The organism is Butyrivibrio proteoclasticus (assembly GCF_900115735.1).
Classification (GTDB): domain Bacteria; phylum Bacillota; class Clostridia; order Lachnospirales; family Lachnospiraceae; genus Butyrivibrio; species Butyrivibrio proteoclasticus_B.
Genome location: NZ_FOXO01000013.1, coordinates 1 through 110262 on the forward strand (window position 1 = coordinate 1; position 110262 = coordinate 110262).

Here is a 110262-nt window from a genome sequence, read left to right on the forward strand (position 1 = left end):
TATCCTACGAAACTTGATACACTCATGCTCGGTGGTATCCTTACCAGCATATGGATGTGATCTGGGCACACCTCTGCTTCTATGATTTCCACTCCTTTTCTCTTGCATAGTGTACTGAGAATATTTGCTATGTCCTGCTTTATCTGGCCATATGCGACCTTTCTTCTGAACTTTGGTGCAAATACAATGTGATACTTACACTCCCATTTAGTGTGTGATAAACTATTCATGTCCATTTTGGACTACCTCCTGTGATTTTACTTTGGTTGGCGAACCGTAAGTAATTCTATCACGGGAGGTTTTCTACTGTAAGCTAAAGCAGCTGTTGTCCCCCTGCATAGCAGGGGGTTTTATTAAAGATGCTACACAATAATAGCAGGCATCATGGATAATGCCTGCTATCACAAATACAATATGGAAAATATAATATCACTCCAGCTCTACCGTTCCTGGTGGCTTACTTGTGAGATCGTACATTACGCGGTTAACACCTTTAACCTCGTTTATGATACGGCTCATGACTTTCTGAAGTACTGCAAATGGAATTTCTGAAGCTTCAGCTGTCATGAAGTCGACTGTCTCAACTGCACGAAGAACTACTGCATAATCGTATGTACGCTCATCTCCCATTACGCCTACTGAACGCATATTGGAAAGAGCTGCAAAATACTGATCAGGAAGTTTCTCGAGACCTGCGTTTGCAAGTTCTTCTCTGTAAATGAAGTCAGCGTCCTGAACAATTCTTACTTTCTCAGCTGTTACTTCACCGATAATTCTAATTCCAAGGCCGGGGCCTGGGAATGGCTGACGGAATACAAGGTATTCAGGAAGGCCAAGTTCAAGCCCAGCCTTACGAACTTCATCCTTAAACAAAGAACGAAGTGGTTCGATTATCTCTTTAAAATCAACATAGTCAGGAAGTCCTCCAACATTGTGGTGAGACTTAATAACTACTGACTCTCCGCCAAGTCCTGATTCAACGACGTCAGGATAGATAGTTCCCTGTGCAAGGAAGTCTACAGTTCCAATCTTCTTGGCTTCCTCTTCAAAGACTCGGATGAACTCTTCACCGATAATCTTACGCTTGCGTTCAGGCTCTTCTACGCCCTTTAATTTATCATAATAGCGCTGAGCAGCGTTTACTCTGATAAAGTTAATATCAAAGTTACCGTTTGGTCCAAACACGCTCTCAACCTCGTCACCTTCATTTTTACGAAGAAGACCATGGTCTACAAATACACATGTGAGTTGTTTTCCGATTGCTCTTGCAAGAAGTGCTGCAAGGACAGATGAATCAACACCACCGGAAAGTGCAAGTAATACCTTGCCATCACCAACCTTCTCACGGATTTCCTTAATTGTATTCTCTACGAAAGAATCCATTCTCCATGATCCGGCTGTTTCGCAAATATTTCGTACGAAGTTATGAAGGATCTCTTTACCCTTTACAGTATGGAGAACTTCAGGATGGAACTGGATCGCATAAAGCTTTTTATCCTCGCATGCAGCTGCAGCAACAGGGCAGTCAGCTGTATGAGCGATAATGTCAAATCCGGGAGCAACCTTGCTGATATAATCAAAGTGGCTCATCCATACTATAGTCTTCTCTTCAATACCGGCAAAAAGAGTATCCTTAGAGCCGTCTATAAAGGTTTCAGTCTTACCATACTCACGAACAGGTGCTTTCTCAACCTTTCCGCCAAGTACATGCATCATTAGCTGAGCTCCATAGCATAAGCCAAGTACCGGAATTCCAAGTTCAAAGAGCTCTTTAGTATAAGTTGGAGCTCCATCTTCATAACAGGAATTTGGTCCACCTGTTAAAATAATTCCCTTAGGATTCATCGCCTTGATCTGGTCGATAGGTGTGCGATAAGAATAGATTTCGCAGTAAACGTTGCATTCTCTGACTCTTCTGGCAACAAGCTGATTGTATTGCCCGCCAAAGTCAATTACTATAACTTTTTCTTCTGTAGCCATGCTTCCTCCATATAACAGAGTTAATAGTTACCATGTATTATCAAATATATCTTCTTACAGATATCATGGATCTGTAATTGGCATTTGTAATCTTGATACCGGTTTTCTGAGTACTTGCATGAACAATCTGCCCACCACCGATATATATTCCAACATGTCCACCGTAATAAATTACATCTCCAGGTTGCGCATTTGCATATGAAACCTCTGTTCCATAAGATCCTTGAGCCCATGATGTCCTTGGAACCGATATTCCAAAAGCCTGATATACAGACATTACAAAACCTGAACAATCCGCACCATCTGTAAGGCTTGTTCCTCCTGCAACATAGGGATTACCTACAAACTGACATGCAAACTTTGCAATGTTAGAACCTGTCGCACTTCCTGCTGGAGCATAGCTCTTGGATGTGCCTGACGAATTATCTGAATCATCATTATCATCTGCATCTGATGATGTAGTATCTGTGTATGTTGTTTCGGCCGAAACTGTTCCGGAAGAAGTTGTCCCAGATGAAGTTGTTCCGGTACCGGTCGAATAACCGGATTTTTCATTTTCCTCATTTTCAGCTTTGGCTGCTTCCTCTGCTGCTTTTCTAGCTTCCTCTTCTGCCTTTAGTGCTTCTTCTTTTGCTTTTTTTGTCTCTTCAACCTGTTTTTCTTTTGCTTCTATCTGCTTCTGAAGCGATGCTATACTTGATTGCTGGCTTTTTACCTGAGCTGTATATACAGCAGCTTCCTGCTTTGCCTTGGCAAGCTTGACCTCATAATCAGCGTAAGTTGCCTTGTACTCAGCAAGAACTTCCTCCATATAAGCTTCTTCCTCTTCCAACTCATACTTTGAAGTCTCAAGTTCTGCCTTTTCTTCTTCTAACTGTTTGCCATATGCTTCAGCCTTTTCCTTTGCTGCCACATACTCTGCAAGTTTTATTCTATCATATTCATAAAGCTGTTCAACGTATTGGGCCTTATTAAGCGCATCAGCATAGCTGGTTGCAGTCAAAAGAATCTGCACATACGATAGGTTTCCCTTTTCATACATAAACTTAACTCGCTGAACCATTGCTTCATACAGGGTTTCTTCCTGCTTTTTTGCCTCGTCATACTCTTGCTGGGTTATCTCTATCTGCTCTTGTGTCCTGTCAATGTCTTCCTTGATAAGCTCTATATCTGTCATAAGGCCAACAATAACTGCATTGGTCTCATCAATTGCCTCTTTTGTTTCCCCTTTGGCTTCTGAAATACTGCCTATCTGACTATTGGCATTGTTTAACTTATTCTGGCTGTCTTTCTGTTGTGACTGGAGCGATTTCTGCTGGGACTCCAGTGCCTTCTGTTCCTGTTCAAGCTTATTCTGTTTTTGCTGTAAATCAGTACTGGTGGTAGCCCATACAGGGTCTGCCACCAGTAAACTCATAACAAGAGACATAGCTACTACTACAAAAAAGCCACTTTTTTTCATACCTATCCCCCTTGCTCCTAATTAAGATTTTACTTCAATATCATTATATAACAATATCGACTAATATTTGTGTTCAACTCTTGAATGATCATCAGAGTTCGCAGTTACCAACTGTTCTTGGGAATGACTCAACGTCACGAATGTTGCCCATTCCTGTAAGATACATTACGCAACGCTCAAATCCAAGACCAAATCCTGCGTGTCGAACACTACCGTACTTACGAAGATCAAGATAGAACTGATACTCATCTTTCTTCATTCCCAGTTCATCCATACGGCTCTCAAGAAGCTGAAGGTCATCCTCTCTCTGGCTTCCTCCAATTATCTCTCCAATTCCGGGAACAAGACAGTCAGCTGCTGCTACAGTCTTTCCATCCGGATTAAGTTTCATATAGAATGCCTTGATTTCCTTTGGATAATCAGTTACGAATACAGGCTTTTTAAATATCTCTTCTGTAAGATATCTCTCATGTTCAGTCTGAAGGTCACATCCCCATGAAACCTTGTAATCAAACTTATCATTGTGCTTCTCCAAAAGCTCAATAGCTTCTGTATATGTAATACGACCAAACTCGTTGTTAACTACATTGTTAAGTCTATCAATAAGACCCTTATCAATAAACTCGTTAAAGAATGCCATTTCTTCAGGGCAGTGCTCAAGAACATAGCTGATAACATACTTAAGCATTGCTTCTGCTGTATCACAGTCATCCTTAAGATCTGCAAAACACATTTCAGGCTCGATCATCCAGAACTCTGCAGCATGTCTTGTTGTGTTAGAATTCTCTGCACGGAATGTTGGTCCAAATGTGTAAACATTCTTAAATGCGAATGCATATGTCTCAACGTTAAGCTGTCCACTAACTGTAAGGTTTACAGGCTTTCCGAAGAAGTCTTTTGAGTAATCAACTGTTCCCTCTTCAGTCTTTGGAACGTTGTTAAGATCCATTGTTGTAACCTGGAACATTTCTCCTGCGCCTTCGCAATCACTTCCTGTGATAAGTGGAGTGTGTACATATACGAAATTTCTCTCCTGGAAGAAAGAATGAATAGCATATGCAGCAACTGAACGTACTCTGAATACAGCTTCAAAAGTATTTGTCCTTGCTCTCAAATGAGGAATTGTTCTGAGGTACTCAAGTGTATGTCTCTTCGGCTGAAGTGGATAATCAGGAGTTGAAGGTCCCTCTATCTCAACTGAATCAGCCTGCATCTCAAATGGCTGCTTCGCGTTAGGAGTTGCAATAATACTACCTGTTACAATAACCGCTGCTCCTACATTGAGCTTGCTGATGTCTGCAAAGTTTGCAAGTCCGTCAGTATAAACAACCTGCAATGGTTTAAAATATGTACCATCATTAAGCATGATGAAACCGATAGTCTTTGAATCACGAATATTTCTGATCCATCCACCTACAGTAACTTTCTGTCCTGAGTATTTGTCCTGCTGTTCAAACAGTGCTCTGATATCAACTAATTCCATGATGTCCTCCAATCTATGAAAAAGATTAATTACTCTCCTGCAGGCTCAACGACATTAGCATTTGCTACAAGGAAGTCTAATACCTTCTCTGCCATCAAGCCTTCTCTGTAAACTTCAGGATCAACTGTTGCTCTGAAGTCTTCATATGAGCTGTAAGCTGTTGTTGATGCTGTATCGTAAGCATTCTTAAGATATGCATCTATATCATCATCTGTAACTTCAATTCCCTCAGCTTTTGCAACTGCTGCAAACATAACGAACTGCTGTGTAGAATTTGTTACCATTTCTTTTAAATAATCATCTCCTGAAAGAGCTGAGCCTTCATTCTGGATCATCATATTGACTATATCACTTGATGTAAGCTGCTTTCCAGCGTACATAGAATACATGCTTGCATAGTACTCAAGCTGTTCGTTCTGCTGCTTAAGATATCTGTTGTAGAGCTTCTCAGGAACTTCCTTAAACTCGCAATTTGATATAACTGCTGAAAGAACTTCATTATCTACATTATTATTGTAAGTATCCTTAGCATCCTGTTCAAGTCCGCTTCTGATGTATTCTCTTAAATCTGCAAGGTTTGTAACTGCTCTGTCTTCGTAGCCTTCTCCGATGTTGCTGAAATTAGCACCAAGACCTGCTGCCCACTCATCTGTCATCTCATCTGACTTTACAGAGATGCTGTTGATTGTAACTGTAAAAATAACATCCTTGCCGGCAAGATCTGCAGCGCCGTAATCTTCAGGGAATGTAAGGTTAAGATCTACTGTATCACCAATATTTGCTCCAACAAGTCCGCTCTCAAAACCATCAATGTATGAATTGGATCCGATAACGAGATCTGCTCCCTGGGCTGTACCGCCATCAAAAGCTTCACCGCTGTCAGCATATTTACCCACATAATCGATATTTACTGTATCTCCATCCTGAACTGCTCTGTCTGTAACCTCAGTCATAGGTGGGTTGCTTGAAAAGATGCTACTGAGCTGGCTCTCAACATCTTCATCAGTAACATTTGGTGTTGCAACTTCTACTGTAACACCCTTGTACTCGCCAAGAGTAACAAACTCTTCTGGGTTGATCTCTGCAAGTGTCATTGTCTCAAGGTTCTCAAGATTCTCTAAAGCTGAAATTGTAGGTGTTGTCTCTGCTGAGCTATCTGAAGCAGCACCTGCAGCCTCATCTGAACTAACTGAGCTGGTCTCTGATGCTGCATTTGTAGCTGTTTCTGTATTATTTTTTCCGGTGCAGGCTGTAAGTGATGCAACGACTAAAACTCCAGTCATTAATAACGCAATTTTGTTCTTCATTTCTAATTCTCCTCCAGTGAAATCCGTATAATTCCACCTTTCATAACATTTGTAAAAACAATATTTTTTATACTACCACACCTTACAAACAGATTAAAGTATTTTATTTGCTTATCTTCCTAAATAATGCTAAAATACATTTTGCTATATTTTTATTATTCGGAGGATTATATTTTGAGTACAGGAGCTATCGTTGCTATTGTTATTTCAGTGATTCTTATTGCTGCCATCGTTGCTTTAATCATAGTTGGTAAAAGAGCTCAAAAGAAGCAGGCTGAACAGCAGGTGCAGCTTGATGCGATGAAGCAGACGATCACTATGCTTATAATTGATAAAAAGAGAATGAAATTAAACGAGTCAGGTCTTCCTCAGTCAGTTATTGAGCAGACTCCTAAGCTTCTCAGAAGGTCAAAACTTCCAATTCTTAAAGTAAGAGTTGGAAACAGAGTAATGAGTCTTATCTGTGACGAGAAAATTTTTGATCAGGTTCCGGTTAAAAAAGAAGTTAAAGCTTCCGTGAGCGGAATCTATGTTACAGAAGTTAAAGGACTTCGCGGTAAGACTAAGGCTCCTGAACAGAAGAAAGGATTCTTTAAGAATCTTGTTGCTAAGGCTCAGGAAAAAGCCGGAGCTAAAATGGTTAAATAACAATAAAAAAGAAAAAGCTGGGACAGTTCAAACTGTCTCAGCATTTTTTATTTCTATGATTATCATGGAATCTGACAGGACTTCTCCGCCAATCTCTAGTTCATATTCAGCCATAAGTTTCATTTCCTCCTCATGTCTGATATTTATAAAATCAAAGCTTGTGGTAACTACTTTCATCTGCATTGTGCCATAAGGAGTTTCATAAGCAGTGTCATACTCAAGCTCTTTTCCAAAAGCAAGCTTTGAGTTCATGTCTCCCCCCCTCGTAATCTCCATGCTATTACCGTCGGATGAAATACACACCTTATTATGGACACAGAGTTCTCCGCTTCCAGTATCCTGTTTTTCATCATATTCTATTATCTTACTTCCATCATCCAATACTTCATACTTTCCCATGGAAGTTGTAACAATCTTTTCAGTTGGTTCACCTGGTCTTGAATGAATACCGGTAACATTTACATCTACATTCTTTTTCATGTAAAACACCTCAATTACTCCTCAGGATTTATGGGCCCTGATAAAAAGAGTTCCGGTGCAAGCCCGCTTTTTTCCACTTCTTTTCGTGCTGCCTCAGCTTTATCTCTGTCATCAAAAATAGCAAAAACAGTTGGGCCACTACCTGTCATAAAAGCTCTTATTGCGCCGTTATCCTCAAGAAGCTTCTCTATTTCTCGGATTTCTTCATATTTACCGGCAGTCACAGGTTCAAGGACATTGCCGATAAGATCACACATCTCATAGATATCGCCTATTTCTATCGCTCTTTTTATACTGTCAATATCAGGATGATCTACGATTTCTTTACTATCCAGTTCTTTATATACCCAGCCTGTTGAAACATCAATTGCAGGCTTTGCTATTACTATGTAGCATTGTGGCAAGTCGGAAACCTTAGTAAGCTTTTCTCCTATTCCTTCTGCCAGCATAGTTCCACCCATAATGCAATATGGTATATCTGCTCCAAGATTTACTGCAAGTTTACATAAATCTTCTTTACTTAAGCCCAGGTTCCAAAGTTCATTGAGAGCAATATATGCAGCTGCACCATCTGTACTTCCCCCAGCCATTCCGGCGGCAACGGGAATTCTTTTAACAAGATTAATATTTGCACCCTTCTTTACATTAAATTTATCCTGAAGCTGTTTTGCAACTTTGCAGATAAGATTGCTGTCATCTGTAGGTATCTTAGGTGAAGAAGCTTTCAAAACAATTTCACCAGTTTCATTGTCTTCAAAATCCAATGTATCGAACAAATCAACGTTCTGCATTATCATGCGAACAATGTGATAACCATCAGCTCTTTTGCCTGTGACATCAAGCCCAAGGTTGATTTTTGCGTATGCTTTGCGAGTTATTATCATTCAAATCCGCTCCAATTCTACTTTTCTAAAATCTTCTCACTCATTATACATAAACTCAAGAAAAAAAATTAAAAAAAACACTAAAGTTTTTGAAAAATCAGCCGATAAGAGGAATAGGTAAACTATCGTTTCGTTTCAGCGCGGTTTTTTAGGGACCTACGCGGAAAAGGAGTTCTATATGGGTGTAAACGGAATTACCGAGGTTACTAACAACATCGCAACCACCTATGCTTCTTCTGTCAATCCTTCTTCTGTTGAAGAAAAGAAAAAAGATGATGAAGTTAAGGTGAAAGCTGAAGCCGCTGCCGTATATGAGAAGTCAGATGAGGAAAGCGATAAGGCCTCACAAGTGTCTTCCAAAAATACGGACAGAACCCAAATCATTAGGCAGATGCAGGCTGACGTAGAACTACGTAAGCAGCAGCTTTTGGACATTGTCCAGAAGATGATGGGTAAGCAGGCCAAGACCTATGGCATAGCTAACTCTGAAAATGACGAGGATTCTATGTGGAAATTCCTTGCAAAAGGAGATTTCACTGTAGACGCAGCGACAAAGGCACAGGCGCAGGCAGATATCGCCGAGGATGGCTACTGGGGTGTAAATAAGACCTCCGAAAGAATCCTTGATTTTGCCAAGACGCTGGCTGGCGACGACCCTGATAAGCTCGAAAAGATGAGAGATGCTTTCGAGAAGGGCTATGCACAGGCTGAAAAGACCTGGGGCGGGGAGCTTCCGGAGATTTCCAAGCAGACCTATGCAGCTGTAATGAAAGGGTTCGATGAGCTCACCGGAAAAACAGACAGTGAGTAAGGACTAAGAGTTGCTAGTAATCGAAAAGGAAGAGCTACAACGGCTCTTCCTTTTCTTATTCTCGATTATTCAACAATTCCTCTAATACTGTTTATATCATCCACATTGTAGTTTCTCATATACTCTTCAATTCCGTCTACAACTTTTCCTGTAAGATATGGATCATGGAAGTTCATGGCTCCGACAGCTACAGCAGTTGCACCGGCCATGATAAACTCTATGGCATCCTCTGCACTTGCTATTCCCCCCATTCCTATAATAGGGATATTTACGGCTTTTGAAGCCTCGTAAACCATTCTCACAGCGACAGGTTTAATTGCAGGGCCTGAAAGGCCACCTGTCTTATTGGCAAGAGCAAATTTCCTCTTGTAAATATCAATCTTCATACCTGTGATCGTATTTATCAGAGAAATTGCATCAGCTCCTGCTGCCTCTGCAGCTTTTGCCATCTCTGCAATGCTTGTAACATTTGGGCTGAGCTTCATTATAATAGGCTTTTTAGATACTTTTTTTATTCTGCTTGTTATATCGAAAAGAGCCTCTTTCTTCTGACCAAAGGCAATCGCACCCTCTTTTACGTTTGGGCATGAGACATTGATCTCAAGCATATCAACTCTTTCTTCATCAGAGAGTCGCTCAACTACTTCAAGGTAATCTTCTACAGACTTTCCACAGACATTTACGATTACTTTCGTGTCGTATTTTTTCAAAAACTCCAGATCTCTGTTTATAAATACGTCTACTCCGGGATTCTGAAGGCCTATGGCATTTAGCATACCGCCATATACTTCTGCCACCCTGGGAGTTGGATTTCCTTCCCACGGAACGTTCGCAACGCCCTTAGTAACTACAGCTCCGAGCTTATTCAAATCCACAAACTCAGCATATTCCATTCCGGATCCGAAAGTTCCTGATGCTGTCATTACCGGGTTATTAAATTCTACTCCTGCTATCTTAACTTTTGTATTCATATCTACTCTCACAATCCTCAAATAGTTTCTTACATATCAAGATCATCTGCATCGAACACAGGTCCATCTGTGCAGATTCTGGCATTTTTTACGTGTGAATGATCATCTACCTTTTTGGTCTTGCAGATGCAGCCAAGGCAGGCACCTACGCCGCAAGCCATTCTCTCCTCAAGGGAAAGATATGCCTTAATTCCATTTTCCTGCGCATAAGCCTTGATTCCCTTAAGCATTGGCATTGGTCCGCAGGCAAAAATAACATCGCAGTCTATCTTTTTTTCTTTTAACGCATCAATTACATTGCCCTTGGTTCCAACGCTTCCGTCATCAGAAGCAATGTAAAGTCTGCTGTATTTCTCAAATTCTTCTGAAAGAAATGTTTCGGAATTTCTATATCCCATTACTGTAATTACATCCAAGGCCTTTTTATCTGTGCCTTCACTGAGCCTTTTAGCTGTTTCAAGAAGTGGTGGAACTCCAATTCCGCCTCCCATCAAAACAACCTTTTTTCCCTCTGCCTTTTCAAGAGGAAAGCCGCTACCAAGAGGGCCAAGGATCATCATGTAGTCCCCGGGCTGATACAATGCAAATTCAGCTGTTCCGGTTCCAACCACTCTGTAAACCAGTCTGATAGCAGTTTTTTCCTTGTTTACCTCACATACGCTGATAGGCCTTGGTAAAAGAGCTGCCTTATTTACTGTATACACACCAACAAACTGTCCTGGGCAAGTATCCCTAGCTATTTCTGTCTCAAGCCACAGATCAAAAATGCCATCTGCAAGTAGCTTTTGGCTTAGTACTTTTGCTTCTTTTTTCATTTTCTTTGTCATGCTTTGTACACAACCTTTCCTCTGCATATTGTATAAATAATCTTTCCCGGTAATCTCTCACCAAGGAATGGAGTATTTGACGATTTTGAAGCGCTCTGAACAAAGCTCCACTCTTCACCCGGGGCAAAAATGACCATGTCTGCCCATCCGCCTTCTCTTATAGCCCCCGCATCAATCCCATATATCCTGGAAGGATTGATGGTCATCGCTTGCAAAAGATCCATAAGGCTAAGGTATCCTTTGTCAACCAGCTCTCTTATACCAAGTGCAAGTGATGTTTCAAGTCCTGTTATTCCGCTTGGAGCTGCCTTTAAGTCTTTTGCTTTTTCCTCCCTGGCATGAGGTGCATGATCGGTTGCAATCATTTCTATAGTCCCATCTTTTATTCCCTCTATGATTGCCAGTCTGTCACTTTCAAGTCGAAGCGGAGGATTCATTTTGGCAAGCGCTCCGTATTTTAGAACTGCACCTTCTGTCAATGTAAAATGATGGGGCGTTGCTTCTGCATGAATACTGATTCCTTCCCTTTTGGCATCTCTAATAAGATCAACCGATTCCGCAGCGCTTATATGCTGAACAGTGATGCTTGCGCCTGTTCTTCTTGCTATGTCGATATCTCTTTTCACCATGGAAATCTCTGCTTCTCTTGGGGATCCAACTAAACCGAGCTTCCCAGCCACCTCTCCTGCATTTATGCCGTTGTCTGTTATAAATGAAGGATCCTCCTCATGAAGGCTTATTACTTTTCCGACTCTCGCAGCCTCTTTGCAGGCTCTTTCCATAAGTTCTTCATCAACTATCGGCTTTCCATCATCAGTAAAAAGAACTGCTCCTGCGTCTATAAGCTCATCCATATTCACAAGTTCTTTTCCCGCCATGTTCTTAGTCACATTACCGCAGGTGTAAACATTAATCCCTGTTTTGGCGCCTCTTTCAAGCACATCTTTGATAGTGTCTGTATTGTCCATATGTGGATCTGTGTTTCCCATCATGACAACGCTTGTAAATCCGCCTCTAGCAGCAGCTTTTGCCCCACTTTCGATGTCCTCTTTATAGGTAAAACCAGGATCTCTGAAATGAACATGACCGTCCACAAGTCCAGGTGCAACTATGCATCCTGCAGCATCAATTGATACCAGAGTATCTTCTGACTGCGCATCTGTCAGTCCAGTGTTTGCCTCATTTTCTCTTAACAGCATGCTCTCAGTAGCCATGTCATCCAGGCTTCCGCACATTCCAATCTTAGCGATCCTGTCTCCATCAACAAGCACGCCGCAAAGCCCGCACAATCCTGAAGCCGGATCTATCAGTTGTCCATTTTTAATCAGTAACATTTGCATCCCCTTAATTTTGAATTTGTCCTTATGCTATATAATGCACTACCGGACATATGGTTTTCAAGTTAAAAATCCTCTTTCTATTTTTTATGAGCCGTGAGAAAATAGATGATGGATTTATTAAGTACAAAAGAAAGGTAAATAATTATATAATGATACGTTTAGTTCTCGCAGTTTTATTTGTAGCGGTATTTTTAATAGTCAGTCTCCCGATTCAGGGAATCCTTTGGATTGTCGGAAAGTTCAATCCATGGTTCAAGAAGACTGCTTCACTTGCTATTGTCAGCTGGGCTTTCAATGTGGTTATTTTTATCTCCGGCGTGAAAAGAACTGTCATAGGTGAAGAGAATGTTCCAAAGGACAAGGCTGTTCTTTATGTTGGAAATCACAGAAGTATTTTTGATATAGTCCTGTGTTATCCAAGAGTTCCTAACCCAACAGGATTCATCGCCAAAAAAGAAATCCTTAAAGTTCCGCTCCTTAACATCTGGATGATCTATATGGACTGTCTCTTCCTTGACAGGAAGGACCTTAAAAAAGGCCTTGAGATGATCATTTCCGCCATCGATAAAGTTAAGAACGGCATCTCAATCTTTATCTATCCTGAAGGCACCAGAAACAAGACAGACCAGCCACTTGGTGAGTTCCACAAAGGAAGCTTTAAGATAGCTCAAAGAACTGATTGCCCTATCGTTCCTGTAGTAGTTACCCACACAGAAGACATTTTGGAGAAACATTTTCCACTGATAAAGAGCACTCATGTGACTATCGAATATTGCAAACCTGTTGTTATGAGTGAGCTTTCCAAGGAAGATCAGAAAAATATCGATCAGTACGTTAAAAAGATCGTTGAAGAAACCTATCTCAAGAACGTAAATTCTTGAAAAAATGGCGAGTGCTAAAGCACTCGCCATTTAATTAATTATATCTTACTTCCTTTTGTTCCACCACCAAGATGAACGCCTTCAAGGACGTTAGTTTCAAATGAATATACTACCTTATGATTTTCTCTGTCTGCTTTAAGAGCCAGCTGTATCATGCTGTCTAAAAGCTGTTCATATTTAACTCCAAGAGGCTCCCAAAGATAGAATGAAAGTGATCCCGGAATTGTATTGATCTCATTTAAATATACTTTATTTGTTGCCATGTCGATCATAAAGTCAATTCTTGAAACTCCTGAGCATCCAAGGCAAATAAATGCATCAACAGCCATCTTTCTGATCTGATCTCTCATCTCAGATGTGATGTCAGCAGGGATCTTTCTCTTAAGAGATGCCATTCCCTTTGAACCGCCGGTCTTTGCGCCGCCCTTAGCTGAGCCCTTTGCTCCTCCGATGTACTTATCTTCAAAGCTAAGGATATCATCAGAGTTGATAGGCTCCTCACACTCTGAAGCCTGCGCTGATTCATAATCACCAAGAACTGAGCAGTTGATCTCTTTAAGCTCAGTAATAGCCGGCTCAACAAGGATCTTTTTAGAGAACTCAAATCCAAGATCAAGAGCTTCTAATAAGTCCTCTCTGTTAGATGCCTTCTTTATACCGATACTTGAACCAAGGTTCAAAGGCTTGATAATTACAGGATATTCAAACTGCTTTTCGATTTTTTCAACAAGTCCATTAACGTCCTCATAGTCCTTCCATGTATAGCACTTGCAGTCAAGAACAGGAATTCCGTTGTCCTTTAAAACTGTCTTCATAACATACTTGTTCATACCAACTGCTGATGAAAGAACATCACATCCAACAACGGGAAGACCAAGAGTAGCAAGATAGCCCTGTAAAGTGCCATCTTCAACGTTTGTTCCATGAACAATAGGGAATGCAACATCAACCTGAGAAATAACGTTATTTCCAAATTTCTTCATTGGATATCTCATGAGAGATACCTTGTCGCCTTCTTTAACCCAGATAACCTGAGTGCTCTTTTTCAAAAGTTCAGGAATATGTGTATATTCCTCGATCTTATCCACATATTCGCCAACATAAAAGTCATTATTCTTTGTCATATAAACAGGGATAATGTCATATTTTTCCTTGTTGATACTGCCTATAGCCTGAATTGCTGAAATTATTGAAATCTCATGCTCAGTACTTTTTCCACCAAATAAAACTGCTACTTTAAGCTTCATAAACTGCCTTCTTTCCTAAAACTGTTATCATTTATTTATAATTATCCGGAAGATCATTTTCAAGCAAAATAACTTTTTCTCTTCCTGCATCTATCTCATACATAAGTGCTGTAGCTTCGCTGAGAGTATTCTTTATAAATAGTCTCTCAGGATCAAAGCCCTTTTCCAGAGCTCCTGCCTTTATTGAAGCACTGTTCTTTTCTCCAACAAGAATAATATAATCGCAAGCCTCAGCAGCCTGCCTTCCAAATTCTTTGTTGTACTCATCCTCTTTTTCACCAAGCTCAACCATTCCCGGAGTGACAAGGATCTTAACGTGCTCCTTAAAAAGAGATAATGTCTCAAGAGCAACCTTTGCTCCATTTGGATTGGAGTTGTAAGCATCATCTAGTATGGATACATTACCATGTTTGTTGAGCTCAAGTCTGTGAGGAACACTCTGAAGACGCCTTACAGCAATCTTAAGCTTGGACATTGAGATTCCAAGACTGTTGGCTGCAGCAATTGCACCAACTATATTCTCAACATTATGCCTTCCAACGAGCTTTGTTGTATATTCTGCTGTCTCTCCACTTGGAGAAGTAACAGTAAACGTTGTTCCCTGGCTGTTAACCCTGATATCTTTTGCCTGGTAATCGTTGCCATCGTTAAGTCCATAAGTGATGGCATCCTTGTATTTCATATTGGCACGGATTATCTCATTGTCACCGTTTACAAACTTAAGGTGTTTACCTTCTTTTTTGCCTTCGGCTTTTTCTTTTTCATCCACTGCATCAAGCAGCTCATATTTTGTGCTTATGATGTTCTCAAGGCTGTGGAAGGTCTCAAGATGCTGATATCCAATAGATGTAACTATTCCGTCATCAGGATGAACGATATCAGTTATCTCTTTTATATCATGAAGGTGACGAGCACCCATTTCACACACAAAAATCTCGTGAGTTGGTTTCAAATGCTCTCTTATTGTCCTTACTATTCCCATTGGAGTATTGTAGCTTTCTGGTGTCATAAGAACGCTAAAGCCTTCTGACAGCAGTGTCGTAAGATAATACTTAACACTTGTCTTGCCAAAACTTCCTGTAATACCTATGATGCGAAGATTCTCATGCTCTTTAAGCATCCTCTTGGCATCGTCGATAAAATACTGATTTATTCTGTTTTCTATTGGCTTGTTTATAAGATTGGCCAGTGCAGGAACAAGCGGCAAAAGAGCCATAAAGATCACAGATGGAACTGCGATCAAATTAAAAGCAATGGTGCCAGCCACAAGGATGATCGCTGCAATAACCACATAAGTTATGAAAAGTCTCTTTACTCTGTCAGTGACCACAAATTTCTTTTTAGCAGGCTTTGGAAGATATGCAAAAATGAGAAATGCATATAAAGCAACGAATATGATCAGCGCAACAAGTGCTATTCTCACTCCGGTCTTATCTGCAATAAGTGCTGCTACAGTTGCCAAAAGAACTGCTCCGTGCGCCACAAGATTTCGCGGGATGGACCTTAAGAATCTGAAATATCCCTGAAACTGATAGCTTGATAGCTGGAGCATATGGGTGTAATACCTAAGTCCCAGTACCGCCATCACAAGAACAAGTAATAGAATTATTATATTTCCTATCATTAAAAACATGCTTTACCTCTTAATCAATGCCTAAAAAGCTTCCCAAAATCCTGTTGTAAAGATACGGATTATCAAGGAATGCGTAGTGTCCTGCGCCATTTATCACAGCAAGTCCGGCCTCAGGCATGAGTTTTTCCATGCGCTGTCCGTCAGAAAGCGGTGTCGCTGTGTCTTTATCGCCCCAGATCAAAAGAGCCGGCTGAGTTACTGATGGCATGTAAGGAACCAGGTCCTCATTAACTGCCATAACAAGACTCTTTCTCATAACAGGAGAAGCCGCAGCATAATCGGCACTTCCAAATTTCTTTTGAAGTTTATTAAGAGCATCTGGATCAATTTTTAGAATTCCGCTTTTTTCTATGAGGTTCTTATAGAAGTGATATCTCTTTGTACGTTTCTTTTGCGCCTCAGTTTTTTCAGGAATGATGCCGGCCGAATCAGTAAGGATTACCTTTGGAATTGAAAAATCAGCCTTTATCCTTCCATCATGGATTCCGGATGCAAGCTTTATTATGATTCTGCCGCCCATTGAATGTCCGAGGAAAATTACCTCTTTTTCTTCCGGATAGAGTTTTTTAATAAAAGCCAGAACGAAGTCCACAAATGCATCAACGTTCATGGGCTCTTCCGGTTCGTCGCTCTTTCCAAATCCGGGCATATCCATTGCCACCACATGATATTTGCTCTTTGCAAAAGCTATAACTCCGGAAAAAAGATCTATATTGGACCCCCAGCCATGGAGCATCACAAGCAACGGTCCCTGCCCTTCATCTATGTAATTTATGTTTAATCCATTAATATTTGTATTCATGACTCATCCATATTAACACCTAAGAAAGTGCCATGCAAATTAAAAGGTTGTCTTTTAGATAGTAAAATGTGATTATATCAAAACGCTTAGCATAAATATCAGCAGGGCATCATTTCTTGGATCATTTAAGATTCCTGATTTATCATTCTCATCCTGATAGGTTCTCTCAGTTGAATCAGTCACATAATTCATAGCATTCGGATTCATTCCCATGAGATAGTGAAGATGATTTTCTATAATTGTCGTGTATTCATGATTGTATATGATGTGATCCGTAATAGAAAGACATCTCATGTCATACAGGAGCTTCAAAAATCCCTCCTCCGACTCAAGGTCAGATATCAGATATATGCTCTTTGCTGACTCGTCAGCAATTCTGCCGGATCTTTTCATGAGGCACTTCATTAGTTTACCGCACTGATCAACATCAACCGCCTGACTTGTGGAAAGATATGTCACTGATCCAATAAAAACGTCCTCATCGCTATTGAACAACTCATCAAAATCTGACTTTGAAAAAAATAAGTTGATCACATTCTCATAGGCTTCACTACCAGTCGCTCTATAGAGCTGAGTCGCAGCCTTAAAAGCCAGCGGATCATCTGTTATGTCCTGATTTACCATATAGCAGTTCCAGGCTTTGTCTGCTGCCCTCAGACACGTTGTTGCAAACTCTGCATCGTATTGCTGATAAAAATAACTGAATCTTGCCAAAGTTGCTGCAAAATTGATAGTTGCCTCCATTGAAACCGGAGTTACAACAACAGGGTAATTAATGACCTCACCGCCTTTACTGCTGTCTGTCAGTGCAGCTCCATATTCTCCACCTGTTTTATCATCCTGCATTTTAATAAGCCATTCCACTTCATATCTGACTTCATCCAAAATATCAGGAATGCCATTGCCGCTCTCCGGAATTCCTGTTTCATCCGTAAAAGCTGTCTCATTCATCTCATATGCCAAAAGAAAATTCTCAGCTATTTTACTTCCTACATTTGTGTCCCTGTCCGCCTGCTCATCCATGTGCCATCCACCCGTGACATCAATCTGAACGCTCGCATCATCCTGGAGCCTTGCTGCATTTGTATGACATGCGCTATGGCCACTCTCTCCGGCATTGTTCTCTGAAAGGGCTATTCCGCACCTGTTATAGTAGAATTTTTTACAGGCTTCGTCGAATATATCCGAGACTGTGGTCTCAGCAATTGAAAAAGAATAGGATTCTCCGAGATAATCTGCGCAAATGTAGTAACTACCTTCTTCCACAAGATCCGTAAAATATCCAAGAGCGTATGATTCTCCATTTTTTTCATCAAATGTTTCTTTCAAAATAACGCCCTCGTAAGCAGGTGTGTCATCATCAATCCTGTTCACAGTAAATGTTGTCGGTATCTCTTTTCCCCTAAATACTGCAACTTTATCAGAATCAGGTAAAAAACCTTTCTGATCTACAAGGATATTGGGTGTCTGAACAGGCGCCTCATAGTCAAAACTGGCTGCCTTATTTTCACTTTCTACTATTGTATTATCACTAGAAGAAGCGCCGCAGCCTGCGGCGCTTCCTATAAGAGCAGTAGCTAAAGCTGCTGCAAGTATATTCTTTTTCCCTCTCATAATAAGAAACATTATTTTACCCTGTTATAATTTATCAAGCATCCATCGAGAATAATCTGTCTCTCATCATCAGTCAGATTCCCCAGTCTCAATGAAAACTCTTTAAGTCCGCTTTCAGAAACGGCATATGCTTTTATTTCTTCACTCTTATTATATACGGCATCTCTGATTCCAGGAATAAAAATATAGTCTTTATTTTTAAACGGAAGCTCTCCCTCATCAATTATGAATGGCAACATACCCCAGTTGATAAGGTTTGAGCGATAACGCTTTGTAGCGTATTCATTGGCAATATTTGCCCATCCTCCAAGTACCTTCTGACAAGAAGCAGCCTGCTCTCTTGCTGATCCGTCACCAGGCTTTACCGCAAATATTGTTGATCCGATTCCGGTGTTGGAACTATTTACATCAGAGAACTTAGTCTTGATTGTCTTTACTGCCTTGACAAGCTCATTATCCAGCTCTTCCATAGGAACATCTTCACGTCTCTTAATCTCCTGCGCGTATACTTCCTTGGCAAGGCCCACATAAGCAGGATCTTTTCTTGAAAGTGTAAACTCCGCAAGTCCAAGAGGGTTTGAACGATAAGATGATGTCTCACCTGATGGAATAAGTTCATCCGTTGTTGTAACAGGATCATGGATCTCAGATACAACCTTTAAAAGAAGGTTATCTGTGAGGGCTACCATACTTGGCCAATCCTTGATATTAGGTCCAAGCTGAAGTTCAACACTGTCATCTGCAACGCCATGAGAATCAAATACCCTGTTCTTGTAGATTGCACTGTCAAAATGATATTTGTATTTATTAAATTCGCCCACAAATTCAGTAGCAGGTGTAAGAACCCCCTTGTTTGCTGCTGTTGCTGCAATGGATCTTGCATCCATAAGAGCAACAGACGCAATCTGTCCACTCTGAACCTTAGAACCTTCTCTGTTAGGGAAGTTTCTTGTTGAATGTCTGATACTAAATGCATTATTGGCAGGAGTATCGCCTGCACCAAAGCATGGTCCACAGAATGCAGTCTTTAATATAGCACCTGACTCCATGATAGTTGCTGCAGCACCGTTTTTTACTATTTCCATATATATAGGTGTTGAAGCAGGATAAACACTAAGTGTAAATCTGTCGTTTCCTATAAATTTGCCCTTGAGGATATCTGCTGCCGCACAGATGTTTTCAAATCCGCCACCTGCACAACCCGCAATTATTCCCTGATCAACCATGAACTTGCCATCTTTAAGCTTATTCATGAGAGAGAACTCAACCTTATCACCAAAGCTTACCTTTGCTTTTTTCTCAACATCAGCAAGGATATCAGCTGCATTTCTGTTCACTTCATCGATTTCATAAACGTTACTTGGGTGGAATGGCATTGCGATCATAGGATTTATAGAACCGAGATCAACCTTTACCAAGCCATCATAGTACGCAACTTTTCCTGGTTTTAATTCTTTATAATCAGCTGCTCTTCCATGAATATCATAGAAGTCCTTTATCTCATCATCGGTCTGCCATATGGATGAAAGACATGTTGTTTCTGTTGTCATTACATCTACGCCAATTCTGAAGTCAGCGCTGAGGTTCTTAACACCGGGGCCAACAAACTCCATTACTTTATTCTTTACATATCCATCGCCGAATACTTTTCCGATAATAGCCAATGCTACGTCCTGAGGTCCAACCCCCTTCTTAGGCTTGCCTTCAAGATAAATAGCTACAACTCCCGGCATATCCACATCATATGTCTGTCCGAGAAGCTGTTTTACAAGTTCAGGGCCGCCCTCACCGATAGCCATTGTTCCAAGAGCTCCATATCTGGTGTGGGAGTCTGAGCCAAGGATCATGCTTCCGCCCGATGCCAGCATCTCTCTTGCAAACTGATGAATTACTGCCTGATGAGGTGGTACATATATTCCGCCATACTTCTGTGCTGCTGTAAGTCCAAACATGTGGTCATCTTCGTTTATAGTTCCGCCTACAGCGCAAAGAGAATTGTGGCAATTTGTAAGAACATAAGGAATAGGAAATCTGGTGAGTCCTGAAGCTCTTGCAGTCTGAATGATTCCAACATAAGTGATATCATGCGAAGTAAGTTTGTCGAATTTAACACAAAGCTTATCCATGCTATCGGATGTATTATGCGCTTTCAGAATACCGTAACATATTGTATTTTCTTTTGCCTGCTCTTTAGTCACACCGTCAAAGCCTTCTGCAGAAAGCTTTGCAGATGCATCGTTGTCATCTAAAACAAGTGTGGTTCCATTTAGTAAAAAACATCCATTTTCGTATGTTGTTACCATTGTTTTCCTCCTACCCTTTCTAACCGCTATACATGTATACAATTTTATAAGCGCTATTCTACCATAGATAAACACTACTTGGTAGGATATTTTTTAATATGAATCCAAAACTCGCTGAAGCTTTGCAGTAACTTTCTCGATCCCAGCCTGTTTTAGTTCTTTTCTGAAAATTCCCACCTCTTCTTCAGGTGTAACATCATACTGACCATAAGTTATCTCCGGAAGATATTTGTCGAACACTTCTACTATGGATTTTATCTCTTTATTGATATCCTCTGTTGAAAAAGGAACGCTATCCCAGGGGTATGAATAGGCATTTCTATCATATAAATCAATCAGGTCATAATATTCATTCCAATTATACGAGGAATCCTGGATTTCAAGAGCATCCCTTCTTCCCCACCAGAAATTCATGACTATTCCATCTCTATCAGAATTATATCCGCTAGGCTTTTCCAATAATCCATCTTTGTTGATCTCGTATTGGACACCCTCTATTCCATAATTGATCAGTCTGTAACATCTTGGATCATTTCTTAAGAAATCATATACCATAAGCGCTTTTTCAGGATTTTTAGATCCTCTGTAAACGGCCATTGCTCCGTGTAGAATACTGTTTTTCATCAAATTGCCGTTTTCTTCACCAAACCAGAAAAAATCAGTTTCTCCCTCAGGGATCATTACATCCATCGTAGGCTTTATTTCTGTGTAATACTTCTGTGTATGGTGCTGAACAACGCTGGTATAGCCAGTATAGAACTCCTCTGTATTATCCCCTGCAAATCTAAAGTCGTCTCTCCATATACCACTTTCATCCCAATCTTTCATGAGTTTTGCATATTCCAGGAACTCATCACCTGTATAATAAGGAGAAACTATGGTTTTCAGATCATCGGTATATGCTCCCCAGATTCCGTATGTGCTCAGTTCATAAATAGGCGCATACTTACTGGCAGACATAAGATATCCTAAAGTTTGTATTACAGTCTTCCCATCCGCATCCCAAGGCAACATATCAGGATGGGCTTTTTTCACATATTTAAGATACTTATCCAGATCTGACCATGACTTAACCTTGTCTAGCCCCGCCTCTCTGGCAAGATCTTTCCTGTATATAAATCCGTGATTTATCCACTGGGTATACTCATTCTCCGGAATCATATAGATATTTCCGTTATATGAGCATTTCTCCCACTCTTCCCTTTTTATATTGGAATATGTTTGGGGGCAGTATTCTTGCAACATCTCTTTTGACAGTGGTAAAAAATTGCCTTTTATGGCATTGGGCCAGGCATCCAGCCAATCACTTCCGGTACCGATCAGATCCAGATCAACATTGCCTGCATCCAAAACTGCATCATAATTCTCTAGATAGTCTTTCCAAGAAACGTAGTAAACATCAAGCTTTGCATTTACCTCTTTTTCAAGAATAGAATTCAGCTCTTTGATTACTTCCTCCGTCATGCCATTAGATGGCTTTTCACCAATTGTCAGATACGTAATAATAACCGGTTCCTGGGTGTAGTCAATTTCTTTTGCTCCACAGGCTGCACATACTATCAGCATCCCTAGAACAAGTAAGCTAGCAAAAAAATTTATTCTCACTAGAGATTTCCTTTCTGCTCCTTCAATGCCTTATTTCTCGCACGAAGTTCAACAAAAAAATCTTTTAATAGTTTACTACACTCCTCCTTCAAAATCCCCTTTTTCACTGTGACTTGATGATTAAAATCCGGATTGTTAAGAATATCCATTACTGAACCGGCGCATCCGGCCTTGGGATTCTCTGCTGCCATAATCACCTCAGGTATCCTGGCCTGCACAATAGCTCCCGCACACATCTGGCAAGGCTCCAAAGTAACATAGAGTTTACACTCCTCAAGTCTCCAATCTTTCATAACCTTAACTGCCTTTTTGATTGCTGTTATCTCTGCATGAGCAAGTGGAGTCTTATCTGTGTTGCGCCTGTTATAGCCTCTTCCTATAATCCTTCCTTCATAAACAATAACGCATCCTATTGGCACCTCCCCTAATTTATATGCCTTTTTTGCCTGCGCTATTGCAGCCTTCATATACTTATTATCTTCTTGTTCTTCATCTATAACTCTTGATTTTGCTTGTAATTTCATAGTAGTAATTGATTTCTATTTTTGTTATTATATGATATACACGTCATATTTTCACATGTTTATTATATATTGTTTTAGAGGTCATATAAATGAAAATTTCCACCAAAGGACGGTATGCCCTCAAAGTCATGATGGATATTGCTCTTCACGACAATGGGGAATTCATTTCACTTAAGGATATAGCAAATCGCCAGAATATCGCAGTTAAATATCTTGAACAAATTGTCTCTGGTCTTAACAAATCAGGTTTTTTACTTAGCATGCGTGGAAACAATGGTGGGTATCGCCTGGCAAGAGAACCCAAAGATTGTAATATTGGCGATATCCTTCGAACTGTCGAGGGAAGTCTTACTCCTATCGAATGTGTTGCCGGTGATGAAGGAAATCCATGTCCATTATCGGATTCCTGTTCAACCCTTCCATTCTGGGCGGGGCTTGATAAAGTAGTAAATGACTACATCAACAGCTATAGTCTTCAAGATTTAATAGATCAAAATTGACAATATTCAAAAAACAAAGTATATTAATGTAGCGGTTTTGTGAAGGGTGCATGTAGCAGTCCTTTTGTGCAGAATCGGGTCTTATGCAATGGAAATCTACGAACCGTGTCAGGTCGGGAACGAAGCAGCACTAAGTAGAACCTTTCATGTGTTGTAAGGTTGCCTTATTCTGCCTGAAGTCAACGTGCATGCGTCCTTCACAGAACCGGCTGAATTTACTTAGCGAGGTCTTTCCGAGTTTAGTAAATACGTCTTCCGTGCACTTGATGAGGTTCTTTCGAATCTAGTGCAGCGGAAGATTTTTTATCTGTTTTCTAAATATTTCATGTATCCTATTACCATAAGTGCAATCTTAAATGTAAGTGCATCATCAAATTTTCTGACATCCAGTCCTGAACTCTTTTCAAGTTTTTCTATTCTATAGACAAGTGTATTTCTATGTACAAAAAGCTGCCTTGAAGTTTCAGAGACATTTAGATTATTCTCAAAGAATTTATTGATTGTGTTTAAAGTCTCCTCGTCAAGGTCATCCGGAACTTCTTTTCCACCAAAAATCTCATCAATAAAAATTCTACAAAGGCTCTCAGGAAGCTGATAAATCAACCTTCCAATACCCAGAGTATTGTAGGCGTTTACTTTCTTTTCAGCATAGAATATCCTTCCAACCTCAAGCGCCATCTTTGCCTCTTTGTACGACTTACTTAAATCCTTAAGCTCATCCACTATAGTTCCATAGGATACCCTTACGTCAAGCATAGCCTCAGTGTTCATCATATCCACAATTGTTGTGGCAATCTTTTGAACCTCTTCATATGTCTGCGACTTAGCAAGAGACTTTATCAAAATAACGCTGTTCTCATCAACAGCAGTTACATAATCCCCTGTATGAGGTGCATACATACTGCCAAGAAGTTCCTGAGCAGTATTATCATTGGAATGCTTCACCTCAACCAAAATGATAACTCTTGGTACATTAACTTCTACTTTTAGCTTACGTGCTCTGTTATATACATCAATGAGTAGCATATTATCAAGAAGCAGATTCTGAAAGAAATTGTTTCTATCGAATCTCTCCTTATATGCTACGATAAGATTCTGAAGTTGGCTAACCCCAATCTTACCAACCATATATGCATGCTCGCTATCACCCTTTGCTAAAAGAACATAAGCCGGCTCACCTTCATCAAGTATCTTAAACAGATGAACATCTCCAATAACCTGTGAATCAACCGGAGATTGTGCAAAACTTGTAATTATAGAAATATCAAGCATTTCACGTTCAGTTGTAGAAGCTACAATATCACCATTTAAGTCCATAACACAAAGCTCAACTTTTGTAATTGCTCCTAACTCATCTATACTTCCCTTGATAGTCTGCGCAGAAATCATCTGTCTACCTCCTTGCAATATAACATAAGTATAACATAATGCATGAAAAAAAGGCTATCGCTCGCGCGATAGCCTTCCTATTTTTAATATTAGTTTGTGATTGTCTTCTCTGTCTCTTTGTCGAAGATGTGGATCTTCTCAACATCGAATGCAAACTTAACCTTATCGCCAGGTCTAGCTGTTGTACGAGAATCAACTCTAGCTGTGATAGGGAACTTATCAAGATCAAAGTACAGATAAACTTCTGCACCAAGAAGCTCGTATACGTTGATTGTTGACTCAAATACAGCCTTTGATGTGTTAACAACCATTTCTGAATCGTCAACGTCTTCTGGACGGATACCGAATGTAACAGTCTTTCCAGCGTAGCCACCCTCGATAACCTTCTTAGCCTTTGCAGGTGGAAGTTCGATTGACTGGCCAGCAATCTTGAGGCTAGCCTTATCGCCCTGTACTTCAACTTCTGCATCAAGGAAGTTCATCTGAGGTGATCCCATGAATCCAGCAACGAAGAGGTTGCCTGGCTTATCATAAAGGTTCTGAGGTGTATCAACCTGCTGAACAACACCATCCTTCATAACTACGATTCTTGTACCAAGAGTCATAGCCTCTGTCTGGTCGTGTGTAACGTAGATGATTGTTGTGCCAAGTCTCTGGTGAAGCTTAGCAATCTCTGTTCTCATCTGTACACGGAGCTTAGCATCAAGGTTTGAAAGAGGTTCGTCCATAAGGAATACCTTAGGATTACGAACGATAGCACGTCCCATAGCCACACGCTGTCTCTGTCCACCTGAAAGAGCCTTTGGCTTACGATCAAGGAGTTTCTCAAGGTCAAGAATCTTAGCAGCTTCTCTAACCATTTTATCTATTTCAGCCTTTGGAACTTTTCTAAGCTTAAGTCCAAATGCCATATTATCATATACTGTCATGTGAGGATACAGAGCGTAGTTCTGGAATACCATCGCAATATCTCTGTCCTTAGGCTCAACATCGTTAACAACTCTGTCACCGATCTTAAGTGTTCCTGAAGAGATATCTTCAAGTCCAGCGATCATACGAAGTGTTGTTGACTTTCCGCATCCTGAAGGTCCTACGAAAATAATAAATTCTTTATCCTGAATCTCAAGGTTGAAGTCTTTAACAGCCTCAAAACCATTTGGATATACTTTAGTTACATGCTCAAGTGATAAACTTGCCATACCTTATATTCCTCCTAATTCATCAATAGCTTCATGCTATAAACAAGTATAGCGGCGGAGGTGTTTATTTACTATTCACTTATTTCACAAATATTTTACAATTCATTAGCTAAACTGACTAGCAATTAGGTCACTTTTCCACAATTCTGAAATATTGACGAAGAATCTAAAAATTCTATATGCAATTTGACCATTGCCTATTCGTGATAAAAGACTACCTGACCAGCACCACGAGCTTTCGACTCTGTCAAAGCTGCCTTCGAAGCTGCAAGCAGATTTGAGTATTTTCTTCCATCTTTAGGTGCTACAGCACCGCCAACACTCAATGAAACTATACCCTCTTCATTTGCTTTCATAGTCTTGAAGTCGTGCATGAGCATCACCATCGCATCAACTTGCTTTCTTATATCCTTTCCGGCACTGATATCTTTCATAAAAACAACAAACTCACCATTGTCAAATCCACCAATAATATCTGAAGCCCTGTACTTTTCAGACAACTTCCTTGCAAATTCAACAATTAATACATCAACACCATCTTCGCCTTTTGCAATTCGCAAGTCTTTTAATCCATTAATAGCGATAAGGAACATAAGTCCAAATTTACTCTCTGATTCATCCAGATAAGAATTGATCTGCCTTTCAGTAGACTCTTCAGTCAAAAGACCTGTTTTGATATTTCTATCCTTCTTATTTCTGTTTCTTTTATTTAAAAGAGTAGCTATAAAGTGCCCCAAAAACAGGCTTATACATAGAAGTACCAGCAGCACCATAACCCAAATATACATAGCATAGTAATCATGAAGTGGCTCATCTAAAGCATTATTCATGTTCTTATAACTGATAAGGGCTACAAGGGCGCCTCCGGAAAGTGGTGCCGGTACAGTGATAATATACCCGTACTTAGGTATTTCTTCAAAAAAAGCATTCCGCTGGGCTATAGCATGCTGGAATTTACTCTGATCAGAACCCTCCGGCAATGCTTCCCATATAAAATCAATGTCCGCATCTTTATTACGCAGTCTTTCTCCATACTCTATAAGGATGTGACCTCTTACAGCAACCCACGCGCCATAGTCGATAAGTTCCTGCTTTTCAAATATTCCTTCGGATAAACTCTCGATGTTGAGAATAGAAATAAGATACCCTTTGGTTTCTTCTGATAATTTCAAACCATTTATAAAGGCAACACTTCTGCCACCAAAAGTATCTTCATTGATAATGATCACTCCGGAGCTTCCTTCGTCAAAGCCCCCGATAACCTGTTCAAAGAAACTGTAATCAGATATATTTACTGTCTTCCCACGTTCATTATATCCTGCGCCTTCCAAATCACAGATAAAAGAAGTGTTGCTGTCTGTGCTATTTACAATAAGCTCCAACCAGCTTGTAATCTCATTTTTGTCTGAAACAATATCATAACCGGTAAGAGCTTTTGCGCAAGCATTTTGATAATCACGAATCCTGACGTAATTTATATCCTTATCATACATTACTGAAGAAAGCTCCGAAGAGACTGTCTCATTAACATACTCGGAAATGCCTTCTCTTAGCACTTCCCTGTAAGATTTAAAAACAATCCCCATAAAAACCGCAAACATAAGCACTATTGAAGCACACGTTATAAGAGCTTTCTTCATTTATCACCTCTAATTAAACATGACAATCAGCTCTGTTCTTCCTCATCAAGCTTCTTTATAGCCGCGTCGAGTTCTTCCTCTTCAGAAAGATTTTCCTCTTCTGGTTCAAATCGCTTGAATGTTCCATTGTAGAGCATAGCATTTAAATAACTTGGTCAGGCAAAGCCTAAAAGTATCAATACCGGAACAGCCTTTAAGTCAAAGAAATAAAATACGACCAGCGGAATCCCAGAAATAATAGTCATAAGAATTGTCTTTGGGAAAGCAAGTATTGCCATAAGCAAAGAATTCTTTAAGGTTGCTGCATTTGTATTTACAAACTTTGAAAGGATTGGAAATACATACAGTGAAACCATATAAAGAAATGCACTCAGAGCAATGATCGCATATCTGTAAATTCCACTTAAGTTATTCAATATAAAGAAATCCAAAACAAGGATTCCGGCTATCGCAAACTTAATGATCTGAAGGATCATTCCCTGCTTAAAGTTCTCCTTGAACGATCTGAAGTATGTCTTTGTGATATAACTGTCTTCATCTCTTACGATCTTAAGAAGAACAAAATGCATTGCAGTACATGCAGGTCCTAAAATACTTGAACAAATAATACCAAATATCCATGCCCACAATACTGCACTCAGGAAGTAGTTATAATCAAGTTCAGCTCCATCAAAAAGAACCGGTCCAAGTGCCGGTCCAAGGAAAAGAACCTGCTCAAAAATAAGTGGTATGGCAAATATCAATGTAAGAATATTTACCCACATAACATCTGCGAGTCTTGTAAGAGCTCGCATCAAAGGACTCTCTAAATCAAAAATTTTTCCCATAAGTTAACTCCTCAAACAAAGCTTCATTGGTGTGAATCTGATGCCATCGGCCGCCGTTTCTTCCGCGACATCCTTAAATCCCCTTTTGTGGTAAAAACCAACAGCAACCGGTGCAGCATTGACTGTCAGCTCATCCACCCCCTCTTCTTCAAGAGCATACTTCGACACATACCTGATTAGCGCAGTCCCAATGCCATAATCATGGTAATCCCCGTCTACAAAAAGAAGTGATATGTGTTTCCGTTCTCTTAGAGAAATCATTCCAAGATATTTATCTTTATAAACCGCAACAAAAAGCTGATATTGCCCGGCAATAAACATCTTTCTGAGCATATCATCATTTACAAAATTTCTAAAATTGGCTATTCCTTCTTCAGAATAATCAGGGGCGTCAAACTTCGCAAAAGTATCCCATGCAAGTTTCATCGCCCCATCCCAGTCAGAATGGTAAGCACATCTTACCATTATTTTTGATCTGTCAATTTGCAGTGCCACTCTTTAACACTCTCATTATCCAAGCATACTGATCTTCGTATACTTTCTCTCTTCCAATCTCCTGCTGAAGTTCATGACGCATTCCGTCATAAATTTTAAGCTCCACATCTTTTATCTCAAGTTTATTCTTGTATATATCGTAAAGTTTGCTAAGCGCCTCTCCATAGTTTCCAACAGGATCTTCAGCACCACCTGTCACTAAAATAGGAAGGTTCTTTGGAATGTCTTCCATTCTGTCAACATCCTGAATCCTTGTCAGAAGTTCTGCCATTGTCTTGAATCCGTTAAGAGTGAAAACGAAGTTACATCTTGGATCAGCTACATATTTATTAACGCTTTCCTCATTATGTGAAAGCCAGTCAAACTTTGTCTTGTGATCAGGGATCTTCTTTAAATATCCCTTAAACGCCATGTTATTGATCATCTCAGAACGATACTTTGTTCCAAAAATGACCTGTAAAACACTTACCAAAGTGCTCAAAGACTTAACTGTTCCGCTTGGCATAGCAGCAGTTCCCTGGATTATAGCACCATTTATACCTGTGCCATAACGTGTGATGTACTCTCTTGCTACAAAAGATCCAAAGCTGTGACCAAGGATAAATACCGGAACTCCGGGATACTCTTCCTGAGTCATCTTTTTCAATCTGTGAGCGTCACGTACAAGCACCGTTGCAGGGTCGTCTTTGCAAAAGAAACCATAGGTACCCTTTCCGGCTGTAACAGAACCGCCGTGTCCCAGATGATCGTTTCCCATTACAAGTATGCCTTTTTCTGCTAAAAAGTTCGCAAACTCTTCATAACGATCAATGAATTCCTGCATTCCATGAATGATCTGTAAGATAGCTACCGGCTTATCTTCAGGTATCCATCTGACTGCATGGAGCATGGTCTGTCTGTCTCTTGATTTGTAAGTCAATTCTTCTTTGCGTACCATTGGAAAAACCTCCCCATAATTGTTTGTATACTTATATGATACCATTTATTCCAAAGCTTCGCTAAAAAATCATATTATCAGCAGATTTCTGCTCCTGATGGCATATCTTTTTCAGGTGTCATAAGGGCAAGATTTCCTTCTGCATCCTCTGCGCAAAGGAGCATTCCCTCTGACATTACACCTGCAAGCTTAGCAGGCTTAAGGTTTACGAGAACCATTACCTTCTTGCCAACCATCTCTTCAGGAGAATAGTATTTTCTGATTCCTGATACAATCTGTTTAACCTGACTACCGATCTTAACCTGTGAACAAAGAAGCTTCTTGGACTTCTCAACTGCTTCACATTTGATGATCTCACCAACCTGGAACTGCATTGCTCCAAACTGGTCAAAAGTTATCTCTTCTTTTGCAGGAATATCAATAGCCTCAGCCTTTTCATCACTCTCCTGTGCCTTTACAGGAGTAGCTGGAGCAAGTCCTGCTTTAGCCAGATTCTTTGCGGCTTCAGCCTGTGTTCTCTCAAACTCTTCCTTCTGCTTTTTGGTTATCTCTGCAGCCTTCTCAAGAACATCTTTTAAGTCTTTACGGGCAAAAAGCATCTCTGGATTCTCAGTAACTTTTGTATCATTCTTGCAAACGCCAAATGTACCAAGAGTATCAAAATCTCTATCAGGAGTATTAAGCTGCTCTTTTATCTTCTGTGCTGTCTCAGGCATAAATGGATCAAGAAGAGCTGCGCCAATTGAAATAGCTTCTACAAGGTTATAAAGAACTGTTGATAATCTGTCCTTTTTGCTCTCGTCTTTTCCAAGTACCCAAGGTTCTGTCTCATCGATATATTTATTACATCTCTTGAACAGTGCAAATATCTCTGTAAGTGCATCTGCAACTCGAAGCTCATCCATCTTTGCTTCTACTTTTGCATAGCATCCTGTTACAACAGCCTTAAGATCAGCATCTACTGCCTCTGTAACGTTCTTGTCAGCCACAACGCCGCCAAGATACTTATTGCTCATAGCAATAGTACGGTTTACAAGGTTTCCAAGTGTATTTGCAAGGTCTGAGTTGAATCTTTCTACCAAAAGCTCCCATGTGATAACACCATCATTATCGAATGGCATCTCATGAAGAACAAAGTATCTTACAGGGTCTACGCCAAAGAGACTAACAAGGTCATCTGCATAGATAACGTTGCCCTTTGACTTACTCATCTTTTCACCGCCCTGAAGAAGCCATGGATGACCAAATACCTGCTTAGGAAGTGGCTCACCAAGTGCCATAAGGAAAATAGGCCAGTAAATTGTATGGAATCTTATAATGTCTTTTCCAATAAGATGAAGGTCTGCAGGCCACCACTTTTTGTACTCTTCTGAGCTGTTACCGTCAGCATCATAACCAATTCCTGTGATATAGTTTGTGAGTGCATCAAGCCATACATATACTACATGCTTTTTATCGAAATCAACCGGGATTCCCCATTTGAAAGATGTTCTTGAAACGCACAGATCCTGTAAGCCCGGAAGAAGGAAGTTGTTCATCATCTCATTCTTTCTTGATGCAGGCTGAATAAACTCAGGATGTGTGTTGATATACTCAATAAGTCTGTCAGCATATTTGCTCATTTTAAAGAAATATGCCTCTTCCTCTGCAGGGTGAACAGGACCGCCGCACTCCGGGCACTTTCCATCCTTAAGCTGAGACTCTGTATAGAAAGCCTCACACTCAGTACAGTACATTCCCTTGTATGATCCCTTATAAATATCGCCCTGGTCATAGAACTTTTTGAATATCTTCTGAACCTGTTTAACATGATCATCATCTGTTGTTCTGATGAATCTGTCATATGATGTATCCATGAGGTTCCAAAGACCCTTTATTGTGTCTGAAACCTGATCTACAAATTCCTTAGGTGAGCTGCATCCTGCCTCGATTGCTCTTGTCTCGATCTTCTGGCCGTGCTCATCTGATCCTGTCTGGAAATGAACATCAAATCCATCTCTTCTCTTATATCTTGCAATAGCATCAGCAAGCACTATCTCATAGCTATTTCCGATGTGTGGCTTACCCGATGTATAAGCTATCGCAGTTGTAATATAGTATTTACCCTTATTCTGCATTAAATAAACCTCGCCTTTCTATATCAATTACCAGCACAAAAGCTCATAACCTGTCTCAGTTACCAGAAGCTCTACTTCCCACTGTGCTGATGGCTTAAGATCTGCTGTATAAACAGTCCAGTCGTTATCCTCATCAATGAATATCTCGTTAGTTCCCATGTTTACCATAGGTTCAATTGTAAATACCATACCCGGAACCATTAGCATTCCTGTTCCCGGCTTACTTACAAAGCTTACAAAAGGTTCTTCATGGAAAGCGTTTCCACATCCATGTCCGCCAATCTCTCTAACTACAGTATATCCATTCTTTAAGGCATGCTGATGAACTGCATTGCCCATATCTCCGATAGGTGTCCATGGCTTAACTGCCTTAAGTCCCTCTTCAAGGCACTCTTTGGTAACATCTACAAGTCTCTTTTTCTCAGGAGAAACATCACCTATGCAAAACATTCGTGATGAATCAGAGAAATAGCCATCCAGTATAGTAGAACAGTCAACATTAATAATGTCGCCATCCTTAAGGATAATATCTTTAGATGGAATTCCGTGGCACACTTCTTCATTAATAGATGTGCACACACTCTTAGGAAATCCTTCATAGTTAAGATCTGCGGGGATTCCGCCCATCTTGGTAGTTGTGTTATACACAATATCATCAATTTCCTGAGTGCTCATTCCGGCATGGATCTTTTCACCGATTTCGTCCAAAACAGCCATATTTATGACTGCACTCTTTTTGATACCTTCAATATCCTTTTCAGTTTTGAAAAGGTTCCTGTCAGGGATTATCATACCCTGATGCTCGAACTGTATCAGTTTATCGTCAAAAGCAGCATGGCAACTCTTATATTTTTTGCCGCTGCCGCACCAACATGCATCGTTTCTTTCTAATCTTTTATACATATCATTCCTTCTTCATAAAAACGATAATTTCACAAGTATAGTATGCCTTTTCAGGCTTTAACTGTCAACTTGCTGTTAACTATCTCCTTAACAGGACTGTTCCTTCTAAGATAATCGATCAAAAGATCCGGCATCTCATCAGGAAAGCTCTTTACCGTTTTGCTGTTTCCTATGCATGCATATCCGCCGGTACCTGTAGCCCTGTAATTGCTGGTTACAAGTGTGTATGTCTTATCATCCTCGAGCTCAGTTCCATCAAGCTTTCTCAAAAGAGTGACTCTCTCTCCGAGAGGCTTTGTGATATCAAGAACATACTCAAGTCCTGCATAAAAGTCGTAGTTGTAATGCTCGATCTTTGGCTGTAAAAAGATATTTGAAATCTTCAGCTTTCCATCTTCATCGATCTCAAAATATTCAGCACATCTCTCAAGGGCCTGTTTAATAACGGCCTTAGTTACTTCCTTTACCTCAACAGTATTGGAGAACTGATAAATTCCAAGCACATCCCTTACTGTTATATCCTTCTTAAGTCCAAGAGGATCGTTGGAAAGGCTGGTACATGAGAAGTCAGCACCTGTATATTCAAGCTGCACCTGATTAAATATCGCAGCAACCTTACTTCCCTTTATGGCAACTTCCAGCTTTGGCTCAGGGTCGATAGCCTTTTCAAGGCACCCGATCGGCTCATCAAGCCATTTCTGAATCTTTGAGTTAATATCATCCATGAAATCATGGGCCTTAGCGATCTCAGCATATTTTGCATCAGGTTCTTTTACCGGAACAAGCCTTGATGTGATATCCCAGGCACCATCCTTCTTGTCAGCAAATACTTCGCAGTACTTCATAGCCTTTGCCGGTGGCTGAACACCGTAGCTGCCCTCTATGCTGATACCCTCAACAGCCATGTGCTGATGGCCTGTAAGAACAATGTCAAAACCAAGCTCTCTCATGATCTTGCATGCCTGGTTCTCTGTTGTATCAGATAAAAGCTTTCCGGATGAAAGATCTTCCTCGAAGCCTCCATGATAGATGCAAACTGTTATGTCGCATTTATCCTTCATTATTTCAAGTTCTTTTTTTATTGCCTCAATAGGATCAGAAACCACGAGCTCTGTAAGGTGGTCCTTATGTTCCCAGACATTAACATATCCTGTAACAGCTCCTGTGATTCCGACTTTGGTGCCATCCTCAAGTGTATGAATCACATGCTTCTTTATTCCAAGGGCATTTCTCTTATCCTCTACATTTGCAGAAATAAGTGTGGCATTCATAGCAGTAACAAAATCGAGGATAGCATCATAACCAAAATTAAAGTCATGATTGCCAAGTGTATAATAATCAAGCCCCATAGCGTTAAAGCCTTCTGCTGCAGGGTTGAAATCGTATTCGTCCTTATGCTCCAAATAATAGGAAAGAAGAGGTGTTCCCTGAAGAGAGTCTCCGCCATCCAAAACAAGTGTATTTCCGTCTTTGGAAATTTGTGCAGCTATGCAAAAAAGCCCCGCATTCTCGGGGCAATTTGTAGCGTAGTTGATTGGATACACATGTCCATGTGTATCAGATGTAAAAATGATGTGCATTAATTAAAAAATCCTTTCATCTGCCTATTATAGCTTTGAAGTTATCGATATTCTCTGTTATGTTTCCTTTGAATATACTTGATCCAGCTACAATAACATTCGCTCCAGCGTCTATAACTTCTTTTAAATTGTCACAACTGATTCCGCCATCAACTTCCAGATCAGTTGAAAGACCTTTTTCATCTAACATTTGTCTGGTTTTGCGGATCTTATCCATAGTTTCAGGAATAAGTTTCTGTCCACCAAAACCTGGTTCAACAGTCATTATAAGAATCATTTCAACCTTGTCAAGATATGGAATGAGTTCATGGGCTGAAGTGCCTGGTTTTATGGATAATCCGGCTTTTTTACCATATTTATGGATTTCATCAATTACTGCCTGTGGATTTGAGGTGGCCTCAAGATGGAAAGTTATAAGGTCTGCTCCGGAATCTACAAAATCCTTTATATACCTGATAGGATCTGTGATCATAAGATGCACATCAAAGACTTTGTCAGTTACCTTTCTTATACTTTTGATAACCGGCATACCATAGGAAATGGATGGCACAAATGTGCCATCCATAACATCAATATGAATATACTCTGCTCCGGCCTTGTCAGCTTCTGTGATCTGCTGTCCAAGCACGGTAAAATCTGCAGATAAAATTGAAGGGCTTAAAATTATCATTACTTAAGGAATTCCTTTACTGATGCGTATACACCCTCGCCGTCAAGTCCATACTTATGAACAAGTTCTGAAGCTGTTCCTGACTCGCCGAATGTATCCTGCATTCCGAGTTTCTTTACAGGAGTAGGTGCAAGTTCAGAAAGTGCATCGCATACAGCGCTTCCAAGTCCGCCTATAACGGAATGTTCCTCAACTGTTACAACTTTGCCTGTCTTCTTGGCAGATGCTGCTACAAGCTCTTTATCAAGGGGCTTGATTGTGCAGATGTTGATTACTTCTGCTGAAATGCCATCTTTAGCAAGCATTTCTGCTGCACTTAAAGCTGAATCTACGCAAATTCCTGTAGCTACTATTGTAACATCTTTTCCTTCTCTGACAACATTTCCTTTTCCAATTTCAAATTTGTAATCAGGTCTGTCATTAATGATGCTGCATGCAGCACGGCCAAATCTGATATAAACAGGGCCTTCATGCTCAACTGCTGCACGTACGCAAGCCTTTGCTTCAATGTCATCAGCAGGACACATAACAACCATTCCGGGAATAACGCTCATAAGAGCGAAATCTTCGTTACACTGATGGCTGGCTCCGTCCTCACCAACTGTGATTCCGGCATGTGTTCCACCAATCTTAACGTTAAGATGAGGATATCCTACAGAGTTACGAACCTGCTCAAATGCACGTCCTGCTGCGAACATTGCAAAAGAACTAACGAAAGGAATCTTTCCTGTTGTTGCAAGTCCAGCTGCGATACCCATCATGTTGCATTCTGCAATACCACAATCAATGTGTCTTTCTGGGAATTTCTTCTGGAAAACTGCTGTCTTTGTAGAAGCTGCAAGGTCAGCATCTAAAACTACAAGGTTAGGATACTCATCACCGAGTTCTGCAAGAGCATTACCATAACTCTCTCTTGTTGCTATTTTCTTTACATCGCTCATAGTGCTGCACCTGTCCTTTCTAATTCTTCCATAGCAAGCTTAAACTCTTCATCGTTAGGAGCTTTGCCATGCCAACCTACCTGATTCTCCATAAATGAAACGCCCTTGCCCTTAACTGTGTGAGCAATGATAGCTGTAGGCTGTCCCTTTGTATTCTTAGCTTCTTCAAAAGCTTTTCTTATTTCATCAAAATTATGACCATCAATGTTGATTACATGGAAGTTAAATGCTTTAAACTTCTCATCGATAGGATAAGGAGAACATACCTTATCAATAGGTCCATCAATCTGTAATCCGTTGTTATCTACGATTACGCAGAGGTTATCAAGTTTTCTGAATCCGGCAAACATAGCAGCTTCCCAAACCTGTCCCTCTTCAAGCTCTCCATCACCAAGAAGTGTGTATACGCGGAATGACTTGTTATCAAGCTTAGCTGAAAGAGCCATACCACAAGCGGCTGAAATTCCCTGTCCAAGAGATCCGCTGCTCATGTCAAGACCTGGAAGGTACTGCATACTTGGATGTCCCTGAAGTCTTGAACCAAGTTTACGAAGAGTTGTAAGCTCCTCCTTAGGGAAATATCCTCTCTCTGCCATTACTGAGTAGAGACCAGGAGCGCAATGTCCCTTTGAAAGAACGAAACGATCGCGGTCCGGATTCTTTGTGTCCTTAGGATCTATATTCATTTCTTCGAAGTAAAGATAAGTGAAAATATCTGTTGATGACAGAGATCCGCCCGGATGTCCTGCCCCAGCTGCATGAAGTGCTGTAATAATACTTTTTCTGACTTCATTAGCAGTTTTTTGAAGTTCCTGATTGGTCATAATTATTTTTCCTTTCTATTTTTATAAGGTAGTTCTGCTCTCGCCAAGTAATTACTTTTGTCCATAATAAGCGTTGGCGCCGTGTTTACGGTAATAGTGCTTATCCTGAAGTTCTTGTGGAGCTGGCTTCACTTCCGGATTAATAGTTTCGCACCTATAGGCCATTTTTGCAACCTCTTCTGTAACTACTGCGTTATGAACTGCTTCATGCGCATCCTTGCCCCAGGTAAATACACCGTGGTTTTTGCAAAGAACTGCAGGTACAGCCACAGGGTCTTTTCCCATGCGCTCAAACTCATTCACAATAAGATGACCTGTGTTCTCTTCGTAAGCAGATTCGATTTCTTCCTTAGTAAGACATCTTACACATGGTATCTCACCATAGAAGTAATCCGCGTGAGTAGTTCCGTAGCACGGAATGCTTCTTCCTGCCTGAGCCCAGCTTGTAGCATAGGATGAATGTGTGTGAACAACACCGCCTACTTCCTTAAATGCTTTGTAGATCTCAACATGTGTAGGTGTATCGGATGATGGATTTAATTTTCCCTCAACCTTGTTGCCATTAAGATCCATAACAACCATATCGTCAGGTGTCATGGTGTCATAGTCAACGCCGCTTGGCTTAATAACAAAAAGGCCGCTCTCTCTGTCAATCGCACTTACATTTCCCCAGGTAAAAGTTACAAGTCCATACTTAGGTAACAATATGTTTGCTTCATAAACTTTTTTCTTTAATTCTTCTAACATTTTTCTACGCTCCAATGTTTATTCTATTATCAGACCGCTAATTAGTCTTCGTAATTATTGCGATAGGCTTATCAATTTATAACATTACTTTAATGAATCAACTGCTGCTCTCTCTATAGCCAGACCTGCGTTGTAATCTTTCATAAAATCATCAAAGCCTGCAACATCCTCTTTATTGGGGTCACAGGTCTCAACTTTTCCACTTGCAAATACCTTATCAGCAAGATATTTTTCAAGAGTCTCACCATCGTTTTTCTGCATCATGAATCCTGCAAGGATTGCCTGTCCCCAAGGACCGCCCTCTCCTGCTGTTTCCATAAGCTTGATAGGAGTATTGAGCGCTGCCGCCATTACTCTGTCACCAACACCTCTTACCTTGAAGAATCCGCCCTGTCCAAAGAAGAAGTCTGCCTTAACATTTTCTTCTTTCATAAGAATGTCATTTCCTGCTTTAAGAGCACCAAGTGCAGTATAAAGATGTGTTCTCATAAAGTTAGAAAGGTTGAACTTGTCATCAGGTCTTCTCACAAACAGAGGTCTTCCCTCGTTAAAGCCTGTAATACTCTCGCCTGAGAAGTAGTTGTAAGCCAGAAGTCCACCACAATCAGCGTCACCTTCCATAGCCTTACGGTAAAGAGTTCCATATAAAGTATCATCATCAAGGTCTTTTCCGATTGCTCCTGCAAATTCTCTGAACAAAGATACCCACGCGTTGAGATCTGATGTGCAGTTGTTGCAGTGAACCATGGCAACCTGCTCTCCTGATGGTGTAGTAACAAGGTCAAGCTCAGGATATGCCTTTGAAAGGTCATGCTCCAAAACAACCATTGAGAATACCGAAGTTCCGGCAGAAATATTACCTGTTCTAACTCCAACTGAGTTGGTTGCTACCATTCCTGTTCCGGCATCTCCCTCAGGAGGACAAACCGGGATACCAGCCTTTAAATCTCCTGATGGATCCAGCTTTTTTGCGCCTTCTTCTGAAAGAACGCCAGCTCTTTCACCTGCAGGAAGTGACTTTGGAAGGATGTCAGAAAGTTTCCAGTCAAAAGAATATGATGCAACCAGTTCATCGAACTGCTCAACCATCTTTTTATTGTAATCGCATGTCTTTGAATCAATAGGGAACATTCCGGAAGCATCACCAACTCCAAGAACTTTTTCTCCTGTGAGCTGCCAGTGAATATATCCGGCAAGAGTTGTAAAGAAATCCACTTTAGATACATGCTCTTCCTTATTGAGAATAGCCTGATAAAGATGTGCAATGCTCCATCTCTGTGGAATATGATATCCGAAAACCTCTGTAAGTTTATCAGAAGCTTCCTCTGTTATAGTATTTCTCCATGTTCTGAATGGTACAAGAAGGTTTCCCTCTTTATCAAATGCCATATAGCCGTGCATCATGGCAGAAAAGCCCATAGCTCCTACTTCCACCAGCTTAACACCGTATTTCTTTTCAACATCATCTTTAAGACCCTTATAGCAATCCTGAAGACCGCCCCAGATATCATCAAGTGTATATGTCCAGATTCCGTTGTCCAGCCTGTTCTCCCAGCCATGTGAGCCGGATGCTATTGGATTATAGTCTTCATCTGTTAAAACAGCTTTGATTCTTGTAGAACCGAACTCGATTCCAAGAAAAGTCTTCCCCTCTTCAATAAGCTTTTTTACGTCACCCATACCTCTTCTCCTTTAAACCAATTCTTTTACTTTTATAGCTAATATTTTAGTTTTAAGTAAACACAAGATAATTATATACGGATTCGCTCTTTTGTGTACACTTATTTTGGATCTCCCCTAAAGGTATTTCGAATCAGCAAAACAGGATTCGCCCGCTTCATTCTAAAGCCACCCTTGGAGATATATAGGGGCTTTCCGCCTTTTTTCCAAATCGGTCTCCCCTCTCCGTTGGGATTTCCGGTTCTTACAAATGCTGCCACGTAATCCATAATCAGTTCTGACGCAGCCTTATCCTTCTCGCCATAAGGCCGAAAGCTCTTATCAAGAGTTCCAAAGAAATACCTCAGATCCGAAGAATGAAAGGCACCGTTATCATCTCCCGGCGCATCAATATCAAAGAAATAGCGATATCCTCTATTGCTCTTTATAAATTTCCAAGCCATGTGGTAAAGGACCACATTGAACATATCGTTGGATGTGGTACCTGCCATATAGTCAATGCGCAAAGGATGCTTCACAAGCTGCGCCGTATCTTTTTCCAGAAGATAACCATCCACAACCGGTTGTGTGTTTACAAGATTGTCATTTCGCTCAGTTTTGATAACTTCAACAGCTGCCATCACTTCTTTTTCATCCAAGTGCCGGAAATCTTCTAAAGTCTTTACCCCGGCTATTTTCATTACTTCTTTCCAGTATTCTCTGGTTTCAGTAGCAGGCTTTGGCCTAGCTTTCTTAGGAAAAAGACCTCCACCAGAGAGCATGATAGCACGCTTAAAGAGACCTTCTGCCTTTTGAGAAAGACAGAGGTATTGCAGAGAAATTGCTCCAGCGCTTTGTCCCATAGCCGTAATATTTTCAGCATCACCGCCAAATGAAGCTATATGTCTTTTAACCCATTTAATGGCAACTAAAATATCGTCAAGTCCAAAGTTTCCGTCGCGGCCATTCTTTTCCTGTATTTCCTCATGAGTCAGATATCCAAAGGCTCCCACCCTGTAGTTAATGCACACAAGTATGATTCCACGCTTCGCATAACCGGCGCCGTCAAGATAGCCCTCGGAATTAGCCATGGAATTAAAGCCTCCGCCATGGATAAATACAAGAACCGGTGCGTTTTGAGCATCTTTTGGCGCATAGATGTTGAGGTTCAGGCAATCCTCACTATAGGTAAAACTTAGTCCCTCTCTGAATTCCCGATGATAAAAAAGTCGCTCCGGCACATCAAGATGGGGAAAGTAGGTCCGGTACTGAGTACAGGCATCGCCGAAGTGCGTGGCATCATATGTCCCCTCCCATTTTTCTACGGGAACAGCATAGGAAAAACGCTCTGCCTTTGCATAGCGAATCCCAAGAAAGGCCAGGTCGTCTTCTCTCTCAAGGCCTCTGATCCTGCCAAGGCCAGTTTCTTTTTCAATAAACTTAATATCACTCATAAATTCTCAACTCCAAAGTATGCTTCCTTTTTTGCCTGAAGTTCTGTCACTTTCTCCTTTGAAAGCGGATACCAGACGATCAGGAATAGCGCCATTAGGGCAAACATTACAGCAGGGATCAGGGTTGCCAGTACATACATTAAAGACAGCTGTGCCCCGGTAAATTTGAATTCCAGCGTACTTGCAGTGTCATAATATCCCATTGCCAAAAGAGCTGCATTTACCGCAATGGCTGAGATTACCTGCCCCAATTTACGGAAGAAATTAAGGAACGCATAAGCTGTTCCGTTATCCTTACTTCCGGTTGTAACTTCGATCTCGTCTATGGCATCCCCCGCCATAGCCCACAGCTGCAAGACAAATAGGTTTAAACCAAATCCGGAGACAAAGCACAAAAACATGAAAGGCATAAGTGCCGCTGCCGGATCCAGGAATTTCAGGAAAAACATTAAAAAGTTCGCTGCTGCCGCAATGATCATACCTACGGAAGTAATCTCTTTTTTGCCATACTTTCTGGCAAGCTTTGGAGTAAATGCCATCAGTATTGCCATTGGAATATAGGTAAGGATAGTCGGAAGTGAGACAAAAATACCGCCCTTTCCAAAATAGTAGCGGATAAGATACACATAGTAGCTTTGAGTAAACATCTGCCCTGCCAAAAGAAGCATTGCTACTACTGAAATAGATAACATGGACTTGTTTCCAAAGATAAGCTTTAAAGCTTTGCCTGCTGCGCCCTTTTCATGGTGCTTTGGCTCCGCCTTCACTCGCTCTTTTGTACCAAGGAATGCAAATAGAAGCGCTATCATAGATAAAAGAGCCATGACGATAACGCCGGTTAAAAGAACATCATATTTTACAATGGACTGACCTGTTGTTTTATCAGTGCTAAAGCAAAGCATTGAAAGCACCATGACAGGCATAGAACCAATAGCCGCACCAACAGCACGAAATACTGACAGTTTGGACCTTTCTTTGTCATCCAAAGTGATAACACTTGCAAGAGAGCCGTAAGGAATCTGCAGCATGGTATAGATCATTCCCCATGCAACATAGGTCACTGTCGCATAAATATAGGCAGGCAAATTGTCTCCCGGCGTACCAAAACCCGGGAATTTACAAAATAACAGAATAGATGCTATAGCAAGCGGTATTGCCACGCGAAGAAACCACACACGATATCGACCATGCTTTGAGACCTTCGCTGTATCACAGATGCGCCCCATAATTGGGTCATTCACCGCGTCCCAGACTCTTGTCAGTACAAACATGATCATGATAAAGAACGGACTTAAGATAAGTACATCCGTATAGTAGGTCTGCAGGATGGAAGTCACCAAACCAAACACCAGGCATCCGCCCGCATCCCCCAATGCATAGCAGACATATTCTGCGGTCCTAAGGCCACTGGCCCTTTGGATCACACTTTTTTCTTCATTTTTCCCCATAGAAATTACCCTCCTGTTCTTGAATAGAAAAAAAGATACTGCTGCATAACCCCATTAAAAGGAGCATAGCTTTCAAAAGAAAAGCCTTTTTGATAATGTGCATCAAGTACTTTTTTTATCCAAACATCAATAGGAAACGCATCAAGCCTGTGATAGCCAAAAAGAATCTCACAATTTGCAACCTTAACCCCAACACCAAATAATTTCAGAAGATTCTCCATCAGCTCTTCATCAGATAGCTTCTCCCATGCCTTTAAGTCTACTGCGCCGCTTGCCACATCAAGTGCCGCCTGATGAACATACTTATCTCTATATCCAAGGCTACAGGATGATAGCTGCTCCATTGATAAAGCTGCTATTTTTTCAGGAGTGGGAAAAGAATATATTTTCCCAAACTCTTCTCCCTCATCAATTACATTCCCCACAAGAGCGCAGAGTTTTTCAATTGAGGCCTTGATAGCAGGAATATTTTTTCTCTGGGATATGATAAAAGAAATAATCATTTCCCACGGATCCTGCCGCAAAATCCTTATTCCTTTGCCGTATTCCGAAGCATTATAAAGATATTCATCTTTGGTTTTATCAATTCTTGCACGAATATCACTATAGCTGATGTCCATATCAAAATAGTTTTTCCAAAAGGAGTCATATTCTTTTTGGTCACAGCTAAATTCGTATCTGTTTTCGTCAATTTTTTTAACCAGCACATGTTTGTCTAATGCTGCAACGCTGTAGTGCTCCTGCGACTCTTCTCCGCACCTGTTAAACCTGAAGCACTGACCGCTGTCAGCTATTTTCCCAAGATCAAAATCATCTTTAATTTCTATTATCACTTTTTGCTCCTGTTTTTCTCATTTCTTTTCCATGTTATCCACATAGCCTCTGTCCCAAAGCATGATGTTGAGCTTTGTAGCCAGCTCCACAGCAGGCTGTGTGAAATACTGATTGGTCATGACAACGCCAACCATCCTGCCATAGTAGTCGCGCCCCGCGTATATCTCCTGGATAGCCTTGACTCCAATTGGCTTATCGTAACATTTACACTGAAAAGCATATGTCACGCCATCCTTTTCAGCAAGGATATCAGCGCCAAAGTCGCCGCTCCCCTTGGTCACTTCAACTTCGAGAAAGCCATTGTCTTTTAACAGATCCGCGCAATAATACTCGAAGTCATGCCCCTCCATTTCATCCATAGGAAGCGGGCGCATTTTATGCCTTTTAATTAGATAAAGTATAAGGACAGCAAGTAAAACCACCGCTGCCCCTATAACTGCATAAATTATATTATCTCTAAACATTAAAGTTTCATATCTCCGTCTTTTACCCAGCCAAGTTTTTTAACACCTGCATTTATTATAAGTGAAAAAACAGCCGGAAGCACTATGGAAATCATTAAAAGTCCAAACCAGTCAAATCCTGTGATAGCAGTCTTGGCACCATTCGCCACATCACTGACCCATCCTGTATAAACTCCGATAGGTCCTACCATTCCGCAGGTTCCCATTCCTGATGAAACCGGAGCTCCATTCATCTGCAATCTGAAAAGACATGTAGCAATAGGGCCTGTTATGGCTGATGCAAGTGTTGGAGCAATCCAGATTCTTGGATTTTTAATGATGTTTCCCATCTGAAGCATTGATGTTCCGATTCCCTGTGAGATAAGTCCGCCCCACTTATTTTCTTTAAAAGAAATAACTGCAAAGCCGATCATCTGGGCACAGCATCCTGCTACAGCTGCTCCACCTGCAAGCCCTGTAAGACCAAAGGCCGCGCAGATTGCTGCTGAAGAAATAGGAAGTGTAAGAGCCACACCAACAAGCACGGAAACCAAAATTCCCATGAGAAATGGCTGTAGCTCAGTTGCCCACATTATAAGGTTTCCAATCCACATAGCTGCCCTGCCAATGGGCGGTGCAATGAGCCATGAGAAAAATACTCCAACGCCTATAGTAACAAGAGGTGTGACAAGAATATCAATCTTTGTCTCCTTGGAAACTGCTTTACCAAATTCTGCTGCAAGTATTGCAACGAACAATACAGCCAAAGGGCCACCTGCTCCGCCAAGAGCATTAGCCGCAAATCCAACCGTGATCATTGAAAAAAGAACCAGTGGCGGGCACTTAAGAGCATATCCTATAGCTGCTGCCATTGCAGGTCCGCTCATCGCTGTAGCAAGACCACCAACTGTATATTCTGTACCGGCAATCGTTGCCACTGTTTTCATCAAAAAAGGAACATGGAACTGAGTACCAATTGTGTTGATGATAGTTCCAATAAGAAGCGAACAGAATAGTCCCTGAGCCATTGCTCCAAGTGCATCGATTCCATATCGCTTTAAAGAAATCTCAATGTCTTTCCGCTTCAAAAACTCTTTAAACTTTTCCATACCATTCTCCCTGTTATAGTTTTGTCTTATAGCATCCCCACGATTATACTATAACACTTTAGAGAATTGAACTAAAAAAGTGACAACAGACAGTATTTTCCGCAAATGCAAGTATATTTTTACTTTTGTGTCTTTATTTTCAGACCGCGCAAATACTCTTTTGCTTCATCCGTAATCCTATAGCTCTCAATTGCCTTCTGAATTGTCTTGTTATGGGTCCATACATCAAGCCTGTGATCTTGGATATACAAAATTGCTGACTCATACTGCTTGGCAAGAGCTGTAGCAAAATACCAGGCTATCATCATGTTGATGTAGTACTCATCTGATCTGATCTTTGACACTTCTTTAAGGTATTTTTCATCAAAGTCCTCGTCCAGAAAATGCTGCATCAGCATGCCAATAGCAAACCTGATTGTGTAGGTTTTATCTGACTTAAGCCACTTTGGTATTTCTTTTAGCAAATCCTCTTTATGCTTCTTGAAAACCTTTGGTGACATCTGGTCGCACGTAGCCCAGTTATCCACAAATGGAAGGAACTCATTTAGCTCTTTTACACATTTATCATAGTCTTTAATCTCTGATATGATAAAAGCCTGAAGTTGATTCTCATCGAAATACTTGTGTGGAAGGTCACTTAGGAATTCATCAATTCCCTCAGTTTTCGCCAGCTCTTTGGCATATTTTCTAAGTTCAGGTGTCCTTACTCCAATGAACATATCCTTTTCCGCAGTTGGTATGAGTCCGCTCTGGAAATCCCTATACTTTATATCCTGCAATTCAAAAAGCCTTGTTCTTATTTCTTCAATCATCATAATATCTCTTTCTCCACAATTATCCATAATGTTTTGCTCCTTGGTTTTCCCTTGAAGAGCCTTCCTCAATCTCATTTATCCGTGTAAAATACTCTGTTGCATTTTCATGATGAATATATGCTCCATTTTTTATCTGCACACGGAGGCTTGCAGGATTATCTTTATTAACAGACATATATACTTCATGAATGCACATCTGTCTTGCCTTCGTAAGGGTAAGCTCAAGTCCTTTCGTTGCATATCCCTTTCCACGATATTTTTTCGAAATACAATATCCAATATGACCAGGCCCTTCTCTCAAAAAATCATTCAAACAATGTCTTAAATTAAAAACACCGACATAAACACCTTCATCAACAAGCACATAAGTAGTATCAGGAACAAATCCTTCAGGAAGATTTTTCCCCATTGACCAATTTCTCTTTTTTTCAATCCACTCTAGAAACTGTTCATAGCTATAGCCGTATACATTATTCATATACCCGTTTTCATTCTCAGGAAAAGACATATAAAGCTCATATGTTTTTCGATAATCAGAATCCTGTACTCTTACTAGTTCCATAACAAATCCTCCATTTTCATTTTATATAAAGGAAGCCTCATCAAACCACTATTGTCTGATGAGGCTTCACTATATCTTATATACAGAAATAATATTAGTAAAAATATTGTTTTTCCTCATCATTCATAACACCAAAAGTCCCCTGATTAGTATTCACGGGATTAGTATTTGGTGTATTAGAATTATTGAGAAATGTATACTTCATATCTTTTCTGCTTTCTTCAATTTTTTTATGAGTATAATCATGTAACGCCGTCATGTCAACTCAAAATCCTCGCATCATAGAATAATCAGCAAGATTTTCATTTTTTACAACAACATGTTTTGTTCTCATTAAGCTATTTCTTCATCATTTCAATTGCTTCTTCCAAAGAAATGCGATCGGCAAATATCGACGTCGTTACGCTTGAGCAACACCTTACCACCAGCTTCAGCATCATAATCTACGGGGAATTTAGTCTCAGGGGCTCAAAAAAGATGTTTATCTTATAATTCCACCATGGAAATAGCATTCGTATACTTTTACATTATTGCAATAGATTTCTTCATATCCCTGAAACCAGGAAAAATCTCCGGTAACACTGCATTTATATGTATATTCACCTGACTGATAGTATTCCGGTCCTCGGTATGGCATTTTTTGATCCGCCTTGCGAAGTGCTTCTTTCAGGAAATCACCACTGAATTGCTGATTTAACACCCTTCCAAGATAATTCATTGCATACTGAATCTTGCCATCGACCCAGATTGCTTCTTCACCGGCAAACTTTTCACTGCCAACATACGTGTCATGATATATATATGGTCCACTGCTATATGAAAAGTCGTGAGAATCTATCCTTGTAGAGTCTGTTTCATTCATATAGGCAGCATAAGTATTTACATTAGCTTCAAGCCTGAATTCGATCAGCTTACTGAGATCATTATCCTCAGTATTCTCGTAACTAACCATACACTCCTGATCTCGGACCAGATAATCTACAGTAACATTAAAAAGATTGCTTATCTGGATAAGATTACTAATATCAGGATAAACCTGGCCTGATTCCCATTTTGCAACCGCCTGTCTTGATACAGCAAGCTTTTCTGCAAGGTCTTCCTGTGTCATCCCCTTACTCTTACGGATTAATTGTAGTTTCTCTGAAAAAATCATACTCATCACCTCCAAGACCAATATACAATTTCTCATTGCTGAGATACATTAGCCATTGATTGCTCTTTTGCTACTTTTGTTATACATCATATCAAAGATCCGGCGTTTTCATCATTCTTTCTCAGAATCGCCACACGGCAGTTGTTTTATACCATCCATACTTACCATGGACAGAGTCTGCATCTGCTTTATAGCAAGCTCTCTGAGCAGCACTATCCTTTCTGACATTGTTTTGCCTTGTCCGATCAGGATTGCGTTATAGCTCTCCATATTTGCCAGCACAAGAATCTGATTAAGGTTGGCATCATCTCTGATGTTTCCTTTCTTACCCGGATTAGCATCTCTCCACTGTTTTGCAGTCATACCAAACAATACCACATTAAGCATATCCGCCTCATTTGCATATTTGAAATAGATCTGATCCTGTGTAAGTTCTGGCGGTATCAAGTGATCCCTTATTGCATCGGTATGAATACGATAATTAAGTTTGGCTATCTCGCGGTTCAGGTTCCAGTTAAGAGACAGGCGGCTGTTCTCATCCTTCTTTAGGCGCTGATAATCCTTAACAATCAGCAACTTGAATGAAGCTGAAATCCATGATGCAAACTCAAGCGCGATATCCGAATGAGCATACGTTCCACCATATCTTCCTGCTTTTGAGACGATTCCAATTGCGTTTACCCCCTCAATCCACTTGGACGGTGACATTGTAAATGCATGTAATCCAGCCTCACCTCTAACCCCCTCGAATTCGAGGGGGTTAAAATCATGATTATGCAAACTTTCCCATAACCCAAGAAATTCTATAGTTTCCCTATTTCTCATAGTTCATAAGAAAGCTTCCTTTCAGTTTACACACCAGTCTGTTGTGCCTTACTCATAATATCTTTAAGAACATCGACACTCTCTATTTTGTTTATGCCAAAGCACTTCTTTCCCGCATCTTTTAAAGAAGACCCTATGTGATATCCATGGACACCATCGATAATAAGAAAACGATCATGAAATGCTGTGGTCCTTTTTACTGTTAATGTTGGATACTGCGCATTAAAACTATTAATGTCTTGTGCAGATATCCTTGCGCTAGGGAGAGTATATGCGAAGACATGAATCCCTACATTTTTCTTTGCCAGAATATTTAGTGTAATTACATCAATATACCCATCAATCAAAACAATTTCTCTTTTAGCTTGCCCTACAATATCTGTGAGTAGACTGAAGGCATCATATATTTGACCATCAAAGAAAATCTTTTGATTGTCTTCTTTATGATCTGCTATGTAATCGAATATTTTATTAAACTTTTCTTCTGACTCTTTTTGATATTCCAACTGTTTTAATTCAATGCTATTTATCCTTTCGAACATTCTCTCATTATTCATAATAAAATGTCGCATTTCCCGAAATGCCCGCATGATAAATATGCTTTGTTTCTCTGCTATTTCACCATTTAATACAGTCGCCAACATATATATTCCTTGCTCTGTAAAAACATGTGGAAGCGATCTGCTTTTTGGATTTATATTTGCGGTCGAAAATTTCGACCGCAAATCTTTCACTTCTTCTTTAGTCATATGAAACATAAAATCTTCAGGAAATCGATTTATATTATTTTTTACCTGTTCGTTAAGTCTCTTTACCTCGTAGCCATATAATATTGCCAAATCACTATCAAGCATTACCTGCTTTCCTCGAATAGTGTATATTATCTTCGAAAGATCAATCATCTGATTAGGCAAACCGACCGTATCTGTAATAGTAACTATTTCATCCATAAAAACCTCTCGTATTCTTCCTATTGTAGTTCATATCTATAGTCACAATTTATGACTTTAAACCTTTACAGCTCTTCCAAACTCTCTATCTTCTTCAGTGCATCCATATAAGCCATAAGACGCTTCTGCTGTTCTTCCTTGAGATTATGATAATCTTCAATCATCTGAACATCGCCTGGAGTGAATTTACTTTCTGGACTTGCTGCAGCAATTTCCTCTTCATCCTCAATTCCTTTACCAGTAAGAAGTTGCTCCGGGGTAATTTGCAAAACATTACAGATGTCCATTATCTTTTCTACCGTAGGATTGGTCTTTCTCTTTTTCCATTCGCTTATGGTACTGGTTGAAATACCTACCTGCTTTGCAAACTCCGCCTGAGTCATATTACGTTCTTTCAAAACCTTTATAATTCTTTCACTGATAATCATGAGTGATACCTCGCTTTTTATTCACTTATATAACATTCATATTAGTGAATTCATTATACTACACCTCATGCTATCCTTCAATGATCTACTCCGTCTTCTTATTCTTCTTATTACTGCATTTTCATGCAAAGAAAAAGCGGCAAGTTTATACTTACCGCTCCATCATTATTATTAGCCTTTTTTCTTTGCCACTATAAGGTATCTGTGAATAGTACCTTCTACAAAACCATTCTTGTCAATTACTTCCTGCATTTCAAGTAATTTATCAAAGCATTTTTCAACAGAGAATCCCGGAAATTCCCATTCGATAATGTGTGCGAACCATACAAATGCCCCAACATCGTAGAACCTGATTGGTTTAAATACTTCTTCAGCTCTTATTATCTCAAAGCCTGCTTCTTCAAACTTCTTTCTCTGAATTGACAATTCAAATTCTGGGAAAGGTGCAGGTACATCCGGTAGAACCATCTCAACAAGATCTCTGTCGTTCCTGCCTCCTACCTGCTGTGTAATAAAAAGCCCTTCCGGCTTGAGAAGTCTATGTGCTTCCACAGGATCAAAGCTTCCATGCCTGTTTATCATTATGTCAAAAGAGCTGTCAGCAAAAGGGATATTTGACTCATCATCGCAAGGTCTGAAATCAATTCCAAAGGGTAAGAGAACCTCTTTACACAATTCAACGTTAGGGGCATATCCTTCAGTCGCTGCAGTGTTCTTGTATGGGTGTTTCAAAGATAATAAAAACTCGCCACCACCTGTATCAAAATCCAACAGTTTCATATCAGGAAGAAGAAAATCTTCAATTATCTTTTTGTAGTCCCATGGGAGGTCATCCTCTTCTTCATATCTATCATGAATATGAGAAAAATCCCAGCCATGTATGTGTGCAACCTTCTCCTCTGCTTCCCACTCTTTTCTTAATTCACTTATTCTATCTGTATTCATATCTGCTCCTTTTCAAATAAAAATCTGTTCTTCATTATTTGTTCGGTGCAGTATGTGACAGCAAATAACTCATATTAACCTCGGTACAACCTGCTGTCAGCATTAAAACTGCACCGAGTAGTTATCTCGCATTCTCATGATTACCTCCCATGCGACATCTTTTTATCCAGATTGTCACAACAAAGATATTATATACAATGCTATAAGCACGCGTAAATACTAATATATATTCCGATAGACTATTGCATTTTATTCTGCTTCTGCCACTTTTCTTGAACTTGTTAAAATAGCAGTCGATTTAATAAGGCCGTACTGCCTTTATTTTAGTTTATTTAATAGTGGCAGTATTTTTTAGGCCTGTCTTTCTGCTTCTATCACATTCTTATAAATATAGGCAGTTTATTTTTTCTTAATTATTCTTCCTATATCGCAAACATCTCAAAAGAAGCAGAATAACAACTCAAATTTCAACTGCCTATATCAATAACACTCAAAATATAGGCAGAAATCATCCCGAATAATCAACTACCTATATCAGCATCACTCGGAATATAGGCAGAACCACAACCTAAAATTGAACTGCCACTAAATGAAACCTCTTAGATAGAGGCAGTTTTACACCAGCTCAAGTTGTACATAATCCTGAAAGATAAATCAGCTACTATATCATCTGAAAATGCCTCAAAGCATCCTCTATAGCTTTAACCTTTTCCTCCGGGCATCCAGGTTGTCTGCTATTTTCTGATTTTGGCTTATTGTAATTCTCTCTTTCTATAATCCCATGTTTCTGCTTCACCTGTGCTATATTGAGGTTTGTCACATGAAATCCATACCTTTCTTGCACTCACTCCTCAATCTCTTTGTACGTCGCCTTAGCTTCCGCACTTGTAAGATCAAGCTCGTCCATATCTACTTTTACGTTGATATGATGTTTTGCTTAATGAAGTTTGGACAATAAACATACCGTTTCAAGGCTCCTTTGATAGTCCCAACCAGAATCAGAAAGATCCACTTCCTGTGTCTCGGCCCCATTGTAGTATACCGGGAACCGAAATTTGATACTCTTCAAGAAGCGTCCATCCTCCTGTTCCTCTTCAAAGATTTCAACACGCTCTACAAAAGAGTTAATAAAGCGCTTCTTTTCTGCATCTGTGAATTCACCGTATATTTTATCAAAGCTCTTAAGGATGCGATAGATAGAGTCTTTGGAAAGCTGCTTCTTGTTTATGTTTTCGATTCTCAGGGAGATGGTATCAATCTCATCTTCTATTGCACCAATTTCCTCATATAGCTTATTCATGCGCTCCTGCATATCATCATATTTTCTGTCATAGAACCTGTCACTAACATCAAGAGCATCCATCTGCTCAGCCAGTTTATTCTTAGCACCGATTGTCTGTCGAAGTCTGGTCCGACAGATTTCTCTTTCTTTTTCCAACTCTTCTGTATCTGTTTTTGCTCCCACTTTAGTTTTGAGAGCATCTTGAAACTTTGGGTTATTGACGAGCTTATATATAACCTCTTCTACGGCAGCATTTACTTTATCCTGCCCCCATTGATGATGGTAGCTACAGTTATGACCATCGACTTTAAGCCTATGCTTACATGCATAATAGAAGAAATCCTTATAGTATGTGCCGTCAACTTTCTTTTTACGATTAACATTAGAATACATAGCGCCATGACAAACAGGGCACCGTAATATTCCCGATAAAATATGTTCATGCTCAAGGCTATGCGTCTTTTCTCTTTTTACTCCAGTTTCTTTACGTTTTTGAGCTGCAAGTCTGAAGTCATCCTCTGAAATAATAGCCTCATGAATTCCATCATATAAATCATATTCGTCTTGTTTTACAACATGATATTCATTTCGCGTTCCTTGAATTTTCTCATTAGAGCGCCTGCCATAAGGCATCTTTCCCATATAAATAGGATTATCAAGCACCCCCTTTATGAAAGAACTTGCAAATGCATCAAGTGTATTATTCTGACGCTTTTTCTTCTTATACCCATGCGTATTTAGGTAATCCGCCACACCATTAACACCCATGTTGGTATGAATGTATTTGTCAAAAATAATGCGAATAATTTCCGCCTCATCTTCTGCAATTATAAGTTCCCCATTAACAAGCTTATAGCCGTAGGGAGCAAAGCCACCATTCCATCGCCCCTCTCTTGCCTTCTGTCTACGACCTTCCATTGTTTGCACAAGAATATTTTCTCGCTCAATTTCAGCAACAGCTGAAAGAACAGATATCATAAGCTTTCCTGCTTCTTTAGAACTGTCAATTCCATCTTCTACACAGATCAGATTAACACCATAATCTTGCATAAGCTGTAATGAGCTGAGAACGTCAGCAGCATTTCGCCCGAATCTTGACAGCTTAAATACCAGAACGTAACTCACTCCATCATCACCGTTTTCTATCTCTTCAAGCATCCGAGAAAATTCAGGTCTTCCATTAATATTCTTTCCGGAATGACCCGCATCAGAAAATTCTTTTACAACTTCCATATCTTGATACTCGGCATATTTAATAAGTTTATCCCTCTGTGCATCTAAACTATAACCATCAACCTGAATAGCGGTAGATACACGGGTATAGATATAACATTTCTGTTGTTTCTTCACTATCAACCCCTCCTAGGTCAGTTGTAATGCACTATTTTGCAACAACTGCTTTATCATAGGTTTGTACTTATCTATTCCAAAATCCTCTACAATACTTGTAATACGACCACCTGCATCTTTTGACGATGCACCGCACAGAAATACACGTTCATCTTTTGTTCCGTAATCAAGAACAATAAATCTGTCATGAAAAATTCCACCGGTACGTTGCATTGTAATTTTTAATGTTGGGTATTCTTTGCAGAAATCTTTGTATTCAATATTGTGGAGTTTTGAAGTACCTACATTATCACTAAACACCTTGATCTCCACTCCCGAAATAACATTTTTCAAGTGTACCAACGTTCTAATTCCAATATAATTATCAACAAGATATACTGATTTCTTGGCTTTACTGTATATTGAAGAATATGCCACATCCGCACTGCAATACTTGGTATTATACATGAGCCAGCCATTATCCTCGTCACTAACAAAACTATTCATCATGTCTGCAAGATCAGATTTTGTCACAACATCGCTAAGTCCATCCATGACATCTGACATTTGTTTTTCCACAGAAACAAGATCCATTCGGAGCTTTTTTATCTCGACCACATTGCTTGCAGTTTGCATTGATAGCTGCATCATTTCACGCTGACCAATAAGACTCTGATTATCAATAATATAGTCCTTCATCTTTTTGAAAGTACGAACTAAATCTATACTCTGTTTTTCTGCCAGTGTTCCTTTTAAAACTGTCATTAACATATACAATCCTTGCTCTGTAAAAACGTATGGATTACTACGCGACATTGAATTAATATTTGCGGTCGCATTTTGCGACCACAAAATTTTCACTTCTTCATCAGTCACTTGAAACATAAAGTCTTCAGGAAATTTTCTTATATTTCTCTTTACCTGCTCGTTTAACCTTTTAGTTTCATATCCATATATTTCTGCCAAATCTGCATCAAGCATTACCTTTACGCCACGAACTTCATATAGTTTTTCTCTCAAAAATTCTTCTGTAACTTCTACTGGAACTAATTCAGTATTATCCACCACTTCGTTCTTTTTTTCGCCCATATTTTCCTTTCCAATCTTGAGGTGAAAAATTTTGACCTCAAGATTCTACGTTTTAACCTTTTTTCTTTTTAACCCCGTCGAATTCGACCGGTTTAAACTTTATAGTTAAAGTGTTCACTTTTGAACACTTTTTGAAGTCCCTGCAATTTTCTGCAGTTCTTTATAATATGCCAGATAGCGATAGGCTGTTCTTCTGCTGACATCCCCCTCTGCCACAATCTCCATAAGAGTCATGCCACTCTCATACTTCAACATGAAATCATTGTATGCTGCCATCCAAGCTTCATCATGTTTTTTGCGACCACCGAAGTTACGGTTACGGAGCGTTTCATTTTCCGCCTTTAGCTCTGCAACCTCTTTTTCTAATTCCTTTATTCTTTCAAGGGCTTCATCAAGAGTTGTAATCTTCATCTTGTGCCACCTCGCTTTCTGACACCATTGTAATTCCGCACTGTGTCACTGTCAACTTGCTTTTTGGCACATGCTCTTTTCTGATTTCATCCCTGAGTCTTGATTGTGATAACATTGCCTATAATAATCTTTGAGTCGATCACCCAAATTTTTGTATGAATAAACAAGTGTGACCGGCGTATTGCCAATATATACGCAATAGTCATAGCCTATATCATCCATAGCAAACTTACCGGCATACTTTTCAATTAGCTCAGCAAGTACATCGATGCATCTTTCAAAAGCTACATTACAAGATGGATTTTCAAAGTAATTCCTTCCCATATTTTCCTCCCTTTCATCATAGTTTTATAGTCTTTCACAAATTGGCAAGCAGTGCATCGGTGTACACCTGATGCGATTTTGCTTGTTGGGGAGTGTGCCCCAATCCCCCTGATTGCCGATTTTCATCGACAAGCTACGCCTGCAAAGCAGGCTAAAAACGAAGTCAATAAATGTCTAAGTATTTGTTGAAAGTCTTTTCTACCTTTTTCAAAACTCGCTCATGATTCTCCTTCATATCAGAAATTGTTTTGCTATCTACAGTGCCACATGAATTGGCAACTTTTGCAATCTGGTTGATATTGTTGCTGTCAATTTTCAGGAGTTTGATGATTTCTAATAACTCACTGAAATCAATGTGGATGTAATATCCATCGATTGCCATCTTCCTAATGTAGGCGCTCATGTTTTTGATTCCTATCTGCTCCATCCTGTCGTGAATCATTTGTAATTCATTTTCGGGAATCTTGATATGAATCTGTTTGTTACATGGAACGTATCCCTGATTTAACAACATTTGCTTTTCACCTCCTCTCGTTATCGTTGTTCATGGACTAATTATCCAAGATTTAGAAGCCCAACTCCGTATATCCAAGAGGTAGGAAATAGATGCTCTACTCAAATTTTTCCACGATATTGGAATTCATCATTTATAGCAAACTTACATTCTGTTATGATTTACATATACAAGGACTTTAGGAAAAGCACTGGGGGAATAAAGCATTGAAGTGTAAATTATCAATTCAGGAAAAACTAAAAGATTTAAGAATAGAAAAAGGCCTGTCTCTGCAAGAATTGTCAGAGCAGACCGGAATATCCAGAGCATCACTGGGAAATTATGAAACAGATGATTACAAAGAAATCTCTCACAAGGCCATCATCACACTTGCGGATTTTTATGGAGTAACATCAGACTATCTTCTGGGACTTACTGAAAATAGAGAACAACATCTATTTCCTATAGATGAACTTGGACTGGATGATGAAACTGTAGATTTACTAAAAAGTGGGAAGCTTAATGTCAGATTGATTTGTGAAATGATTAAGCACCCGGATTTTATAAATTTTCTTTCGGACATGGAAATCTACGTTGATAATCTTGCCGGAATGCAATTTCGAAACATCAACAAAATGATTGAACAGACAAGAGTTCGGCTTCAAAATAAAGGCATTTCCGATGAAGATCATTACATGAAAACCTTAGAAGCAGCAACCATATCTGAAGACAACTACTTCAACAATCTTCTTGGAAACGACATTGTCAAAATAGCAAAAGCTATACGAGATGCCCATGGCAAAGATGCAGAAACCGGTGATGCAACCACACCGGTTGACGATATCCTTGACTCATTTGAGGAATTAAAGACCGCCGACAATGTCACTCAGGCTCAGATGGTCATGTATAGCAAACTCTTCAAAATCAATTTTACTAAGATGGATCCATACGAGTTCAAGACCTTTACCGACATTTTGCAGCGCTACTCTGATCTCTGCAAACCGGTTAAAGGAAATGGACGCGGGAAGAAGAAAAAATAATCCTAAAACAACACAGATATAGTCGTTCCTACCCCAGGTGCACTATCTAACTCAATTTTGGCATCATGAATCTCAACTATGTGTTTTACAATCGCAAGACCAAGCCCTGTTCCACCTGTAGCTTTTGATCTGCTTTTATCAACACGATAAAATCGTTCAAAAATTCGCTGCTGCTCTGAAGCAGGTATTCCTATTCCATTGTCCTTAACTGTAAGCGCAACCTGACCATCAATTGTTCCCACAGAAATCTTTACCTTGCCATTAGGATTATTGTATCTGATTGCATTCTGCCCCAGATTTTCAACCAACTCTTTGAGCATATCTTTGTTTCCGCAAACAATACTCGTTTTCCCCTCAAGCTCTATTGTCACGTTTCTTTGTTTCGCATTAACTGATAAGACTTCCATACATTCTGAGACAGTCTCATATAAGTCAACCTCGGTAAAATGTAACTCAGAATCTTTTCTATCCAAATCCGAGAGTCTCAAAATATCATTTATCAATGCAAGTAATCTGTCGGCATTCTTTCTGATTTCCTGATAAAAATGATTCTGCTTCTCAGCGCCTACCATTCCTCCCTCTAACAATTCAGCATAACCAGAAATAGCGGTCAGCGGTGTCTTCAGCTCGTGTGAAACATTAGCCGTAAAATCCTGCCTGGCTTTTGCAGCAGATAAAATATCTGTATGCTGGGTGCGAAGCATTTCTGCCAAAGGATCCAATTCCCTGTACGGTGATTCATAATCAGCATTCTCCAAATTTTCCGCCATAATCTCTATTGGTTTTAAAAACTGTTTTGTAAGCAGATGAGAAATCGCTATGCAAATTGAAATGATAAGGAGAATAATTAATAAAATAATTGGTATCGCTGATATGAATACCGCCCAAATGCTCTGTGCATTGGTAGCAACACGAAGAACCGTTCCATTATCTAAACGCAACGCATAATAGAAAGTATCCTCATTCATAGTGTCAGATCTTCTAACTGCTTCCCCTTCACCCTGTTCAAAAGCCGCCTGTATCTCTGGTCTGTCAAAATGATTTTGCAATAGCTCCGCTGAGGCATCATTGTCATATAAAACAGTTCCATCTTTATCAATCCAAGTTACACGCATCTCATCTAAATCAGTAGATAAATCTATCTGATCTACATCAATATCTACTGTTTCAAAATATTTGGTATCCTTTAGAAGTTTCGCACTGACAGATAGATCTGATCGCACCTGACCCTCAAAGAGATTGTAATATATAATTGTAATTCCAATAACTGTTGCGATAATTGCTAATATCGCAATTCCAACCAGTCTTATATTTATTCTTATTTTCATTCGATTACATATCCTACATTTCTCACGGTCTTGATTCTACTACCATAATCCCCTAATTTTTGACGAAGAGTTTTTACATGCATGTCTATAGTTCTTGATTCCCCCTCGTAATCAGCTCCCCATACCTGCTCCATGATAGTGTCACGGTTCAGTACGATTCCTTTGTTTAATACAAGAAAAGACAAAAACTCATACTCCTTATAGGTTAGCTCAACATGATTTCCACTGATAGTAACCTCATGCTTTTCATTATTTATAACTAGTTCGTCCAGCCTAAGTTCTTTTATATCCTCAGCCTGAGTTCTACGAAGCAGGGCTTTCACCCTTGAGATTAGTTCCATAACCGAAAATGGCTTCTTGATATAATCATCAGCACCATCCTCAATTCCTCTAACTAAATCAAGCTCTGTTGTTTTAGCTGTAACCATAATCACAGGAAGCTTCTTTGTCTCAGGATTTTTTCTAAGCTTCTTTACTATTTCATTGCCACTCTCATCCGGAAGCATAATATCCACTAAGCATAAATCCGGAATCACATCATTCATCTTGTCATAAAAATCTTTTGCACATGAAAATCCTAATACCTTATGCCCCGCATTTATGAGGGCCAGCTCTTCGATTTCCCTTATGCTGTCATCATCTTCAATTATATAAATAAGCGCCATTCTTCTCTCCTATTGTGCGTCCTTAGACTGTTCTATCTCTTTCTTACTGATGGGGTACTGCTTAATCAGTTCTTCATACTCCTTGTTGAAGCTCTTTCTGTCTTCACTAGATAAGCTTTCAAAATACTCATGCGTATTATAATCATCATCTAAAATAGTTATCATTTCAACAGCTATATTTGAACAATGATCAGATACTCGCTCCAGACCGGTCAATACATCATCCAAAATAAATCCCATCTCAATAGTAGACTTTCCCTTCTTCAATCTATTAATATGATTCTCCTTAATGGTCTTGCATAGTGTATCAATAACTTCTTCAAGAGGCTCAACATGAGTAGCTTGCTCTACATCATTTTTACAAAAGCTATCAACTGTTAGTGCACATATATCATTAACAGCTCCACAAAGAGCTTTCATTTCTCTGAGCTGCCCCTTCTTGAACTCTAAGCCCTTATCTTTTATTTCTTCTGCTGATTCAACAATCTCTAAGGCATGATCTGAAATCCTTTCAAGATCACTGATACTATGCAAAATAATGGACATACTTTGGCTATCTGATTTTGAAATATTCTTACTTGATACTTTTACCAAATATGAGCCAATTGCATCCTCGTACTTATCGACTACAGCTTCAAGTCTTTTAACTTCCTTAACCTTTTTCTTATCATATTCTAATAGGGCTTCCAGTGATAAGGTGATAGATTTCTGGCAATACTCTGCCATTTCTCTTACTTTTCCACGGCATAATTCCATTGCAAATGCCGGCCTGTCCAAGAATCTCTCGTCAATAATGATAGAATCCTTTTTAGCCTCCGGCTCTTCTGCTCCATCTGGTATGGTTATTTCAGCCAGCTTTACAAGCTTATCCGCAAATGGGAAAAGAAGTATTGTCGCACCAATATTAAATAAACTATGAATCACAGCTATCCCTGCTGCATTAGCAGCCTTATCTAAAAAAACAAAATCTATAACTGTATTCAAAGAATAGAATACAACCATAAAAATAATTGTTCCTATAAGATTAAAATATAAATGAATCATCGCTGAGCGACGTGCGTTTCTGTTTGCCCCAACAGATGAAATAATTGAGGTTACACAGGTTCCGATATTCTGCCCCATAATAATCGGAAGCGCTACTGCATAATGTACAGCTCCGGTAGAACAAAGTGCCTGCAAAATACCAACAGATGCAGATGAACTTTGAATTACTGCCGTTAGAATTGCACCAACAGCCATTCCAAGTATAGGATTCCTAAAAGCTGTCATCATTCTTGTAAAAGAAGTATTGTCTGCTAGCCCAGACACAGCTCCACTCATTGTTTCCATTCCAAACATGAGAATCGCAAATCCAAGTAAGATTCCACCAACATCCTTTTTCTTAGATTCTTCTTTGTTTGCCATAACTAAAATAATACCTATTGCCGCTAATATAGGCGAAAATGATGAAGGCTTTAGCATCTTAAGCCAAATGGTACTTCCCTCGATTCCTGTAAGTGAAAGCATCCAGGATGTAATAGTTGTACCCACATTTGCCCCCATAATAATACCTACAGCCTGATTTAGCTTCATAATGCCTGAATTTACAAATCCAACTACCATGACAGTAGTTGCAGATGATGATTGAATAACTGCCGTAACTCCTGCGCCAAGCAACACCGCAAATATCCTCTTTGAAGTAAGCTTCTCAAGAATTATTTCCAACTTTCCGCCTGCCATCTTTGACAGTTCATTCCCCATCATGCTCATTCCATATAGAAACAGGGATAGCCCACCTATCATATTTAGAACATTAAAAATATCCATACAAATTCCTTTCTGGGTATGCTAAAAAAATACGCCAATTATTAGCATACTGAATGAAAGTAAAATGTATGAATGTCCTATGTAAAATCTATGTAAAATTATAAACTTTGCTTACTATTACAATGCTTTATTTCCATTAACCATTAATCTAAACGTTACTCCCAATAGTTCTGAAGCTTTTCTACACATCAGCATTCTACCGAGAAAAATATCAAAATATTCATACATGGTACAGATTTTCTCATCAATTTCGAGATTTAATGAAATTTGCTTTTTATCCTTATCAATAATAAGATCTGTTTTGGTAACAGCATAATTCACTCTATCATGAACATCAAAGTTGGCTTTTGGTTTCTGACGCACCCTGTTTCTTCTAACATCTGTTTTGTCTGCTATAATGAGTGCAGCTGATATTACATCTGTAGCTCCACCTGTTGACTCGTCATGATGGGCGATTGCAGAAACCACTGTAAGTCTCTCCTGCCTATCCATGCCTGTTTTCTTTAATATGTCATTTGCAAGTAATGAACCATACTCTGCATGCCTACTACGATTGATGGCATTCCCAATGTCATGCATAAATGCAGCCACCTTAACAAGTTCAATCTGTTTCTTACTGTATCCAAGAATCTCAAGAATATTGGTAGCACGCTCGGCTACCAAAGCTGCATGTACTTCTGAATGGTCTGTATACCCCAATATTCCAAGGTTTTCATTTCCCTTTGCTATTAATGCCAGTACCTCTTCATTCTCTTTAATATCTTTATACTTCATCTTCATTCTCCTTCTGCTTTAGTGAATAAATTACCCACTCTGCTATATTTGTTGCATGATCCCCTATTCGTTCAAAGTACTTTGCTATCATCAAAATATCGGCTGCCTCCTCACCTTCTTCAGGATTATTTAAGATAAGTTGGATAACATCCTTTTTTGCCTTTACAAACAACTCATCAACAATATCATCATATTCAATAACTTCCCTAGCTTTTACAACATCCTTTTCTACATAAGCTTCAATACTATGATTGAGCATTATCATTGTCTCGCTTGCCATCTCTGAAATATGATTAAACTTATCTATTTGACTATTCTGCCCCATAAGTATAGTCATTTCCGAAATATCTGCTGCATGATCACCTATTCGCTCCATGTCAGTAACCATTTTCATTGCTGCTGTCACTGTTCGAAGATCTCTTGCAACTGGCTGCTGTTGTATCAAAAGATTAAAGCATATACTTTCGATTACTTTCTGGAGATGATCAATTTCTGCGTCACCATCCATAATCAGCTTTGCCTGATCAATATCTCGGGCTACCAACGCTTCTATAGCCTTCTGAATCGAGGATATTATATTGTTTCCCATCTCAATCATCTTATGATTAAGTTCTAAAAGCTGTTCATCAAATTTACTTCTCATTCGAATATTCCCTTCTATAATTCTTACTAATTCACTAAGCATATTAGCCAAACCTTCCGGTGATATAATCCTCAGTTCTTTTATCATTTGGGTAAGAGAAAATCTGCTTGGTTGTGCCAAATTCCACCATCTCACCTACAAGAAAAAATGCAGTATAGTCCGATACTCTCACGGCCTGCTGCATATTATGTGTGACCACAGCTACTGTATAGTTCTTTTTTAATTCCTCCATAAGGTCTTCAATCTTTGTGGTAGAGATAGGATCAAGAGCCGATGTAGGTTCATCCATCAGCAGAATCTCAGGTTCTACGGCCAGAGCTCTGGCTATACATATTCTTTGCTGCTGTCCCCCGGAAAGTGATAAAGCGGATTTCTTTAATCTGTCTTTCACCTCTTCCCAAATCGCAGCTCCTCTCAGGCTATCTTCTACAATTTTATCAAGCTTTTTCTTATCCTTAATGCCATGGACTCTTGGACCATAAGCCACATTATCATATATACTCATTGGAAATGGATTTGGCTGCTGAAATACCATGCCTACTTTTTTTCTAAGCAGCGTAGTGTCTATATCTCTACCATAAATATCCTCTCCATCGATTTTTACCGTCCCATCAATCCTTACTCCCTCAACTAAATCATTCATCCTGTTTAGAGTTTTCAAAAAGGTAGATTTACCGCAACCTGATGGTCCAATAAATGCCGTAATAGCCTTCTCCTTTATTTCCATGCTTACATTTTTTAATGCATGATTTTGTCCATAATATAAATTCAAATCATTAACACTGATTTTTGTTTCTCCCATTACTATTCCTTTCTTGTCACATCAAATCGTTTTGTTAATGCTTTTGTTGCAAGGTTTATAGCCAATACGATAATCAAAAGCACTACAGCTATTCCAAATGCTGTTTCGAAATCACCTTCACTTGTGGCAGATAGATACATCTGAATAGTAAGGGTTCCTCCAGACTGAAATGGTTTAGCTAAAAGTCCGCTAATCCCTTGGGGTAATAACTTGGCACTTCCGGCTGTAAATAAAAGTGCCGCTGATTCTCCCACAATTCTTCCTATGGCAAGTATTGCTCCTGTGATTATTCTCGGCATAGCACTTGGAAGAAGTATTGTTCGTATCATGTGCCATTTGCCACTTCCAAGTCCGATTGCACCATTCCGATACGAACTTGGTACAGTTTTTAATGCTTCCTGCGTATTTCGTGTTATCAAAGGGAGCACCATGAGAATCAATGTTAAAGATCCTGTCAAAAGTGAATAACCTAATCCGAGCTTTTCTCCAAAAAACATCATTCCAAATAGGCCGAAGATAATGGATGGAATACCGCTCAAGGTTTCTGTTGCATATTCTATTGCTGTTACAACTCTCCCAGGCCTTGCATATTCATTAAGATATATTGCACTACCTACACCGATTGGAGTTGCAATTATCATGGTGATAAGAATAATCAGTAATGTATTTACAATATTACCTGCAATCCCCACAGTTCCTTTCAATACGCTTGTTACTGAAGTAAGAAATGTTATGTTAACCGCAGAAATACCTCTTATTAACACATATCCAATAATTCCAAGTAACAAAAGTACTGAAAATATCGAGCAGATATATATTAAAAAGCGCAGGATACAATCAATAAACTTTCTTCTACTAATCGACATCATCAATCCCCGCTTTCCTTGCTCTTAGCAATGCATAGTTCACAATCATGATAAAAATATATAAGACTAATCCCACTGTGAATAATACTTGTCTATGCGTACCTTGGGCATAACCCATTTCACTTACAATTTGAGTGGTAAGAGTACGAACAGAATTAAATGGTAACGGAATATTAACTGCTCCCCCTGCAACCATATTTATAGCCATTGCCTCACCAAGTGCCCTACCTGTACCTAACACTACACCTGTAAGTATTCCTGATTTCGCCGCTGGAATAACTGCTTTGAATATTGTCTGTTCTTTTGTTGCACCAAGTGCTAACGACGCTGCTCTAAGAGTGTCAGATACAGCTTTTAACGACGATGTGCTTACGCTTATTACCGTTGGCAAAATCATGATTGTCAGTACAATAATTGCAGAAAGCATGTTTGCTCCTCCAGTGAACTGATGAGAACTATCGTCTTCAAATATTATTTGCTCAAATCTAAACATAATCGGATTAAGTACCATCATTCCAATTAATCCATATATTACTGATGGAATGGCAGCCAATAATTCTATTGCAGTTCGTACAATGTTTCCTGTTGTTTTTCCTGCCATTTCTGATATATATACTGCAGCTAACAATCCTATCGGAACTCCAAGAAAAAGTGCAGTGGTAGTTCCTACTACCGAAGCCAAAATAATAAATCCAATACCATAAGATGGTTCACTTGCAGTTGGCTTCCATATGGTTTTAAAAAGTAAATCAAAAACCCCGACTTCCTTTAAAGCCGGGGCACCTTTCATGAACATATAGATAGTAATTGCACAAACTGCAAATATAGCCACTACTGCACAAAGCTCGAATAATGTTTTGGCAGTTTTTTCTATAAATGCTTTTCTCTTCATGTATACCCCTTATTGTGGAATAATAAGTCCAACTTGTTTGATAACTTCCTTACCATCATCAGAATTGATATAGTTAAACCAAGCCTGAACCAGTTCATTCTGCCCTGACATTTCGCCCTTTGTAGCCATTACAAACGGTCTCTGAAGCATGTAATTTCCTGCTAGGATCTCTTCTTCTGTTGGCTCCACTCCATCAATCTTTAATCCTGACACGGTGTCATCAACCACATCAAGCGAGACGTAACCGATTGCTCCTGGTGTAGTTGCTACTTTTGCAAGAACTGCTCCTGTTGAATCCAACTCCTGTGCATACACGCAACCATCCTTTACTTCAAGTAACTCTTCAAATGCATCTCTTGTGCCTGAACCTGCCTCTCTACCAATTACAATGATTGGCTGTTCCTCACCACCAAGCTCAGCCCAGTCTGTAATTTCGCCCGAATAGATTTTAGCAAGATCCTTTGACGTCACATCCTTGATACTACAAGATTTATTAGTAATCACTGCAATACCGTCAATTGCCACAATATTTTCTACTACACCACTTGCCTTTTCCTCATCCTTCAGGCCTCTGGAAGCATTTCCGATATCTACAGAACCGGCTGCAAGAGATTCCAAACCTGCACCTGAGCCAGTATACTCAACGGTGACTGTCACTCCTGGGTTCCTCTCCATGAAACTCTCAGACATAGCCTCGCAAAGTTTTTCCATAGATGTTGAGCCTGCAAGTTTAATAGTTCCATTCAATTCTACAGATTCCTCATTTTTTCCCTGCTCTGCAGCATCAGCACTTTGGGGACTCTCGCTTCCACATCCTACTAGCCCAAATGTCATTAAGCTTACTGCTGCCATAATGGCAATTATTCTTCTCTTCATATTATTTTTCATTCCTTTCTGAACTTACATAATTTGGCGCCGTATTTTTTACAATGACAATAATATTCGCCTAATGTAAAATCCATAACCATCTTTATGTAAAAGTTCAGTAAAAGTCTTGAAAAATCATATGAACTCATGATTGTATAGATAGATTGCCCCGCCAAACAGTCCCATAAACACCGCAGGGTACCCTATAAAGCAAAATAGCCAAGTTATTTCAGGTAATATCAATCTTCCAATCAATCCCCATATCAAACCGCCGGTTAATCCATATAGTATTGTTGTAAACCAAATAAACATTGTGATTTTATGATTCTTCTTGACCTTCAAGTCATTTACAAAACTCCATATTTTAGACATACTCTTCACCTCCTAGCGCAATGCTAGCAGATACATGTAAAATCCATTATCAACATTGGTAAAATGTACGTAAAAAAACTCGTGACCACCAAATACCGATAGTCACGAGTTTTTATTTATATCATCTGAAAATGTTTCAAAGCCTCTTCAATCGCTTTTACTTTTTCTTCCGGACATCCAGGCTGTCTGCTGTTCTCAGATTTTGGCTTATTGTAATTTTCACGCTCAATAATCCCATGTTTCTGTTTTACCTGAGCAATGTTCAGATTTGTTACATGAAATCCATAGTGCTCCTGCACCCATTCCTCAATTTCCTTGTATGTAGCCTTCGACTCAGCACATGTAGCATCAATCTCATCAAGATTAATTTCTATCTCGATATGATCATCAGGCTTTTGTTGGGACAGAAGAACTACAGTCTCCACATGACCGGACCAGCTAAACATATCGCAGGCACGGATCTTATTGAGTGCGTAGCCGCCATCAGCAAGAATGCGCAAATCTCTTGCCAGGGTTGCTGAATCACAGCTGACATATACAATGCGGTCAGGACTCATCTTGAGCATTGTCTCAAGGCATTTTTCGTCGCATCCCTTGCGAGGCGGATCTACAACTATGACATCCGGGTGAAGTGCACTTGAAATTTTGCCTGAGACTGCGCCTGCTCCCACTGTTCCGCCTGCCTCAGAGTCCATTATTTCTTTTGCCTCTATACTTTCTTTTACTTCTCCACTTGCATTTTGTTTAGCTTTTTTGCTCTCACTTTGATAGAATTCCGGAAGCACTTCCTCTGCTTTTCCACAGAAAAACTCAGCGTTATCAAGGCCGTTTCTCTTAGCATTTCGCTTGGCATCTTCAATTGCATCAGGAATGATCTCTACGCCGTAGACTTTCCCTGCAGTCTTTGCCATAGCCAGAGATATAGTTCCTATTCCGCAGTAAAGATCCCATACCGTCTCATTCCCTGTTAATCCGGCATAAGTAATTGCCTGCTCGTAAAGCCTTTGAGCCTGTTTGGGATTAACCTGGTAAAAAGAAAGCGGTGATATTTCAAATTCTAATCCACACAAAGTGTCTGCAATCGTATCTTTTCCCCAGATAGTATGGATCTCTGTTCCCATAATAACGTTGGTCTTATCAGTGTTTATGCTGACAGAAATGCTGGTCATACCGTTAATATTCCGGAGTTTCTTAACAAGCTCATTCTGAGCCGCTATAAATTCATTGCTATTTCCAACAGCTTTTCCTCTATAGTTAATAACAAGGCACACCATGATCTGTCCACTTGTAAAGCCTTTCCTTATGAGAACGTGCCTTACAAGACCCTTGCCTGTCGCCTCATCGTAAGCTGCAATTCCATGTTTTTCCATGTGTGCAAGCACAACACTTAAGATCTCTTTATTCTCTTCAACTCCGATAAAGCAGTCATCAACAGGAATAATACTATGGGTTCTTCCTGCATAATAGCCGGCAACAGGCTTACCATTCTTGCCGGTTCCGATTGGGTACTGGGCCTTATTCCTGTATCTCCAGGGCTCTTCCATACCGATTATTGGCTCCATTATGCCGTCAATAAAAGACTCATCAAATCCGCCAAGACGGACAATATTATTCCTTACTTTATTCTGCTTGAACTCAAGCTGCCTCTCATAGGTCATGTTCTGAAGCTGGCATCCGCCGCACTGCCTCGCAATTGGGCATCTTGCTTCCCGTCTGTGAACAGATGGCTCCAAAACCTTTTCCAAATGGGCATAGGCATATTTCTTTTTTGCCTTCATTATCTTGGCACTTACCTTGTCACCTATTACCGCATCTTTAATAAAGAGGGTATAGCCATCAACCTTGCCTATGCCCTCTCCGTCATTTCCTATGTCAGTTATTTCTACTGTAAGCAGATCATCTTTTTGATATTTGCAATCTGTCTTTATTATCTTACCCATACAATTTCCAATCTATTACAAAAAACTCTCGCTTTTATAAACTCCCTGTCATCACTCTTTCCAATGAAGCCTGTGAAGTTCGCCTTCTCTCTCAAGGCCTTTAAAATCATTCTGCCTGAGGGCTTCATATAAAACTATCGCCACTGAATTAGACAGGTTCAAAGACCTTATGTCCTCTCCCATGGGGATTCGAATACAGGTTTCTTCGTTGTCCACCAGTATCTCTTCAGGAATTCCGGCGCTCTCTTTGCCGAACATTATATAATCATCCATGCCAAAAGAAACATCGGTATAAGAATGTTTCGCCTTTGTCGTAGCATACCAGATTTTGGCCCCGGGATGCTTTGCCTTGAAATCTTCGTAGTCAATATATTTGGTAACATCGAGCTTTGGCCAGTAGTCCATTCCGGCTCTTTTAAGGGCCTTTTCATTGATACTAAAGCCAAGTGGCTCTATAAGATGAAGACTTGTGTTTGTTGCAACACAGGTTCTTCCAATATTTCCGGTGTTCTGTGGTATCTCCGGCTGATGTAAAACTATATGCATTTAAATTACTCCTCGTCATCAGCATCCATTACAGCAGACTTTGGAAGTGAAAAAATAAACTCTGTTCCAACGCTGGGAGTACTGATAACATTAATATTTTCTTCATGGGCCTTTATTATTTCTTTTACAATAGAAAGGCCAAGGCCTGTGCCCTTCTTATCTTTTCCTCTTGAAGAATCAGATTTATAGAATCTGTCAAAAATAAGCTTCTGATCCTCTTTTGGAATTCCAATTCCGCTGTCCTTGACAGAAACAAAAACTTTGCTGTGTTTCTCTGTAGTTTCAATCTTGATTGAAGAATCATGATGACTGAATTTTATAGCATTATCCACAAGATTATAAAGCACCTGCTGGATCTTATCCACATCCGCGTTTACCAGCATCTTCTCATCTGTAAGAATCAGTTCAATGGCGATCTTTTTACTTCTGCAGGTTCCTTCAAAAGACTCTGCGACTTTCCTGATGGTCTGGTTTATATCAAAATCAGTTTTGTTGAGCATCATTCCTTTTGTATTTAGATTGTTTAAAGTCAGAAGCTCATTGGTAAGCTTGGTCAGCCTGTCCGTTTCATTGATTACAATCCCAAGGTATCTCTCGTGCATCTCCTGCGGAATTGTACCATCCTGCATCGCCACCAGATATCCCCTTATAGATGTAAGCGGAGACCTGAAATCATGTGAAACGTTAGCAATAAATTTTTTTTGATCATCTTCTGCGCGCGCAATTTCACCCGCCATATAAGACAAAGATGCTGCCAGATATCCCATTTCATCTTCCGATTCAACTGAAAATTCATATCCCATATTTCCAGCTGCGTACTGCTCGGTCGCCTTGGTTATCTTTCTAAGCGGAATATATACAAGCTCTGTAAAAAAGATAAGGATTATCAGAGACAACAGGAAGAGAACTATCAGCATCAGATAGGATATATTCAAAAATTCATTGGCTGATTCCACCAGATCCGATACAGGTTCATGAATAACCACATATGCCTGAACCTTATAATTGGCAGTTATAGGCGCAAATACACTTATGACATCTTCTTTAAAAGAGCCCCAGAAATTGCCGGTTGTATAGTAAGACCCTCCAAGCACTGAAGGATTAAAGCCTTCTATTACTATCTCATCTCCTTGCCCTATTACTCTCGATGAATCAAGGACAAGTCTTCCTGATGGATTGATTATCCATATGGGTTCATTATCCATATATTTGGACAATGTGACCATTTGTGTATGTACTGCTTCCAGCGAAGTTTCACTATTATAAAGATCTGCCGCGTACGTGTTTGCAATCTGAGTAGCAACCTGATACATGTTGTCAGTTTTATCTCTTCGCAGTCTCTCATAGGTCATGCTGTATACGAATGTCGCAACAACAATAAAACCGAATACACCAAACAGAAGATATGCAAGAAGAAACTTCAAATAAAGAGTTCTCTTCATTTATTCTTTTACCTCAAACTTGTATCCTATTCCCCAGATCGTTGCAAGACGCCAGTTTTCGTGATCGCTTAATTTCTCACGAAGTCTTTTTATATGTACATCTACAGTTCTGGTATCGCCAACATATTCATAGCCCCAGATCTGATCAAGAAGCTGTTCTCTTGTAAATACGTGGTTTGGCGATGCTGCAAGGAAATACAAAAGTTCAAGCTCCTTTGGAGGCATATCCACACGCTCACCCATATAATTAACAGAATAGTTGGTCATATTAATCTCAAGATCAGGATATCTTACAACCTTGTCATTAGACTCAGGAACTTCATGAACCTGCGGCTTAAAGCGTCTTAAAACAGCCTTTACTCTTGCCACCAGTTCTTTTGAATCAAAGGGCTTTTCCATGTAGTCATCAGCGCCCATCTCAAGGCCAAGAACCTTATCAAACACCTCACCCTTTGCAGAAAGCATGATTATAGGCGTCTGCGACCTTGTTCTTATCTCTCTGCAGACCTGGTATCCGTCAATTCCCGGAAGCATCAGATCAAGCAAAATAAGATTTGGTTTAAATGTGTCAAAAGTGTTGATCGCAGATTCACCGTCATTACATATCTTTGTTTCAAAGCACTCTTTTACCAGATACAAAGATATGAGCTCTGCGATATTATTATCATCATCTACTATAAGTATTTTCTGTTTGTTAACCATCTTTTCCCCCGAATTTATTTAATAAAAGTTACTATTGTAACCCCGGCATCGCCTTCGCCAAATTCCCCAAGTTTAAAAGACTTCACGTAAGGGATGCCCTTCAAGTAATTATGCACCGCCTGCCTAAGGATTCCTGAACCCTTACCATGAACAACTCTTACATTGTTAAGATGTGACATGTAGGCGTCATCCAGATACTTATCAAGGGCCGCAATGGCGTCATCGCTGTTTTTACCAATAAGATTTATCTCAGTCCTGATGCTGGCAGCACGGGAAAGATCCATCTTTGAACTTCCACTTGTCCTGCCATAGAACTTCTTCATAGCCGTTTTTGCATCATCATCCTTTATAAGAACCAAATCTCTGATATTGGCTTTAGTCCTCATGATTCCGCACTGCACATAGAGATTGCCGTCCTTGTCAGGCTTTGAGCTGATAGTTCCTTTAAGTCCCATGGATACGATCTTTACTGACTCGCCGAGTTTTAGTTGAGACTCTTTTAATATAGGATGTGTTTCTTTTGTCTTTTCAGCTTTCTTGGAAATCGCCTTATTCTTGTCAGATATCTTTTGACCGACATTTGTTCTGGCTCTCTCAAGATCCTGTATTGACGCATTTGGTCCTGCTTTTCTGAAAGTCCTTATGGTCTCATCAGCAAGATCCTTTGCTTCCTGCAAAATAGCCCTTGCCTCTTCGTTTGCCTCTCTTATAATGTCATCCTTGCGGCTGTCGAGCTTTTCTGTCTTTTCCTCAAGCTGAGACTTAAGCTGCTCAACTTCTTTTTTATACTCGGAAATCTCAAGTCGCTCATTCTCAATGATCTTTCTGCTCTTCTCAAGGTCAGCCAAAAGATCTTCAAAGCGCTTATCCTCAGTGCTGATCTGCTCCTTAGCGGCTTCGATTATTCTGTCCGGAAGCCCAAGCTTTGAAGAGATGGCAAAAGCATTACTCTTTCCTGGAATTCCGATAAGAAGCTTGTAGGTTGGTTTCAGTGACTCTACATCGAATTCGCAACTGGCATTCTTAATTCCGGGAGTGTTAAGGGCATAAACCTTAAGCTCGCTATAGTGAGTTGTTGCAAGTGTCCTTATCCTTCTGCTGTGCAGGTCGTTAAGTATTGATATGGCAAGAGCCGCTCCCTCTGTGGGGTCAGTACCTGCTCCCAATTCATCAAAAAGACAAAGTGAATTCTCATCAGCTTTTTCAAGAATCGATACTGTATTGGTCATATGTGACGAGAAGGTAGAAAGAGACTGCTCAATACTCTGCTCATCTCCAATATCAGCAAAGACCTCATTAAACACTGACAGTTCAGACTTATCCCCTGCAGGAATCGCAAGGCCGGCCTGTCCCATAAGTGTCAAAAGACCTACCGTCTTAAGAGTAACAGTCTTACCACCGGTATTTGGACCTGTGATAATGAGCATGTCAAAATCTCTTCCGGCATAAACGTCAATAGGAACCACTTTATCTTTTGCAATAAGAGGGTGTCTTCCCTTCTTGATATCAAATACATGCTGGTCATTGAAAACAGGTGTCATTCCATTTATCTCAAGCGCATAGGAAGCCTTGGCAAATATGAAATCAAGATCAGTCATGATATCAGCGTTGTACTTTATAGAATCTATGTGCTCTGCAACTTTAAGACTTAGCTCTAACAGGATCTTTTCAATCTCAGCGCTTTCCTGAAGCCCCATTTCTCTGAGCTTATTGTTCAGCTCAACAACTGCTGCCGGCTCTATGAAAAGAGTTGAACCGGATGAAGACTGGTCGTGAACAATACCATTTATCTGCGATTTGTACTCAGCCTTAACGGGAATGCAGTACCTGCCGTCTCTCATGGTAACAACAGCATCCTGAAGGTATGTCCTCATGGAACCGTTTAGCATCCTGCCAAGCTGCTCATGTATTCTGTCATTGGTGAGCATTATGCCCCTTCTGATATGCTTGAGCGCAGGGCTTGCATCAGAGCTTATTTCATCCTCTGACACTATACATCTTCTGATCTCAGCCGACACAAAAGTAAGGGGCTCAAGAAGTTCAAAAGACTCTGTGAGAGAGTCCCCTGCCTCATCATCCCTTGTGGGCCTTCCATAGGTCTTTACCCTGTTAACATTGTCGAGAAATGCCGCTATTCTAAGAAGCGACACAGGCTCAAGAGCACTTCCTATCTTAAGTGCCTTAAGAGTTCCCTCAAAATTCCTGTTATCCCCAAAAGAAGTGGATCCCTTTTTGAATATTCTGGCAATAGCATCAGAAGTCTTTTTCTGATTATTCCTTATCTCATTGATATCTGAAGAAGGAACGAGCTCTTTGCAGAGCTTTCTTCCCGGCTCTGATGTGGCGTGATCCGCCAGTTTTTCTATTATTTTATCGTACTCAAGTACGTGTAATGCTTTTGCGTTCATAAATACCAGTCCTTAACATATGCTTTTTTACACAATTACCCAAAGTACAGTTTATCATTTATACCCCCTCATGGCTAGATTTAACCTATAAAAACGTCTATAATAAGTTAAATGTTTATTGGGGGAATACGAAATGCCACTTAATCCTGAAGATAACAAAAACGAGAATCTGGCGAACACAGATTTTATCAGTGAAAAGATAAAACAACGTCCTATCAACAGAAAAAAACTTCTGCGTCGCACGGTCATCACCGTTTCACTGGCAGTTATATTCGGAATGGTCGCTTGTCTTACATTCCTTATACTTCAGCCGGTTTTCAGCGACAAACTCTATCCCGAAAAAGAACCGGAAATGATATCCTTCCCCGAGGAAAAGCCAAGTGAAGAGCTGACTCCCGAGGAAATGTTTGCAGATGACAATCAAATAGCTGCAAGCGAGGCTTTAAGCCTTGAGGAGAGCCAGAAGGATCAGATTGATCAGGCAATTGCCTCGTACTCTTTTGACGCTTACGACTATGAAAAAATGATCACTTCCCTTCGCAAGGTTACCACTCAGGTAGAGAAAAACATCGTAAAGGTAACTTCTATCTCAAGCGACTCCAACTGGTTTACGGATTCCTATGAGACAAAAGGTTCCACCTCCGGACTCATAGTTGCTGACAACGGCACAAATCTTTATGTTCTTGTTCCTTCAGCATCTGTGTCTGATGCTGAGTCAATCGGTGTAACTTTCTGTGATGGAGCTACCGCAACTGCTGAGATCAGTCTGATCGACACCATTACAGGGCAGTGCGTGCTTACTGTTCGCAGAACACAGCTTGCAGAGGGCACAAGGCAGACAATTTCTCCTGCAGAGCTTGGAAGTTCCAGCGCCGGAAGCCTGACCGGTTCTCCTGTTATTGCTGTTGGCAGCCCTATAGGGATCCAGGACTCAATAGCTTATGGAATTGTCACTTCAGAAAAGAGTCCCATGAATCTTGTAGACTCCTGCTATAAGCTGATCACTACCGATATCTACGGAAGCAGCGATGCTACCGGTGTTCTCATAAATTTAAAGGGACAAGTCATCGGAATAATAGATACATCCCACAATTCTACAGGTATGAGCAATCAGATCTGCGGCATTGGGATAACTGAACTAAAACCACTTATTGAAGACCTTTCAAACGCAAGGCCAAGACCATATCTTGGAATCCACGGCGCAACAGTTCCTCTCGACATGCAGAATACACTGAATCTCCCTTCGGGAGCTTACATATCAAGCACCGAGATGGGATCTCCTGCCATGAGAGCCGGTCTTCAAAGCGGCGATATCATCACTTCTTTTAACGGTTATGATATCAACACCTATGACCACCTTATAACAAGGCTTGCGGGCTGTTCCCCTGATGATGTAATATCAATTACGATCATGCGACAGGCACCTAATGAGTACATAGAACTTGAAATAGAAGCAACAATGTCAAGCTCTACAACTAAATAGATATAATTTTAGAAATGAGGATTTTTTAATGAAGTTTATCAAAGATTTAACCCCAGGTGACCGCATTGCGGACATCTACATGTGCAAGCACAAGCTCAGCGCAACAACCAAAAACGGAAAAGAGTACTACTCTGTAACTCTCCAGGACAAGACAGGCACTATCGATGCCAAGATCTGGGAGCCAAACAGTGACGGAATAGACGAATTTGACGACACAGATTACATCGATGTATTCGGGGAAGTAACAAGCTTTAACGGAGCTCTCCAGATTAATGTAAAAAGAGCCAGAAAATGCCACGAAGGCGAGTATGATCCATCTCTCTACCTTCCTGTTTCTTCCAAGGACATCGATGTTATGTACAAAGAACTCCTTGGAATAATAGGAACTATTGGAAATCCATATCTCAAAAAGCTCCTGGAAGAATTCTTTATTCAGGATGAAGCTTTCATCACAGCTTTCAGAAAATCAAGTGCTGCCAAGACTGTACATCACAGCTTTATCGGCGGACTTTTAGAGCACACACTCAGCGTAACAAAGCTCTGCAACTTCTATTGCACAGCATATCCGGCTCTTAACAGAGACCTTCTTTTAACTGCTGCAATCTGCCATGATATCGGTAAGACAAAAGAGCTCAGTCTCTACCCTGTAAACGACTACACTGATGAAGGCCAGTTCCTGGGTCATATTGTAATGGGAACCGAGATGGTCGGAGAAAAGATCCGTGGAATCGAAGGCTTCCCTGTTATCCTCAAGCAGGAGCTTCAGCACTGTATCCTTGCCCACCACGGTGAGCTTGAATATGGTTCTCCCAAGAAACCTGCCATCATTGAAGCTGTTGCTCTTAACCTTGCTGACAACACAGATGCCAAGATGGAGACCTTCACTGAGATCCTTGGAAATGTCACTACTCCAGGCTGGCAGGGATTCAATAAGTTCTTTGAGTCCAATATTTTTTCAACAAAAATGGAATAAAACAAGACGCAAAAATGCCACTTACCTTGAACAGGAAGTGGCATTTTCTTATTCTATAGCACTATATCCAATTTTAATATTGATATCCTGATTATAATTGCCAAAGCCCTTGCCAAAAATGGTAAGTCCTCCAACATGCTCCGCATCCTCAGGAACTTCAAGTTTAAGTTTCAATTGACTCTTGGCTGTGAGTCCAAGCTCATCTATCACCACATCTGAAATTCTTCTTCCATCTACGAATGTTCCATCATGATTTATAACAAGAGTCTTAAGCATTCCATACTGATTCCAGTTTGGGAACCACCAGTCCGGTGTAAACAGCCCCTTAACATCTCCAAAATCTCCAGGTGATGTCCATGTTCCAAGCAGAGTCTCATTCAGATAAAAATAAATATCTGAGGGCCATACATTATTTACTCCCGGAGCTTCTGAACTCAGCTCTGCGGAAATACATATCTCATCAACCTTTTGATTGGCAGGAACAAAATTGGGAATCATATACTCAACATACCCTTTGGCAAACCAGAGTATATCTGCCTCAAATCTGTCAGGATGAGCAAAGTATCTTGTGTCATCAACTTCACCGATAAGCCTGCTTGAATTGGCAAGTCCGCAGGTAGGATAAACTGAATAATCAGAAAACAGCCCCACCTTGATATCAGTGGTGTAAATATTGGCGTTTACAGGCTTATCCTGAAGTTCGATCAGAATCTTATCCAAATGAACTGAGCACACCTTTTGATTACCATGCCCGGGCGCTTCAGAAGATACTGCAACAACGCCGCATTCCTCAAGTTTTTTAATATGACTCGTCAACGCCCCGTTTGTGATTCCAAGCTTACAGGCAAGATCATTCATATTTAGCGATCCCTCGTTTAGAAGAATCTTGATTATTTCCACCCTTACATCTGAACCAAGCGCCTTAAAAAGCTCTAACCCATCATCTATGGATTTAATATGAAGCATTTTTCACACTCTCTTTCATAAATGGTATATTCAATTAATCTTCTTAATGAAATTCTCAAGCCTTTCCATAGCAAGCTTTAAATTATCCAGTGAATATGCATAGGAAATACGAATAAATCCTTCACCGCAATCACCAAAAGCTGTTCCAGGAACTACCGCAAGTTTCTCCTCCTTAAGAAGTCTTGTACAGAATTCATCGCTGCTCATGCCAAACTTCTTTATGGATGGGAATACATAAAAAGCCCCAAAAGGCTCAAAACAAGGAAGCCCTAGTCTCTTGAACTCATTCAAAAGGTATCTTCTTCTGTGATTATATTCCTCACGCATGATCCTTACATCTTCATCACCGTTTTTAAGGGCCTCAACCGCAGCGTACTGGCTGGTTGTAGGAGCACACATGATGGCAAACTGATGTATTTTTATCATCTGCTTCATGATTTCTTCAGGTCCACATGCATATCCAAGTCTCCAACCGGTCATAGCATAAGCCTTGGAGAAACCGTTGATAAGAATAGTTCTCTCTTTCATCCCGGGGAGAGATACAATTGAAACATGCTTGCCATTGTATGTAAGCTCGCTATATATCTCATCGGAGATAACAAAAAGATCTTTTTCGATGACAACCTTAGCGATAGCTTCAAGGTCTTCTTTTCCCATTACTGCGCCCGTTGGGTTGTTAGGGAATGGAAGAACCAGAATCTTAGTCTTATCTGTAACCTTCTCAAGCACTTCCTCTGCAGTAAGTCTGAACTGGTTTTCCTCTTTTAACTCTATGATAACAGGAACAGCGTCAGCTAAAATAGCGCAAGGCTCATAGGAAACATAGCTTGGCTGTGGAATGAGGACTTCATCCCCCGGATCGACCATAGCTCTAAGCGCCAGATCAATTGCCTCAGATCCGCCTACTGTAATGAAGATCTCTTTTAGCGGATCATAAGTCACATTCTGTGTTCTTTTAATATAGTTTGAAACTTCCTGTCTAAGTTCCTTAAGCCCAGAGTTAGATGTATAGAAAGTTCTTCCTTTTTCAAGGGAATAAATACCCTCATCTCTTATGTGCCAGGGAGTATCAAAATCCGGCTCGCCCACACCAAGAGATATAGCGCCCTCAGTTTCCTGTACGATGTCAAAAAACTTTCTGATCCCTGAAGGTTTGATGTCTACTACCTTTTTTCCTATTGGATTTCTCATGGTGTAATAATCTCCCTTGTGTCTTCGTACTTTTTGGTCAAAATAGTTCCGTGATCCTTATACTTCTTAAGGATGAAGTGTGTAGCTGTACTAAGTACGTTGTCCAAAGTAGCAAGCTTGTTGTTTACAAAGCCTGCAACCTCCAAAAGAGATTTACCTTCAACTATAACCATAAGGTCAAAGCCGCCACTCATAAGGTAAACGCTTGTAACCTCAGGATATTTGTAAATTCTTTCTGCAATATTATCGAATCCCTGACCTCTTGTAGGCGTAACCTTAACCTCTATAAGGGCATTGACCTTTTCTATGCTTGTCTTAGACCAATCTATCATTGAGTGATATCCGCAAATCACTCCCTCATCTTCAAGAGCTTTCAGCTCATTGGCAACAAGTACCTCTTCCGCCCCCAGAAGAACACTGAGTTCATGTACATCAATGCGGCTGTTTTTCTCAATAATGCTTAATATCTCTTCTCTGGTATTCATAAACAAAAAGCTCCTCCAAATTATCTTTATCCAAGGATTTTATGGATCTCATCTGCCTGTGGCATCTCCAAAAACCTTGATTCATCTTCGTTAATTATATCTTTTCTATTACCTTCCTGCAAAAAACCTATGACAGAAGCGGGGATTCCCGCATTCTTAAGATCATCTACAAGCTTTTCTCCGTCATCTGTGGCAAAAAGAAGCGCCCCACCTGATAAAAGCTGATAAGGATTTATCTCAAAAAACTCGCAGATCTCAACTGTTTCCTGCCTCAAAGGTATACTCTTCAAATTTACTTTTAGTCCACAGCCTGCGCGTTCTCCCATTTCCCAAAGAGCTGCAAAAACTCCGCCATTTGAGAGATCATGAACTGCACTGACTCCGGACTTAATGGCGACTGCAGCCTCTGACTCTACAGACATATATTCTTTAAAATCTATAGCGTCATTGATAAAGGGCGCCGGATACTTAGTTGTAAGCTCCTGCTTTTTTTCTTTTGCCAAAAGAGCTGTTCCCTCAAGGCCTACCCACTTACTTATTACGAGCGCCTGTCCCACTTTCGGCTTTTCAAAAGAAAAATCACTTTCCTTATAGCCTACACAGGTTGCTGTAATCACAGGTCTTTTTACAGCTGTTGAAACTGCTGTGTGTCCGCCGGCATACACTATTCCCGCAGCCTTACTGCCTTCTATGCAGTCTCTTACTATTTCTTTTAATTGCTTTTCTTCTATGTCTTCACTTAAGAGAATGCTCACATCAACGTGATCCGGTATGATTCCCTGCGCAATCAGGCCATTTGCAGCCTTAACCACAGCATAATATCCTACTTCTTTAGCATCCAAAGCGTAAGTTGCTACAGATGAAAATACTTTTTTAGATTCAGAAAAAGCGCAGTCTGCCCCTACAGCTGCGCCTGTTCTTTCTTTAAATTCTGTTTTTATTAGTTTTAACACTGAACGCTTTAAAGCATTCTCAGTAATTTTTCCAATTCTCATATAATCGCCAATGATCAGCCTTCTGTCTGTATTGTTTCTGCAGTATCTATCTCTTCAGCACTCTCGACCGGTTGAGCTTCCTGCGCTGCCTGTGCCGCTGCCTGTTGCTGAGCAAGCTGTGCATTCGCCGCATTAACGGCATCTGCTGCCGCCTGAGCTGCTGCAGCTTCATTTTCTGTTCCTGCCGCACTTCTGGCTGCACCAAGTGCTCCTGCGACAGCCTTAACAGTAGCCACATCTCCTGTAGCTATTGCTGTGTTTATCTGTGCCATCGCTGTCTCATCAGCTCCTGCTGTACCAATAGTCACAATTCTAGGAACCATCTTGTAATTACTGCTATTTACAACTTCTCTGCTTACTTCAACGCCGTTCTCGGTAACAATCTTCCAAAGCTGAGCCTTATATCCAAGATGCGCTGACTGTGTTCCAACATAACCAACAGCATGTGAGCCATCACATACAAACTGATCTGCTGAAGCAGGTGTTGTCTCTAGCACTTCACTCTTAAAGCTGACATTACGTCCGGCGTCTCTTGTCTCCACTCCGTATATTGTAAAAGTAATATGCTTGTCAGATGTTGTCGTGCCTTCAATATATATTGGATACTCAGTATTATTAACAAATTTAAAGTTCTTTCCACCGGATTCTGCGATTGCAGCATCCGCAGAAGGCTCTACATAAGTAACTATCATTGAGTGGTTGTGACGCTCAGTAACCTCAAGCTCTGCCAAAAGAACCGCATTGTAAAGTGTAGTAGAAACCTGGCAAATTCCACCGCCAACACTCTCAACCACAAGTCCATTCAAATAAGAACCTGCAGGGAAATATCCATTTGATTCAGTAAATGGAGTAATTGTATCAAGTACAGAGAACTCCTCTCCGGGATAAACAGTAGTACCATTTATAAGTGAGCAGCCATTTGCTACATTAGCACTTCTGGCAGCACCTGAGCTTTTATAGCTTGTGGTAAAAGTGCCAAGAACATCTTTTACCATTGCCAGATCCTCCGCGCTTCCAAGAGGCTTATCCTCCTTCACAGAAAGCATGACTGTAGCGTTCTCAGGTGTAAACTCATTTTGAACAAAACTCTTTATCACAGAAGCTGATGCTTCTTTATCCACAATGTAACCAGTCTGACCATCAGTAACAACAAATCCCTCATCTGTTTTCTTTAGACCGTAGTTAACTTTTTCCTGGTCAAAAGAACTACTGCATCTGTCAATGACAGCTGCAAGAGCATCATTATCAAAACCATATTCAATTTCAAAAACATGATTGGATTCCTCAAGATCTTTTAAGGCTTTATATCTCTGTATGACATTGCCCTGATGTCCAAGTGCATAAGCCTCGTTCACAACATCAGTGTTTACCCATGTTATTCCAAGATCAGAGCCAAATACTGTAAGATTCTTATCTTCACCAACAGTAAGCGTTATTTCTGAATTTTTCTGACTTTCAACTAATGACGAAACTGCCTGTTCCGCCTCGTCAACAGTCATTCCCGAAACATCAATAGAACCAATAAACACACCATTGGCTATTGCTTTAGAGTCAGCAGCGTCTACAGGCGTTCCTGGCCAGATTACAAGAAAAGACAAAAAAAGGACCAACACTCCAAAAAATTTTTTCATAATGCTTCCTCTGTGTTATGATGAAAATAAGCATAACTTATTACGGTTAACTGAAAGGATATTATAGATGAAATTACCATTTTTAGCAAGTTTCATTATACTTGCTGTGTTTTTTAATATCAGCATGCGAAGGGTATCCAGAAAGATAGAAAAAAAGGAAGCTGACTTCTGGGAAAAAGAGCGAGAAGCTAACAACGTAAGGCGAAAAAGTCTGGAAAACCTTGAGTATATACATATTCCCTACCACCTGCTTCCATTTGACAGCGCAGGTGACAATGAAGCACTTCAAAAGGCTGAAGATGACTTAAAAGCATTGCAATTCGAAAAAATAGTCAATTTTACGGGAATAAGCAACACAGACTTAAAGCTCGAATACGGCACTGCCAATATCACTGCACTTACCCAGTATGATCAAAATTACACCACTTTAGTGCGTGCGCTGCAAAACTGGGGCGAGCTTCTTTATAATATGGGAAGATTTGAAGATTCTGCTAATGTTTTGGAATTTGCTGTTAAGACAAGGACGGATATTTCCGGTACCTACAGACTTCTTGTTGATATGTACAAAACAAAGCTTGGCCTGAACGAAGAAGAAATTCAAAAAAAGATCGATGGTCTTATCCCTATAGCTAAAAGTCTGAATTCATTAAGCAAAAATCAGATTCTTAACATGCTTGGTGTTGAAACTCCCACTAAAAAGAAAAAGGCTCCACTTGTAACTTTTTAACATTGTAACTCCAGCTCTCCAAAAAACAGGAGAGCTTTTTTTAACATTTTGACAGGCTTATAAAACAAAGAGATATTTATCATAAGTAACTTAAAGGGGTAATATATATTCACAAAATACATATTTGTCTGGTTAAAACCAAGGAGGTTATATGATCGATCAGGAAATGAAAAAGGCTGTTCTCGAAAGTTTCGAGAATACTTATGGAAAAAAAGAAAATGTAAAAGCATACTTTGCTCCAGGCAGAGTTAATCTTATAGGAGAACATACTGACTACAACGGAGGTCATGTTTTCCCATGCGCTCTTACAATAGGTACTTATGCAGCAGCTGCAAAAAGAGATGACAGAATGATCCAGCTTTTCTCCTTAAATCAGGACAAAGTTGGTGTTGTATCATTTTGCCTTGATGACACAATTGCTCCTTCAGAAGCTGCCGGATGGACAAATTACCCTATGGGAGTAGTCTGGGCCTTTGAAAAAAGAGGTATGAAACTCGATAAAGGTTTTGACATTGTAATCTACGGCAACATCCCCAATGGTTCAGGTCTTTCATCATCTGCTTCCCTCGAAGTATTAACAGGTTTTATACTGCGCGACCTTTATGGCTTTGATGTGTCCAATCAGGATCTTGCTCTTATCGGCCAGTATTCAGAGAACAACTTCAACGGATGCAACTGCGGTATCATGGATCAGTTTGCAGTAGCAATGGGACAGGAAAACAGTGCTATATTCCTTGATACAGCAGATCTTTCATTTGAATACGCACCAATCAAGCTTGACGGTGCAAAGATTATTGTTACCAACACAAATAAAAAGCACAAACTCACAGATTCTCAGTACAACGCTCGTCGTAGCATGTGTGAAGAAGCTCTTTCTATCCTTCAGAAAAAGCTTGATATCAAGGGACTTGGAGATCTTTCTATCGAAGAGTTCGAAGCCAATAAAGATCTTTTAACTGATCCTGATATGCAGAAAAAGGCTAAACATGCAGTATACGAAAACCAGCGCACCATTGAAGCTGTTAAGGCCCTTAAGGATGGAGACCTTGAGCACTTTGGAAAGCTTATGAGACAATCTCACGAGTCTCTTCGTGATGACTATGATGTAACCGGTATTGAACTTGATACTCTTGCAGAAGAAGCATGGAAGGTTCCTGGAGTTATCGGCTCACGTATGACAGGCGGCGGATTTGGTGGCTGCACTGTTTCTATCGTAAAAGATGAAGCAATCGAAAACTTCAAAAAAACAGTTGGAGAAAACTATCTTAATAAAATCGGCTACGAAGCTACATTCTATACAGTAGAAATCGGTGGTGGCCCAGAGGTCATCTAATCTGATCAGTAAATTTGAGGAGTTATCATGGATATACAAAACGCAATCAATAACCTTGTTGCATATGCCCTTAAACAAGGTCTTATAGAAAAAGAAGACATAATCTACGCTATCAATTCAATTCTTATTGATCTTGGAATTGACGCTGCTGATTATGAAGCCGCAGACATTGAAACCCTTGCAAAAGAGCTTTCATCTGAAGAGATCGAAAAGGGAACATTCCTTGAAAATGTTCTGAAAGTTCTTGATGATTATGCCGCTGCAAATGGTCTTTTAGAAAATGACAGTGTTGTCTACAGAGATCTTTTTGACACAAAGCTCATGGGCGAGCTCACAGACAGACCAAGTAACATCATCAAAAAGTTCAATGAAAAGCTTAAAGAAAGCCCTGAGGCTGCAACAAACTTCTACTATGAATTTTCAAAGAATACAGATTATATCAGAAGATACCGCATTTCCAAGGATATGAAATGGATTGCTCCTACAGAATACGGCGACCTTGATATCACAATCAATCTTTCAAAGCCTGAAAAAGATCCTAAGGCAATCGCCGCTGCAAGAAATGCCAAGCAATCAGGCTACCCTAAATGTCAGCTTTGCTGGGAAAACGAAGGCTACTCAGGAAGAGTTGACCATCCTGCAAGAGAAAACCACAGAATCATTCCTGTTACTATTCAGAACTCAAAATGGGGATTCCAGTATTCTCCATATGTTTACTATAATGAGCACTGTATCGTGTTTAATTCAAAGCATATTCCTATGAAGATTGAGCATGATACCTTCTGCAAGCTCTTTGATTTTGTTAAACAGTTCCCTCACTACTTTGTTGGATCCAATGCAGATCTTCCAATTGTTGGTGGTTCAATCTTAAGCCACGATCACTTCCAGGGCGGACATTATACATTCGCCATGGCAAAGGCCCCTGTTGAAAGAACATTTGCAGTTAAAGGCTTTGAAGATGTTAAGGCAGGCATTGTAAAATGGCCTATGTCAGTTATCAGAATTTCCGCTCCTGATGTAGACAGAGTAATCGCCCTTGCTGATGTAATCTTAAATAAGTGGAGAGGCTATACTGACGAAGCAGCATTTATCTATGCTGAGACAAATGGAACACCTCATAACACTATTACTCCTATTGCAAGAAAACGCGGTGAAGACTTCGAGCTTGACCTTGTTCTTAGAAACAACATTACAACAGATGAGCATCCTCTAGGTGTATACCACCCTCACGCAGAGCTTCATCATATCAAAAAGGAGAACATCGGACTTATTGAAGTTATGGGACTTGCAGTACTTCCTGCAAGACTTAAGAAGGAGATGGCTGATCTTAAAGAGGCAATCCTTTCAGAAAAAGATATAAGAAAAGACGAAGTTCTTGAAAAGCACGCTGATTGGGTTGATGCCTTCAGCAAAAAATATGATCACATTGACGAGAGCAACATCGATGACATAATTCAGAATGAAATCGGTGAAGTATTCATGCATGTTCTCGAAGATGCGGGTGTTTATAAGAGAACTCCCGAAGGACAGGAAGCTTTCGATCGATTTGTAGCTACTCTTTAACCGAGTCGAGGCTTACTGTAAGTAACAAAGTGGTCTTGAGAGTCATGCTCTCAAGACCACTTTGTCTACTAACTGATAAGACTCTGTCACCTGAGTCTCCATATTATTCTTTTTATAAGGTTCTTGGTACTGCTGAATCCTGACCAACAATGAATCTCATAAAAGAGATTGGTCCTAAAAAAGTTGACAGGCGGAATTTTATATCGCTGTTGTACATATCATTTTCAATTGCCATTTCTCTTTTTAGATTATATACATTAAAAATGTTTTCCCAATTTTTAGGACTATAGGATTTTTTCTCTTTTAAGGCTTTTCGTTTCGTGCTCTCATAACGATACAGTTTTTTTTCAGATATAACGCATTTCTGCGCTTTCATAAGAGCATGAAGCATTATTATCTCATCATCATAATAGCGGATTTTTTCATCTGCATATTCCTCTAATCCGTTTAAAGCATCCCTACTTATCAAAGTATTCCATAGATATCCAGTATAAGAATTATCATCGCTATCAAGCCTTCCAAAGAGCATCTTGCCAAAACTATCTATTATTTTTTTACTGGAATATTTTCCCGGAAACATATCTGCATCAAAGATCTGGGTATCGCAACCTTCCTTTTTGATTATAGCGCCAAAGAATATAATATCTGCATCATTATCAGAAACTACCGAATGCATAACTTCAAATCTCTTTTCAGCACAGACATCATCGGCATCAATAAAGCTCACATATTCTCCCGTTGCTATTTTTATCCCCTCTAATCTTGCGTTGAACAGTCCTTTTCTTTCCTGTTGTCTATATATTATATTGGAATAGTTCCATGCATAATCCATACATATATTAGATGTATCATCTGTTGACCCATCATCGATTATTATGAGCTCATCATATTCACGAAGGCTAAGTAAAGCGTTATCTATACATTCTGCTATTGTTTTTTCTGAATTATAAACCGGTAAGATCACACTGATGTTTTTTTCACTCATCACTATATAGCCCCCTTTCATCAAGTCAAAGTTTTGTTGTTAATAACATAATAAAATTTTACAGTGCTAAAGAAAAGTGACAGAGTATTTTACAAAAAAATCATGAAAGTAAAACACTCTGTCACTTGAAATATGGTTTTTTTTATTTTATTTTAATAATCAAAACTAATATTTTGGGAGGATACTAAAATGAAAAAAATTAGTAACTTACTTGTTCTTGTACTTGTTATTTTTAATCTCACATTTACTATTTCATTTCCTTACGTTACTGTTTCAGATAATACAACTACAAATACTGAAACAACAACTGTTTCTGTAAGTGATTTAGTTGGTGAAACACCAGTATCTGAGGAGAACATCATTACTCTTCAGTCACACTTTCCAAGAAACGTATTGTTTAATCAGTAATGTTTCCAATCTTCTTTTTTTTCAATCATTTCTTTAATTAACTTATAGTACTCTTTGTGAACAGAGTTGTTGATAAAATCACATATCTTAATCATTTTATCAATGCTCTGTTCATAATATCTATTTTCTCTTTCCTCTATTTTCGCATTATTTCTAAACAGCATGTATAGTGCTCCATGAAGTTCAAAGAGCCTATGGCTTTTTAATTCTAAAGTTAGCAGCTCCCTTGCTACTTCTTCAACCTTTTCTATCCTATCTACATCACTATACTCATCTGCCAGCCAAATCATCACCATTTCATAAGTTCCGTAATTCACAGGATAACCACCGGATTCATGATTATCGCAACAGTATTGCAGATACTCCATCAAGTGGCCTTTTTCTTTTTCTTCATCAATATACTTTCCTATTGCGATTAACAAATCTAACTCAGAATGAAGAAGATAGCCCTCTTTTATTTCCATAACAGGAACAGGAAGTGTTAGTGCTAAATCTTCCTTTAATTTGTATATATACTGTTCTCTTGTAATTTTCCCCCCGCCCAATGCAAGAAATAATTCTATAATATCTATAAGCTGCTTGTTGTTATCGTATGACATATCTATTCGCTCTTCCAATTCCTTACAGAGCACATCATAATCTGCTGCCACGTAATTATTGATCATATTTGTCAATGCGTAATATCTATCAACAACCTCCCTATCATCAGTAATTATATCTGAACGAGTATAATCGCAGTTTATATTCAGTTCATCCATAATAGGGCGCAAAACAGCTTTCTGGGCAGAAATAGCGCTATTCTCTATACGCATCAAAGTCCTATATGAACATTTTACCCTGTTTGCAAGCTCCTCTCTGCTTATCTGCAGCATCTGCCTTCTGGATTTAATAACATCTCCAATGCAGTAAATGTCTGAATCCCTATAGATATAGCAATTATAGTCCATATAATAATCTACATCGTATTCACTATAGATTTCTGCAAAAAGCTCATAGAGTTCTTTTGCTTTTCTTAACTCTTCATCATTGCCACTTTCTTCCAATACGCTGATTTTTCCCGAAAGAATCTCAGCAATATAATAGCTTCTGCTCTTTTGCTTCAGGTATTCCAAAGCCTTGTCGTACTGCTCAAGAACTGTCTTTTTGTCCACCTGAACATAATCATTCTTATGAGCAATGTTCCCCAAAGCAACAGCTCCTGCTGTATATACTTTCGCTTTTCCCAGAATATCAATAGCTGACTCTTCAAGATGATCAAGCAATAACAAGCAAACATCTGCTATCTTAGAGCTTCCATCAGGTGTAACTGAGCACTCTGCCTTGGCTTCCAACAATTTAAACAGCAAAAAGTATTCAGGAATTGCCCACACGCCAAACTTTTTCTCACATACTTCTTCAATGATCATCGTCAGCGAGCAAGCCTTTTTATACATTTCAAAAACTTCTTCCCAGGGAGCCTTTCTAAAATGTAGGCATCTTGCCTTCATGTCATAGTAGAATTGCAGCTCTAATTTATTCAGATTTAAGTCTTCATCAAAAATAACCGGATTAACCTGATCTTCTGCTTCAGCAAATTTTTTTGACTCTATAAGCTTAATAAGCTCCATTCTCTTTAGGTATCTTTTGTACTCATCAGGCTGCAAAAAGTCCTCATATCCTTCTGAAGATATACCTAATCTGGACATAATACGATTGCGCATCATATAGTCAGGAAGGGTGGTTCCTTTTTCAATCTGTGCCATCATACTCTTTGTATATAGTCCTTTTCCTGTTTCTTCAAGAGATACATTGGCCGCCTCTCTAGTCATCTTCATAAATGCATGGAACTTTATGTCGTCTCTCATCCTGTATTACCTTCCTAATAGCAGAAAATCCGGAGGAATTTCCTTCTATACAAAAGGAGCATAGAATCATTGATGGTTCTACGCCCCCTCATACTATATTCTTTAATCTTAGTTCTTTGCAGCTTCTAAAAGCTTATCCTTAAGCTGAGTTTCAATCTGCGCAAGCTCTGCCTCGGCTTCACGACGCTTTGTCTTGCCTTCTGTCTGAATTTTTAATACTTCATCGAGAGTTGAGATAAGAGACTCGTTTGTATGCTTAAGAGTTTCAATATCAACTATTCCTCTCTCTGCTTCTTTAGCACTCTCAATCGTAGCTGTCTTAAGTGCATCCGCATTCTTTCTAAGGAGCCTATTTGTCATATCATTAACTTCACGCTCCGCCTGAGCAGCCTGAGTTGCATGCTCGATACCAATAGCGATCACCATCTGGTTTTTCCAAAGCGGAATTGTGTTTACAATTGTTGACTGGATCTTTTCAGCCATTACTGTATCAGAACTCTGAACCATGCGGATCTGTGGACCTGTCTGCATTGCTATTGTTCTTGTAAGTTCCAGATCATAAATCTTTTTCTCAAATCTGTCACACTTATTAGCGAAGTCTTTTGCCTTCTCAGCATCTTCAGGAAGACCTGATTCCTCAGCCTTTTTCTGAAGTTCTACAAGAGTTGTGTTTCTCTCTTCTTCAAGTTTTTTCTTACCTGCAAGGATATACATTGTAAGCTCTTTGAAGTAGTTGAGGTTAAGATCATACATTCTGTCCAAAAGCTCAACATCCTTCATAAGTGTTACCTGATGTTTTTCAAGTTCGTTGCTGATTGTCTGGACGTTTGTCTCAACCTTGCTATATTTGGCCTTTAATGCCTCAATCTTATTGGAACTCTTTTTGAATAATGCCTTTAGACCTTTCTCTTCCTCTTCGACGTCGAAGTTTTTAAGCTGTGTAACAAGATCAGTGATCATATCGCCAACTTCGCCCATATCCTTGGTCCTGACGTTATCGATTGCTTTCTCAGAGAAATCTGCAAGCTTTTTCTGTGTGCCAACACCGTAGTTCATAATGCCTGTTGAATTGGAAATATCAATCTGTTTACTAAACTCATCCACCTGCTTGAGTTCTTCAGCGGAAAGCTGCGCTTCCATAGCAATATTTCCGTTGTCTTTTTTCTCTTCTTCAGGTGCCTGCGCTGTAGCAGTCTGAGTCTGCTCCTCTGCCCCAAATGTTAGTGATGGTACAGCTGGTGCTGCATCAAATTCTAAATCTACTCCCATTTTTTCCTCCTCTATAACGCCAGTTCATTACTGGCTTAATGTTGTCGGATGTCCGTTTTAGTAATGTCGTGCAAAATACGCGCGACAACAAAAAGGCTCCTAAATCCTCATATAATACTATTAACAGCCGGGTCGCTGTTTATACCACAGTTTATTCAGTCTTACTTTGGCATAGTCTGCATTGCCATGCCGCCTTCACTTGTAAGTCCGTCCTGCGCCATCATGGTCTTCATAACAGAAATGTCAGAAGAAATATCCCATGCCATATCCTGAAACAGACTATCTAAAAGTTTCTCAAAGGCTTCATTTATCGTATCCATTGCTGAATCTATCTCGTTCTTTGTCTGCTGAACATTCTCTCCCTGAACAGTCTGCCTATCCAGTTCAACATATGCTTCCAAAAGTTTCTTGGTAGTTGGGAGATAATAATTCATAAGTTTGTGGAGATCATCAGCGCTCTGAGGGTTCTTTTTCACCTGCTCAAAGATCCTGTTCATAATGCTCTCAAGTCTGTATAACTTGTTAGACATATCTTCTGTGTCAGGAATAATATCATTGGTGGCTCTTACGTACCTAATGTATTCCTCACCATCTGCAAGGATTGCATCAACACCTGTAAGACCTTCTCTTGACCTTGTGTCCAAATTCACTGCTGCCTTTTGCTGATCAAGTTCTCTCTTTTCTCTCTCAAGTCTGTCTCTCTCAGCACCAAGATAAAGCTGATAAGCTTCATCCGTTATCATACAGGTTGTCTCTGTTGCATCGAGTCTTGCTCTTGGAAGATAACCCTTTTTTATCATCTTCTTTATGTCTTTTAGCACTTCAGAATCTGACTTAAGCGCAGCCTTGGCAAGATCGGAAATTTTGAAATATTCGTTGTTCCCCACAATATTGCCATACTGATGAAAAAGCTTGGCAAATTTAAGCTTACCTATCCCGGCCAAAACTATTATCGCATTTATAGCCAAAATACCTGTAAGCGGAAGTCCATATGCCATTCCACCCATAACTCCGCCTACAATTGCAACAGGAAGTAAACATGCAAATATTGAACTTCCAAGTATGACCTCTAAAAGACCATTATATTTACTGATTTTTTTGGCAAAAAACGGATACTTTTTAGATTGTGGCGCCCTTGTATAGTTTTGATTCTGTGATCTGTTCCCACTGGTATATGTTGTTTTTGTTTCGAAGCTTACCGATTTTATTGTGTTTGTAATATCGCCTGCAAGCTTGCTATAATCATTCTTATCTATGGCCGCGGTCACACTTTTTAATATTTCACCGCCGGCTCTTATTACTTCCTGTGTATTATTGTCCACAACAGCCTCCACTGCATATAGATAAATCGCAAATGCAAATATATTTTACAGTAAAAGAAATAGACATTCAACTTATGAAAGCGCAAATTATGAGCATTTATTTATGTTATAATACCGATTAGCAGAAAGGATAGACAAATGGAAAAAGCATATAAACTTCTTTTTAATACTGAGGAATCTGATGATCTGTATGTATATTGCTGCGGAGTGTCCAAAACAGAAGCGCATCACAGCTTTGGACCGGCACTCAAGCCTCATTTTATGATTCACTACATCATGAGTGGCAAAGGCTCTTTTTCTATTGGCGGAAAAAACTATCCTCTGGAAGAAAACTATGGATTTTTGATCGTACCGGATGAACTGGCCTATTATGTGGCTGATGAGGAAGATCCCTGGACATATACATGGATAGGTTTCGGTGGAAAAAAAGCTGAATCAATTGTTTCACAGCTTGGTTTATCATTACAACAGCCAATATTTAAAAGCGATAAATCCGAAACTATTTACAATCTTATAAAAGATATGATGGACCACAATACTTTCAGTGTTGAAGATGATCTGCGTCGAACCGGGCTTTTAGCAATGTTCTTGTCTGTTCTTGCTTCAGGTTTAAGCGTCACACCCAAGAGCGATTCAGGAACAGATAATGACTATGTCACAAAGGCTCAGGCTTTTGTAAGAAGTAACTACTGTAATCCCATAAAAGTAACAGACATAGCGGACTATGTCTGTATCAATAGAAGCTACCTGTATACACTTTTTCAGAATCGTCTTGGAATATCGCCACAGCAGTATCTTTCAAGTTATCGTATTGCCAAGGCTACAGAACTTCTCCAGTTGACATCCTTATCAATTGAATCAATAGCCATTTCCTGTGGCTACTCTGATCCACTTGTCTTCTCCAAGGCATTCAGACAGGAAAAAAAGCTTTCGCCGTCACAATATCGTAAATCTCTTCCCAAAAGCGACACTTCGGCCGAAAGCAAAGAACATTTAAAACAGGTAGAACAATTTATAAAAGAGCGTTATATGTCATCAACAGATCCTAATTAATACCGTTTTTATCGTAGTAATAAACATAATGGAATATTGGATTTGTAAGGACAAAAAATTCGCTAACTACAAAGAGAATTACACTTAGAATTTTGGCGATTACAGGGATTTCAGAACAAGTCCCTGTAACCACCATAACATAATTGAACAACGCCAACTTTCGCTGTTACATTTCAAGCTTATCCAGATGCCATACTTCATCAACATACTCTTGAATAGTTCTGTCTGACGAGAACTTTCCGCAGCTTGCAGTGTTAAGAAGTGCCATTTTGGCCCAACGCTTCTTGTCCTGATATGCGTCAGATATTCTCTTTTGAGCCTCGAGATAAGACTCGAAGTCCTTAAGGATAAAGTACTGGTCTGCCTTATTAGAATTTACTGTATTTAATAGGCAGTTATAAAGTGGTCTAAAGAGCTCTCTGTCATTAGAGAAGGTTCCATCTACCAGCATATCAAGAACTTTTTTCACATTAGGATTGCTGTTGTAGATATCCATTGGATTGTAGCCGCCATTTCTCTCATAATCCATTACTTCCTGCGAAGTAAGTCCAAAAATAAATGCGTTCTCTTCTCCAACTTCGTTAACAATCTCAACGTTTGCTCCGTCAAGGGTTCCAAGAGTTATTGCACCATTAAGCATCATCTTCATGTTACCTGTTCCTGACGCCTCTTTTGATGCAGTGGAAATCTGCTCTGATACATCTGCTGCCGCAAAGATAAGCTCTGCATTGGATACTTTGTAGTCCTCAATAAATACAACTTTTATCTTTCCATCAATGTCAGGATCATTATTTACAACGTCTGCCACTGCATTGATAAGCTTAATTGTAAGCTTGGCTGTAAGATAACCTGCAGCTGCCTTTGCGCCAAAAATATATGTCTTTGGGTAAAAATCCTTATTAGGATGTGTCTTGATATCGTTGTACTTATGGATAACCTGTAGGATATTAAGGAGCTGTCTCTTATACTCGTGAAGTCTCTTTACCTGTACGTCAAAGATTGACTTAGGATCAACTTCAATTCCGTTGTGCTTCAGGATATACTTAGCAAGACGCTTCTTGTTCTGAAGCTTGATATCCATAAATTCCTGCTGAGCTTTCTTATCATCAGCAAAAGCTTTCAGTTTCTCCATCTGTGAAAGGTCCACAATCCAGTCATCACCAATCTTTTCTGTTACCCAGTCAGCTAAAAGAGGATTTGCATGCAAAAGAAATCTTCTCTGCGTAATACCATTGGTCTTGTTATTGAACTTCTCAGGCATCATTTCATAGAAGTCCTTAAGCTCTCTCTTTTCAAGAATCTCCGTGTGAAGTCTTGCTACGCCATTGACTGAATGTCCGCCGACAATTGCAAGATGCGCCATCTTGACCTGATTGTCATAGAGAATAGCCATACTTCTGATTTTGGCCTGAACATCGATTCCTGCTGAACCTGAATACTGGCGCATGATCTGATCAACAAATCTTCTGTTGATCTCGTCAACAATCTGATAAATTCTTGGAAGAAGTCTCTGGAACAGGTCTACAGGCCACTTTTCAAGGGCTTCTGCCATGATCGTATGGTTGGTGTAGCAGCAGGTCTTAGTTGTTACATCCCAGGCCTCATCCCATGAAAGATAGTATTCGTCCATGAGAAGTCTCATAAGCTCTGCAACTGCAACAGTTGGATGAGTGTCATTTAGCTGGAATACATTTTTTTCATAGAACTTTCTGATGTCCTCATGATGCTTAAGATATCTCTGAAGAGCAGTCTGCACTGAAGCAGATATAAAGAAATACTGCTGTTTAAGTCTCAACTCTTTTCCTGCTATATGATTGTCGTTTGGATAAAGGACTTCACAGAGCTGGCTTGCAAGATTCTCCTGCTCAACAGCTTTCTGATAATCACCCTTGTCAAAAGAGTCTAGCTGGAAGCACTGGATTGGTTCTGCATCCCAAATTCTAAGAGTATTAACCACGCCGTTTCCATAGCCAACAACAGGAAGATCATAAGGTACAGCTCTTACCACCTGATAACCTTCTTGCTTGAACATGGTTCTTCCACGCTCGTCTGTATACATATTTACGTAACCGCCAAACTTAACCTCTTTGGCGTATTCATTTCTTCTAAGTTCAAACGGATTGCCGTTTTCAAGCCATGTATCAGGTACCTCAACCTGATAGCCATCTTGAATCTTTTGGCGAAACATTCCATATTTATATCTGATTCCGCAACCATAAGCCACATATCCCAGCGTTGAAAGAGAATCCAAAAAGCATGCGGCAAGTCTTCCAAGTCCGCCGTTACCAAGCGCCGGATCCGGCTCCTGATCTTCAATTAGGTTTAAATCAATATTAAGTTCGTCAAGAGCCTCTTTTACAGGTTTATAAGCCTGCAAATTAATCAGGTTATTACCAAATGCTCTTCCCATGAGAAATTCCATGGACATATAATACACAATCTTCGGATCCTGCTCAGCAGCCTTTTTCTGTGTTGTCATCCAGTGATCAACAATCGCATCCTTTAAGGCATAGGCTGACGCCTGATAAAGCTCCTGCTCAGTAGCTTCTTCCATAGTCTTTCTATAGAGCGTCTTTACATTGTACTGAACACTTCTTTTGAATAGATCCTTATCAAACTTTAGTGGTTTTTTCTTCATGTTGCCTCCTCATAGAAACAATTTGTAATCCATATTTTCTTATAGTAAAAAATATCGTATACGGGATAATTTTACCGCATATTCGTTTACAATTCCATAAAAACCAACGAAAAAGACATAAAAAAAACCTCCGGACTTCCCTGTCCATGAGGATTCACATTTGTTTTTATTATTATTGTAATAACGCTAACACTCCCTGATTTGTCTGATTGGCCTGGGCCAGCATTGGCTGACGCCTGTGTAAGTCCTCTTACCTGTCTATTAGAATTCATAGCAGTTATATTGTGCTGAATTACCATGGCAAAGATCCTTCTACTATTCCTATTGATTTAGGGATTTCCTAAGCACAAGCATCCTTGCATGTAATGCCGCATCCTTACGGCTATTAATGATATCGGTTATTATTGAATAAAAATTACATCTTTATTAAAATCATAGAATTTAAAATACAGTTTCAAAAAAAAGTGTTTAAAAAAAGACGGTTTTATAAAAATGACCGTCCTTTTACCATTAATACTATTTTTCATTATGCGGTGATGCGACTGTTGCAAGTTTTGAACGGTCAAACATCCAAGAAAGAACTCCCATGACTTCCACATATGCCTTTTTTAACGTTTCCCTGCGCTTTTTGGCGCAGAGAACACTCTATCACAGCTGTCATAACAGTACAATTAGCAATACAATACAAAAAAATATGTCGGATTTGTGATAACTCTGTTGTTCAATTTCAACACTCGTTTGTTGGTTTGAAATTTTATTATCGCCATTCACAGAATATCGATAATTACTAGCAAAAGGAAATATCGCTTATCTGCCGTTGTTTCACGCCGCTAACATAATTATATGTGTAATTTGTGAAAAAATAATCCGTTCTGAATCGCACGCCCCTTATATTAATCGTTTTTTAGATTTGTATTATTCGGTATAATAATTCGATTGATCGGTTTCTTCTTATCACCCGGAAAACTTGCTCAATGTTTTGTTTATTTTTTACCAAACAAACGTTTATCAAAATCTTCTCAAGCATGCCACAAAGCGCATACTCATAGCATTTTCTTGCTCTTTCCTGTTATTTTCCTATGTTACGATAACTAAATAAAGCGCAGCTTCCCTTGCTACGCTTTTTCTCATTATCATCAAAAATGATACAACTATTATCGTCACCATGAATAACTACTACTCATTTGCATTACGATTGTTCCTAACTATTATTCTTACCATCTCTGTTGCCATATTCTTATTCTGAGGCGATAATTGGTGATAGTAATATATCAGTTCCAAATCTTCCGGTTCCATCCATTCTTTTAGCTCTCTGTCACTCATCTCCGGACAGTTATTGATAAACTCAAGATATAACGGATCAAGCGAGGATGACATTGGATTTTCAATGAATAACCCGTCAAACCCTCCTTTTCCTCCTTGTTTTAACTTTTCAAGCTCTTCTTTCTTTGACACTGCTGACAGTTTTATAAGATGCATCAACGGAACTTCATAAAGGATAGAAAGCTTGTTCAATATATCATTTGAAGGAATCGTTATGCCTGTTTCATAGTGTGAGTAGTTGGCTCTTGTGGTGCCAATATAATCTGAAACCTTTTTCTGTGTATAATGATGACGTTTTCGTAACATTCTTAGCTGTTTTGTTAATGGGGTGTCCGCCATGATTATCTCCTGAACCGCTTATTTATTACATAATCTCTATATTTAGGCTAGCCCAGTAATTATCATAATGTAATAGCCAGAAACACTTTTTATCATATTTATAAAAAAGGTAAGTATTTTATCCTTTTTTATTCCCATCACTTAAACAGATATTTATATCGCCTTTTCATCTCCAGAATCACTTCCACAACACGTTCTTTTTCCTTATTTGTGTAATTGTTCTCTGTAAAACATATATCCTCCACCTCTTCTTGCGAAAAATGAAATGAAATATTCTGTCCATAGAGTTTTTCTGATATTTCAAGTTGCTCCTCAAAAGATGTTGAAAAAGTTTTGGCATTCGCATCATTTACCATTTCATATATGTCTCCATTCAAAGGATAATCCATCTTTGTATCTGAAAGAAGGCCTGCTCCATTATCAAATACCGGACACAATCTAAACTCATGCTTATCATTCATAAGAACTGCTATATTGTGCGTATGTCTGTCTTCATTAAGAAATAGCGCATCAATGGTAAGCAATTTGTTCATATAAGCCCCAAAACCTGTAAGCCCTGTAATGCGCTCGGTCTGATTAACTATCAGTTTTAGTCTGTCTTCATGGCTCTGAGTTCGATATATCAACTTATTAAGCGACTCTCCAAAATTATCCGCAAAAAGCCTTTCAAGAGTAATTAATTTCCATCCATCGGTGAAATCAATGCTTTTACAGCCTCTATAAGTGTTTCCCTTATAACCTATTGTCTCAAAGTCATAGCTCACATACTCATCTTTTTCAAGGGATGATTTTGTTAAAAGAGCTGATATTACACATTCTGCCAATCCCTCATAGCCCATATTATCAGCCTTGTACCACACTCTATCTCTCTCAAATTTGAGTTGATTACCTTTTGAAGACTTTCGATTTTCAGTTTTTATATCTTTATCAAAAAGCTCTACCATGCTTTACCACTCCAATTTTATCCAAAAGTCATCGTCAGCCATACGGCCTTGAGTTTTCTCAATTATCATGATTGGATCATAAAAAGGTATGTCTAATCTTTTTAGCTCAAGTTTGAGTTTATCCCTGCTCTCCGGAAAACACCTGGATTTTATAAACTCGACATATTCGTCATAGGTGGGCTCAGTATTAACTCCAAATGCTCTATACAATGGATTGGAAATATAGTTGTGTATTAACACCTTCTTTTCCATCTCGTCAACATCAATTATTGTGCACACGAAATCATGATACATGTACCACAAACGCATTTTGTATTTTTTCTGTGGAACCGAAAGTTCTTCCGCCAATCCATGATTCTTTATTATTAAATCCGATAACACCGTAATAGGACCTGTTATTTGCTCATCTGTGGATTCCCATCTTTCAACTGTACGCTTCGAAACATTTACAAACTCCGCAAATTCTTTTTGCGTCATTCCCAAAATCTCTCGTACAAGCTTTATTTCTTCTGCGGTTACTCCTGTAGGAGTTATGTACTTTGCCATAGCTTAGTCCTCCATAAATTATTATAACCACATTTTTGGCGGCTGTTCAACTTAATTTTACCGACAAAAATGTGGTAGTAATTATTGTTTTTCCATATCCGGTAAAGTGGTATTATTTTTTCGGAGGTGAAAAAAGTTATGTTACTAACAATCGCAAGCATCGTTTTTGCTATAAAAATCAGCACCGGAATGATAGTTGGTATAGGACTTATAGCTGGGGGAGCTCTTTTTTCCTATATCTCATACAGAATAGTAAAGTCTACTAAAGAGATGATCAAAAACTGCAGCGGCGCATGCACCGGTAAAGTCATTGATTATTATAATGACACTGACCACGAAGGCCACAGAATTTACATTCCTGTTGTTCAGTATGTAGTGGGCGGCACGGAATATACTATAGAAGGTAGCCAGAGCCACCTTGAAGAAAATCTCCCTCCAATTGGAGAGATTTTGCAGATTCTATATAATCCTCAAAATCCAAATCAGGCGTATACTGCTACAAATTTTTCCGCTGAAAAGATTATTTCTACAATGTTTATCATCACCGGTATCATTCTTTTCCTGGTTGGATTTTTCATTTTATTTTTCAGTTTATAAACTCTTTTTGCAAAGAGAAACACCCTATAGAGCAATGCTTGGCATTAACTCTATAGGGTGTATTTATTATCAGACTTTCTCTACGCCAATTGTAACTTTCTCGCCGTTGATATCCCACTCTTTTGCATTTGCTACATCAGAGCCATAGATGATCTCATTAGCAAGAACCTTTGTTGAAATACTGTTTTCATTAGCCTTGATAATCTCAGCAAGCTTGTCATTGCCGTTTAAGGAAACCTTGATGTGATCCATAACTTCGAATCCGGAATCCTTACGCATTGTCTGAATCTTACTGATAACTTCAAGTACGAAACCTTCATTCAAGAGTTCTTCTGAAAGGTTTGTATCAAGAACAACTGTGATACCCCAGTTCTCCTGAGAAATAAAGCCTTCCTTCTGAGCCATCTCAATAAGAAGATCTTCCTTAACCAGCTCTACATCAACATCATTTACTGTAAACTTGATGCTTCCACCTCTGTTAAGCTCATCCATTGTGGCATTTCCATCAAGACCTTCAAGATAACTCTTGATAGCTCCGATGTTCTTACCATACTTAGGTCCTAATGTCTTAAGCTGTGGCTTGAATGTGTAGCTTGTGAAGTCACGAACATCATCTGTAAAGCTTACATTCTTAACATTGAGCTCTTCTCTGATGATATCAGTATAGAACTCACCAACAGTCTCTTCTGCTTTTACATACATCTGACCGATTGGCTGACGATTCTTGATATTAGCTGCATTTCTTGCTGCACGTCCAAGAACAACGATATCAAGCACTTCTTCCATATCTTTCTCAAGTTTTGTATCGATCATGTTCTCATCAACCTCAGGGAAATCGCAAAGGTGAATACTTTCAGGAGCATCCTTAAAGCTATTTCTTACAAGGTTCTGATAAATCTCCTCAGTCATGAATGGAACCATAGGAGCTGCTGCCTTACATACAGTTACAAGTGCTGTGTAAAGAGTCATGTATGCAGAAATCTTATCCTGCTCCATTCCCTTAGCCCAGAATCTCTCACGTGAGCGACGTACGTACCAGTTAGACATTTCGTCTACGAAACCATCAAGTGCCTTGCCGGCTTCAGGAATACGATAGTTTGCAAGGTTCTCATCTACAGCTTTTACGCAACTGTTAAGCTTTGAAAGAAGCCATTTGTCCATAACTGTGAGCTTGTCTGTCTCAAGCTTGTAGTTAGCCGCATCAAATCCATCGATATTTGCGTAAAGTGTAAAGAACGCATATGTGTTCCAAAGTGTTCCAAGGAACTTACGCTGTCCTTCCATAACAGCATCACCTGAGAATCTGCTAGGAAGCCATGGAGCGCTGTTGGTGTAGAAGTACCATCTGATAGCATCTGCGCCGTATTTTTCAAGTGCATCAAATGGATCAACCGCGTTGCCCTTTGACTTACTCATCTTCTGTCCGTTCTCATCCTGCACAAGTCCCAGAACTATAACATTCTTAAATGCCGGCTTGTTGAAAAGAAGTGTTGCCTCAGCGTGAAGTGAGTAGAACCATCCTCTTGTCTGATCTACAGCCTCTGAAATAAATTCAGCAGGGAACTGCTTCTCGAAGAGTTCTTTATTCTCAAATGGGTAGTGAAGCTGAGCAAATGGCATTGCTCCTGAATCGAACCAGCAGTCGATAACTTCTTTTACCCTGTGCATCTTCTTACCGCACTTAGGACATGTGATTTCAAATTTATCAATATATGGTCTGTGAAGCTCACAAGTTTCTGCTGAAGGATCTCCTGAAAGCTCAGCGAGTTCTTTTCTTGAACCAACAGAAAGCTGATGTCCACAGTCATCGCACTCCCAGATATTAAGAGGTGTTCCCCAATATCTGTCACGTGAAATACCCCAATCCTGGATATTCTCAAGCCAATCACCAAAACGTCCCTTACCAATTGACTCAGGAACCCAGTTGATCTCTTTATTGTTGCGGATAAGGTCATCCTTAACTTCGGTAACTTTGATGAACCATGATGAACGAGCATAGTAAAGAAGTGGTGTTCCACATCTCCAGCAGTGAGGATAATCATGCTCCATCTTTGGTGCGCCAAAGAGAAGTCCTCTCTTATCAAGGTCTTTTAATACCTCTGGATCTGCACTGATAGCACCCTCGTCCATTTCCTTCTGTGTAGGCTTACATCTCATGCCTGCAAAAGGAGTCTCAGGTTTAAGACGTCCCTCTGAGTCAACCATCTGAACAAGAGGAGCATCATACTTACGACCAACTCTTGCGTCGTCTTCACCGAATGCAGGAGCGATATGTACGATACCTGTACCATCTGTCATAGTTACATATGTATCGCAGTAGATAAAGAATGCCTTCTTGTGCTGTTTCTCTGTCTCATCAGCTGCGCACTGATAAAGTGGCTCATACTCTTTGTACTCAAGGTCTGTTCCAACGTATGTCTCAAGAACTTCATAAGCTTTTTCGCCTTCTTCTTTTGCAAGACTTCCAAGTACGTTATCTGCAAGAGCCTGAGCAAGATAGTATACATTGCCATCTGCAGCCTTAACCTTGATATATTTCTCATCAGGGTTTACGCAAAGTCCAATGTTTGAAGGGAGTGTCCAAGGTGTTGTTGTCCATGCAAGGAAGTAAGCATCCTCACCCTTAACCTTGAAACGAACGATAGCTGAACGCTCTTTTAATGTTTTATAGCCCTGTGCAACCTCGTGTGATGAAAGAGGTGTGCCACAACGAGGACAGTAAGGAACTACCTTAAAGCCCTTGTACAAAAGACCCTTCTTCCAGATTTCATTAAGAGCCCACCATTCAGACTCAATGAAATTGTCATCATATGTGATATATGGGTGTTCCATATCAGCCCAGAATCCAACTGTGCCTGAGAAATCTTCCCACATTCCTTTATATTTCCAAACAGATTCCTTACATTTTTTGATGAAAGGCTCTATTCCGTACTCTTCGATCTGCTCTTTGCCATCAAGACCAAGCATCTTCTCAACTTCAAGCTCAACAGGAAGACCGTGTGTGTCCCATCCGGCCTTACGTGGAACTGTATATCCCTTCATTGTACGGTATCTTGGGATCATATCCTTGATAGCACGGGTAAGAACGTGTCCGATATGTGGCTTACCATTGGCTGTTGGCGGGCCATCATAGAACATATACATTTCACCCTTACTTCTGGTGTCAACACTCTTCTGGAAGATGTTTTCTTTTTTCCAGAATTCTTCAATCTTTTTCTCTCTGCCGACGAAATTCATGTCAGTTTCGACTTTTGAATACATTTTTGAGCTCCTTTCTTAACAACAAAAGCCCCGTCCTTGTAAAAAGGACGAGGCTGTAATTACACTCTCGTTATACCACCTGTTTACACATACGCGCCATCTAAAAATGGTTGAATACGCTTCCCATTAACGAAGGGATACTCGTCAGAATTTACTATAGGTTCAATCCTGCAGCTCGGAAGTGATTTTCGATAGTGCCTACTCACACCGGCTCACACCAACCGCCGGCTCTCTGAAAGCTTTCACACACTGCCTACTGTCTTCGTCACAGCTTTTTTATTCTTAATAACGTTCATATAATACTACTTATTTTTTTACCATGCAAGATAAAAAATCACTCTTCAAGATAATTATACAAAAGAGCTGCAATTGCTGCCCCTGCAAGTGGTCCAACAATGAAAACCCAAAGGCTTGCAAGAGGTGCTGAATTTCCTGTAAATGCTGCAAATAATGCAGGGCCAAAGCTCCTTGCAGGATTAACAGATGTTCCTGTAAGGCCGATTCCAAGAATATGAACAAGCACAAGAGTAAAGCCTATAATAAGTCCGCCAAAAGAGCCATGCCCAGCCTTCTCTGATGTGACGCCAAGAATAGTAAATACAAACACAAATGTAAGAACTATTTCAACACACAGGCCTGCCAAAGGATTACCATTAACACCTGCGAGTCCGTTTGCACCAAAGCCTCCTGTCTTATCTGTCACACCACCAACTCCAAATATAATCGCCAAAATTCCTGAACCGATTATTGATCCTATAACCTGAGAAATCACATAACCGATGAAATCGTTAAGTGATAAGCCGCCTCTCATAAATACTCCAAGTGATACTGCCGGATTGATATGGCATCCTGATATATTACCAACACAATACGCCATACCAACGATGGTCAGACCAAATGCAAGCGCAGTCAAAAGATATCCACTGCCATTTGCTGCATCGCACCCAACAAGCATCGCTGTTCCACAGCCCAATACCACTAATACTGCTGTTCCAATACACTCTGCTACATATTTCTTCATACCTTTTCCCTCCTGATGAAAAAAATGCCGCCCCATCGGCAAATTTCAAGTTACAACTGTATTATAATCCTTTTGTTTAGAATTTTGCATATAATTTTAATGCTTTTTCGTATGGTTGAAACTGCGTGATTTAAGGTCATTTTCAGATAGATTCATTTTTTCTCTGCACGTATGATGGATTTATACATTAGAAAAGAGGATTTCCTATGAGCATTTGTTTTGATTTTCTTTTAGACTACAGAGTGGCAGATACATTTGCAGAAGTTTTTTGGGATCTTCCGCTTGATGCAGATCCTGATTGTGAGTATCTGGTTGTAAATGCCAATACCAACAAAACCATAAAGACCAATAAGACCCACGTTTCTCTCACTGGCCTTACTCCTGATACTTCTTATGAAATATCAGTTTATATCGTCTACTCTCCCAAGAAAGATGGGCCAGACAAAAAAGATCCTGTTCTATTGGGTGGTCTTAATATCCACACGCAAAAAACACGAGATAAAATTGACATAACAAAAGCTCCGTACTATGCAATTGGGGATGGAAAGACATTGAATACTGAAGCTATCCAGGCAGCTCTCGATGCTTGTGATGAAAAGACGGCTCTCTATATTCCATCAGGAACTTTTTTGACCGGAGCTCTAAACGTTCATTCAAACACCGAAATATACCTTGATGAGGGAGCTCTTTTGCAGGGAACTGACGAACCATTCGACTATCTTCCCAAAATAAAGAGCCGATTTGAAGGATATGAAATGGAATGCTACAGGAGCCTTCTGAATATGGGAGAACTCGACCATAATGCAAGCTATAATTGTGAAAATGTGCTGATCCACGGAAAAGGGAGCATCATGGGTGGCGGGGCTACTCTTGCAAAAGCCATCGCCAGAATTGAGGGTGAACGATTAAAAGACTACATCGCATCCCTCGGAGATAAAATAAAAGACTATGAAAAACCTGAGACAATTGCCAGCAGATTCCGCGGCAGACTCATCAATATGAGCAACTGCCAGAATATCTGGATCCATGGTCTTACCCTTGGGTATGGTCCCTCATGGAATCTCCATTTCATCTATTCAGACAGAGTGGTAACTGACCACTGCATTTTAAAGTCTGAAGGTGTCTGGAACGGAGATGGCTGGGATCCTGATTCATCGACAAACTCCACGCTTTATGCCTGTGAGTTCTACACAGAAGATGATTCAGTGGCTATCAAATCCGGTAAAAATCCTGAAGGAAACGTTATAAACAGACCTACCAAACACATTAGAGTATTTGACAGCATCTGCCATTTTGGCCACGGACTTTGTATTGGAAGCGAAATGTCCGGCGGCGTTGAAGATGTAAGGCTTTGGGACTGCAATATGGGGCCAACATGGTCAGGAATTGAGATCAAAGCCACCAAAAAACGAGGCGGATATGTCAAAAATGTCATTGTAAGAGATATCACAGCCTCTCACATACAGATGCATTCTGTTGGCTACAACGACGACGGGGAAGGCTCAAAAGTTCCTCCAATCCTTGGTTTCTGCCGCTTTGAAAGACTTCATATTCTTGGACGATACCTTGACAACAACGCCGGCAAAAACGAGTGGCACGACTGCCCTTCCATCCTCCTATGCGGATTTGACGAGCCTGGTTACGAGATAAAAAACATTTCTTTTAAGGATATAAAAATGGAAAATCCTGCAGAAGGCACTGATAGCATTCATATGGAATATTGCGAGAATATTTCTTTTGAAAATGTAAAATGCATTCCCAGAAGCAAATGATAAAAAAGAATGTCGCTTGCGACATTCTCGCGCCGAGCGCGCCTATGTTATAAGAAAAGCTTACCTCATGAATAAAGGTAAGCTTTTTATTTATTCGAACATCAAAGATACTGCAAAAGCGTATCTATGTCCTCTTTTGTTGTTGCCCAGTCTGTGGCAAATCTCACGACAGTATGGGTATCATCGAACTTCTCCCAAAATCCATATACTACATGCTCTGAAAGCTCTTTTAACCTATTATCTTCCATAACAACAAACTGCTGGTTTGTCGGGGAGTCGATGTATATCTGATAACCTCTCTCAATAAGCTTATTTCTAAGGAGTTCAGCCATTTCAATTGCGTTTCGGCTGATCTTCATGTAGAGATCATCTGTAAAAAGAGTGTCAAACTGAAGGCCCAAAAGCCACCCCTTTGCAAGAAGTGCGCCGTGCTGCTTTATTACAGGAACAGGATGCTTAACAGGGACACCCTTTGTAAATACAACTGCTTCTCCAAACAATGCTCCGACCTTGGTTCCGCCCACATAGAACACATCTACAAGTCTTGCAATGTCTTCTATTGTGACATCAGTTCTTTTGCTCATAAGGCCATACCCTAGTCTTGCTCCGTCAAGAAACAGAGGAATCTTGTACTCTCTGCAGATTCCTGATATCTCCTCAAGCTCAGCCTTGGAGTACAATGTGCCATATTCTGTGGGATGGGAAATGTAAACTGCCCCTGGGAAAACCAGGTGCTCATGGTTGTCATCGGAGTAAAAATCATCAATGAGTTTCTTTAGATCAGCGCCTTTTATCTTTCCGACCTGGTCTGAATAACAGGGCTTTTCCTTGTCCGTAAACTGCGGTTCTTCATTAAAACTTGGAAGAGTCAGGACTTTATGGCCTGAGAATTCGATTGCTCCGGCTTCATGGGCGGCAACATGGCCTGTCTGCGCCGCAACAACGCCTTCATATGGCTCAAGAAGCATATCGATGACCGTTTGGTTTGTCTGAGTACCTCCGACTAAAAAGAACACATCTGCATCTTTTGCATTGCAGTTCTTCTTGATTTTATCTGCTGCACTCTTGCAATAATCATCTGTTCCGTAGCCGGTGATCTGTTCAAAATTTGTCTCCTGCAAACGCTGCAAGATCAGTGGGTGAGCGCCCTTTGTGTAATCACTGGAAAAAGAAATCCTATCCTTCATATTGTTATTTTACCCCTTATTGTTCCTGCATTTTATGATTATAAACAGACAATTAAGCGTTTATAAACTGTTATTCAAAAGATATTCCACTAAAATCCACTACTTCTTCAAGCGCTTTTACAAAGCCCTCAAGACCAGTTTTGTCTTCCTCTGTAAATCTGCCAAGGCTGGGGCTGTCGATATCAAGTACAGCTACCACCTTTCCATCTTTGTGGATCGGTACGACGATTTCAGAATTTGACGCGCTGTCACAGGCAATATGTCCGGCAAACTCATGAACATTTTTTACAAGCTGTGTCTCATCATTTCCTGCTGCTGTTCCGCAAACGCCTTTTCCAAGCTCGATTCTGATACAGGCTACCTTTCCCTGGAATGGTCCCAGCAAAAGAGATCCTTTATCCATTAGGTAAAATCCCGCCCAGTTGAGGTCCTCCATGTTTTCATATAATAATGCTGATGCATTGGAAAAAACAGGTAAAAAATTGGGTTCATCCTCTGCCAACACCTTGATCTGCTGTGCAAGTAAATTATAATCTGTCATAACTCTGCTCCTTATTACTATTATCCGATACCGGGCAGGCATGCGCCCACCGCTCATTAGCACGATTCTATCATTATTTTGTCTTGTGTACAATCTATTAATAATGGTGACCGGAACAAAAGTTTTCACATGAGTGCTATAATAGTGAATTATAGAGGAGCACTATGATTAACAGAAATAAGATCAAAAACAGGATAACCAACCAGGAACAAATCTCAAATTCTTTATTTTTAAACCTTATATTAGCCTTCAGCGGAGGTTTTCAAGACGCTTATACATATATAGTTCGTGATAAAGTCTTTGCCAATGCACAGACAGGAAACCTCGTACTAATGAGCACTTATCTTATGGAAGGACACTTAGCCAGAGGTCTTAAATATCTTTTCCCGCTTTTCTCTTTTGTGAGCGGAATATTTATTGCTGATATTGTGAAAAGCAAATATAAGAATGCAAAAGCGCTTCACTGGAGACAGAGTATCGTCCTTGCTGAAATCGCAATAATGATCGTGGTAGGTTTTCTTCCACAAAATATTAATACATTGGCAAGCTGTATGATCTCTTTTGCCTGCGCATTACAATTATATTCATTCCAAAAAGTTCATAAAAACCCTTACGCCAGCACCATGTGTATCGGTAATATGAAAAGTGGCACCACTGCTTTTGCAGCCTTTTTAAGAAGCAGAGATAAAAAAGATCTGTTCAAAGCTTTTGATTATATCGCTGTGGTCTTTACCTTTGCTTGTGGAGCAGGCATCGGCGGTAATTTTTCGCAATTATTTGGTGAGGTAACAATATGGACATCTGCGGTACTGCTTTTTGTCAGCTTCCTTATAATGGATCTGGACAGAAAGGCCGGAGATAATGCATTTTAAAATTATATGAGGTAAGTACTATGAAAATTGCAATGGCTAATGATCATGCTGGAACACAGATGAAAGAAGAGATAAAGGCATACCTTATCTCTCAGGGACACGAAGTTAAGGACTTTGGCACTTACGATAACAACTCATGTGATCTGTCCGACTTTGTTTATCCTGCCGCCCTGGCAGTTGCCAAAGGCGAATGCGACCGAGGTATTTTTTGCGACGGAGTAGGCTATGGCAGCGCTCTTATCGCCAATAAAATAAGCGGATGCTACGCAGCAGTTTGTCAGGATCCTCTTTGCGCCAAGCTCGCAAGAGAACACACAGATTCTAACATCCTGTGCCTCGGAGCTAAGATCATCGGCGGCCTTATGTCCATGGAAATCGTTAAGACATGGCTGTCAACTGATCCTCTCATGGAGGAAAAATACAGAAGAAGAGTTCAGAAGGTCTGCGACATAAACGACAAGCACTGCGTCCCTGTAAAATGAAGAGCAAACAACCTCAGACATTGTCTGAGGTTGTTTCTTACAAGAGCGATAGACGGGGCCCGAAATATTTTATCAAATCGTTTACTAATAGCTGGAAATTATTACTGCTTTTTAAGATACCCATCTGTAAACAGTATCAATAGTATTCTCATTCTTCATACGAATGACTGCATCTCCATTGAACATCTTTGTTTCGCCATTCTCCTTGTACAATAGGCCAATCCTGGAAGTCAGAAATCCTTTGTAGCATCTTGCATCATATATATTTAGGCTGTCCAGCTCCAAAGGACCTGCCAAGGCAACGTCATTATGGGTAATAGCAGATTCTATAATATTTTTGGATTCTTCATTAAAAGCAGAAAGGGCATTCTCGACATCAGTATCTATTATCTTATTATCAGGGCCAAACATCTTAGGTGTTATTTTTTTAAGTACGGATACAATCACAGGTCTTTCACTCGTTGCAAAAGAATAGTTATCAGCACAACTCATAGCATGAATCATAAGCGCGCCGGTATTATAACTTGAAATTCTAATAGGGAAAAAATACTCTGGCTGTAACATTACTTTTTTCATTTTTTCTGTAAATTCATACGCCTTTTTTTCATCTAACTGCTTCAAAACCTGCCACTCAACATAAGTTGCTGTTCCTTCAATCTCTTCAACCTTAGTTTCGTAAGAAAACTCATATGGAAATGCTTCGCTACGATATTTCCTTAAAGACATGAGTTCATTGTATTTAGTCTCGTTATAATCAGCTAGAATATCCAATAAAAGCTTGTTCTCGTGAAGCTTTATGCTCAGGTTTTCTGCGCTATACTGATATTTATAAAGTGCTTCGAGTTCTTTTGCCCAGCAATTCCACCCTTGCATCATCTGAAAAGCATGGAACATTTCATGTACTATGCTTGATGTTAATATAGTGGGTTCCAATTTATCAGCAACATTCCATATGGCTATTGTCTCGCCATGAAACTCTATAGCTGTATTGGCGCAAAAATCCACTGTTTTTTCTATGTATTCCCCGTTAAAGTAGCACTTCTCATCATCATAGAGTGCAAATTTCAGCGGTTTGAAGCCCTCCCATATCTGATCAAAATCTAATGTTGCAATAGCTTCTGTTACCTGATTATAAAGCTCTTTTAAACTATATTTCCCCATTTCATTTCCCTACCTCATCATTTTTTCTTATTAGCAGCCAGAAGTGATTATTTCCGTCTTTAGAATTGTTAATTTTGCAATCCAGCTTTCTTTTTCTAGCTTTATTCTTTAGGATAAGCATTCCCAAAATAGTATTGGCAAATCCTGTCCAGTTTGACTTATCAGATGCAAGTTCGAAAAGAAGCATATATTCTTGGCTGTCATTCAAATCAGAAAACTCGTCATAAAAGTCTTTTACCGCATCCCATCCATGTTTTTCATAACAAGTTACTAAATTGGGATCATTCAATAAATCCTGTTTGATTTCTTCGCTGTTCTCATCATTATCAATATATTCCAATTTGTTATAATCACGGTTTTTTATAATGCTATCAAAAAAGTCATCAACCTGCCCCTTCACGTGATCGTAGGTGGCATTACCGATTCCAAATTCCAAGCTTGGATTGTAATCCTCCATTCGCATTATGATCTCAGCTCGGACTTCTTCAATTTTCTTTGTCATTTCTGTTATTTCGCTTTGATATGACTTCTGAATCTCAAGCATTGCATTAAGTCTGTCTTCCTGCTCCTTGATCTTCTTTGTAAATGCTTCATAAATAGCCTCATTATCGGCATCGAGGAGTTCTTTTATCTCATCTATTGTGAAACCAGCAGTTTGAAGATTCTTTATCTTTACAAAATCAAGAGCCTGCCTTTCATCATAAAAGCGATATCCTGTCCAATCATCTACCTTAACCGGTTTCAGCAGATTCATGCGATCATAATATCGTATTGTCTGTGGGTTACATCCACACAGATTAGAAAACTCCTTTATTGTCATATCTCGCATCTCCTTCTGAAACAGTTTTAACATTATAGTTAAGTATAAGGTCAATATTATTATTGCTGTATTGCTTAGTGGATTTCAAGCGAACCACGAAATAAATCAGGACACATGGAAAAGGAAGATGTTCAGATGCACATCTTCCTTTAATCATCACTTGTCTTGATATTCGTCTCTTTTTTCATAGTCTTCATTATCTATCTGTAAGCCAATAGCTTTTAGATTAGCTATCTGCTCATCTATGGTCATAGCCTGCTGATGTTTTTTAATGTCTCTGCCATGTTATACTTCCTTATAAAAAAATGACCCGACGTGGTCCGCATCATAATGAGAGGCGTGTCGGGTTCTGTTGAAAATATTATATGGTTAAAGTAAGTTTTCGTCAATAAATAGGCGTGATCATCTAAATCTGAGGACAAACGCCTGTATATCAGCTTTCATAGGAATTATGTACCACATATGGGTTATTTTATGTGGTTGTTTTTGTGTTTATCAAGTCTCCTCCAAGAATTTTCCCATCATTACGAAATTTTTATGGGCCTGCTATGTTCATGCATGTATCAAATACGTTCAAGGGGAACAGCTTTCAAATTCAACGCTTATGGATAGATTTGGCCTAAAGGAAACATCTTCTGGTAGTATTTCAAGGCTAATAAAAGAAGCTGTCGAGATGAAGTTTATAGAGCCGCTGGATCCAACTACTGCACCAAGATATATGAAATATATTCCGTTCTGGGCATAATTTAACTTGCCGGTAACTTGCTGCATGACAATGCTGTGTGTGATTTTTACCAATAAATAGTGGTAGTTAACAGTTTCTTATACAAAATATGGAAAAAAATAACTTGCTGGTAACTTGCTACGTTATAATTCATTATTAGAAAATACAGATTGACACTGAGATATCTGTCAATTATACTAAAAACTAACAATTTTCAGAAAGCGAGTAGCTATGATAAGATTCATCCTCACTACAACAGAGACAGTCACTACTACATCCGTGAATACAGTTCAGGGATCTGTTTTTGTTATGTTTGATGAGGAAGAAGTTTTGTGTAGAGCATAATCATTGCTATACAACTTATAATGTTTCTAAAGCCTCATCAAGCGAGAGTTTGATGGGGCTATTTTTATGAATATAAAGGAGCTTTTGAAAATGGGATATGTTTTTAATGTTAATGATAGACAAAATACTTTTGATGATATCGTATCAATTGCTAAAGAATGCAATAAAATAATTTCCCTGGTTCAAGTCGGATCTGGATCTGCAGGATATCATGACGAAAAGTCTGATCTGGACTTTGTGGTAGCACTTGATTCAGGTAATTCCATGTTGGAAGTGATGGATTTTATGCAGCAAAGAATATGCGAAAAATATGATGTTTCTTTGTTTAGACAGGATGAAGCAAGGCATCTACAAGTTTATGTATTAGCAAATCTTTTAGAGATAGATATTGGATATGGTGGTTATCAGCATGCGGCAGCCATAAAACCAGGTTTTAAAGTCATCTATGATAAATCAGGTACTGTTGAGGATAAAATGAATCAATCAAGAAAGTATATGGACGACAGGATATTTGGAGAGAAGTATAAGAAGGACGTGGAGTCTATTCAGAATTCTTTTTGGCTTCATCTAATGCATGCAGCGGTAGCTGTTAACCGCGGAAATACTTTACGAGCGATTGGAGAACTTGAATTTGTCAGAAATCAGTATATTGATTTGCTTGGGGATCGCCATAAGTTAGAAAGCGCGTTTAATCGTGAAATGGATAATCTGCCAGAAGATGCCAAAGATAACATTAGAAGTACATATGTATTTAGTGAAAATCCGAAGGATCTATGGAAGAGCATATTAAATCTTACAGATTTGATATATGAAGAGATGAAAGACTATTCAATTCCAATCTCGCAAGAATTGCTTTGTGAGTATTATAATAGCCTTAAGTAACTACAGAACAAATAATAATGGGGCTGTCGCACTAAGTAATTAGTGCTCAGCTCCCTTTTTATGCCCAAAACACAAAAACCAGGCTTCGAAAAGCCTGGTTTTTGCTGTAAAATATATTTATGCTACTAAATAAAATCTTACAAGGAAATTATAGCCTTTCTTCCTTAAATCATCAAATAAAACTTCCGCTCGACATAGACCTATCAGTAGCAGATGACGATCCGGTACGCCTGGTAAGCGCATTCGTGGAGGAGATGGACCTTTCTGATCTTTATGCAACATATGAAAGAATCAGAAAAGGCCAGGCAACGCCCCGTCATATGATGAAGATAGCAGTCTATGCAGCAATGAACAGAATCTTC

General features: G+C 39.7%; 102 protein-coding genes, 1 other RNA gene, 1 pseudogene and 1 other annotated feature. Of the genes and pseudogenes, 20 read left to right on the forward strand and 84 right to left on the reverse strand.

The window, feature by feature from the left end:
• From tnpA to tig, 5 genes are all read right to left on the reverse strand, one after another.
• The coding region (tnpA, locus tag BM146_RS09330; protein ID WP_143087459.1) for an IS200/IS605 family transposase at positions 1–236 on the reverse strand (236 nt) is incomplete at its 3' end.
• Positions 237–429: 193 nt separating this feature from the next.
• Positions 430–1980, reverse strand: a complete 1551-nt coding sequence (gene guaA, locus BM146_RS09335; RefSeq protein ID WP_074887775.1) for a glutamine-hydrolyzing GMP synthase — start codon at positions 1978–1980, stop codon at positions 430–432.
• Between the two features lie 40 nt (positions 1981–2020).
• Complete coding sequence (locus BM146_RS09340; protein ID WP_074887778.1) at positions 2021–3442, reverse strand: C40 family peptidase; 1422 nt, start codon at positions 3440–3442, stop codon at positions 2021–2023.
• 91 nt (positions 3443–3533) lie between these two features.
• Positions 3534–4925: an asparagine--tRNA ligase gene (asnS, locus tag BM146_RS09345; protein ID WP_074887781.1), complete on the reverse strand. Its 1392-nt coding sequence runs from the start codon at positions 4923–4925 to the stop codon at positions 3534–3536.
• Positions 4926–4954: 29 nt separating this feature from the next.
• Positions 4955–6232: a trigger factor gene (gene tig, locus BM146_RS09350; RefSeq protein WP_074887784.1), complete on the reverse strand. Its 1278-nt coding sequence runs from the start codon at positions 6230–6232 to the stop codon at positions 4955–4957.
• A gap of 174 nt (positions 6233–6406) precedes the next feature.
• Here tig and BM146_RS09355 point away from each other — a divergent pair, with 174 nt between their 5' ends.
• Complete coding sequence (locus BM146_RS09355) at positions 6407–6880, forward strand: hypothetical protein (RefSeq protein WP_074887787.1); 474 nt, start codon at positions 6407–6409, stop codon at positions 6878–6880.
• A 27-nt stretch (positions 6881–6907) separates the two neighbouring features.
• Here BM146_RS09355 and BM146_RS09360 read toward each other — a convergent pair whose 3' ends face one another.
• On the reverse strand, positions 6908–7360 hold the full coding sequence (locus BM146_RS09360) for a YwiB family protein (protein WP_074887796.1): 453 nt from the start codon (positions 7358–7360) through the stop codon (positions 6908–6910).
• Positions 7361–7374: 14 nt separating this feature from the next.
• Entirely contained in the window at positions 7375–8244 is an 870-nt protein-coding gene (gene ispE / locus BM146_RS09365; RefSeq protein WP_074887799.1) for a 4-(cytidine 5'-diphospho)-2-C-methyl-D-erythritol kinase, read from the reverse strand.
• A gap of 178 nt (positions 8245–8422) precedes the next feature.
• On the opposite strand from ispE, the gene BM146_RS09370 reads away from it, so the two are divergent.
• Positions 8423–9055, forward strand: coding sequence for a hypothetical protein (locus tag BM146_RS09370; RefSeq protein ID WP_074887802.1), 633 nt, complete (start codon positions 8423–8425; stop codon positions 9053–9055).
• Between the two features lie 65 nt (positions 9056–9120).
• On the opposite strand, the gene BM146_RS09375 is transcribed toward BM146_RS09370, so the two are convergent.
• Genes BM146_RS09375 through BM146_RS09385 form a run of 3 tightly spaced genes read right to left on the reverse strand, consistent with a single transcriptional unit; the run spans position 9121 to position 12187 of the window.
• Entirely contained in the window at positions 9121–10026 is a 906-nt protein-coding gene (locus BM146_RS09375; protein ID WP_074887805.1) for a dihydroorotate dehydrogenase, read from the reverse strand.
• A 29-nt stretch (positions 10027–10055) separates the two neighbouring features.
• Positions 10056–10853, reverse strand: a complete 798-nt coding sequence (locus BM146_RS09380) for a dihydroorotate dehydrogenase electron transfer subunit (protein ID WP_074887808.1) — start codon at positions 10851–10853, stop codon at positions 10056–10058.
• A complete protein-coding gene (locus tag BM146_RS09385; RefSeq protein ID WP_074887811.1) occupies positions 10850–12187 on the reverse strand; it encodes a dihydroorotase in 1338 nt (445 codons plus the stop codon). Before BM146_RS09385 ends, BM146_RS09380 begins: the two co-directional genes overlap by 4 nt.
• 155 nt (positions 12188–12342) lie before the next feature.
• On the opposite strand from BM146_RS09385, the gene BM146_RS09390 reads away from it, so the two are divergent.
• Positions 12343–13074 (forward strand): lysophospholipid acyltransferase family protein, encoded by a 732-nt coding sequence (locus BM146_RS09390; protein WP_074888037.1) that lies wholly within the window; start codon positions 12343–12345, stop codon positions 13072–13074.
• A gap of 38 nt (positions 13075–13112) precedes the next feature.
• Here BM146_RS09390 and BM146_RS09395 read toward each other — a convergent pair whose 3' ends face one another.
• The 7 genes from BM146_RS09395 to tadA form a co-directional block, all read right to left on the reverse strand.
• Positions 13113–14321: a D-alanine--D-alanine ligase family protein gene (locus BM146_RS09395; RefSeq protein WP_074887814.1), complete on the reverse strand. Its 1209-nt coding sequence runs from the start codon at positions 14319–14321 to the stop codon at positions 13113–13115.
• Between the two features lie 31 nt (positions 14322–14352).
• Positions 14353–15954: a Mur ligase family protein gene (locus tag BM146_RS09400; RefSeq protein WP_074887817.1), complete on the reverse strand. Its 1602-nt coding sequence runs from the start codon at positions 15952–15954 to the stop codon at positions 14353–14355.
• A gap of 10 nt (positions 15955–15964) precedes the next feature.
• On the reverse strand, positions 15965–16756 hold the full coding sequence (locus tag BM146_RS09405; RefSeq protein ID WP_074887820.1) for an alpha/beta fold hydrolase: 792 nt from the start codon (positions 16754–16756) through the stop codon (positions 15965–15967).
• 72 nt (positions 16757–16828) lie between these two features.
• Complete coding sequence (locus tag BM146_RS09410; protein ID WP_177201633.1) at positions 16829–18370, reverse strand: glycoside hydrolase family 9 protein; 1542 nt, start codon at positions 18368–18370, stop codon at positions 16829–16831.
• 11 nt (positions 18371–18381) lie between these two features.
• Positions 18382–20673 carry a hydratase gene (locus tag BM146_RS09415; protein WP_074887826.1) on the reverse strand — a complete coding sequence of 764 codons (2292 nt, stop codon included), beginning with the start codon at positions 20671–20673 and terminating at the stop codon, positions 18382–18384.
• A 93-nt stretch (positions 20674–20766) separates the two neighbouring features.
• Positions 20767–22239, reverse strand: coding sequence for an extracellular solute-binding protein (locus tag BM146_RS09420; RefSeq protein WP_074888041.1), 1473 nt, complete (start codon positions 22237–22239; stop codon positions 20767–20769).
• Between the two features lie 38 nt (positions 22240–22277).
• Positions 22278–22802: a tRNA adenosine(34) deaminase TadA gene (tadA, locus tag BM146_RS09425; protein ID WP_074887829.1), complete on the reverse strand. Its 525-nt coding sequence runs from the start codon at positions 22800–22802 to the stop codon at positions 22278–22280.
• Between the two features lie 89 nt (positions 22803–22891).
• Between tadA and BM146_RS09430 the strand changes: the two genes are divergently transcribed.
• Both BM146_RS09430 and ffs read left to right on the forward strand, forming a co-directional pair.
• Complete coding sequence (locus BM146_RS09430) at positions 22892–23302, forward strand: RrF2 family transcriptional regulator (RefSeq protein WP_074887832.1); 411 nt, start codon at positions 22892–22894, stop codon at positions 23300–23302.
• A 72-nt stretch (positions 23303–23374) separates the two neighbouring features.
• Positions 23375–23474, forward strand: an RNA gene (gene ffs / locus BM146_RS09435) — signal recognition particle sRNA small type.
• A gap of 131 nt (positions 23475–23605) precedes the next feature.
• On the opposite strand, the gene BM146_RS09440 is transcribed toward ffs, so the two are convergent.
• The 32 genes from BM146_RS09440 to BM146_RS09595 all read right to left on the reverse strand — a co-directional run bounded on the left by BM146_RS09440 (position 23606) and on the right by BM146_RS09595 (position 55145).
• On the reverse strand, positions 23606–24691 hold the full coding sequence (locus tag BM146_RS09440) for a PucR family transcriptional regulator (RefSeq protein ID WP_074887835.1): 1086 nt from the start codon (positions 24689–24691) through the stop codon (positions 23606–23608).
• Between the two features lie 89 nt (positions 24692–24780).
• The gene (locus tag BM146_RS09445; RefSeq protein ID WP_074887838.1) at positions 24781–25890 is read right to left on the reverse strand and encodes an ABC transporter ATP-binding protein; all 1110 of its coding nucleotides are present in this window, start codon (positions 25888–25890) and stop codon (positions 24781–24783) included.
• Positions 25891–26087: 197 nt separating this feature from the next.
• Positions 26088–27530 (reverse strand): GGDEF domain-containing protein, encoded by a 1443-nt coding sequence (locus tag BM146_RS09450; RefSeq protein ID WP_074887840.1) that lies wholly within the window; start codon positions 27528–27530, stop codon positions 26088–26090.
• A gap of 155 nt (positions 27531–27685) precedes the next feature.
• The gene (locus BM146_RS09455; RefSeq protein ID WP_074887843.1) at positions 27686–28357 is read right to left on the reverse strand and encodes a YesL family protein; all 672 of its coding nucleotides are present in this window, start codon (positions 28355–28357) and stop codon (positions 27686–27688) included.
• A 3-nt stretch (positions 28358–28360) separates the two neighbouring features.
• On the reverse strand, positions 28361–28852 hold the full coding sequence (locus BM146_RS09460; RefSeq protein WP_242949379.1) for a GNAT family N-acetyltransferase: 492 nt from the start codon (positions 28850–28852) through the stop codon (positions 28361–28363).
• Entirely contained in the window at positions 28836–29789 is a 954-nt protein-coding gene (locus tag BM146_RS09465) for an alpha/beta fold hydrolase (protein WP_074887847.1), read from the reverse strand. Before BM146_RS09465 ends, BM146_RS09460 begins: the two co-directional genes overlap by 17 nt.
• 77 nt (positions 29790–29866) lie before the next feature.
• A complete protein-coding gene (gene metG, locus BM146_RS09470; RefSeq protein WP_074887850.1) occupies positions 29867–31906 on the reverse strand; it encodes a methionine--tRNA ligase in 2040 nt (679 codons plus the stop codon).
• Positions 31907–31933: 27 nt separating this feature from the next.
• On the reverse strand, positions 31934–32809 hold the full coding sequence (locus BM146_RS09475; protein ID WP_074887854.1) for a methionyl aminopeptidase: 876 nt from the start codon (positions 32807–32809) through the stop codon (positions 31934–31936).
• A 50-nt stretch (positions 32810–32859) separates the two neighbouring features.
• Positions 32860–34389, reverse strand: coding sequence for a bifunctional metallophosphatase/5'-nucleotidase (locus BM146_RS09480; protein ID WP_074887857.1), 1530 nt, complete (start codon positions 34387–34389; stop codon positions 32860–32862).
• Between the two features lie 16 nt (positions 34390–34405).
• Positions 34406–35059, reverse strand: a complete 654-nt coding sequence (gene rpe, locus BM146_RS09485; protein ID WP_074887861.1) for a ribulose-phosphate 3-epimerase — start codon at positions 35057–35059, stop codon at positions 34406–34408.
• Complete coding sequence (locus BM146_RS09490) at positions 35059–36000, reverse strand: transketolase family protein (protein ID WP_022772350.1); 942 nt, start codon at positions 35998–36000, stop codon at positions 35059–35061. Before BM146_RS09490 ends, rpe begins: the two co-directional genes overlap by 1 nt.
• Positions 35997–36824 carry a transketolase gene (locus BM146_RS09495; protein WP_074887864.1) on the reverse strand — a complete coding sequence of 276 codons (828 nt, stop codon included), beginning with the start codon at positions 36822–36824 and terminating at the stop codon, positions 35997–35999. Before BM146_RS09495 ends, BM146_RS09490 begins: the two co-directional genes overlap by 4 nt.
• Positions 36825–36875: 51 nt before the next feature.
• Positions 36876–37571, reverse strand: coding sequence for an L-ribulose-5-phosphate 4-epimerase (locus BM146_RS09500; protein WP_022772347.1), 696 nt, complete (start codon positions 37569–37571; stop codon positions 36876–36878).
• An 84-nt stretch (positions 37572–37655) separates the two neighbouring features.
• Positions 37656–39251 (reverse strand): xylulokinase, encoded by a 1596-nt coding sequence (locus BM146_RS09505; protein WP_074887868.1) that lies wholly within the window; start codon positions 39249–39251, stop codon positions 37656–37658.
• Between the two features lie 101 nt (positions 39252–39352).
• Positions 39353–40684 carry a carboxylesterase family protein gene (locus BM146_RS09510; protein WP_074887871.1) on the reverse strand — a complete coding sequence of 444 codons (1332 nt, stop codon included), beginning with the start codon at positions 40682–40684 and terminating at the stop codon, positions 39353–39355.
• Positions 40681–42132, reverse strand: coding sequence for an MFS transporter (locus BM146_RS09515; RefSeq protein WP_074887874.1), 1452 nt, complete (start codon positions 42130–42132; stop codon positions 40681–40683). Before BM146_RS09515 ends, BM146_RS09510 begins: the two co-directional genes overlap by 4 nt.
• A 5-nt stretch (positions 42133–42137) precedes the next feature.
• Positions 42138–42965 (reverse strand): DNA-3-methyladenine glycosylase family protein, encoded by an 828-nt coding sequence (locus tag BM146_RS09520; protein ID WP_074887877.1) that lies wholly within the window; start codon positions 42963–42965, stop codon positions 42138–42140.
• Between the two features lie 18 nt (positions 42966–42983).
• The gene (locus tag BM146_RS09525) at positions 42984–43430 is read right to left on the reverse strand and encodes a restriction endonuclease (RefSeq protein WP_022772341.1); all 447 of its coding nucleotides are present in this window, start codon (positions 43428–43430) and stop codon (positions 42984–42986) included.
• Positions 43430–44518 (reverse strand): PTS sugar transporter subunit IIC, encoded by a 1089-nt coding sequence (locus BM146_RS09530; protein ID WP_074887879.1) that lies wholly within the window; start codon positions 44516–44518, stop codon positions 43430–43432. The genes BM146_RS09525 and BM146_RS09530 overlap by 1 nt, the downstream gene beginning before the upstream one ends.
• 119 nt (positions 44519–44637) lie before the next feature.
• Positions 44638–45333: a DNA alkylation repair protein gene (locus BM146_RS09535; protein WP_074888047.1), complete on the reverse strand. Its 696-nt coding sequence runs from the start codon at positions 45331–45333 to the stop codon at positions 44638–44640.
• A 19-nt stretch (positions 45334–45352) separates the two neighbouring features.
• Positions 45353–45895 carry a GNAT family N-acetyltransferase gene (locus BM146_RS09540; protein WP_074887882.1) on the reverse strand — a complete coding sequence of 181 codons (543 nt, stop codon included), beginning with the start codon at positions 45893–45895 and terminating at the stop codon, positions 45353–45355.
• A gap of 481 nt (positions 45896–46376) precedes the next feature.
• Positions 46377–47048, reverse strand: a complete 672-nt coding sequence (locus BM146_RS09545; RefSeq protein WP_074887885.1) for a DUF5680 domain-containing protein — start codon at positions 47046–47048, stop codon at positions 46377–46379.
• Between the two features lie 111 nt (positions 47049–47159).
• Positions 47160–47873, reverse strand: a complete 714-nt coding sequence (locus BM146_RS09550; protein WP_074887888.1) for a KilA-N domain-containing protein — start codon at positions 47871–47873, stop codon at positions 47160–47162.
• Between the two features lie 26 nt (positions 47874–47899).
• On the reverse strand, positions 47900–48823 hold the full coding sequence (locus BM146_RS09555; RefSeq protein WP_074887891.1) for an ORF6N domain-containing protein: 924 nt from the start codon (positions 48821–48823) through the stop codon (positions 47900–47902).
• A gap of 65 nt (positions 48824–48888) precedes the next feature.
• Positions 48889–49251: a helix-turn-helix domain-containing protein gene (locus BM146_RS09560; protein WP_074887894.1), complete on the reverse strand. Its 363-nt coding sequence runs from the start codon at positions 49249–49251 to the stop codon at positions 48889–48891.
• Between the two features lie 171 nt (positions 49252–49422).
• Positions 49423–50196, reverse strand: coding sequence for a methyltransferase domain-containing protein (locus BM146_RS09565; protein WP_074887897.1), 774 nt, complete (start codon positions 50194–50196; stop codon positions 49423–49425).
• A 661-nt stretch (positions 50197–50857) separates the two neighbouring features.
• Positions 50858–51040: an RNA methyltransferase gene (locus tag BM146_RS09570; protein ID WP_074887902.1), complete on the reverse strand. Its 183-nt coding sequence runs from the start codon at positions 51038–51040 to the stop codon at positions 50858–50860.
• Between the two features lie 93 nt (positions 51041–51133).
• Positions 51134–52831 (reverse strand): recombinase family protein, encoded by a 1698-nt coding sequence (locus tag BM146_RS09575; RefSeq protein ID WP_074888051.1) that lies wholly within the window; start codon positions 52829–52831, stop codon positions 51134–51136.
• Between the two features lie 9 nt (positions 52832–52840).
• On the reverse strand, positions 52841–53896 hold the full coding sequence (locus BM146_RS09580) for an ORF6N domain-containing protein (protein ID WP_074887903.1): 1056 nt from the start codon (positions 53894–53896) through the stop codon (positions 52841–52843).
• A 114-nt stretch (positions 53897–54010) separates the two neighbouring features.
• A complete protein-coding gene (locus BM146_RS09585) occupies positions 54011–54307 on the reverse strand; it encodes a hypothetical protein (RefSeq protein ID WP_027114870.1) in 297 nt (98 codons plus the stop codon).
• A gap of 51 nt (positions 54308–54358) precedes the next feature.
• Positions 54359–54631, reverse strand: coding sequence for a hypothetical protein (locus BM146_RS09590; protein WP_027114869.1), 273 nt, complete (start codon positions 54629–54631; stop codon positions 54359–54361).
• 163 nt (positions 54632–54794) lie between these two features.
• Positions 54795–55145, reverse strand: coding sequence for a plasmid mobilization protein (locus tag BM146_RS09595; RefSeq protein ID WP_026664580.1), 351 nt, complete (start codon positions 55143–55145; stop codon positions 54795–54797).
• A 206-nt stretch (positions 55146–55351) separates the two neighbouring features.
• Between BM146_RS09595 and BM146_RS09600 the strand changes: the two genes are divergently transcribed.
• Positions 55352–56164 carry a helix-turn-helix domain-containing protein gene (locus BM146_RS09600; RefSeq protein WP_026528706.1) on the forward strand — a complete coding sequence of 271 codons (813 nt, stop codon included), beginning with the start codon at positions 55352–55354 and terminating at the stop codon, positions 56162–56164.
• Positions 56165–56166: 2 nt separating this feature from the next.
• Here the strand turns inward: BM146_RS09600 and BM146_RS09605 are convergent, their stop codons facing one another.
• The 15 genes from BM146_RS09605 to BM146_RS09675 all read right to left on the reverse strand — a co-directional run bounded on the left by BM146_RS09605 (position 56167) and on the right by BM146_RS09675 (position 72217).
• Positions 56167–57492, reverse strand: a complete 1326-nt coding sequence (locus BM146_RS09605; RefSeq protein WP_074887906.1) for a sensor histidine kinase — start codon at positions 57490–57492, stop codon at positions 56167–56169.
• Positions 57489–58157 carry a response regulator transcription factor gene (locus tag BM146_RS09610; RefSeq protein ID WP_026528708.1) on the reverse strand — a complete coding sequence of 223 codons (669 nt, stop codon included), beginning with the start codon at positions 58155–58157 and terminating at the stop codon, positions 57489–57491. Before BM146_RS09610 ends, BM146_RS09605 begins: the two co-directional genes overlap by 4 nt.
• 9 nt (positions 58158–58166) lie before the next feature.
• Positions 58167–59963, reverse strand: a complete 1797-nt coding sequence (locus tag BM146_RS09615) for a Na/Pi cotransporter family protein (protein ID WP_074887909.1) — start codon at positions 59961–59963, stop codon at positions 58167–58169.
• Positions 59964–60080: 117 nt separating this feature from the next.
• Entirely contained in the window at positions 60081–60743 is a 663-nt protein-coding gene (locus BM146_RS09620; RefSeq protein ID WP_034446596.1) for an HD domain-containing protein, read from the reverse strand.
• Positions 60727–61380, reverse strand: coding sequence for a phosphate signaling complex protein PhoU (gene phoU, locus BM146_RS09625; RefSeq protein ID WP_074887911.1), 654 nt, complete (start codon positions 61378–61380; stop codon positions 60727–60729). The genes BM146_RS09620 and phoU overlap by 17 nt, the downstream gene beginning before the upstream one ends.
• A gap of 43 nt (positions 61381–61423) precedes the next feature.
• Positions 61424–62182: a phosphate ABC transporter ATP-binding protein PstB gene (pstB, locus tag BM146_RS09630; protein ID WP_026664573.1), complete on the reverse strand. Its 759-nt coding sequence runs from the start codon at positions 62180–62182 to the stop codon at positions 61424–61426.
• A gap of 2 nt (positions 62183–62184) precedes the next feature.
• Positions 62185–63051, reverse strand: coding sequence for a phosphate ABC transporter permease PstA (gene pstA, locus BM146_RS09635; RefSeq protein WP_074887916.1), 867 nt, complete (start codon positions 63049–63051; stop codon positions 62185–62187).
• Complete coding sequence (pstC, locus tag BM146_RS09640) at positions 63038–63940, reverse strand: phosphate ABC transporter permease subunit PstC (protein ID WP_027114863.1); 903 nt, start codon at positions 63938–63940, stop codon at positions 63038–63040. Before pstC ends, pstA begins: the two co-directional genes overlap by 14 nt.
• A 9-nt stretch (positions 63941–63949) precedes the next feature.
• Positions 63950–64828 carry a phosphate ABC transporter substrate-binding protein gene (locus BM146_RS09645; protein WP_074887919.1) on the reverse strand — a complete coding sequence of 293 codons (879 nt, stop codon included), beginning with the start codon at positions 64826–64828 and terminating at the stop codon, positions 63950–63952.
• Positions 64829–64942: 114 nt separating this feature from the next.
• Entirely contained in the window at positions 64943–65179 is a 237-nt protein-coding gene (locus BM146_RS09650) for a hypothetical protein (RefSeq protein WP_074887922.1), read from the reverse strand.
• A 116-nt stretch (positions 65180–65295) separates the two neighbouring features.
• Positions 65296–67119, reverse strand: coding sequence for a 23S rRNA (uracil(1939)-C(5))-methyltransferase RlmD (gene rlmD / locus BM146_RS09655; protein ID WP_074887925.1), 1824 nt, complete (start codon positions 67117–67119; stop codon positions 65296–65298).
• A 51-nt stretch (positions 67120–67170) separates the two neighbouring features.
• Positions 67171–67665, reverse strand: a complete 495-nt coding sequence (locus BM146_RS09660; RefSeq protein WP_074887928.1) for a tRNA (cytidine(34)-2'-O)-methyltransferase — start codon at positions 67663–67665, stop codon at positions 67171–67173.
• A 5-nt stretch (positions 67666–67670) separates the two neighbouring features.
• A complete protein-coding gene (locus BM146_RS09665; protein ID WP_074887932.1) occupies positions 67671–69107 on the reverse strand; it encodes a HAMP domain-containing sensor histidine kinase in 1437 nt (478 codons plus the stop codon).
• A complete protein-coding gene (locus BM146_RS09670) occupies positions 69108–69809 on the reverse strand; it encodes a response regulator transcription factor (protein WP_074887934.1) in 702 nt (233 codons plus the stop codon).
• 14 nt (positions 69810–69823) lie between these two features.
• Positions 69824–72217 (reverse strand): endonuclease MutS2, encoded by a 2394-nt coding sequence (locus BM146_RS09675; RefSeq protein ID WP_074887939.1) that lies wholly within the window; start codon positions 72215–72217, stop codon positions 69824–69826.
• Between the two features lie 133 nt (positions 72218–72350).
• Here BM146_RS09675 and BM146_RS09680 point away from each other — a divergent pair, with 133 nt between their 5' ends.
• Both BM146_RS09680 and BM146_RS09685 read left to right on the forward strand, forming a co-directional pair.
• Positions 72351–73700 (forward strand): S1C family serine protease, encoded by a 1350-nt coding sequence (locus BM146_RS09680; protein ID WP_074887942.1) that lies wholly within the window; start codon positions 72351–72353, stop codon positions 73698–73700.
• A 28-nt stretch (positions 73701–73728) separates the two neighbouring features.
• Positions 73729–74673 (forward strand): 3'-5' exoribonuclease YhaM family protein, encoded by a 945-nt coding sequence (locus BM146_RS09685; RefSeq protein WP_074887945.1) that lies wholly within the window; start codon positions 73729–73731, stop codon positions 74671–74673.
• A gap of 48 nt (positions 74674–74721) precedes the next feature.
• Here BM146_RS09685 and BM146_RS09690 read toward each other — a convergent pair whose 3' ends face one another.
• Genes BM146_RS09690 through BM146_RS09710 form a run of 5 tightly spaced genes read right to left on the reverse strand, consistent with a single transcriptional unit; the run spans position 74722 to position 79941 of the window.
• Complete coding sequence (locus BM146_RS09690) at positions 74722–75639, reverse strand: ArsR/SmtB family transcription factor (protein ID WP_074887949.1); 918 nt, start codon at positions 75637–75639, stop codon at positions 74722–74724.
• A gap of 30 nt (positions 75640–75669) precedes the next feature.
• Positions 75670–76830, reverse strand: coding sequence for a pyridoxal phosphate-dependent aminotransferase (locus BM146_RS09695; protein ID WP_074887952.1), 1161 nt, complete (start codon positions 76828–76830; stop codon positions 75670–75672).
• Complete coding sequence (locus BM146_RS09700; protein ID WP_074887954.1) at positions 76827–77315, reverse strand: Lrp/AsnC family transcriptional regulator; 489 nt, start codon at positions 77313–77315, stop codon at positions 76827–76829. The genes BM146_RS09695 and BM146_RS09700 overlap by 4 nt, the downstream gene beginning before the upstream one ends.
• A gap of 26 nt (positions 77316–77341) precedes the next feature.
• Positions 77342–78310 carry an AIR synthase-related protein gene (locus tag BM146_RS09705; protein WP_074887956.1) on the reverse strand — a complete coding sequence of 323 codons (969 nt, stop codon included), beginning with the start codon at positions 78308–78310 and terminating at the stop codon, positions 77342–77344.
• Positions 78311–78324: 14 nt separating this feature from the next.
• Positions 78325–79941, reverse strand: coding sequence for a VanW family protein (locus BM146_RS09710; RefSeq protein ID WP_074887959.1), 1617 nt, complete (start codon positions 79939–79941; stop codon positions 78325–78327).
• A gap of 67 nt (positions 79942–80008) precedes the next feature.
• On the opposite strand from BM146_RS09710, the gene BM146_RS09715 reads away from it, so the two are divergent.
• From BM146_RS09715 to galT, 3 genes are all read left to right on the forward strand, one after another.
• Positions 80009–80668 (forward strand): hypothetical protein, encoded by a 660-nt coding sequence (locus BM146_RS09715; RefSeq protein ID WP_074887963.1) that lies wholly within the window; start codon positions 80009–80011, stop codon positions 80666–80668.
• 151 nt (positions 80669–80819) lie between these two features.
• Entirely contained in the window at positions 80820–82001 is a 1182-nt protein-coding gene (locus BM146_RS09720; protein WP_074887966.1) for a galactokinase, read from the forward strand.
• Positions 82002–82028: 27 nt separating this feature from the next.
• Complete coding sequence (gene galT, locus BM146_RS09725; protein ID WP_074887969.1) at positions 82029–83564, forward strand: UDP-glucose--hexose-1-phosphate uridylyltransferase; 1536 nt, start codon at positions 82029–82031, stop codon at positions 83562–83564.
• Between the two features lie 112 nt (positions 83565–83676).
• Here galT and BM146_RS09730 read toward each other — a convergent pair whose 3' ends face one another.
• Positions 83677–84549, reverse strand: a complete 873-nt coding sequence (locus BM146_RS09730) for a glycosyltransferase family 2 protein (RefSeq protein WP_074887972.1) — start codon at positions 84547–84549, stop codon at positions 83677–83679.
• Positions 84550–84738: 189 nt separating this feature from the next.
• Here BM146_RS09730 and BM146_RS09735 point away from each other — a divergent pair, with 189 nt between their 5' ends.
• Positions 84739–84957, forward strand: coding sequence for a hypothetical protein (locus BM146_RS09735; RefSeq protein WP_074887976.1), 219 nt, complete (start codon positions 84739–84741; stop codon positions 84955–84957).
• Here BM146_RS09735 and BM146_RS09740 read toward each other — a convergent pair.
• The 3 genes from BM146_RS09740 to BM146_RS09750 form a co-directional block, all read right to left on the reverse strand.
• On the reverse strand, positions 84951–86801 hold the full coding sequence (locus BM146_RS09740; protein WP_074887979.1) for a helix-turn-helix domain-containing protein: 1851 nt from the start codon (positions 86799–86801) through the stop codon (positions 84951–84953). The two genes, BM146_RS09735 and BM146_RS09740, sit on opposite strands and share 7 nt — an antisense overlap.
• 108 nt (positions 86802–86909) lie before the next feature.
• Positions 86910–88070: a toxic anion resistance protein gene (locus BM146_RS09745; RefSeq protein WP_074887982.1), complete on the reverse strand. Its 1161-nt coding sequence runs from the start codon at positions 88068–88070 to the stop codon at positions 86910–86912.
• A gap of 161 nt (positions 88071–88231) precedes the next feature.
• Positions 88232–89392: a 5-bromo-4-chloroindolyl phosphate hydrolysis family protein gene (locus tag BM146_RS09750; protein WP_074887985.1), complete on the reverse strand. Its 1161-nt coding sequence runs from the start codon at positions 89390–89392 to the stop codon at positions 88232–88234.
• Positions 89393–89530: 138 nt separating this feature from the next.
• Between BM146_RS09750 and BM146_RS09755 the strand changes: the two genes are divergently transcribed.
• On the forward strand, positions 89531–90445 hold the full coding sequence (locus tag BM146_RS09755) for an AraC family transcriptional regulator (RefSeq protein ID WP_074887988.1): 915 nt from the start codon (positions 89531–89533) through the stop codon (positions 90443–90445).
• A 166-nt stretch (positions 90446–90611) separates the two neighbouring features.
• Here the strand turns inward: BM146_RS09755 and BM146_RS09760 are convergent, their stop codons facing one another.
• From BM146_RS09760 to BM146_RS09780, 5 genes are all read right to left on the reverse strand, one after another.
• The gene (locus BM146_RS09760) at positions 90612–93083 is read right to left on the reverse strand and encodes a glycogen/starch/alpha-glucan phosphorylase (protein ID WP_074887991.1); all 2472 of its coding nucleotides are present in this window, start codon (positions 93081–93083) and stop codon (positions 90612–90614) included.
• Between the two features lie 86 nt (positions 93084–93169).
• The gene (locus BM146_RS19455) at positions 93170–93382 is read right to left on the reverse strand and encodes a hypothetical protein (RefSeq protein ID WP_074887994.1); all 213 of its coding nucleotides are present in this window, start codon (positions 93380–93382) and stop codon (positions 93170–93172) included.
• An 877-nt stretch (positions 93383–94259) separates the two neighbouring features.
• Positions 94260–94712 (reverse strand): helix-turn-helix domain-containing protein, encoded by a 453-nt coding sequence (locus BM146_RS09770; RefSeq protein WP_207649914.1) that lies wholly within the window; start codon positions 94710–94712, stop codon positions 94260–94262.
• A gap of 170 nt (positions 94713–94882) precedes the next feature.
• Positions 94883–95689: a HipA domain-containing protein gene (locus BM146_RS09775; RefSeq protein ID WP_074888000.1), complete on the reverse strand. Its 807-nt coding sequence runs from the start codon at positions 95687–95689 to the stop codon at positions 94883–94885.
• Between the two features lie 3 nt (positions 95690–95692).
• Entirely contained in the window at positions 95693–96235 is a 543-nt protein-coding gene (locus tag BM146_RS09780; protein WP_074888002.1) for a helix-turn-helix domain-containing protein, read from the reverse strand.
• A gap of 138 nt (positions 96236–96373) precedes the next feature.
• Between BM146_RS09780 and BM146_RS09785 the strand changes: the two genes are divergently transcribed.
• Positions 96374–96832: a DUF3592 domain-containing protein gene (locus BM146_RS09785; protein WP_074888005.1), complete on the forward strand. Its 459-nt coding sequence runs from the start codon at positions 96374–96376 to the stop codon at positions 96830–96832.
• 69 nt (positions 96833–96901) lie between these two features.
• Here the strand turns inward: BM146_RS09785 and ileS are convergent, their stop codons facing one another.
• Positions 96902–100093: an isoleucine--tRNA ligase gene (ileS, locus tag BM146_RS09790; protein ID WP_074888007.1), complete on the reverse strand. Its 3192-nt coding sequence runs from the start codon at positions 100091–100093 to the stop codon at positions 96902–96904.
• 40 nt (positions 100094–100133) lie between these two features.
• Positions 100134–100371: a binding site (T-box leader), on the reverse strand.
• 56 nt (positions 100372–100427) lie between these two features.
• Positions 100428–101114: an MIP/aquaporin family protein gene (locus BM146_RS09795; protein WP_074888010.1), complete on the reverse strand. Its 687-nt coding sequence runs from the start codon at positions 101112–101114 to the stop codon at positions 100428–100430.
• Positions 101115–101320: 206 nt separating this feature from the next.
• Here BM146_RS09795 and BM146_RS09800 point away from each other — a divergent pair, with 206 nt between their 5' ends.
• On the forward strand, positions 101321–102886 hold the full coding sequence (locus BM146_RS09800) for a glycosyl hydrolase family 28 protein (RefSeq protein ID WP_074888013.1): 1566 nt from the start codon (positions 101321–101323) through the stop codon (positions 102884–102886).
• Positions 102887–102987: 101 nt separating this feature from the next.
• On the opposite strand, the gene BM146_RS09805 is transcribed toward BM146_RS09800, so the two are convergent.
• Together BM146_RS09805 and BM146_RS09810 are read right to left on the reverse strand one after the other, a co-directional pair.
• A complete protein-coding gene (locus BM146_RS09805) occupies positions 102988–104073 on the reverse strand; it encodes a threonine aldolase family protein (RefSeq protein ID WP_074888016.1) in 1086 nt (361 codons plus the stop codon).
• A 70-nt stretch (positions 104074–104143) separates the two neighbouring features.
• Positions 104144–104614: a GAF domain-containing protein gene (locus tag BM146_RS09810; RefSeq protein ID WP_074888019.1), complete on the reverse strand. Its 471-nt coding sequence runs from the start codon at positions 104612–104614 to the stop codon at positions 104144–104146.
• A gap of 164 nt (positions 104615–104778) precedes the next feature.
• On the opposite strand from BM146_RS09810, the gene BM146_RS09815 reads away from it, so the two are divergent.
• Together BM146_RS09815 and BM146_RS09820 are read left to right on the forward strand one after the other, a co-directional pair.
• Positions 104779–105486: a YoaK family protein gene (locus tag BM146_RS09815; protein ID WP_143087460.1), complete on the forward strand. Its 708-nt coding sequence runs from the start codon at positions 104779–104781 to the stop codon at positions 105484–105486.
• A 20-nt stretch (positions 105487–105506) separates the two neighbouring features.
• The gene (locus BM146_RS09820) at positions 105507–105968 is read left to right on the forward strand and encodes an RpiB/LacA/LacB family sugar-phosphate isomerase (protein WP_074888022.1); all 462 of its coding nucleotides are present in this window, start codon (positions 105507–105509) and stop codon (positions 105966–105968) included.
• A 111-nt stretch (positions 105969–106079) separates the two neighbouring features.
• On the opposite strand, the gene BM146_RS09825 is transcribed toward BM146_RS09820, so the two are convergent.
• Both BM146_RS09825 and BM146_RS09830 read right to left on the reverse strand, forming a co-directional pair.
• A complete protein-coding gene (locus BM146_RS09825; protein ID WP_074888025.1) occupies positions 106080–107129 on the reverse strand; it encodes a hypothetical protein in 1050 nt (349 codons plus the stop codon).
• Position 107130: 1 nt separating this feature from the next.
• Positions 107131–107949, reverse strand: coding sequence for a MerR family transcriptional regulator (locus BM146_RS09830; protein WP_074888028.1), 819 nt, complete (start codon positions 107947–107949; stop codon positions 107131–107133).
• A gap of 604 nt (positions 107950–108553) precedes the next feature.
• On the opposite strand from BM146_RS09830, the gene BM146_RS19460 reads away from it, so the two are divergent.
• The 3 genes and pseudogenes from BM146_RS19460 to BM146_RS09845 all read left to right on the forward strand — a co-directional run.
• The gene (locus BM146_RS19460) at positions 108554–108694 is read left to right on the forward strand and encodes a hypothetical protein (RefSeq protein ID WP_177201634.1); all 141 of its coding nucleotides are present in this window, start codon (positions 108554–108556) and stop codon (positions 108692–108694) included.
• A 390-nt stretch (positions 108695–109084) separates the two neighbouring features.
• On the forward strand, positions 109085–109900 hold the full coding sequence (locus BM146_RS09840) for a hypothetical protein (protein ID WP_074888034.1): 816 nt from the start codon (positions 109085–109087) through the stop codon (positions 109898–109900).
• Positions 109901–110019: 119 nt separating this feature from the next.
• A pseudogene (locus BM146_RS09845) lies at positions 110020–110262 on the forward strand (IS5/IS1182 family transposase); the annotation flags it as partial.

What these genes read in the sequence shown, in the direction of transcription:
- BM146_RS09490 (WP_022772350.1), bottom strand. Translation starts at nt 36,000, where the DNA reads ATGAGCGATGTAAAGAAAATAGCAACAAGAGAGAGTTATGGTAATGCT.
- BM146_RS09730 (WP_074887972.1), bottom strand. Translation starts at nt 84,549, where the DNA reads ATGAGTGAAAAAAACATCAGTGTGATCTTACCGGTTTATAATTCAGAA.
- BM146_RS09390 (WP_074888037.1), top strand. Translation starts at nt 12,343, where the DNA reads ATGATACGTTTAGTTCTCGCAGTTTTATTTGTAGCGGTATTTTTAATA.
- BM146_RS09530 (WP_074887879.1), bottom strand. Translation starts at nt 44,518, where the DNA reads ATGGAAAAGTTTAAAGAGTTTTTGAAGCGGAAAGACATTGAGATTTCT.
- BM146_RS09695 (WP_074887952.1), bottom strand. Translation starts at nt 76,830, where the DNA reads ATGAGAAATCCAATAGGAAAAAAGGTAGTAGACATCAAACCTTCAGGG.
- BM146_RS09615 (WP_074887909.1), bottom strand. Translation starts at nt 59,963, where the DNA reads ATGGATATTTTTAATGTTCTAAATATGATAGGTGGGCTATCCCTGTTT.
- BM146_RS09795 (WP_074888010.1), bottom strand. Translation starts at nt 101,114, where the DNA reads ATGAAGAAATATGTAGCAGAGTGTATTGGAACAGCAGTATTAGTGGTA.
- BM146_RS09535 (WP_074888047.1), bottom strand. Translation starts at nt 45,333, where the DNA reads ATGATGATTGAAGAAATAAGAACAAGGCTTTTTGAATTGCAGGATATA.
- BM146_RS09830 (WP_074888028.1), bottom strand. Translation starts at nt 107,949, where the DNA reads ATGACAATAAAGGAGTTTTCTAATCTGTGTGGATGTAACCCACAGACA.
- BM146_RS09415 (WP_074887826.1), bottom strand. Translation starts at nt 20,673, where the DNA reads ATGGTAACAACATACGAAAATGGATGTTTTTTACTAAATGGAACCACA.
- BM146_RS09385 (WP_074887811.1), bottom strand. Translation starts at nt 12,187, where the DNA reads ATGTTACTGATTAAAAATGGACAACTGATAGATCCGGCTTCAGGATTG.
- BM146_RS09480 (WP_074887857.1), bottom strand. Translation starts at nt 34,389, where the DNA reads ATGCACATCATTTTTACATCTGATACACATGGACATGTGTATCCAATC.
- BM146_RS09810 (WP_074888019.1), bottom strand. Translation starts at nt 104,614, where the DNA reads ATGACAGATTATAATTTACTTGCACAGCAGATCAAGGTGTTGGCAGAG.
- galT (WP_074887969.1), top strand. Translation starts at nt 82,029, where the DNA reads ATGGATATACAAAACGCAATCAATAACCTTGTTGCATATGCCCTTAAA.
- BM146_RS09405 (WP_074887820.1), bottom strand. Translation starts at nt 16,756, where the DNA reads ATGAATACAAATATTAATGGATTAAACATAAATTACATAGATGAAGGG.
- BM146_RS09360 (WP_074887796.1), bottom strand. Translation starts at nt 7,360, where the DNA reads ATGAAAAAGAATGTAGATGTAAATGTTACCGGTATTCATTCAAGACCA.
- BM146_RS09825 (WP_074888025.1), bottom strand. Translation starts at nt 107,129, where the DNA reads ATGGGGAAATATAGTTTAAAAGAGCTTTATAATCAGGTAACAGAAGCT.
- BM146_RS09340 (WP_074887778.1), bottom strand. Translation starts at nt 3,442, where the DNA reads ATGAAAAAAAGTGGCTTTTTTGTAGTAGTAGCTATGTCTCTTGTTATG.
- BM146_RS09455 (WP_074887843.1), bottom strand. Translation starts at nt 28,357, where the DNA reads ATGGGAAAAATTTTTGATTTAGAGAGTCCTTTGATGCGAGCTCTTACA.
- BM146_RS09590 (WP_027114869.1), bottom strand. Translation starts at nt 54,631, where the DNA reads ATGGGAAGGAATTACTTTGAAAATCCATCTTGTAATGTAGCTTTTGAA.
- BM146_RS09395 (WP_074887814.1), bottom strand. Translation starts at nt 14,321, where the DNA reads ATGAAGCTTAAAGTAGCAGTTTTATTTGGTGGAAAAAGTACTGAGCAT.
- BM146_RS09755 (WP_074887988.1), top strand. Translation starts at nt 89,531, where the DNA reads ATGGAAAAAGCATATAAACTTCTTTTTAATACTGAGGAATCTGATGAT.
- BM146_RS09760 (WP_074887991.1), bottom strand. Translation starts at nt 93,083, where the DNA reads ATGAAGAAAAAACCACTAAAGTTTGATAAGGATCTATTCAAAAGAAGT.
- rlmD (WP_074887925.1), bottom strand. Translation starts at nt 67,119, where the DNA reads ATGGGTAAGATAATAAAGACAGATTGCAAATATCAAAAAGATGATCTG.
- BM146_RS09565 (WP_074887897.1), bottom strand. Translation starts at nt 50,196, where the DNA reads ATGAATACAGATAGAATAAGTGAATTAAGAAAAGAGTGGGAAGCAGAG.
- BM146_RS09785 (WP_074888005.1), top strand. Translation starts at nt 96,374, where the DNA reads ATGTTACTAACAATCGCAAGCATCGTTTTTGCTATAAAAATCAGCACC.
- pstC (WP_027114863.1), bottom strand. Translation starts at nt 63,940, where the DNA reads ATGAAGAGAAAAGCATTTATAGAAAAAACTGCCAAAACATTATTCGAG.
- BM146_RS09660 (WP_074887928.1), bottom strand. Translation starts at nt 67,665, where the DNA reads ATGCATATAGTTTTACATCAGCCGGAGATACCACAGAACACCGGAAAT.
- BM146_RS09705 (WP_074887956.1), bottom strand. Translation starts at nt 78,310, where the DNA reads ATGAGAATTGGAAAAATTACTGAGAATGCTTTAAAGCGTTCAGTGTTA.
- asnS (WP_074887781.1), bottom strand. Translation starts at nt 4,925, where the DNA reads ATGGAATTAGTTGATATCAGAGCACTGTTTGAACAGCAGGACAAATAC.
- BM146_RS09800 (WP_074888013.1), top strand. Translation starts at nt 101,321, where the DNA reads ATGAGCATTTGTTTTGATTTTCTTTTAGACTACAGAGTGGCAGATACA.
- BM146_RS09770 (WP_207649914.1), bottom strand. Translation starts at nt 94,712, where the DNA reads ATGTTACGAAAACGTCATCATTATACACAGAAAAAGGTTTCAGATTAT.
- BM146_RS09620 (WP_034446596.1), bottom strand. Translation starts at nt 60,743, where the DNA reads ATGAAGATGAAGTATAAAGATATTAAAGAGAATGAAGAGGTACTGGCA.
- pstB (WP_026664573.1), bottom strand. Translation starts at nt 62,182, where the DNA reads ATGGGAGAAACAAAAATCAGTGTTAATGATTTGAATTTATATTATGGA.
- BM146_RS09805 (WP_074888016.1), bottom strand. Translation starts at nt 104,073, where the DNA reads ATGAAGGATAGGATTTCTTTTTCCAGTGATTACACAAAGGGCGCTCAC.
- BM146_RS09505 (WP_074887868.1), bottom strand. Translation starts at nt 39,251, where the DNA reads ATGGGTGACGTAAAAAAGCTTATTGAAGAGGGGAAGACTTTTCTTGGA.
- BM146_RS09420 (WP_074888041.1), bottom strand. Translation starts at nt 22,239, where the DNA reads ATGCTGATAGTATGTGCAGCCTGTGGAGCAAAAGAAATTGACTACACC.
- BM146_RS09450 (WP_074887840.1), bottom strand. Translation starts at nt 27,530, where the DNA reads ATGAAGAAAGCTCTTATAACGTGTGCTTCAATAGTGCTTATGTTTGCG.
- pstA (WP_074887916.1), bottom strand. Translation starts at nt 63,051, where the DNA reads ATGATGTCGATTAGTAGAAGAAAGTTTATTGATTGTATCCTGCGCTTT.
- BM146_RS09780 (WP_074888002.1), bottom strand. Translation starts at nt 96,235, where the DNA reads ATGGCAAAGTACATAACTCCTACAGGAGTAACCGCAGAAGAAATAAAG.
- rpe (WP_074887861.1), bottom strand. Translation starts at nt 35,059, where the DNA reads ATGATAATTTTAAGCCCTTCAATTTTATCTGCAGATTTTACCGTGCTT.
- BM146_RS09675 (WP_074887939.1), bottom strand. Translation starts at nt 72,217, where the DNA reads ATGAACGCAAAAGCATTACACGTACTTGAGTACGATAAAATAATAGAA.
- BM146_RS09370 (WP_074887802.1), top strand. Translation starts at nt 8,423, where the DNA reads ATGGGTGTAAACGGAATTACCGAGGTTACTAACAACATCGCAACCACC.
- BM146_RS09745 (WP_074887982.1), bottom strand. Translation starts at nt 88,070, where the DNA reads ATGGGAGTAGATTTAGAATTTGATGCAGCACCAGCTGTACCATCACTA.
- BM146_RS09820 (WP_074888022.1), top strand. Translation starts at nt 105,507, where the DNA reads ATGAAAATTGCAATGGCTAATGATCATGCTGGAACACAGATGAAAGAA.
- BM146_RS09775 (WP_074888000.1), bottom strand. Translation starts at nt 95,689, where the DNA reads ATGGTAGAGCTTTTTGATAAAGATATAAAAACTGAAAATCGAAAGTCT.
- BM146_RS19460 (WP_177201634.1), top strand. Translation starts at nt 108,554, where the DNA reads ATGGATAGATTTGGCCTAAAGGAAACATCTTCTGGTAGTATTTCAAGG.
- BM146_RS09445 (WP_074887838.1), bottom strand. Translation starts at nt 25,890, where the DNA reads ATGGCAAGTTTATCACTTGAGCATGTAACTAAAGTATATCCAAATGGT.
- BM146_RS09690 (WP_074887949.1), bottom strand. Translation starts at nt 75,639, where the DNA reads ATGCTTCATATTAAATCCATAGATGATGGGTTAGAGCTTTTTAAGGCG.
- BM146_RS09610 (WP_026528708.1), bottom strand. Translation starts at nt 58,157, where the DNA reads ATGGCGCTTATTTATATAATTGAAGATGATGACAGCATAAGGGAAATC.
- BM146_RS09595 (WP_026664580.1), bottom strand. Translation starts at nt 55,145, where the DNA reads ATGTTGTTAAATCAGGGATACGTTCCATGTAACAAACAGATTCATATC.
- BM146_RS09645 (WP_074887919.1), bottom strand. Translation starts at nt 64,828, where the DNA reads ATGAAAAATAATATGAAGAGAAGAATAATTGCCATTATGGCAGCAGTA.
- BM146_RS09605 (WP_074887906.1), bottom strand. Translation starts at nt 57,492, where the DNA reads ATGAAAATAAGAATAAATATAAGACTGGTTGGAATTGCGATATTAGCA.
- phoU (WP_074887911.1), bottom strand. Translation starts at nt 61,380, where the DNA reads ATGAGAAGTAAATTTGATGAACAGCTTTTAGAACTTAATCATAAGATG.
- BM146_RS09430 (WP_074887832.1), top strand. Translation starts at nt 22,892, where the DNA reads ATGAAAATTTCCACCAAAGGACGGTATGCCCTCAAAGTCATGATGGAT.
- BM146_RS09720 (WP_074887966.1), top strand. Translation starts at nt 80,820, where the DNA reads ATGATCGATCAGGAAATGAAAAAGGCTGTTCTCGAAAGTTTCGAGAAT.
- BM146_RS09840 (WP_074888034.1), top strand. Translation starts at nt 109,085, where the DNA reads ATGAATATAAAGGAGCTTTTGAAAATGGGATATGTTTTTAATGTTAAT.
- BM146_RS09685 (WP_074887945.1), top strand. Translation starts at nt 73,729, where the DNA reads ATGAAGTTTATCAAAGATTTAACCCCAGGTGACCGCATTGCGGACATC.
- BM146_RS09740 (WP_074887979.1), bottom strand. Translation starts at nt 86,801, where the DNA reads ATGAGAGACGACATAAAGTTCCATGCATTTATGAAGATGACTAGAGAG.
- BM146_RS09710 (WP_074887959.1), bottom strand. Translation starts at nt 79,941, where the DNA reads ATGAAAAAATTTTTTGGAGTGTTGGTCCTTTTTTTGTCTTTTCTTGTA.
- BM146_RS09670 (WP_074887934.1), bottom strand. Translation starts at nt 69,809, where the DNA reads ATGGTTAACAAACAGAAAATACTTATAGTAGATGATGATAATAATATC.
- guaA (WP_074887775.1), bottom strand. Translation starts at nt 1,980, where the DNA reads ATGGCTACAGAAGAAAAAGTTATAGTAATTGACTTTGGCGGGCAATAC.
- BM146_RS09400 (WP_074887817.1), bottom strand. Translation starts at nt 15,954, where the DNA reads ATGTTTTTAATGATAGGAAATATAATAATTCTATTACTTGTTCTTGTG.
- BM146_RS09525 (WP_022772341.1), bottom strand. Translation starts at nt 43,430, where the DNA reads ATGTTTAGAGATAATATAATTTATGCAGTTATAGGGGCAGCGGTGGTT.
- BM146_RS09540 (WP_074887882.1), bottom strand. Translation starts at nt 45,895, where the DNA reads ATGGAACTAGTAAGAGTACAGGATTCTGATTATCGAAAAACATATGAG.
- BM146_RS09500 (WP_022772347.1), bottom strand. Translation starts at nt 37,571, where the DNA reads ATGTTAGAAGAATTAAAGAAAAAAGTTTATGAAGCAAACATATTGTTA.
- BM146_RS09515 (WP_074887874.1), bottom strand. Translation starts at nt 42,132, where the DNA reads ATGGGGAAAAATGAAGAAAAAAGTGTGATCCAAAGGGCCAGTGGCCTT.
- metG (WP_074887850.1), bottom strand. Translation starts at nt 31,906, where the DNA reads ATGCAGAATAAGGGTAAATACTATATTACAACTGCGATAGCTTATACA.
- ileS (WP_074888007.1), bottom strand. Translation starts at nt 100,093, where the DNA reads ATGTATTCAAAAGTCGAAACTGACATGAATTTCGTCGGCAGAGAGAAA.
- BM146_RS09545 (WP_074887885.1), bottom strand. Translation starts at nt 47,048, where the DNA reads ATGATTTTTTCAGAGAAACTACAATTAATCCGTAAGAGTAAGGGGATG.
- BM146_RS09680 (WP_074887942.1), top strand. Translation starts at nt 72,351, where the DNA reads ATGCCACTTAATCCTGAAGATAACAAAAACGAGAATCTGGCGAACACA.
- tig (WP_074887784.1), bottom strand. Translation starts at nt 6,232, where the DNA reads ATGAAGAACAAAATTGCGTTATTAATGACTGGAGTTTTAGTCGTTGCA.
- BM146_RS09715 (WP_074887963.1), top strand. Translation starts at nt 80,009, where the DNA reads ATGAAATTACCATTTTTAGCAAGTTTCATTATACTTGCTGTGTTTTTT.
- BM146_RS09735 (WP_074887976.1), top strand. Translation starts at nt 84,739, where the DNA reads ATGAAAAAAATTAGTAACTTACTTGTTCTTGTACTTGTTATTTTTAAT.
- BM146_RS19455 (WP_074887994.1), bottom strand. Translation starts at nt 93,382, where the DNA reads ATGGTAATTCAGCACAATATAACTGCTATGAATTCTAATAGACAGGTA.
- BM146_RS09510 (WP_074887871.1), bottom strand. Translation starts at nt 40,684, where the DNA reads ATGAGTGATATTAAGTTTATTGAAAAAGAAACTGGCCTTGGCAGGATC.
- BM146_RS09380 (WP_074887808.1), bottom strand. Translation starts at nt 10,853, where the DNA reads ATGACAAAGAAAATGAAAAAAGAAGCAAAAGTACTAAGCCAAAAGCTA.
- BM146_RS09440 (WP_074887835.1), bottom strand. Translation starts at nt 24,691, where the DNA reads ATGATTTCTGCGCAGACTATCAAGGGAAGTATAGATGAGTTAGGAGCA.
- BM146_RS09650 (WP_074887922.1), bottom strand. Translation starts at nt 65,179, where the DNA reads ATGTCTAAAATATGGAGTTTTGTAAATGACTTGAAGGTCAAGAAGAAT.
- BM146_RS09665 (WP_074887932.1), bottom strand. Translation starts at nt 69,107, where the DNA reads ATGAAGAGAACTCTTTATTTGAAGTTTCTTCTTGCATATCTTCTGTTT.
- BM146_RS09465 (WP_074887847.1), bottom strand. Translation starts at nt 29,789, where the DNA reads ATGGTACGCAAAGAAGAATTGACTTACAAATCAAGAGACAGACAGACC.
- BM146_RS09815 (WP_143087460.1), top strand. Translation starts at nt 104,779, where the DNA reads ATGATTAACAGAAATAAGATCAAAAACAGGATAACCAACCAGGAACAA.
- BM146_RS09475 (WP_074887854.1), bottom strand. Translation starts at nt 32,809, where the DNA reads ATGTATAAAAGATTAGAAAGAAACGATGCATGTTGGTGCGGCAGCGGC.
- tadA (WP_074887829.1), bottom strand. Translation starts at nt 22,802, where the DNA reads ATGAAATTACAAGCAAAATCAAGAGTTATAGATGAAGAACAAGAAGAT.
- BM146_RS09560 (WP_074887894.1), bottom strand. Translation starts at nt 49,251, where the DNA reads ATGATTATCAGTGAAAGAATTATAAAGGTTTTGAAAGAACGTAATATG.
- BM146_RS09580 (WP_074887903.1), bottom strand. Translation starts at nt 53,896, where the DNA reads ATGGGCGAAAAAAAGAACGAAGTGGTGGATAATACTGAATTAGTTCCA.
- BM146_RS09550 (WP_074887888.1), bottom strand. Translation starts at nt 47,873, where the DNA reads ATGAGAAATAGGGAAACTATAGAATTTCTTGGGTTATGGGAAAGTTTG.
- BM146_RS09555 (WP_074887891.1), bottom strand. Translation starts at nt 48,823, where the DNA reads ATGGATGAAATAGTTACTATTACAGATACGGTCGGTTTGCCTAATCAG.
- BM146_RS09700 (WP_074887954.1), bottom strand. Translation starts at nt 77,315, where the DNA reads ATGAATACCAGAGAAGAGATATTAAGCATTATTGAGAAAAACAGCCGC.
- ispE (WP_074887799.1), bottom strand. Translation starts at nt 8,244, where the DNA reads ATGATAATAACTCGCAAAGCATACGCAAAAATCAACCTTGGGCTTGAT.
- BM146_RS09585 (WP_027114870.1), bottom strand. Translation starts at nt 54,307, where the DNA reads ATGAAGATTACAACTCTTGATGAAGCCCTTGAAAGAATAAAGGAATTA.
- BM146_RS09375 (WP_074887805.1), bottom strand. Translation starts at nt 10,026, where the DNA reads ATGAATACAAAAGTTAAGATAGCAGGAGTAGAATTTAATAACCCGGTA.
- BM146_RS09495 (WP_074887864.1), bottom strand. Translation starts at nt 36,824, where the DNA reads ATGACCAATCAGGAACTTCAAAAAACTGCTAATGAAGTCAGAAAAAGT.
- BM146_RS09410 (WP_177201633.1), bottom strand. Translation starts at nt 18,370, where the DNA reads ATGAGAGGGAAAAAGAATATACTTGCAGCAGCTTTAGCTACTGCTCTT.